86 protein-coding genes, 4 tRNA genes and 1 pseudogene (1 of these 91 only partly in view) are annotated in these 90,605 nt (G+C 66.4%); 64 read left to right on the forward strand and 27 right to left on the reverse strand.

The genetic code is table 11. The features are described from left to right. The 3 genes in view from gshA to CJZ80_RS13240 are tightly spaced (each overlapping or abutting the next) and all read left to right on the forward strand, a layout consistent with a single transcriptional unit that may run on beyond the window. Positions 1 to 425, forward strand: partial view of a glutamate--cysteine ligase gene (gene gshA / locus CJZ80_RS13230; RefSeq protein ID WP_094514180.1) — the end only. 736 nt of this gene lie to the left of the window's left edge; the window shows 425 of its 1,161 coding nt (coding positions 737–1,161); its start codon lies beyond the left edge, outside the window; its stop codon occupies positions 423 to 425. Continuing rightward, positions 422 to 3,469, forward strand: coding sequence for a phosphoenolpyruvate carboxylase (gene ppc / locus CJZ80_RS13235; protein ID WP_369803084.1), 3,048 nt, complete (start codon positions 422 to 424; stop codon positions 3,467 to 3,469). Before gshA ends, ppc begins: the two co-directional genes overlap by 4 nt. After that, on the forward strand, positions 3,435 to 3,992 hold the full coding sequence (locus CJZ80_RS13240) for an N-acetyltransferase (protein ID WP_198948318.1): 558 nt from the start codon (positions 3,435 to 3,437) through the stop codon (positions 3,990 to 3,992). The genes ppc and CJZ80_RS13240 overlap by 35 nt, the downstream gene beginning before the upstream one ends. A gap of 47 nt (positions 3,993 to 4,039) precedes the next feature. On the opposite strand, the gene CJZ80_RS13245 is transcribed toward CJZ80_RS13240, so the two are convergent. Next, a tRNA-Arg gene (locus CJZ80_RS13245) sits at positions 4,040 to 4,113 on the reverse strand. Positions 4,114 to 4,249: 136 nt separating this feature from the next. On the opposite strand from CJZ80_RS13245, the gene recF reads away from it, so the two are divergent. Both recF and speD read left to right on the forward strand, forming a co-directional pair. Further along, positions 4,250 to 5,374 (forward strand): DNA replication/repair protein RecF, encoded by a 1,125-nt coding sequence (gene recF, locus CJZ80_RS13250; RefSeq protein ID WP_233133112.1) that lies wholly within the window; start codon positions 4,250 to 4,252, stop codon positions 5,372 to 5,374. Positions 5,375 to 5,412: 38 nt separating this feature from the next. Next, positions 5,413 to 5,919 carry an adenosylmethionine decarboxylase gene (speD, locus tag CJZ80_RS13255; RefSeq protein WP_094514196.1) on the forward strand — a complete coding sequence of 169 codons (507 nt, stop codon included), beginning with the start codon at positions 5,413 to 5,415 and terminating at the stop codon, positions 5,917 to 5,919. 196 nt (positions 5,920 to 6,115) lie between these two features. On the opposite strand, the gene larE is transcribed toward speD, so the two are convergent. After that, positions 6,116 to 7,024, reverse strand: coding sequence for an ATP-dependent sacrificial sulfur transferase LarE (gene larE / locus CJZ80_RS13260; RefSeq protein ID WP_094514199.1), 909 nt, complete (start codon positions 7,022 to 7,024; stop codon positions 6,116 to 6,118). A 46-nt stretch (positions 7,025 to 7,070) separates the two neighbouring features. Between larE and CJZ80_RS13265 the strand changes: the two genes are divergently transcribed. Further along, positions 7,071 to 8,216, forward strand: a complete 1,146-nt coding sequence (locus CJZ80_RS13265) for a cob(I)yrinic acid a,c-diamide adenosyltransferase (protein ID WP_094514202.1) — start codon at positions 7,071 to 7,073, stop codon at positions 8,214 to 8,216. A 222-nt stretch (positions 8,217 to 8,438) separates the two neighbouring features. On the opposite strand, the gene CJZ80_RS13270 is transcribed toward CJZ80_RS13265, so the two are convergent. Genes CJZ80_RS13270 through CJZ80_RS13280 form a run of 3 tightly spaced genes read right to left on the reverse strand, consistent with a single transcriptional unit; the run spans position 8,439 to position 10,969 of the window. Then, positions 8,439 to 9,260 carry a potassium channel family protein gene (locus CJZ80_RS13270; RefSeq protein ID WP_094514204.1) on the reverse strand — a complete coding sequence of 274 codons (822 nt, stop codon included), beginning with the start codon at positions 9,258 to 9,260 and terminating at the stop codon, positions 8,439 to 8,441. Between the two features lie 7 nt (positions 9,261 to 9,267). Beyond that, positions 9,268 to 10,437 carry a molybdopterin-synthase adenylyltransferase MoeB gene (gene moeB, locus CJZ80_RS13275; protein ID WP_094514206.1) on the reverse strand — a complete coding sequence of 390 codons (1,170 nt, stop codon included), beginning with the start codon at positions 10,435 to 10,437 and terminating at the stop codon, positions 9,268 to 9,270. 46 nt (positions 10,438 to 10,483) lie between these two features. Further along, a complete protein-coding gene (locus CJZ80_RS13280) occupies positions 10,484 to 10,969 on the reverse strand; it encodes a M67 family metallopeptidase (protein ID WP_094514207.1) in 486 nt (161 codons plus the stop codon). Positions 10,970 to 11,009: 40 nt separating this feature from the next. On the opposite strand from CJZ80_RS13280, the gene CJZ80_RS13285 reads away from it, so the two are divergent. Beyond that, on the forward strand, positions 11,010 to 11,390 hold the full coding sequence (locus tag CJZ80_RS13285; protein ID WP_094514210.1) for a CAAD domain-containing protein: 381 nt from the start codon (positions 11,010 to 11,012) through the stop codon (positions 11,388 to 11,390). A 3-nt stretch (positions 11,391 to 11,393) separates the two neighbouring features. Here the strand turns inward: CJZ80_RS13285 and CJZ80_RS13290 are convergent, their stop codons facing one another. Next, a complete protein-coding gene (locus CJZ80_RS13290; RefSeq protein ID WP_094514411.1) occupies positions 11,394 to 12,275 on the reverse strand; it encodes a fructosamine kinase family protein in 882 nt (293 codons plus the stop codon). A gap of 55 nt (positions 12,276 to 12,330) precedes the next feature. Here CJZ80_RS13290 and crtD point away from each other — a divergent pair, with 55 nt between their 5' ends. Beyond that, a complete protein-coding gene (crtD, locus tag CJZ80_RS13295) occupies positions 12,331 to 13,845 on the forward strand; it encodes a C-3',4' desaturase CrtD (RefSeq protein ID WP_233133104.1) in 1,515 nt (504 codons plus the stop codon). On the opposite strand, the gene CJZ80_RS13300 is transcribed toward crtD, so the two are convergent. After that, positions 13,842 to 14,762 carry a prephenate/arogenate dehydrogenase gene (locus tag CJZ80_RS13300; RefSeq protein ID WP_233133106.1) on the reverse strand — a complete coding sequence of 307 codons (921 nt, stop codon included), beginning with the start codon at positions 14,760 to 14,762 and terminating at the stop codon, positions 13,842 to 13,844. The two genes, crtD and CJZ80_RS13300, sit on opposite strands and share 4 nt — an antisense overlap. Positions 14,763 to 14,804: 42 nt before the next feature. On the opposite strand from CJZ80_RS13300, the gene CJZ80_RS13305 reads away from it, so the two are divergent. The 3 genes from CJZ80_RS13305 (at position 14,805) to CJZ80_RS13315 (ending at position 17,096) form a co-directional block, all read left to right on the forward strand. Continuing rightward, entirely contained in the window at positions 14,805 to 16,238 is a 1,434-nt protein-coding gene (locus CJZ80_RS13305) for a helicase (RefSeq protein ID WP_094514214.1), read from the forward strand. Positions 16,239 to 16,303: 65 nt separating this feature from the next. Further along, positions 16,304 to 16,552 (forward strand): DUF2839 domain-containing protein, encoded by a 249-nt coding sequence (locus CJZ80_RS13310; RefSeq protein WP_094514216.1) that lies wholly within the window; start codon positions 16,304 to 16,306, stop codon positions 16,550 to 16,552. 145 nt (positions 16,553 to 16,697) lie between these two features. Continuing rightward, positions 16,698 to 17,096, forward strand: a complete 399-nt coding sequence (locus tag CJZ80_RS13315) for a DUF1815 family protein (RefSeq protein WP_094514218.1) — start codon at positions 16,698 to 16,700, stop codon at positions 17,094 to 17,096. Positions 17,097 to 17,494: 398 nt separating this feature from the next. Here the strand turns inward: CJZ80_RS13315 and recA are convergent, their stop codons facing one another. From recA to CJZ80_RS13345, 6 genes are all read right to left on the reverse strand, one after another. Continuing rightward, positions 17,495 to 18,697, reverse strand: coding sequence for a recombinase RecA (gene recA / locus CJZ80_RS13320; protein WP_094514224.1), 1,203 nt, complete (start codon positions 18,695 to 18,697; stop codon positions 17,495 to 17,497). 148 nt (positions 18,698 to 18,845) lie between these two features. Next, positions 18,846 to 19,595, reverse strand: coding sequence for an HAD family hydrolase (locus CJZ80_RS13325; protein WP_094514417.1), 750 nt, complete (start codon positions 19,593 to 19,595; stop codon positions 18,846 to 18,848). Between the two features lie 25 nt (positions 19,596 to 19,620). Next, positions 19,621 to 19,692: transfer RNA gene (locus tag CJZ80_RS13330), tRNA-Gln, on the reverse strand. Positions 19,693 to 19,847: 155 nt separating this feature from the next. Further along, on the reverse strand, positions 19,848 to 21,554 hold the full coding sequence (locus CJZ80_RS13335; protein ID WP_094514226.1) for an AAA family ATPase: 1,707 nt from the start codon (positions 21,552 to 21,554) through the stop codon (positions 19,848 to 19,850). A 32-nt stretch (positions 21,555 to 21,586) separates the two neighbouring features. Beyond that, a complete protein-coding gene (locus CJZ80_RS13340; protein WP_233133107.1) occupies positions 21,587 to 22,723 on the reverse strand; it encodes an LdpA C-terminal domain-containing domain in 1,137 nt (378 codons plus the stop codon). Then, on the reverse strand, positions 22,671 to 23,132 hold the full coding sequence (locus CJZ80_RS13345) for an NAD(P)H-quinone oxidoreductase subunit N (RefSeq protein WP_094514235.1): 462 nt from the start codon (positions 23,130 to 23,132) through the stop codon (positions 22,671 to 22,673). Before CJZ80_RS13345 ends, CJZ80_RS13340 begins: the two co-directional genes overlap by 53 nt. A gap of 425 nt (positions 23,133 to 23,557) precedes the next feature. Here CJZ80_RS13345 and rplC point away from each other — a divergent pair, with 425 nt between their 5' ends. From rplC to prfA, 30 genes are all read left to right on the forward strand, one after another. Further along, positions 23,558 to 24,205 carry a 50S ribosomal protein L3 gene (gene rplC / locus CJZ80_RS13350; protein WP_094514239.1) on the forward strand — a complete coding sequence of 216 codons (648 nt, stop codon included), beginning with the start codon at positions 23,558 to 23,560 and terminating at the stop codon, positions 24,203 to 24,205. An 11-nt stretch (positions 24,206 to 24,216) separates the two neighbouring features. Continuing rightward, positions 24,217 to 24,852, forward strand: a complete 636-nt coding sequence (gene rplD, locus CJZ80_RS13355; protein WP_094514242.1) for a 50S ribosomal protein L4 — start codon at positions 24,217 to 24,219, stop codon at positions 24,850 to 24,852. Then, on the forward strand, positions 24,845 to 25,147 hold the full coding sequence (locus CJZ80_RS13360; protein ID WP_094514247.1) for a 50S ribosomal protein L23: 303 nt from the start codon (positions 24,845 to 24,847) through the stop codon (positions 25,145 to 25,147). The genes rplD and CJZ80_RS13360 overlap by 8 nt, the downstream gene beginning before the upstream one ends. 15 nt (positions 25,148 to 25,162) lie before the next feature. Further along, on the forward strand, positions 25,163 to 26,026 hold the full coding sequence (gene rplB / locus CJZ80_RS13365) for a 50S ribosomal protein L2 (protein WP_094514251.1): 864 nt from the start codon (positions 25,163 to 25,165) through the stop codon (positions 26,024 to 26,026). A gap of 35 nt (positions 26,027 to 26,061) precedes the next feature. Continuing rightward, on the forward strand, positions 26,062 to 26,337 hold the full coding sequence (gene rpsS / locus CJZ80_RS13370; protein ID WP_006173352.1) for a 30S ribosomal protein S19: 276 nt from the start codon (positions 26,062 to 26,064) through the stop codon (positions 26,335 to 26,337). Positions 26,338 to 26,350: 13 nt separating this feature from the next. Next, entirely contained in the window at positions 26,351 to 26,710 is a 360-nt protein-coding gene (gene rplV / locus CJZ80_RS13375) for a 50S ribosomal protein L22 (RefSeq protein ID WP_094514255.1), read from the forward strand. 19 nt (positions 26,711 to 26,729) lie between these two features. Further along, positions 26,730 to 27,458, forward strand: a complete 729-nt coding sequence (gene rpsC / locus CJZ80_RS13380; protein WP_094514258.1) for a 30S ribosomal protein S3 — start codon at positions 26,730 to 26,732, stop codon at positions 27,456 to 27,458. Positions 27,459 to 27,474: 16 nt separating this feature from the next. Further along, on the forward strand, positions 27,475 to 27,936 hold the full coding sequence (gene rplP / locus CJZ80_RS13385; protein ID WP_094514261.1) for a 50S ribosomal protein L16: 462 nt from the start codon (positions 27,475 to 27,477) through the stop codon (positions 27,934 to 27,936). A 2-nt stretch (positions 27,937 to 27,938) separates the two neighbouring features. Then, complete coding sequence (gene rpmC, locus CJZ80_RS13390) at positions 27,939 to 28,154, forward strand: 50S ribosomal protein L29 (protein WP_094514264.1); 216 nt, start codon at positions 27,939 to 27,941, stop codon at positions 28,152 to 28,154. A gap of 14 nt (positions 28,155 to 28,168) precedes the next feature. Then, positions 28,169 to 28,420, forward strand: coding sequence for a 30S ribosomal protein S17 (rpsQ, locus tag CJZ80_RS13395; RefSeq protein WP_094514265.1), 252 nt, complete (start codon positions 28,169 to 28,171; stop codon positions 28,418 to 28,420). Positions 28,421 to 28,432: 12 nt separating this feature from the next. Beyond that, positions 28,433 to 28,798, forward strand: a complete 366-nt coding sequence (rplN, locus tag CJZ80_RS13400; RefSeq protein ID WP_094514267.1) for a 50S ribosomal protein L14 — start codon at positions 28,433 to 28,435, stop codon at positions 28,796 to 28,798. A 1-nt stretch (position 28,799) separates the two neighbouring features. After that, complete coding sequence (gene rplX / locus CJZ80_RS13405) at positions 28,800 to 29,156, forward strand: 50S ribosomal protein L24 (protein ID WP_094514269.1); 357 nt, start codon at positions 28,800 to 28,802, stop codon at positions 29,154 to 29,156. Positions 29,157 to 29,272: 116 nt separating this feature from the next. After that, complete coding sequence (gene rplE, locus CJZ80_RS13410) at positions 29,273 to 29,812, forward strand: 50S ribosomal protein L5 (protein ID WP_094514273.1); 540 nt, start codon at positions 29,273 to 29,275, stop codon at positions 29,810 to 29,812. Positions 29,813 to 29,832: 20 nt separating this feature from the next. Beyond that, complete coding sequence (gene rpsH / locus CJZ80_RS13415) at positions 29,833 to 30,234, forward strand: 30S ribosomal protein S8 (protein WP_094514276.1); 402 nt, start codon at positions 29,833 to 29,835, stop codon at positions 30,232 to 30,234. A 15-nt stretch (positions 30,235 to 30,249) separates the two neighbouring features. After that, positions 30,250 to 30,789, forward strand: a complete 540-nt coding sequence (gene rplF / locus CJZ80_RS13420; RefSeq protein WP_094514279.1) for a 50S ribosomal protein L6 — start codon at positions 30,250 to 30,252, stop codon at positions 30,787 to 30,789. A gap of 32 nt (positions 30,790 to 30,821) precedes the next feature. Beyond that, positions 30,822 to 31,187 (forward strand): 50S ribosomal protein L18, encoded by a 366-nt coding sequence (gene rplR / locus CJZ80_RS13425; protein ID WP_094514283.1) that lies wholly within the window; start codon positions 30,822 to 30,824, stop codon positions 31,185 to 31,187. Positions 31,188 to 31,200: 13 nt separating this feature from the next. Continuing rightward, on the forward strand, positions 31,201 to 31,839 hold the full coding sequence (gene rpsE / locus CJZ80_RS13430) for a 30S ribosomal protein S5 (RefSeq protein WP_094514285.1): 639 nt from the start codon (positions 31,201 to 31,203) through the stop codon (positions 31,837 to 31,839). A gap of 5 nt (positions 31,840 to 31,844) precedes the next feature. Then, positions 31,845 to 32,294 carry a 50S ribosomal protein L15 gene (rplO, locus tag CJZ80_RS13435; RefSeq protein WP_094514288.1) on the forward strand — a complete coding sequence of 150 codons (450 nt, stop codon included), beginning with the start codon at positions 31,845 to 31,847 and terminating at the stop codon, positions 32,292 to 32,294. Positions 32,295 to 32,436: 142 nt separating this feature from the next. Next, the gene (gene secY / locus CJZ80_RS13440) at positions 32,437 to 33,756 is read left to right on the forward strand and encodes a preprotein translocase subunit SecY (RefSeq protein WP_094514291.1); all 1,320 of its coding nucleotides are present in this window, start codon (positions 32,437 to 32,439) and stop codon (positions 33,754 to 33,756) included. Between the two features lie 82 nt (positions 33,757 to 33,838). Then, a complete protein-coding gene (locus tag CJZ80_RS13445; RefSeq protein ID WP_094514294.1) occupies positions 33,839 to 34,387 on the forward strand; it encodes an adenylate kinase in 549 nt (182 codons plus the stop codon). A gap of 46 nt (positions 34,388 to 34,433) precedes the next feature. Next, positions 34,434 to 34,547 carry a 50S ribosomal protein L36 gene (gene rpmJ, locus CJZ80_RS13450; RefSeq protein ID WP_006173336.1) on the forward strand — a complete coding sequence of 38 codons (114 nt, stop codon included), beginning with the start codon at positions 34,434 to 34,436 and terminating at the stop codon, positions 34,545 to 34,547. Positions 34,548 to 34,644: 97 nt separating this feature from the next. Beyond that, positions 34,645 to 35,010, forward strand: coding sequence for a 30S ribosomal protein S13 (rpsM, locus tag CJZ80_RS13455; RefSeq protein ID WP_094514420.1), 366 nt, complete (start codon positions 34,645 to 34,647; stop codon positions 35,008 to 35,010). A 63-nt stretch (positions 35,011 to 35,073) separates the two neighbouring features. Next, complete coding sequence (gene rpsK, locus CJZ80_RS13460) at positions 35,074 to 35,466, forward strand: 30S ribosomal protein S11 (protein ID WP_006173334.1); 393 nt, start codon at positions 35,074 to 35,076, stop codon at positions 35,464 to 35,466. A gap of 50 nt (positions 35,467 to 35,516) precedes the next feature. Beyond that, a complete protein-coding gene (locus CJZ80_RS13465; protein ID WP_094514422.1) occupies positions 35,517 to 36,455 on the forward strand; it encodes a DNA-directed RNA polymerase subunit alpha in 939 nt (312 codons plus the stop codon). 52 nt (positions 36,456 to 36,507) lie between these two features. Next, positions 36,508 to 36,858 carry a 50S ribosomal protein L17 gene (gene rplQ / locus CJZ80_RS13470; protein WP_094514299.1) on the forward strand — a complete coding sequence of 117 codons (351 nt, stop codon included), beginning with the start codon at positions 36,508 to 36,510 and terminating at the stop codon, positions 36,856 to 36,858. Next, the gene (gene truA, locus CJZ80_RS13475) at positions 36,855 to 37,706 is read left to right on the forward strand and encodes a tRNA pseudouridine(38-40) synthase TruA (protein WP_094514303.1); all 852 of its coding nucleotides are present in this window, start codon (positions 36,855 to 36,857) and stop codon (positions 37,704 to 37,706) included. The genes rplQ and truA overlap by 4 nt, the downstream gene beginning before the upstream one ends. 194 nt (positions 37,707 to 37,900) lie before the next feature. Then, a complete protein-coding gene (gene rplM, locus CJZ80_RS13480; RefSeq protein WP_094514307.1) occupies positions 37,901 to 38,353 on the forward strand; it encodes a 50S ribosomal protein L13 in 453 nt (150 codons plus the stop codon). After that, positions 38,350 to 38,757 carry a 30S ribosomal protein S9 gene (rpsI, locus tag CJZ80_RS13485; protein ID WP_094514311.1) on the forward strand — a complete coding sequence of 136 codons (408 nt, stop codon included), beginning with the start codon at positions 38,350 to 38,352 and terminating at the stop codon, positions 38,755 to 38,757. The genes rplM and rpsI overlap by 4 nt, the downstream gene beginning before the upstream one ends. Before the next feature lie 8 nt (positions 38,758 to 38,765). Next, positions 38,766 to 39,044 carry a 50S ribosomal protein L31 gene (gene rpmE / locus CJZ80_RS13490; RefSeq protein WP_094514314.1) on the forward strand — a complete coding sequence of 93 codons (279 nt, stop codon included), beginning with the start codon at positions 38,766 to 38,768 and terminating at the stop codon, positions 39,042 to 39,044. A 102-nt stretch (positions 39,045 to 39,146) separates the two neighbouring features. Then, entirely contained in the window at positions 39,147 to 40,244 is a 1,098-nt protein-coding gene (prfA, locus tag CJZ80_RS13495) for a peptide chain release factor 1 (RefSeq protein WP_094514424.1), read from the forward strand. Between the two features lie 54 nt (positions 40,245 to 40,298). On the opposite strand, the gene CJZ80_RS13500 is transcribed toward prfA, so the two are convergent. Beyond that, positions 40,299 to 40,796, reverse strand: a complete 498-nt coding sequence (locus CJZ80_RS13500) for an HNH endonuclease (RefSeq protein ID WP_094514316.1) — start codon at positions 40,794 to 40,796, stop codon at positions 40,299 to 40,301. Between the two features lie 125 nt (positions 40,797 to 40,921). Between CJZ80_RS13500 and alr the strand changes: the two genes are divergently transcribed. Next, positions 40,922 to 42,148 (forward strand): alanine racemase, encoded by a 1,227-nt coding sequence (alr, locus tag CJZ80_RS13505; protein ID WP_094514321.1) that lies wholly within the window; start codon positions 40,922 to 40,924, stop codon positions 42,146 to 42,148. An 18-nt stretch (positions 42,149 to 42,166) separates the two neighbouring features. After that, positions 42,167 to 42,255: transfer RNA gene (locus CJZ80_RS13510), tRNA-Ser, on the forward strand. A 35-nt stretch (positions 42,256 to 42,290) separates the two neighbouring features. On the opposite strand, the gene CJZ80_RS13515 is transcribed toward CJZ80_RS13510, so the two are convergent. Next, complete coding sequence (locus CJZ80_RS13515; RefSeq protein ID WP_094514325.1) at positions 42,291 to 43,292, reverse strand: serine hydrolase; 1,002 nt, start codon at positions 43,290 to 43,292, stop codon at positions 42,291 to 42,293. A gap of 17 nt (positions 43,293 to 43,309) precedes the next feature. On the opposite strand from CJZ80_RS13515, the gene CJZ80_RS13520 reads away from it, so the two are divergent. From CJZ80_RS13520 to CJZ80_RS13540, 5 genes are all read left to right on the forward strand, one after another. Beyond that, on the forward strand, positions 43,310 to 44,047 hold the full coding sequence (locus tag CJZ80_RS13520; RefSeq protein ID WP_094514425.1) for a C40 family peptidase: 738 nt from the start codon (positions 43,310 to 43,312) through the stop codon (positions 44,045 to 44,047). A 30-nt stretch (positions 44,048 to 44,077) separates the two neighbouring features. Continuing rightward, a complete protein-coding gene (locus CJZ80_RS13525; protein WP_094514327.1) occupies positions 44,078 to 45,076 on the forward strand; it encodes a glycosyltransferase family 2 protein in 999 nt (332 codons plus the stop codon). A gap of 111 nt (positions 45,077 to 45,187) precedes the next feature. Further along, positions 45,188 to 45,304, forward strand: coding sequence for a photosystem I reaction center subunit VIII (locus tag CJZ80_RS13530; protein ID WP_094514330.1), 117 nt, complete (start codon positions 45,188 to 45,190; stop codon positions 45,302 to 45,304). Positions 45,305 to 45,375: 71 nt separating this feature from the next. After that, entirely contained in the window at positions 45,376 to 45,867 is a 492-nt protein-coding gene (locus CJZ80_RS13535; protein WP_094514333.1) for a photosystem I reaction center subunit XI, read from the forward strand. Positions 45,868 to 46,071: 204 nt separating this feature from the next. After that, a complete protein-coding gene (locus CJZ80_RS13540; RefSeq protein ID WP_094514335.1) occupies positions 46,072 to 49,194 on the forward strand; it encodes an efflux RND transporter permease subunit in 3,123 nt (1,040 codons plus the stop codon). A gap of 246 nt (positions 49,195 to 49,440) precedes the next feature. Here CJZ80_RS13540 and psaB read toward each other — a convergent pair whose 3' ends face one another. Both psaB and psaA read right to left on the reverse strand, forming a co-directional pair. Next, entirely contained in the window at positions 49,441 to 51,654 is a 2,214-nt protein-coding gene (gene psaB / locus CJZ80_RS13545; RefSeq protein ID WP_094514338.1) for a photosystem I core protein PsaB, read from the reverse strand. A 21-nt stretch (positions 51,655 to 51,675) separates the two neighbouring features. Beyond that, positions 51,676 to 53,979, reverse strand: a complete 2,304-nt coding sequence (psaA, locus tag CJZ80_RS13550) for a photosystem I core protein PsaA (protein ID WP_094514341.1) — start codon at positions 53,977 to 53,979, stop codon at positions 51,676 to 51,678. Between the two features lie 507 nt (positions 53,980 to 54,486). On the opposite strand from psaA, the gene CJZ80_RS13555 reads away from it, so the two are divergent. Then, on the forward strand, positions 54,487 to 55,956 hold the full coding sequence (locus CJZ80_RS13555; RefSeq protein WP_144037040.1) for a hypothetical protein: 1,470 nt from the start codon (positions 54,487 to 54,489) through the stop codon (positions 55,954 to 55,956). Further along, positions 55,953 to 57,743, forward strand: a complete 1,791-nt coding sequence (gene cobJ / locus CJZ80_RS13560; protein ID WP_094514346.1) for a precorrin-3B C(17)-methyltransferase — start codon at positions 55,953 to 55,955, stop codon at positions 57,741 to 57,743. Before CJZ80_RS13555 ends, cobJ begins: the two co-directional genes overlap by 4 nt. A gap of 67 nt (positions 57,744 to 57,810) precedes the next feature. Here the strand turns inward: cobJ and CJZ80_RS13565 are convergent. Continuing rightward, a tRNA-Pro gene (locus tag CJZ80_RS13565) sits at positions 57,811 to 57,884 on the reverse strand. Between the two features lie 67 nt (positions 57,885 to 57,951). Here CJZ80_RS13565 and lipA point away from each other — a divergent pair. After that, a pseudogene (lipA, locus tag CJZ80_RS13570) lies at positions 57,952 to 58,824 on the forward strand (lipoyl synthase); the annotation flags it as partial. Positions 58,825 to 58,903: 79 nt separating this feature from the next. On the opposite strand, the gene gltB reads toward lipA, so the two are convergent. Next, on the reverse strand, positions 58,904 to 63,499 hold the full coding sequence (gene gltB, locus CJZ80_RS13575) for a glutamate synthase large subunit (protein ID WP_094514351.1): 4,596 nt from the start codon (positions 63,497 to 63,499) through the stop codon (positions 58,904 to 58,906). 126 nt (positions 63,500 to 63,625) lie between these two features. Between gltB and CJZ80_RS13580 the strand changes: the two genes are divergently transcribed. The 9 genes from CJZ80_RS13580 (at position 63,626) to CJZ80_RS13620 (ending at position 73,054) form a co-directional block, all read left to right on the forward strand. Next, positions 63,626 to 65,584 carry a phosphodiester glycosidase family protein gene (locus CJZ80_RS13580; RefSeq protein ID WP_094514354.1) on the forward strand — a complete coding sequence of 653 codons (1,959 nt, stop codon included), beginning with the start codon at positions 63,626 to 63,628 and terminating at the stop codon, positions 65,582 to 65,584. A gap of 187 nt (positions 65,585 to 65,771) precedes the next feature. Continuing rightward, on the forward strand, positions 65,772 to 66,128 hold the full coding sequence (locus tag CJZ80_RS13585) for an AIR synthase (protein WP_094514356.1): 357 nt from the start codon (positions 65,772 to 65,774) through the stop codon (positions 66,126 to 66,128). A gap of 53 nt (positions 66,129 to 66,181) precedes the next feature. Beyond that, positions 66,182 to 66,556 carry a 30S ribosomal protein S12 gene (rpsL, locus tag CJZ80_RS13590; protein WP_094514358.1) on the forward strand — a complete coding sequence of 125 codons (375 nt, stop codon included), beginning with the start codon at positions 66,182 to 66,184 and terminating at the stop codon, positions 66,554 to 66,556. A 46-nt stretch (positions 66,557 to 66,602) separates the two neighbouring features. Beyond that, positions 66,603 to 67,073, forward strand: a complete 471-nt coding sequence (gene rpsG, locus CJZ80_RS13595; protein ID WP_094514363.1) for a 30S ribosomal protein S7 — start codon at positions 66,603 to 66,605, stop codon at positions 67,071 to 67,073. A gap of 100 nt (positions 67,074 to 67,173) precedes the next feature. Continuing rightward, positions 67,174 to 69,249, forward strand: coding sequence for an elongation factor G (gene fusA, locus CJZ80_RS13600; protein WP_094514365.1), 2,076 nt, complete (start codon positions 67,174 to 67,176; stop codon positions 69,247 to 69,249). Positions 69,250 to 69,288: 39 nt separating this feature from the next. Next, entirely contained in the window at positions 69,289 to 70,518 is a 1,230-nt protein-coding gene (tuf, locus tag CJZ80_RS13605; RefSeq protein ID WP_094514369.1) for an elongation factor Tu, read from the forward strand. Between the two features lie 177 nt (positions 70,519 to 70,695). Next, positions 70,696 to 71,016, forward strand: coding sequence for a 30S ribosomal protein S10 (gene rpsJ / locus CJZ80_RS13610; protein WP_094514372.1), 321 nt, complete (start codon positions 70,696 to 70,698; stop codon positions 71,014 to 71,016). Between the two features lie 347 nt (positions 71,017 to 71,363). After that, positions 71,364 to 72,035 carry an LON peptidase substrate-binding domain-containing protein gene (locus CJZ80_RS13615; RefSeq protein WP_094514375.1) on the forward strand — a complete coding sequence of 224 codons (672 nt, stop codon included), beginning with the start codon at positions 71,364 to 71,366 and terminating at the stop codon, positions 72,033 to 72,035. Continuing rightward, entirely contained in the window at positions 72,035 to 73,054 is a 1,020-nt protein-coding gene (locus CJZ80_RS13620) for a methyltransferase domain-containing protein (RefSeq protein ID WP_094514378.1), read from the forward strand. Before CJZ80_RS13615 ends, CJZ80_RS13620 begins: the two co-directional genes overlap by 1 nt. On the opposite strand, the gene pheA is transcribed toward CJZ80_RS13620, so the two are convergent. After that, complete coding sequence (gene pheA / locus CJZ80_RS13625; RefSeq protein WP_094514381.1) at positions 73,014 to 73,868, reverse strand: prephenate dehydratase; 855 nt, start codon at positions 73,866 to 73,868, stop codon at positions 73,014 to 73,016. The genes CJZ80_RS13620 and pheA overlap by 41 nt on opposite strands. A gap of 58 nt (positions 73,869 to 73,926) precedes the next feature. Between pheA and CJZ80_RS13630 the strand changes: the two genes are divergently transcribed. Further along, entirely contained in the window at positions 73,927 to 74,439 is a 513-nt protein-coding gene (locus CJZ80_RS13630) for a DUF1997 domain-containing protein (protein ID WP_094514383.1), read from the forward strand. A 138-nt stretch (positions 74,440 to 74,577) separates the two neighbouring features. Here the strand turns inward: CJZ80_RS13630 and CJZ80_RS13635 are convergent, their stop codons facing one another. The 3 genes from CJZ80_RS13635 to CJZ80_RS13645 all read right to left on the reverse strand — a co-directional run bounded on the left by CJZ80_RS13635 (position 74,578) and on the right by CJZ80_RS13645 (position 80,635). Continuing rightward, on the reverse strand, positions 74,578 to 75,246 hold the full coding sequence (locus CJZ80_RS13635; RefSeq protein ID WP_094514385.1) for a ribonuclease HII: 669 nt from the start codon (positions 75,244 to 75,246) through the stop codon (positions 74,578 to 74,580). Positions 75,247 to 75,275: 29 nt separating this feature from the next. After that, entirely contained in the window at positions 75,276 to 77,357 is a 2,082-nt protein-coding gene (locus CJZ80_RS13640; RefSeq protein WP_094514389.1) for an Rne/Rng family ribonuclease, read from the reverse strand. 464 nt (positions 77,358 to 77,821) lie between these two features. Beyond that, positions 77,822 to 80,635, reverse strand: coding sequence for a TIGR03960 family B12-binding radical SAM protein (locus CJZ80_RS13645; RefSeq protein WP_094514391.1), 2,814 nt, complete (start codon positions 80,633 to 80,635; stop codon positions 77,822 to 77,824). 217 nt (positions 80,636 to 80,852) lie between these two features. Between CJZ80_RS13645 and CJZ80_RS13650 the strand changes: the two genes are divergently transcribed. The 3 genes from CJZ80_RS13650 to CJZ80_RS13660 all read left to right on the forward strand — a co-directional run bounded on the left by CJZ80_RS13650 (position 80,853) and on the right by CJZ80_RS13660 (position 83,364). After that, positions 80,853 to 82,109 carry an LL-diaminopimelate aminotransferase gene (locus tag CJZ80_RS13650; protein ID WP_094514426.1) on the forward strand — a complete coding sequence of 419 codons (1,257 nt, stop codon included), beginning with the start codon at positions 80,853 to 80,855 and terminating at the stop codon, positions 82,107 to 82,109. Positions 82,110 to 82,180: 71 nt separating this feature from the next. Continuing rightward, positions 82,181 to 82,507: an ATP-dependent Clp protease adapter ClpS gene (gene clpS, locus CJZ80_RS13655; protein WP_094514394.1), complete on the forward strand. Its 327-nt coding sequence runs from the start codon at positions 82,181 to 82,183 to the stop codon at positions 82,505 to 82,507. Continuing rightward, on the forward strand, positions 82,507 to 83,364 hold the full coding sequence (locus CJZ80_RS13660) for a type II CAAX prenyl endopeptidase Rce1 family protein (RefSeq protein WP_369803092.1): 858 nt from the start codon (positions 82,507 to 82,509) through the stop codon (positions 83,362 to 83,364). The genes clpS and CJZ80_RS13660 overlap by 1 nt, the downstream gene beginning before the upstream one ends. 650 nt (positions 83,365 to 84,014) lie before the next feature. Here CJZ80_RS13660 and CJZ80_RS13665 read toward each other — a convergent pair. The 4 genes from CJZ80_RS13665 to cofG all read right to left on the reverse strand — a co-directional run bounded on the left by CJZ80_RS13665 (position 84,015) and on the right by cofG (position 90,468). After that, complete coding sequence (locus CJZ80_RS13665; RefSeq protein WP_233133108.1) at positions 84,015 to 85,091, reverse strand: HlyD family secretion protein; 1,077 nt, start codon at positions 85,089 to 85,091, stop codon at positions 84,015 to 84,017. Positions 85,092 to 85,249: 158 nt separating this feature from the next. Continuing rightward, positions 85,250 to 87,397 carry a peptidase domain-containing ABC transporter gene (locus tag CJZ80_RS13670; RefSeq protein ID WP_094514397.1) on the reverse strand — a complete coding sequence of 716 codons (2,148 nt, stop codon included), beginning with the start codon at positions 87,395 to 87,397 and terminating at the stop codon, positions 85,250 to 85,252. Positions 87,398 to 87,796: 399 nt separating this feature from the next. Continuing rightward, entirely contained in the window at positions 87,797 to 89,353 is a 1,557-nt protein-coding gene (locus CJZ80_RS13675; RefSeq protein ID WP_094514432.1) for a photosystem II high light acclimation radical SAM protein, read from the reverse strand. Positions 89,354 to 89,451: 98 nt separating this feature from the next. Then, entirely contained in the window at positions 89,452 to 90,468 is a 1,017-nt protein-coding gene (gene cofG / locus CJZ80_RS13680) for a 7,8-didemethyl-8-hydroxy-5-deazariboflavin synthase subunit CofG (RefSeq protein ID WP_094514399.1), read from the reverse strand. Positions 90,469 to 90,605 lie beyond the last annotated feature (137 nt).

Genomic DNA, 90,605 nt, shown 5'->3' on the forward strand with positions numbered 1-90,605 from the left:
CCGAGCTGCGCCTGTGGCAGCTGCTCGACGACCCCGACGCCCACGACCCCCTGCTCGCCAGCCGTCTCAGCCCCGACGCCCTGGCGGAGCTGGCCGATGCCAACGATCAGGCCGCCGCGCGCCGGAGCCTCGACAGTGAGTTGTGCGACTGGCGCAGCGGCGAAACGATCACGGCTCGCGCCTGGCTGCGGCGGGAGATCGATGCGCTGTGGCCCCTGGCCGAACGCAGCGGCCTCGCCCCCTGGCTGCTGCCGCTGGAGGCGGTGCTGCGGGACGGCAACCAGGCGATCCGCTGGCTGGCGCTGCACCGGCAGGGCGAATCGATCGAGGCGATCCTCAGCCGCGAGGTGGTCTGGATGGAAGAGCAAGAACGCACGTGGGATCCGGCACCGCTCAACACAGAAGCCCTGCACCCTTTGGGATGATCATGGGAGCGTCCTCTGCTGGCTCCGTCCTCATGCGGCAGTCCCTGTCCGCCCCTGCACCCATGCGCGAAGACGGCGTCATGGAGGCCGGCCTGGCGCAGCCTGCCCCGCGGGTGACCCGGCTGCTCGGTGAGCGGCTGGAGCTGGTGGAAGACCTCTGGAAAACCGTGCTGCGCAGCGAGTGCCCGCCCGAGCAGGCGGAACGGCTGCTGCGCATGAAGGATCTCAGCGATCCCGCCAATGCCCTGACGGCCAGCGCCACCAGCGCAGCGATCGTGCAGCTGATCAGGGACATGGACCTGGCGGAGGCGATCGCCGCGGCCCGCGCCTTCTCTCTCTACTTCCAGCTGGTCAACATCCTCGAGCAACACATCGAGGAAGACAGCTACCTGGCCAGCCTCCAGGAGGGCACCACCAACCCCATCCCCGATCCGTTCGCGCCGCCGCTCGCCAGCCAGACCGATCCGGCCACCTTCCGCGAGCTGTTCACCCGCCTGCGGGGGCTGAACGTGCCCCCTGCCCAGCTGGAAAACCTGCTGCGCGAACTGGACATCCGCCTGGTGTTCACTGCCCACCCCACCGAGATCGTGCGCCACACCGTGCGGCACAAGCAGCGGCGGGTGGCGAGCCTGATCCACCGGCTACAAGTGAACAGCCCCAGCGATCTGCACGACGAGCGCAGCCTCAGGCTGCAGCTGGAGGAGGAGATCCGGCTGTGGTGGCGCACCGATGAGCTGCACCAGTTCAAGCCGTCGGTGCTCGACGAAGTCGACTACGCCCTGCATTACTTCCAGCAGGTGCTGTTCGACGCCATGCCGCTGCTGCGCCAGCGCATCCACAGCGCCCTGGGCTGCAGCTACCCGGATGTGGAGCCCCCCCGCGACGCCTTCTGCACCTTCGGCTCCTGGGTGGGAGCTGATCGCGACGGCAACCCCTCGGTCACGCCGGACATCACCTGGCGCACTGCCTGCTATCAGCGGCAGCTGATGATCGAGCGCTACATCAGCGCCGTCCAGGACCTGCGCGATCAACTCAGCATCTCGATGCAGTGGAGCCAGGTGAGCGCTCCGCTGCTGGAATCCCTGGAGATGGATCGGCTGCGCTTCCCCGAGATCTACGACGAACGGGCTGCCCGCTACCGGCTGGAACCCTACCGGCTGAAGCTGAGCTACACCCTGGAGCGGTTGCGCCTCACCCACCGCCGCAACCAGCAGTTGGCGGAGGCGGGTTGGGAGGCCCCCTGCGATGCCGGCTCCTTCCCGCCGGCTCTCACCATCGGCACCGGGCCGATCGCCAGCGCCCCGCAAGACCTCCACTACGCCTCCGTGGATGAATTGCGCACCGATCTGGAGCTGCTGCGCGACAGCCTCGAAACCACCGGGCTCAGCTGTGAGCCGCTGCGCAAGCTGCTGAGCCAGGTGCACATCTTCGGCTTCAGCCTCGCCACCCTCGACATCCGCCAGGAGAGCACCCGCCACAGTGATGCCCTCGACGAACTGAGCCGTTACCTCCAGCTGCCGGTGCCCTACGGCGAGATGGCCGAGGACGAGCGCGTCGCCTGGTTGCTGCAGGAGCTGCAGACGCGGCGGCCGCTGCTGCCCGCCGCCGCCGTCTGGAGCCCGGCCACGGCCGAAACCTTCGCGGTGTTCCGCATGCTTGAGCGGCTGCAGCGGGAGTTCGGCACGCGCATCTGCCGCAGCTACGTGATCTCGATGTCGCACACGGCCTCCGATCTGCTGGAGGTGCTGCTGCTCGCCAAGGAGGCCGGGCTGGTCGATCCCAAGGCGGTGCGCACCTCGCTGCTGGTGGTGCCCCTGTTCGAAACGGTCGAAGACCTCCAGCACGCCCCGGCCGTGATGGAGCGGCTGTTCAGCGAACCCTTCTACCTGCAGCTGCTCGCCAGCAATGGCGAAGCCGACAGGGCCCTGCAGGAAGTGATGCTCGGCTACTCCGACAGCAACAAGGATTCCGGCTTTCTCTCCAGCAACTGGGAGATCCACAAGGCCCAGATCGGCCTGCAGCGGCTGGCGCTGCAGCACGGGGTGGCGCTGCGCATCTTCCATGGCCGCGGCGGCTCGGTGGGACGCGGCGGCGGCCCCGCCTACCAGGCGATCCTGGCCCAGCCGAGCGGAACGATGAATGGCCGCATCAAGATCACCGAGCAGGGCGAGGTGCTCGCCTCGAAGTATTCCCTGCCCGAGCTGGCGCTCTACAACCTCGAGACGATGACCACCGCCGTGCTGCAGAACAGCCTGGTGAGCAGCAGCCTCGATGACACCCCCGCCTGGAACGAGCTGATGGGCCGCCTCGGTGCCCGCTCCCGTCAGCACTACCGCAAGCTGGTGCATGAAAACCCCGACCTCGTGGAGTTCTTCCAGCAGGTCACCCCGATCGAGGAGATCAGCAAGCTGCAGATCTCCAGCCGGCCGGCCCGCCGCAAGAGCGGCGCCAAGGATCTGTCCAGCCTGCGGGCCATCCCGTGGGTGTTCGGCTGGACCCAGAGCCGCTTCCTGCTGCCGAGCTGGTTCGGTGTGGGGGCGGCGCTGCAGGAGGAGCTGGAGCACGACCCCGACCAGCTGGAGCTGCTGAAGCTGCTCTACCAGCGCTGGCCCTTTTTCCGGATGCTGATCTCCAAGGTGGAGATGACCCTCTCGAAGGTGGATCTCGACCTGGCCCATCACTACGTGCAGGCTCTGGGCCGGCCCAGTCACCGCGACGCCTTCGAGCGCATCTTCGAGGTGATCGCCGCCGAGTTCACGCTCACCCGGGATCTGGTGCTGAAGATCTCCGGCCACACCCGCCTGCTGGATGGTGATCCGGCCCTGCAGCTCTCGGTCGATCTGCGCAACCGCACGATCATTCCGCTGGGCTTCCTGCAGGTGGCCCTGCTGCGCCGCCTGCGCGACCAGCACCGCCAGCCGCCGATGAGTGAAGTGGCCAGCGATGCCGCCACCGATGGGCGCACCTACAGCCGCAGTGAGCTGCTGCGCGGCGCCCTGCTCACGATCAATGGCATCGCCGCCGGCATGCGCAACACGGGTTGAACGCTGCTTGATCCCGTTTCGCAACCAACCGGCCGTGCCGCGTCTCCCTGATGGGTACGTCCTGGAGAGTGAGCCCTCCCCCCACCCCAGTGAGCTGAACCTCCTGCTGATGGCCTGCGGCGAACCGCAGCGCAGTGAGGCCAAGCTGGCGCAGGTGCTCCTGCGCAGCGCCTGGCAGCTGAGCGTGCGCAACCCCGCCGGCGAGCTGGTGGGCTTCGTGCGCGCCACCAGCGATCAGGCGCTGAACGCCAACCTCTGGGACCTGGCAGCCACCCCCGGCGACGAACAGCAGCAAGCGGTGCTGACCGTGCTGGTGCATGCCGCCCTCTCCCGCCTGCGCCGTGAGCTCAGCGGCTGCAGCATCTCGGTGGCGGCCCCACCGGAGGCCTTGCCAGCCTTGCGCCGCTATGGGTTTCTGGTGGATCCCGGTGGCATCCGCGCCATGGGTCTGGGCCTCAAGGCGGAGGTGGAGGCGCCGGCCCCCGCCGGCGACGGGGCATCATCGCGGCCAATGGCCGAGTGACACCCGCCACTGGTGTGAGGGAGGGTCGCCTTAGTGAATGAATGAAGCGAGCATGGAGGGATTCGAACCCCCGACCCTCAGAACCGGAATCTGATGCTCTATCCAGCTGAGCTACATGCCCGTGTACGGCGCTGTGGGCCGGATCACGTGGGTGAACAGGCAAAACCTGCTGACCTTGATGGGAAGACAACGCCCTCACCACTCGGCCTACCTTAGCCGCAAGCCGCCCCAGACCCATTCGGCTGCATCGCCTGGAGCTGCTGCACTTCCGCAATTACGCCCGGCTGGAGCTGGAGATCGAAGCCCCACGGTTGTTGGTGATCGGAGCCAATGGCGAAGGCAAGTCGAATCTGCTGGAAGCGGTGGAACTGCTCGGCAGCCTGCGCTCGCATCGCACCGGCAGCGACCTCGACCTGATCCAGCACGGCGAAACCCACGCCAGCGTGCGCGGCTTCTGCCATGAACCGGCGGCGCCGAACCACCAGGGTGCGGCCAGCGCCAGCGACGCCCTGGAACTGGAGCTGCGCCAGCGGGGCGGACGCACAGCACGGCGCAACGGCAAGACCCTGAGCCGTCAGCACGATCTGATCGGTCCGCTGCGCTGCGTCGGCTTCAGTGCCCTCGATCTGCACCTGGTACGCGGCGAACCGGCCCTGCGGCGCCAATGGCTCGACCGGGTGGTGCTGCAGCTCGAGCCCGTCTACACCGAGCTGCTGAGCCGCTACGCCCGCTTGCTGCGGCAGCGCAGCCGCCTCTGGCGCGGTGGCCTCTCAGGACCGGAGCGGGAGGCCCTGCTCGATGCCTTCGACCTGCAGATGGCGGTGGTGGGCACCCGACTGCACCGGCGCCGGCGCCGGGCGCTGGCACGCCTGCAACCGCTCGCGGCCGCCTGGCAGGCCCGGCTGAGTGGGGGCCGGGAACGGCTGGAGCTGCGCTATCAGCCCGGCAGCGTGCTGGAGGGAGAGGAGGAGGAGGCCCTGTGGCGGGAGGCCCTGATCGAGCAGCTCCAGCGTCAACGCCAGGAGGAACGCCGGCTGGGCCAGTGTCAGGTGGGGCCGCACCGCGACGAAGTGGGGCTGTTGCTCGGCGATCAGGCGGCACGCCGCTACGGCTCGGCCGGCCAGCAGCGCACCCTGGTGCTGGCACTGAAGCTGGCCGAGCTGGAGCTGGTGCAGCAGCTCTGCGGCGATCCGCCCCTGCTGCTGCTCGACGACGTGCTCGCCGAGCTCGACCCCACCCGCCAGCAGGTTTTGCTTGAAGCCGTGGGCGAGGCGCATCAGTGCCTGGTGAGCGCCACCCATCTGGAAGGTTTCAGCGATCGCTGGGCCGCAGGCTCGCAGCGGGTGGGGATCGTGGCGGGGGCGATCCACTCCCCCCCTTGAACCTGGCACTAGGATGCATTGCTGTTTGTACAGATTCGATGACCCAGACCCTGCCCTGCCTCCACCCCAACCCGGGATGGAACGGAGCCCAAAGCCTCAAGAGCCCTAAGCACCCCGCCTCTCCTGCCCCGGCTGAACCCGTGGCCAGCTCACCTGAAACCATGGTGGGCAAACACTGCATCCTCGAGCTCTACGACTGCAACCCGCAGAAGCTCGATGACGAAGCCTTCCTCAGGACCGCCATCACCACAGCAGCGAAACGTGCTGGCGCCACTCTCCTGAACCTCATCACCCATCGGTTCGAACCGCAGGGCGTTACGGGGCTTGCTCTTCTGGCCGAATCCCACATCTCGATTCACACGTGGCCGGAATCCGGTTACGCGGCTGTGGACGTGTTCACCTGCGGTGACCACACCATGCCAGAGCGGGCCTGTGAAGTGCTTGGCCAGGAGCTCGGAGCCACACGCCGGAAGTTGAAGAGCTTCCGGCGGGAAACGCCCGCCTCGATCGCCGACGGAATCCGCGAACCGGTGCCCGCCGCCTGATCCGTTCCGGGGCACACCAAGAGGGCCATGCAAGGTGGGCGGGCATTCAGTGCCCTGCCCACCTTTTTCGCGTCTGGCCATGCTCTGACACAGGCCTGGCCAGTAGATCGGCCTGTGCTCTGGCCATCGTCTTGCCGTGGCTCGGCCTGGGTGTGGGCGCTGCCTGGAAACTGACCGTGCGTTTGCCTGGTCCCGTTCAGCCCCGGCCCATTGCGGCGCCGGGCAGCTGGCGGTTCAGCTTGCCGCTCACCAACCCTTCCAGGTCCAGGCTCACAGCGGTGAAGCCCAGCCCCAGGAACGTGTCCACCAATTCCTGTCGCGGCAGGCGGGTCACGAAGGAATCGAGCTGATCGGCGGGCACTTCGATGCGGGCCGTCTCCCCCTGCACCCGCACCCGCAGCTCACGCACCCCGCGGCGGTGCAACCACTCTTCGGCACGCGCCAGCCGTTCCAGGCGCAGCGCTGTGATCGGCTCTCCGTAGGGAAATCTTGAGGAGAGGCAAGGCTGGGCAGGTTTGTCCCACCAGGGGAAACCGAGCGCTCTCGAGATCTGACGCACGCCCGCCTTGTCGATACCGAGCTCCGCCAGCGGTGAAATCACCCCATGCTCCCGGGCCGCCTCGATCCCGGGGCGATGATCCCCGAGGTCATCGAGGTTGACACCATCCACCACCTGCAGGCCGCGGCCGGCGGCGATCTGCTCCGCCAGCACACCGTGCAGCTCCTTCTTGCACGCGTAGCAGCGGTTGACGGGGTTGCGGAAGTAGGCGGGATCCTGCAGCTCTGCCGTGGCCAGCTCCTGGTGGCGGATGCCCATCCAGGCCGCCTGCTGGCGGGCCTCCTGGAGCAGATGGGGGGCCAAGGCGGGGGAAACACCCGTCACCGCCAGGGCCTCCTCGCCCAGCTGCTCGGCCGCCACCGCTGCCACCAGGGCGCTGTCCACACCGCCGGAATAGGCCACCACCACAGCCCCGAAACCCTGCAATCGGGCGCGCAACCGCTCCAGCTGGGTGCACAGCTCGGCAGGCAGGCACTCCAGCAGGCGGTGCAGGGCCGGGGCAGCAGCGCCTCCGGCAGCCTGAAACGGCAGTGCTGGTGAAGGCATTCCAGTCGCTGCCGATCGTTAGCATCTGATCGTAGAAGCCTGAGCCATGGCAGCGACCACAAGCAACGGCCGGGGCATAGGGATCCGCACGGCCGCAGGCAGCAGTGAGCGCAGCCACGGCCAGTTGCACGTCTACGACGGCGAAGGCAAGGGCAAAAGCCAGGCGGCCCTCGGGGTGGTGCTGCGCACCATCGGTCTGGGAATCTGCGAACAGAAACGCACGCGGGTGTTGCTGCTGCGCTTTCTGAAAGGCCCGGGACGCTCCTACGACGAGGACGCGGCCATTGAAGCCCTGCAACAGGGCTTTCCCCATCTGATCGATCAGGTGCGCACCGGCCGCGGCGATTTCTTCACCGCCGGAGAGGCCACGGCCTTCGACCGGCAGGAAGCGCAGCGCGGCTGGGACATCGCCAGAGGCGCCATCGCCAGCGCGCTCTATTCCGTGGTGGTGCTGGATGAGCTCAACCCGGTGCTCGACCTGGGCCTGCTGGAGGCAGGTGAGGTAGTGCGCACCCTGGCGGCCAAACCGGCAGGGATGGAAGTGATCGTCACCGGCCGGGGGGCGCCGGCCCAGTTGGTGCAACTGGCCGACCTGCACTCGGAGATGCGGGCCCACCACCACGAGGATCAGGGCGGCCGGCTCACCGGAATCGAGATCTACACCGGCGAGGGCAAGGGCAAATCCACCAGTGCCCTGGGCAAGGCGCTGCAGGCGATCGGGCGTGGCATCAGCCAGGACAAGAGCCACCGGGTGCTGATCCTGCAATGGCTCAAAGGCGGCAGTGGCTATACCGAAGATGCGGCCATTGCCGCGCTGCGGGAAAGCTATCCCCATCTGGTGGATCACCTGCGCTCAGGCCGCGATGCGATCGTGTGGCGCGGCCAGCAGCAGCCGATTGATTATGTGGAAGCAGAGCGGGCCTGGGAGATCGCCCGGGCAGCGATCGCCAGTGGTCTCTACAAAACCGTGATCCTCGATGAACTGAATCCCACTGTGGATCTGGAATTGCTGCCGGTGGAGCCGATCGTTCAGACCCTGCTACGCAAGCCGGCCGAAACGGAAGTGATCATTACGGGCCGCTGCAAGAACCCACCGGCCTATTTCGATCTGGCCAGTGTGCATTCAGAGATGGTCTGCCACAAGCACTACGCCGAGCGCGGCGTGGACCTCAAGCGCGGCGTGGATTATTGATTCGAGCGTTTCTTTGCTTCTCTGACTTGGATCTTCCAGGATCCCGCAACTTCAGCACGAACATGCCTGGGCCATGTGTACGCGCATCTCTGGCTTGTGCATGCCTGGCTTGCGCACTCAGACTTCACCCAATTTGCTCCATCCTGTTTTATTGATTTTCGCTCAGACGCCTGAACGCACCGACTCCCGCACAAGCAACAGCAAAAGCAAACGCACGTTCGCTCATTCCTTTCGGCTTCTGTCGACATCGAGCGGCAGCGGCAGGCGCCCCTCCTCGATTTCCTCTTCGATCAGATCCACCTCCCGGTTGGCGATGAAGCGGCCGAGCAACAGGCCCATCAACAGAGACACATACAACGTGCTGCTGAGGCTCAGCAGAATGGCCAGCCGTTCGCCGAGGGGGTTGCTGGGCAACACATCGCCATAGCCCAGGCCGCCGAGGGTCACAAAGCTGAAATAGGTGAGTCGGTCGAGCAGGAAGTCGTTGTGGGCTTCTACGCCCAGGTTGAAGCTGCCCGGGTGAATCACCTGAATGGCCGTGGCCAGGATTCCACCGGTGAGGCCAAGATGCACATAGCCCGCCGCCGCGCCGGCCAGCACCTTCAGGTTCACACGCGGCACCCGGGCCAGCACCAGGACGAACCGCACCGTTGTGGTGAGGAAGAACACCGTGAGCATCAGCAGCGCCACCACCCTCAGCTGCTGGTTTGGCCAGCCCCCAACCAGCAACGGCACCCAGGTGCCGAGCGCCGCCAACAGTCCGAGCAGCCGGTAGAGCTGAACGCGCAGCAGCTCCGACGAGGACGGCCGGATCGCCGGCAGAAGCCGGATCGACTGGAGCACCAGCAGCGACACCATCACCGGCAGCAGGAAGCGGGCGAAGCCCACCCCGCGGATCGTGGCCACCGGCATGAGAAACACCGGCAGCAGGGTCAGCAGGAGGAAGGGAACGAACTGCTGTTCAAGGAGCAGCAGACGCCGTTCCTCCTGTCGCCGGCCGTCACGCTCGTGCTCCGTCAGTGCCGCCCTTGCCACTGGGGGCATGCGGGGGTCAGTAGAGCGGAACGGAAGGATCGACCTCCTCGCTCCAGGCCTTGATGCCTCCCGTCACGTTGACCCCCTCGATGCCATGCCGTTTGAGCGCGATCAGGGCCTTGGCCGAGCGGCCGCCGAGCTTGCAGTGCACATAAAGGCGCTTGCCTGCGGCCAACTCGCGCACCTGCTCGATCGCCTGCCCGCTTTCGATCTGATCGAGGGGAACGAGCACGCCACCAGGCATCACCGCGATCTCCGCCTCCGGCGGGTTGCGCACATCGAGCAGCACCACATCGGTGGGCTGGCTGTCGAGCAGGGCTTTGAGCTCCTGCACGCTCACGGAGGGCACACTGCCCGCTTCCTCCTGGCCGGGTGCCGAGCCACCGACACCACAGAACTCCTGATAATCGATCAGTTTGTCGATCACCGGACGCTCAGGGCTGGGGCGCAGCTTCAGTTCGCGGAAGGTCATCTTCAGGGCATCGAACAGCATCAGGCGACCGCTGAGCGTGGTGCCGATGCCCACGATGATCTTCACCGCTTCGGTGGCCTGGATCATGCCGATGATGCCGGGAAGCACGCCCACCACCCCGCCTTCGGCGCAGGACGGCACCATGCCCGGCGGCGGCGGTTCGGGGAACAGATCTCGGTAGTTGGGCCCGCCCTGATAGTTGAACACCGTGGCCTGGCCCTCGAAGCGGAAGATCGAGCCGTAGACATTGGGCTTGTCGAGCAGCACGCAGGCGTCGTTCACCAGATAACGGGTGGGGAAGTTATCGGTGCCATCGCAGATCACGTCGTAGGGGGCGATGATCTCGAGCGCGTTTTCGCTGGTGAGCGCCGTTTCGTAGAGATCAACCTGGCAGTGGGGATTGATCTCGTGGATGCGATGCCGCGCCGATTCGATCTTCGGCTTGCCCACCCAGCTGGTGCCGTGAATCACCTGGCGCTGCAGGTTGCTGCTATCCACCACGTCGAAATCGACGATGCCGAGGCGACCGACGCCGGCGGCGGCCAGATAGAGCAGAAGGGGAGAACCAAGGCCACCCGTGCCTACGCAGAGCACCGAGGAGGCCTTCAGGCGCTTCTGTCCCTCCATGCCCACCTCGGGCAGGATCAGGTGGCGTGAGAAGCGGGCCACCTCATCAGGTGTGAGCTGGACGCCGCTGGTGTCGGGAGGAAGCATGGGCAGAAGGCCGGTGGCCAGAACAGCCGCTTGGGCGGCACATGCCTCAGTCTCCCAAACCCCCGGGCCTTGCCTCATCCTCCGAAGCCAGCGGCAGCGGCTCGGCCGCCCTGCCATCGCCGGTCTCCGTCAGCCACCAGCCCCGCAACTCCTGGTGCAGGCCTGAGGCGATCAGCAGCACGGTGGGGGGCATCGCCAGCTCCAGATCCAGCGCCGAAGGCACCGCCGCGCTGGTGGGATGGCTGTGCGCGGCGCCGATCACCGAGAGGCCACGGCTGCGCGCCCACTTCTGTGCCTGCAGCTGCTCGCGCGGATCGAGGGCGAAACGCCGATGACGCTCCGGTTCCGGTTCCCACACATTCAGGCACGGCCACGCCGTGGTGATCCGCCAGCGGTGGTCTGCGTGGCCTGTCGGAATCGGGCCGATCAACAGAGCGCAGCCCTCCTGAGGGTGGGCCGCCCGCACGATCGCCTCCAGCACCGTCAGGGCGCGCCGATCGATCACCAGCTGTTCTGGCCAAGAGCCACCCATGCCGATACGTTATGGGCCGTCACCGCACCCCGCTCATTCAATGAACGAAACAATCACCGAGCAGGACGTGCAACCGACCAGCCATGTGCCCGCTTCTGAGAGCTCCGACGCTGGAGCGAGCTTCAACGCCCGTTACGGCGAGATCCTCACCAAGGTGAACCAGACCCTCGAGCAGGTGGACTGGAATCAGGCCGGCAAGGCGGGCAAGGCGCTCGGCATCCTGCTGGCCGTGATCGTGGCCCAGATCCTGATCAAGGGAGTCCTCGACACGATCAACCTGCTGCCTGTGGTTCCCGGCCTGCTCGAACTGCTCGGTTTGGTGGTGGTGGGCAGCTGGAGCTGGAAGAACCTCACCACCAGCGAAAAGCGCTCCGCCGTGGTGGAGCGCCTGCGCAGCCTGCGCCAGGAGTATCTGGGCTGAGGCCTAGAGCAACCGGTCAATCAACGCCTGCGCCTGTCGCCAGTAACCGCCACCGAACAGGTTGGCGTGATTGAGCAGGTGGTACAGGTCGTAGACAAGCCGCCGGCGCGCTTCGCCCGGCGGCAACGGCCATTCACGCCCATAGCCCAGGAAGAAGTCCGCCGGAAAGCCTCCGAACAACCGCGCCATGGCCAGGTCCACTTCCCTGTCGCCGCGGTAGACGGCCGGATCAAACAGAGCCGGCAGCGACGAATCTTGCAGCAGCGCCGCATTTCCGCTCCACAGATCCCCGTGCACGAGGCAGGGATCAGGGCCGTGGTCGTCGAGCCAGCCGGGCAGGTCTGCCAGCAGTTGCTGGCTGCCCGGTAGCTGTTTTCCCTTCGCCGCCGCCAGCTCCAGCTGCACGCCCAGACGCCGCTCTGCGAAGAAGCGACCCCAGTGATCCCCCCAACCGTTGCGCTGGGGGTTCGAGCCGATGAAGTTGTCGTGCGGCCAGCCGAAACGCAACGACGGGCCAGCGGCGCTGCGCCGGTGCAGGCAGGCGAGGGCAGCACCGAAATCACTCCAGGCCTGGGAGCTGCCGCCATGGGCCAGCGTCAGCCACGGCAGCAACAGCACCGCTTCCCCCTCCACCACGGCGCAGTGCAGCGGTTGCGGCACCACCAGGTCGGCGCCGGCGGCGGCCGCAAGGGCCTTGAGACCGTCCGCTTCGGCCTGAAGCAGGGGCAACGCTGTCGCGCCGTTGGTTTTGGCGAAGAAGCGGCGGCCATCGGCAAGCTGCAGCTGCCAGGCCCGGTGGATGCAGCCACCGCCCACCGGCTGGCGGGAGAGCAGTGGCGCCTGCAGGTGCTGCCGCACCCAGGCCGCCAGCGAATCGTCCGTCACGGCCGCCCCGTCAGCATTGCCAGCATGCCTGCAATTCTGTGGCGGGGCAGCGAAGGTGGGCGCGCAAGCCGATGCGGCCAAAGGCCAGTGCGACGTGGCCGTGCTCGGCGCCGGAATCGCCGGCCTCACGGCAGCGGCCCTGCTGGCGCGCCAGGGCCTGGACGTGCAGCTGCTGGAAGCCCATCACCAGAGCGGCGGCTGCGCCGGCACCTTCCGCCGCCGGGGCTATGTGTTCGATGTGGGGGCCACCCAGGTGGCCGGCCTGGAGCCGGGCGGCATTCACGCGCGGATCTTCGAGCAGCTGGGCGTGGAGGCGCCGGCAGCCACCCCTTTGGACCCCGGTTGCGTCGTGGATCTGGCCGATGGCCAGCCGGCGGTGCGGCTCTGGCGTGATCCCGAGCGCTGGCGGCAGGAACGGCAGCGGCATTTCCCGGGCTCGGAGCGCTTCTGGAGCCTGTGCGCAGCCATCCACCAGGCCAACTGGGGCTTCGCTGGACGGGAACCGGTACTGCCCCCCCGCAGCCTCTGGGACCTGGGCCAGCTGCTGGGGGCCCTGCGCCCCGCCAACCTGGCCAGCGGTGTGCTGGTGGGAAGCACGATCGCCGATCTGCTGAGGCTCACGGGCTGCGCCAACGACGCGCGGCTGCGGCGCTTTCTCGATCTGCAGCTGCGTCTCTATTCCCAGGAGCCGGCCCACCGCACTGCCGCGCTCTACGGCGCCAGCGTGCTGGCGATGGCACAGGAGCCTCTGGGCCTGTTCCACCTGGCGCCCTCGATGCAGGCCTTGAGCGATGCGCTGGAGCTGGGGCTGGCCCGCGCCGGCGGCAGCCTGCGCTTGCGGCACCGGGCGAGCGAGCTGCGGCAGCACGGCAGCGGCTGGAGGGTGCATGGCACAGGGCCAGGCGGGAGCAGCTGGCAGCTGCTCGCCCGTGAACTGGTCTGCAGCCTTCCCCCCCAGTCGTTGCCGGATCTGTTGCCAGGGGATGCCCTGCCGGCCGGTTACGGAGCGCGGCTGCGGCACCTGGAGGATCCCAGCGGTGCGCTGGTGCTGTACGCGGCCGTGGAGCGCAGCGCCCTGCCCGCCGACTGCCCCGCTCATCTGCAGCTCGACTGGGCCGACCCTGGCTCCCTGTTCGTGTCGGTGAGCCGGGAGGGGGATGGCCGGGCGCCGGCGGGGGAGGCCACCGTGATCGCCAGCGTGTTCACTCCGGCCCGGCCCTGGTTCGAGGGCGACGAAGCCGCCTACCACTCCCGCAAACAGACGGCGATGGCGGGCCTCCAGGCAGGGCTGAATCGGTTGCTCGGTCTCACGCCGGCGCACTACCGCCACGCGGAACTGTCCACACCACGCAGCTTCGCCCGCTGGACCGGGCGGCCCTTCGGCTTCGTGGGCGGCCTGGGCCAGCATCCCTCCCGTTTCGGCCCCTTCGGGCTGGCCAGCCGCACACCCCTGCCTGGCTTCTGGCTCTGCGGCGATGCCATCTACCCCGGCGAAGGCACCGCGGGCGTGAGCCTGTCGGCGCAGATGGTGAGCCGGCAACTGCTGGCTCGGCGGGGGATCGCTGCCTAGAGGAACTCCGGCCGCAGGCGCTGGCCGGCCGCCAGTGCCTCGCGCAGATCGGCCCAGCGCTCCTGCTGCAGCAACCCCTCCAACTGATCGAGTGATCGCCGGTAGGAGGCCAGGGCCGCCAGGAGCTGCTCCCGGTTGCAACGGGCCATCAGGGCACCCAGTTCCGGGTTGCCGCCCCCCACACGTGTGGTGTCGGCAAAGCCACTGGAGGCCAGCGCACGCACCAGCGCCCTGGCCTCAGTGTCCACCTGCTCGTAGCCGGCTTGCCCATCGCCAGGGGCCGGTGCCGCCACGGCGCCCCGATCCGCCGCCTGCAGCAGGGCGGCACCCACCAGCACCGGCAGGTGGGAAATCAGCGCCACGGCGCGGTCGTGGGCCTGGGGGTCGCACAGCAGCCATCGGGCCTCCACGGCTTCCGAGAGGGTGCGCACGAGCTCCAGAGCTGCCGGGTCGGTGTCTGGCGTGGGCGTCACCACCCAGGGGCGACCGCGGAACAGGTGGCGCACCCCCGCTTCCACCCCGGCCTCCGCGGTGCCGGCCATCGGGTGGCTGGCAACGAAACGGGGCACGATCCCCTGCCAGGTGCGCAGCACGGGTGCCTTGACCGAGCCCACATCGGTGATCACCGCGTCCGGCGGCAGGGCAGCCAGCAACGCCGGGTCCGGCGCCAGCAGCTGATCGAGCGGCAGCGCCAGCACCACGAGCCGGCAGCCCGCCAGCACGGAGGGATCGGTGCTGACCCGGCCAGCCAGTCCACGCTGGCGAGCCCGCTCCGCCGTGCTCTCCCGCCGTACAAGCCCGCGCACATCCCAGCCGCGGGCACGCAGATCGAGGCCGAGGGAGCCGCCGATCAGGCCCAGCCCCACCAGCCCCACCACTCCGGCCGTGCCGTCGGGGTGCATCGTCTGGGCTGTCATGGCTGCCACGGTCCACTCGGAGCAGCTTCCTACGATTCGCGGATGTTGGAAGCCCGCGCCCACCAGCAACTCAAGCAACTCCTGCGGCAGGAGGGTGGCGTGGGCTGGCCGCATCACCTCACGCTCAGCCGGGTGGTGGGGCGCAGCCTGCGGCGCGGCGATCACTGCTGCCTGCAGCTTGCGCCTGGCAGCGATCCGGGCTGGCTGGTAGCCCTGCTCGTGCCGATGGCCCTGGCAACGGCACCGCTGGTGCTGGTGGTGAGCGAGCCGATGCGCCGGCGCTTGCTGCAGGTCGAGCTGCCCCGGCTGCGGGCCGCCGGGCTCACGCTGCCGTGCTGGGAAGGGGAGACACCGCCCCGCGACAGCACCCTCTGGCTGATGAACCATCAGCAGTTGGTGAAGGCCTGGCAGAGCGGCACCCTTGGAGATCGCCACCTGGTGATTCCCGAGGAGGAGATCCTCGAAGCACGGCTGCGCACGGCGCTGGATCAGCAGCTCGCTCCTCAGCATTGGGACCAGATCCGCCTCAGCCTGCCGGCGGCGGACGCGAGCCTGCTGGAGCTGCACCAGCGGCTCGGCCGCCGGATCCTCAGCCACCCGGGCACCCCCTCGGCCCAAGTGCCCCTGCCGCCCGAAGACGAAGCGCCCCTGCGGCAGTTGCTGTCGCTGCTGGGGCCGCTGCCGCGTCCATGGCCCGAGTGGATGGCGGCCAGCGGCCCGGGCTGGACGAGCTGGGCCACCGTGGACCGCCAGCTGCTGCAGTGGGACCTCCACCGGGTGCCGCTCGAACCGCTGGAGGTGATGCAGGGACTGCTGGATGGCCGGGCCCTGGTGCTGGTGGGCCAGCGCGGAGCGCCTGTGCAGCTGGCGGGGTTCACCCCCCAGGTGCGGGTGGATCTGGCCGATCCGCTCCTTTCCGACCCTTTGCCGCTCTACGCGCCCCTGCGCCAGCCCCTGCCCAACAGCCCCCAGTACGGCGAGCATCTGCTCGATCACTGCCGCCGTCTGGTGCTGGGCCAGGCTGGTCTGACGATCGTGCTCGTCGATGAGGCTGGCCTGCGCCTGCCGCTGGCGGCGGCGCTGGCGGCCGAGTTCGGCACGCGGGTGTGCCATCAGGACACAGCCCCGGAGAGCAATGGTGTGATCTGCTGCGGCTGGAGCTGGTGGCTGGAGCATCAGGAGCGATTGCCGGTGCCCTGCCAGGTGGTGGTCGGTCCACTGCCGATCGCCAGCCTGGAAGACCCGCTCACCGCCGCCCGGGTGATGCGGCTGCGCCAGCAGGGACGCGACTGGTTCCGCGAACTGCTGCTGCCCGAAGCGCTTGATCGACTGCAGCGCGGCCTGGCCAGCCTCAGGCGCGGAGGGGCGGGGCGACTGGCTGTGCTGGATGGCCGGGTCCGCAGCCGCAGCTGGGGGCGGCAGGTGTTGCGCGCCCTGGAACCCTGGGTGGCCCTGAATCGCCTGCTCCCGGGCTGAGCCGCCAGCTGCAGATACGCCCGGTGGCCACCTCTACGCTGCACCGCAGTGGGAGCAGAACGGTCATGGGTGAAGCAAGGCGGAGGGCGCAACAGGGTCTGCCACCACGCCAGAAGGCCAAGCCATCCGCAGCCAAGGACGCTTCACCACGCCTGGTGGAATGGTTTCCGCTCACGCGCGACCAGGCCGATCGCTTCGTGAAGCTCACCACCCGCGGCGCCTGGGTCGGCATTGGCTCACTGGTCCTCTTCTGGGTGGTCGTGCGCTTCATCGGCCCGGCCGCCGGCTGGTGGCAACTGTCCGACACCCCCTGAGACATCGCCCTGACATCCACCCCCTGGCCGCCGCAGGCGCTCCTGCTGAGCGCCACAGACGTCACCGCCTGCTGACGCGCCACTATGAACGGTCGCAACAATCGGAAGAAAACCTTATGATCGGGCGGACCAACGGTTCCGCGTGATGTTTACCCGTCTGGCTGAGCAATACCGCTCGCTGGCTCAGGATCTCGTCATGAGCCTTCAGGCTCTTGCCAGCAGCCTGCAGCGCAAAGGGCTGGTGGCTACCTGCTACGTCTGCGGAGACGGCCAGGAGCGGCAAGGCGCTTCCTTCGTCGCAGACCTGGGGGATACCCACACCATCCGCTTTCTGGTGTCTGACTGCGGCATCAGCTGGGTGGAATCGCGCAATGGTCACGAGCTGGTACGGCTGGACGGGGCCGATGCGATCCAGGAACTGCAACGGGTGACCGCGTTCCTGCAACAGGTTCCCGCCGACGGCAACGCCATAAAGACTGCGGACCAACGGCAGGCTGTGCTGATCAGCGCAACGTCCCAACCCCTCGAGGAATTGGTGGGGTGACCAGCTCGGCTGAGCGGGTGAGTCCCTGGCGTTCTGGGGACAGTCGACCCACGGGTGTACGCCTCTGCTCAACTTCTGAGCTGCTGAGCTGCTCGTGTACTGACCGGAAGGCTGGTTCTTCGGAAGGCTGAATTGAGCCCAGTGCTGAGGCGCAGGACGCCTCAGCACTGGACCGGTGAGCTGGACAGCTGGCTGGGAATCGGAGGGAGCGTTCCAGCTGCGGCCAGCTTTCAGGCCGATGGCTGGCCGCAGCTGGCTCTCGTTGCCGTCGAGACTTCACCTGGATTTCCGCACCACGCTGGGGCGATCCGGGCTCTCTGTCGATGCCCGAATCACCCTTTCAATCCCCCGCCCCGCTGATACGGCTGGAATGGTGGGGCTGGGCCTGCGGCCTGCCCTCAGCGCGCAGCCAGACCAGCCACCTCCACGGCGTCATCCGCGTCGGAGCCGTCGTCGGCCTCAGCCTCAGCCGCAGCCAGCTTTGCCGCCGCCGCCGCCAGGGGCTTGACGGAATTGGCCGTCACATCGGCGCCTTCGGTGAGCTTGCGGCGCACGATCGCTTCGATCGCCTCCTTCTGGGTGGGGTTCTGCTCCAACCAGGTGATGGTGTTGTCGCGCCCCTGGCCGATGTTGTCGCCCTCGTAGCTGTACCAGGCACCCTTGCGGACCACCACGGCCGTTTCCTCGGCCAGATCCAGCAGACAGCCCAGGGTGCTGATGCCGCGGCCAAAGAGAATGTCGAACTCAGCGATGCGGAAGGGGGGCGCCACTTTGTTCTTCGCCACCTTCACCTTGGCCCGGATGCCGTACTCCTCGGTGCCACGCTTGAGGGTCTGAATGCGGCGGATGTCGAGGCGAACCGAGGCATAGAACTTGAGCGCGTTGCCTCCCGTGGTGGTTTCCGGGTTGCCGTAGGTCACCCCGATCTTTTGCCGCAACTGGTTCAGGAAAATCACCGTGCAGCCGGATTTGCCGATGTTGCCGGTGATCTTGCGCATGGCCTGACTCATCAGACGGGCCTGACTGCCCACCGCCAGGTCGCCCATCTCCCCTTCGATCTCCGCCCGTGGGGTGAGCGCCGCCACCGAGTCGACCACAACGATGTCGACGGCCGCAGAACGCACCAGCTGATCCACGATCTCGAGCGCCATTTCGCCGGTGTCCGGCTGGGAGACCAGCAGGTTCTCCACATCGACCCCGAGGGCCGCCGCATAGACCGGATCCAGGGCATGCTCGGCGTCGACGAAGGCCGCCACGCCACCACGGCGCTGGGCTTCGGCGATCGCATGCAGCGTGAGCGTGGTTTTCCCCGAACTCTCGGGACCGTAGATCTCCACCACCCGGCCCTTGGGATAGCCGCCACCGAGGGCAAGATCAAGAGTGAGCGCGCCGGTGGAAACGGTTTCGACCCGCATGCGGGAAGCATCCCCGAGGCGCATGATCGAACCCTTGCCGAAGTTGCGCTCGATCTGACCGAGTACGAGGTCAAGGGCCTTGTCGCGGGCGGCGGCGGCGGAACCGAGGGCAGCGGCCGACGATCCGGCGGCGGCGGAGCGGGGATGAGCGGCCCTGAGGTCGGTGCTCTTGGGGTCGGCAGGCATGGTCAACGGTGGGTGAGAGAACAGGCCGCTGATCGAGACGTCCGAAGCGGGACATCCTGCGGCCTCAAAGGCACAGGTGCCACCGAATCGGGTGGACGTATCAGGCCGGCGCGCCGGACAGGAATTAGTACAGGCGTACGCTAGCGGATCAGGGCCAGGTCGCCAAGGGGGCCGCGAACCGCTCCGGGCGGAGCAGGGCGATGCCCGGCGGCAGGCCGGTCAGATCAGCCGCGCGCACGTACCCCCACGACACCAGAAAGCAGCGCACGGAGGTCAATCCTGGCGTGGCCCGCACCTGCTCCAGGGTGGGGCGCCTGTCTTCGATGAACCAGATCGGCCTGTTCAGCGACCGCAACTGGAGCAGAACCTCCGGCTTCGGCCCCTGCTCATGACCGAACAGCTGCCAGGGCTCAAGGCCCTCGGCAGAAAGCAGCTCAGCGGCGAAGGCCGCCCCCTTGGTGGTCAGCACCGCCCAATCGGCCGCCTCGCCGCGCAGGGCCCGCAGCCGCTCCGGCACGCCGAGGTAGGGGCGGTGCAGTGCAAGCCAGGCGCTGCGGTCGGTGGCGATGGCCTCGCGGCGCACGAGCTCCAGCACCTCCTGCAGCTGGGAGGGATGCCACTCCCAGCGCTCCAGAGCACGGTCCAGAGCACCGCCGTAGTCAGCCAGGGTGTCGCTGAGCCGATGGTCGTCGCGGCCCAGCTCAGCGGCCAGCAGCACCATCTCCCAGCCCTTGTGGATCAGGGGCCGCAGCTGGGCAAAGCCGGGCGGCGCCGACACGGGCAGGTGAAGGTCGGGGCGCAGCCGCAGAGCAGCCCGGCGGGCGCTCCACCAGTACTCGGCCATGCCGTCGACCAGCACCCCGTCAAAATCGAACACCAGCAGGGGGCTGGAGGACACAGGGGAGCTCAAAGGAGTGTCAGAACTGGGCCGCTAGGATTCGAACCTAGGAATGGCGGGACCAAAACCCGCTGCCTTACCACTTGGCGACGGCCCAACGCGCAGTTGTGGGGTGGTCCGGGGAAGAGGGCCCGCAGGCCGCCAACGCAGTGGAACACCCGACGCCCGGGATCCAGATAGTTACCCACAGCGAGCCGTCCTTCGTCAATCTCCCGCTGTGCTGACAGGGATCACGGCAGCTGATGGCAGCGCTCAGCGCGGGAACACACGCAACCGCAGCTCCCCGCCGCTGCCGAACTCGGCACAGCGCAATCCATAGCGGCGCACCTGCTCCGCCTGAATCTGGCGGACGCGGGCGCTGCGGGGCAGCAACTCCACCGGGCAGCCGCGGGGCACCACCACCTGTTCCACAGCCAGACGGCATTCCTCCATGGCGCCGTAGGCGTCGTCCGGCAGTACCTGCAGCGGCGCCACCCCATCCGGCTGGCGCCGCCGCAGCAGCCGCTCGAGACCTCGCTGGATCTGATGCAGGCTGTCGGACTTGATCACCAGGATCGGCACGCCGTGGAGCTGGGCCTGCCGCCGCACCTCCGGGTCCTGGCCCAGCTGGTTGCGCACGGTGAGCACCGCATCCGCCTGCTCCAGATCAACAACCTGCTCAACGGCATAGCGGCGGCTGCGCACCGCCTGATCCAGCAGCGCAGCGCTGATGCCGCAGCTGAACAGGCGCAGGGTCGTCGCTGCCGGCTCCACCGCTGGGCGCCGGTGCGGCGCGGGCATGGATGGGTCGGGCAGAGGCACCGGCGCCAGGGGCGGGGCCGGATCCGGCCGCCGTAGCTCGCGGCGTGGCGCTGGTGGCTCTGCGCGCGTCAAGCGGGGTGGGGCCGGAGGAGTGGCCGCGTCTTCGAGCCGCACGCGGCCGGAAGCATCGCATTCGCGCACCTGGGGGCGGGCAGGCTGCCCCCGAAGCTGGAAATCCACCGTGCGGGCCACGTCACGGTGCACCAGCCAACGGCTGCGGCTGTGCATCTCCACCGCCAGCGGGAAGGTGGGGTCGGCACAGCGCTCCAGCACGGTCTTCTGGGAGCCGCGCCGCCGCGCTTCCTCATCACCGAGCGTGACCGACTGAATGCCGCCGATCAGGTCGCAGAGGGTGGGGTTCTTGATCAGGTTGGCCAACTCATTGCCGTGGGCCGTGGCCACCAGCTGCACCCCCCGTTCGGCGATCGTGCGGGCCGCCTGAGCCTCCAGCAACGTGCCGATCTCATCGATCACGATGACTTCCGGCATGTGGTTCTCCACCGCCTCGATCATCACCTGATGCTGCAGCTCGGGGCGCGCCACCTGCATGCGGCGGGCCCGGCCGATGGCGGGGTGGGGAATGTCACCGTCGCCGGCGATCTCGTTGCTCGTGTCGATCACCACCACGCGGCGTTCCAGGTCGTCCGCCAGCACACGGGCAATCTCCCGCAGGGCCGTGGTCTTGCCGACACCGGGACGCCCCATCAGCAGCAGCGACTGACCGGAATCCAGCAGATCCCGCACCATCGCCACCGTGCCGTACACAGCGCGGCCCACCCGGCAGGTGAGACCCACCACATCGCCGGTGCGGTTGCGGATGGCGCTGATGCGGTGCAGGGTGCGCTCGATGCCCGCCCGGTTGTCGCCGCCGAAATGGCCGAGCCGTTCCACCACGGCCGCCAGGTCCGAGCGGTCGATCGGCTGATCGGTGAGGGCAATGGCGCGCCCGGGGTAGCGGGCCTCAGGACAACGACCAAGATCCAGCACCACCTCGAGCAGCTGGTCGCGGCTCTCCGCGGCGGCGAAGGCCTCGCGCACCCGCTCCGGCAGCACCGCCAGCAGCGCTTCGAGATCGTCGGTCACCCGTTGCGGCGAAAGGGCGACCTCAGGGGCGCCGGCGTGAGCCAGGGCGAGGGGGGCAGCGTCGGGAGCTTGCATGACCCATCACTCCAGGACTGCCGTTCTAGCCATCAGGAAGCCAGCCACGGGCCGACCAGCGCCCGGGCCCTTGCCAGCGCCTCGGTCCAGAGGTCCGCATCGTCAAGCAGCCGTGTGCCCCGTCGCTCGGCCTCCACCAGCAGCGGCTGCAGCTGACGGCGGGCCATTCCACCGAAGGCCACACCGGCGCTGAGGCGCCGCGCCTCCGCCGCCGAGCCCGCCAGACGACGCAGCAGCTCCAGGGTGTGGCCGTTGGTGCCACCCGCCAGTTGCAGGGGCCCCGGTGGTGCCCAGGGCCGCAGCGCCGCCAGCAGCCGCACCGCGGCATGGGCCGTGCCGTCCCCCACATCGCCGCTCATCGGCCGGCCATCGAGCTGCCAGAGGGGCCGCAACCCCGCCGCTCTAAGGCGCGCGAACCGCTGCCAGAGCTCCGCCGCCAGACCCTCCACCCCTGGACGTTCCATGCCTGCAGATTCCGCACCTGAACCGTCCACGCCGTCAGCCACCGCCTGCCTGCGGCCGTTGGAGGGCGCTTCCCAGCCGCAACTCACCGACAGGCGCTGCAGGGGCAGTCGCGCAGCCACCACCTGGTCGAGACGCTGAGCGAAAGCGGCGCCTCGGCCCGGCTGGGTGTGAATCTCCACCGCATCCGGCCGCAGCGCTTCCAGCAGAGGGGTCACAGCCTCCGCCGGCAGCGCATGCTCCCTGGCCGCGATCAGGCCGAGGGGGCAGGCCGGCAGGCAGCGGCCGCAGCCATAGCAGCGCTCGTCGATCACACCGCCGCTCTCGCCGATGGCCAGGGCCGGGCACACCCGCGCGCAGGGTCGGGGGCAGGACGGCGGACAACGCTCCGGATCGAAGTGGGCCTTGCGGAAATGGGGGTCGGCGCCATCGCTGAGGCTCAGCATCAGCCAGGGGGGACAGCCGCCAGCGGAGCGCTCCAGACCCCAGGCGATGCCGCGCCGCGCTGCCACCACCACAGCGGGATCGGCAGCCACATCGATCGCCTGAACACCCGCCAGGGTGTAGATGCCGCAGAGATCGACGATCGCAGCCAGATCCTGGTTGCTGGCGCCGCAGATCAACTTGACCCAGCGGCCGGAGCGCAGCGCCTGCTCAGGCGGCAACGCACTGATCGAGCGGATGCCAGCGCAGCGACCTCGAGCCACCCATTTCCGCCACGATGCGCAGGCGCGGCTCCCTCTGGGTGAGCCCGCACAGGGCCGAGAGCTCTGCGGCGGAGAGCACCTGGGCTTCCAGCAGCCAGAGCAGGATCGGTTTGGTGCCTTCCAGCAGGGGGCCGAGCTGGGGCATCACCTGTTGGACGTCACCGACGGCAGCGGCATTGCCAACGCTGTGGTGGCCAAGGTGGGGCGGACGGATGCCATGCGACTGGAGCAGGAACACTTCGGGATCACCGAGGCCGCGGGCTGAAGTCATTTGTGCGCGGTAGCCGGCGGCGCGCAGACGCCGCATCAGCCGTGTCTCCGCACCACCTTCCAGGGGGGCATAGAGGGCCAGGGCACCAGCCTTCTCCAGATCCTCCCGAAAGCGACGGCCGGTAAGAAGGAGCGGCATGGAGGGCAATGCCAGGAACGGCGGCAGTCTGGCAGGACGCTTTCAGGAATAGGGGGTCGGACCATGCGGTACTGTGGATTCTTGTGCATGTGTTCTGTGCCCGTCCGCTAGCCGGGCCTCCGGAACCTTGCGCGGGTCCACCGCTGTCGGTGGATCCTCCCGGCCAGTTCGGCAACGAGCAGCTCTGCTGCCTCACCGCCGACGGGAAACTCGCCGTCCTCCGGCTACGGCCCGACGGAAAAGTCCCAGCCTGCTGTTTCGCCCACCGCTAGCCCCCGGCCCTGCCTGCCCGTCAGGCCATGGCCGGATGCTCCGTTTCCACGGGATCCAGTCAAGCGGATCCAGCGCGTTCATCGATTCAGCCTCCAGGCGGCCCGTCATCTCCGGATGGTCTCGGCCGTGGTCCTGCTGGCGTTCTTCCCCCCATGTCCATCGGCATCCTCGGCAAGAAATTGGGCATGTCCCAGTTCTTCGCCCCCGACGGCAAGTCCATCCCGGTCACCGTGATCGAGGCGGGCCCCTGCCGCATCACCCAACTCAAAACCCCTGCCACCGACGGCTACACCGCCGCTCAGATCGGCTTTGGCGACATTCGCGAGAAGCTCGTCAACCGCCCGGCTGCGGGTCACCTGGCCAAATCCGGCAGTGAGCCCCTGCGGCACCTCACCGAGTACCGGCTCGATTCTGTCGAAGGCCTCGAACTCGGTGGCACGATCACGGTCGAAGGCTTCGAGCCCGGCCAGAAAGTCGATGTCAGCGGTGACACGATCGGCCGCGGTTTCAGTGGTTATCAGAAGCGCCACGGCTTCAGCCGCGGTCCGATGACGCACGGTTCCAAGAACCACCGCGAACCCGGATCCACCGGCGCCGGCACCACCCCCGGTCGGGTCTACCCCGGCAAACGGATGGCAGGCCGCTACGGCGGCAAGCAGATCACCACCAAGGGTCTCGTCATTCTCAAGGTGGATGTCGAGCGCAACCTGCTGGTGGTGAAGGGTTCGGTGCCCGGCAAGCCCGGCGCCCTGCTCAACATCCGACCCGCTCGGCGGGTCGGTGACAAGGTCGCGAACTGAGGATGTCAGCCATGGTCAACTGTGTCGTTCGTGATTGGCAGGGCAAGGAAGCCGGCAAGGCCAGCCTTGATCTGAGGGTCGCCAAGGAAGCCTCGGCCGGCGGCCTGCTGCAGCGCGCGGTCGTGCGCCAGCTCGCCCACGCCCGCCAGGGCACGGCCAGCAGCCTCACCCGCGCCGAAGTGCGTGGTGGCGGCCGCAAGCCCTACAAACAGAAAGGAACGGGTCGTGCGCGCCAGGGCTCGATCCGCACCCCGCTCCGCCCCGGTGGCGGCGTGGTGTTCGGGCCCAAGCCCCGCACCTACAGCCTGGCGATGAACCGCAAGGAGCGTCGCCTGGCGCTGCGCACCGCCCTGATCAGCCGGGCCGCCGACATGGTGGTGGTGCAAGGCTTCGGCGCGGCGCTGGAGCAGCCGAAAACCCGCGAAATCGTCGCTGCTCTGCAGCGCTGGGACATCCCCGCCGGCGCCAAGGTGCTGCTGGTGCTGGATGCCCCCACCGATGTGGTCCGCCTGTCGGTCCGCAACCTCGAAAACGTGAAACTGATCGCCGCCGATCAGCTGAATGTCTTCGACTTGCTCAACGCCAGGAAGCTGGTGCTCAGCGAGGAAGCTCTCGCCAAGATCCAGGAGGTCTACGGAGATGACTGAACGTTTCGCCAACCGGCTGGCGGATGTGATCCGGCGCCCGCTGATCACCGAGAAAGCCACCCGCGCGCTCGAACTCAACCAGTACACCTTTGAGGTGGACCCCAGGGCTGCCAAGCCCGACATCAAGGCCGCCGTCGAGCACCTCTTCGATGTGCGCGTCATCGGCGTGAGCACCATGAATCCTCCTCGCCGTGCCCGGCGGGTCGGACGCTTCGCCGGCAAGCGCGCCCAGGTGAAAAAGGCGGTGGTGCGGCTCGCCGCAGGCAATGCCATCCAGCTGTTCCCCGAGGCCTGAGGGTTCTGAATCGTTATGGCAATCCGCAACTACCGTCCCTACACCCCCGGCACCCGCACCCGGGTCGCCAGCGACTTCAGCGAAGTCACTGAGCGCAAGCCCGAACGCAGCCTGGTGGTGGCCAAGCACCGCCGCAAAGGCCGCAACAACCGGGGCGTGATCACCTGCCGCCACCGTGGCGGTGGCCACAAGCGCCTTTATCGCCTGGTGGATTTCCGCCGCGACAAGCACGGCGTGGAGGCCCGCGTGGCCGCCATCCACTACGACCCGCACCGCAACGCGCGTCTGGCTCTGCTCTTCTACACCGATGGTGAGAAGCGCTACATCCTTGCTCCTGCAGGCATTGAAGTCGGTCAAACGGTGGTGTCCGGCCCCGGATCCCCGATTGAAACCGGCAATGCCCTGCCGCTCTCCTCAATTCCTCTGGGCTCCGCTGTCCACAACGTCGAGCTCTACGCCGGACGTGGTGGCCAGATGGTGCGCACCGCCGGCGCCAGCGCCCAGGTGATGGCCAAGGAAGGTGATTACGTCGCCCTCAAGCTGCCGTCCACCGAGGTTCGTCTCGTGCGCCGGGAGTGTTACGCCACCCTCGGTGAAGTGGGCAACGCTGAAGTTCGCAACACGAGCCTCGGCAAAGCCGGTCGCAAGCGCTGGCTGGGGCGTCGCCCCGAAGTGCGCGGCAGTGTGATGAACCCCTGCGACCACCCCCACGGTGGTGGTGAGGGCCGCGCACCGATCGGCCGCTCCGGCCCGGTCACCCCCTGGGGCAAACCGGCCCTGGGCCTCAAAACCCGGAAGCGGAACAAACCCAGCAATCGGTTTGTCCTGCGGAAACGTCGCCGCACCTCCAAACGGAGCCGTGGCGGACGGGATTCCTGATGGTCAACACTGTTTTGCTGTCTGCTTAAACCGCCATGGGACGTTCACTCAAAAAAGGACCATTCGTCGCCGACCACCTGCTGCGCAAGGTCGAAGCGCAGAACAGCGCTGGCGACAAAACCGTGATCAAAACCTGGTCGCGGGCTTCCACCATCCTGCCGATGATGATCGGCCACACGATTGCCGTTCACAACGGCAAGAGCCACGTGCCGGTGTATGTCACCGAGCAGATGGTGGGCCACAAGCTGGGGGAATTCGCCCCCACCCGCACCTTCCGGGGTCACATCAAAGACAAAAAAGGTGCCCGTTAAGGAGCGACACACCATGGCCAACCCTTCCCCCAGCTCAGAAGCCCGCGCCCACGGCCGCTACATCCGCGGATCCGTTTCCAAGGTGCGCCGGGTGCTCGACCAGATCCGCGGCCGCTCCTATCGCGAGGCGCTGATCCTGCTCGAGTTCATGCCTTACCGCTCCACCGGACCGATCACCAAGGTGCTCCGTTCGGCGGTCGCCAATGCGGAACACAACCTTGGTCTTGATCCCGCTTCCCTGGTGATCAGCACCGCGATCGCCGACATGGGTCCTTCCCTGAAGCGATTCCGTCCCCGCGCCCAGGGGCGGGCTTACGCGATCAAGAAACAAACCTGCCACATCAGCATTGCTGTGGCGTCCACTTCCGCCTGACCCCCGAGGACACCGCCCGATGGGACACAAGATCCATCCAACCGGATTGCGCCTGGGGATCACCCAGGACCACCGCTCCCGCTGGTATGCCCCCAGCAAGACCTATCCGATTCTTCTCCAGGAAGACGATCGGATTCGTCGCTTCATCCACAAGAAATACGCCAGCGCCGGCATCTCCGACGTGCTGATCGCCCGCAAGGCCGATCAACTCGAAGTGGAGCTCAAAACGGCACGCCCCGGCGTGCTGGTCGGCCGCCAGGGCAGCGGCATCGAAGAGCTTCGTGCCGGCATCCAGACCACGCTCGGCGACCGCCAGCGCCAGGTGCGCATCAATGTCGTTGAGGTGGAGCGGGTCGACGCTGACGCCTACCTGCTGGCCGAATACATCGCTCAGCAACTGGAAAAGCGGGTCGCCTTCCGCCGCGTCATGCGGATGACGGTGCAGCGCGCCCAGCGGGCCGGTGTGCTCGGGCTGAAAATCCAGGTGAGCGGTCGTCTCAACGGCGCCGAAATCGCCCGGACGGAATGGACCCGCGAAGGCCGCGTGCCCCTGCACACGCTGCGCGCCGACATCGATTACGCCACCAAGGTGGCCACCACCACCTACGGGGTGCTGGGCATCAAGGTCTGGGTGTTCAAAGGAGAGGTGCTTCCTGGGCAGAAGGAGCAACTGCCCGCTGGTGGAGCACCCAGGCGCCGGAGCAGCCGGCGGCCCCAACAGTTCGAAGACCGCTCGAACGAGGAGTGATCAGGAGGCCTGAACCATGCTGAGTCCCAAACGCGTCAAATTCCGCAAACAACAGCGAGGTCGCATGCGCGGCGTCGCCACCCGGGGCAACACGATTGCCTTCGGTGAGTTTGCCCTCCAGGCCCAGGAATGTGGCTGGATCACTTCTCGCCAGATCGAAGCCAGTCGTCGGGCGATGACCCGCTATGTCAAGCGGGGAGGAAAGATCTGGATCCGGATCTTCCCCGACAAGCCGGTCACCATGCGCCCCGCCGAAACCCGTATGGGTTCCGGTAAAGGCAACCCTGAATTCTGGGTGGCGGTGATCAAGCCCGGCCGGATTCTCTTTGAGATGGGCGGGCCTGAAATCACCCCGGCCATCGCCAAGGAGGCCATGCGCCTGGCGCAGTACAAGCTGCCGGTCAAGACGAAGTTCCTCGCCTTGGCCGACCAGGAGCCGGAAGCTTCCCCCGAACCCTCTCTCGCCCTGGAGTCCTGAACATGGCACGTCCTGCCATCGCCGAGGTGCGAACCCTCACCGATGCCGAATTGGTCGAACAGATCGGCGGTTGCCGCCGTGAACTGTTCAACCTTCGCTTCCAGCGGGCCACCCGCCGGCTGGAGCAACCGCACCTGTTCAAGCAGAGCCGCACCAAGCTGGCTCAGCTGTTGACGGTGCAGCAGGAGCGGCAACGCTCCGCTCCCTCCGCCTCCTGATCCCCCACCACCCCATGGCACTCAAGGAAAGGGTCGGCACCGTCGTCAGCGACAAGATGGAAAAAACGGTGGTGGTCGCGGTGGAGAACCGCTTCCCCCATCCCATCTATCAAAAGACTGTCAGCCGCACCACCCGCTACAAGGCCCACGACGAAGACAACCGTTGTCGGGTCGGTGATCGCGTCCGCATCACCGAAACCCGTCCCCTCAGCCGCACCAAGCGCTGGGCGGTGGCGGAAGTTCTCACCCCATCCGGCGCGAGCTGAGGAGGTCACACCATGATTCAGCAGGAAACCTTCCTCAATGTCGCTGACAACAGCGGCGCCAAGCGCATCCAGTGCATCCGTGTGCTGGGCACCAACCGCCGGTATGCCCACGTCGGCGATGTGATCGTCGCTGCCGTCAAAGACGCCATGCCCAACATGGGGGTTAAGAAGTCGGACGTCGTCAAGGCTGTGGTGGTGCGCACCCGCGCCACGCTGCGCCGCGACACGGGCAACTCGATCCGCTTCGACGACAACGCCGCCGTGATCCTCGGCAACGACAACAACCCGAAGGGCACGCGTGTGTTCGGTCCGGTCGCCCGTGAACTGCGCGAGCGCAACTTCACCAAGATCGTGTCACTCGCCCCGGAGGTGATCTGAAATGGCCGCCGCAACACCCCAGCCACGGCCCGCCAAGCGGGTCAAGATGCGCATCCGCAAAGGTGACACCGTCAAGGTGATCGCTGGCAAGGACAAGGGAAAAACCGGTGAAGTCCTGCGCACCCTTCCTTACGAGAATCGCGTGGTGGTGCAGGGGATCAACCTGCGCACCCGTCACGTGAAGCCCACACAGGAAGGAGAAACCGGCCGGATCGTCACGGAAGAAGCCTCTGTGCATGCTTCGAATGTGATGGTGTTCTCCACCAGCCAGAACGTTCCCAGCCGTGTCGCCATTGCCATCCAGGCCGACGGCACCAAGAAGCGCCGCCTCACCAAGACCGGCGAACTGCTCGATTGAGCACATCCTCGATTCGGTGGCCTCGGCCATGGAGTCACCTCCCCCGCCCGTCCCTGCACTCCCCGTTCCTGTCCGCCTTCTGACAACGCCCAGAAGCGAATTTCCCCCACCCCGCCATGTCACTCAAACAGCGCTACCGGGAGACGATCCAGCCCAAGCTGCTGAAGGATCTCAGCCTCTCCAACATTCATGAGGTTCCCAAGGTGATGAAAGTCACCGTGAACCGAGGTCTCGGCGAGGCCGCCCAGAACGCCAAGGCCCTTGAGGCTTCGATCGCTGAACTGGCCACGATCACCGGTCAGAAGGTGGTGGTGACCCGTGCCAAGAAGGCCATCGCCAGCTTCAAGATCCGCCAGGGCATGCCGATCGGCGTCGCCGTCACCCTTCGTGGTGACCGGATGTATGCCTTCCTCGAGCGCCTGATCCATCTGGCCTTGCCCCGCATCCGCGATTTCCGCGGTGTGAGCCCCAAGAGTTTCGATGGACGGGGGAATTACACCCTTGGAGTCCGGGAACAGATCATCTTTCCGGAAATCTCCTACGACAAGATCGATGCCATCCGGGGCATGGACATCACCATCGTGACCAGTGCCCGTAACGACGAAGAGGGCCGGGCCCTCCTCCGCGAGATGGGAATGCCGTTCCGCAGCAACTGAGCCCTCTTCGGACCCCCAACATGGCCAACCACGACCCGATTTCAGACATGCTCACCCGCATTCGTAATGCGAGTGAGAAAAAGCATCAGACCACCAAGGTGCCTGCTTCCCGCCTGTCGCACAGCATCGCCAAAGTGCTGCAGCAGGAAGGGTTCATTGCCCAGATCAGCGAAGAAGGTGAAGGGGTGCAAAGGCATCTCGTTCTTGAGCTGAAATACAGCGGCAAGCATCGTCAGCCCACGATCCGCTCCGTCAAGCGCGTCAGCAAGCCGGGTCTGCGGATCTACAAGAACACACGTCAACTCCCCAAGGTGCTGGGTGGTCTCGGCGTCGCGATCATTTCCACCTCCAAGGGTGTGATGAGCGACCGTGACGCCCGTAAGCAGGGTGTCGGCGGTGAAGTCCTCTGCTACATCTACTGAAAAGGGAGTTGATTCATGTCACGTATTGGTAAAGCACCGATCCCGATCCCCGACAAGGTGACCGTGAGCCTCAACGGCCTCTCGGTCCATGTCAAGGGGCCCAAAGGCGAACTGAACCGCACCCTCCCTGAAGGTGTCCAGATTCGCCAGGAAGACAACACGCTCGTTGTTGCCCCTTCCACAGCCACCCGCCGCTCACGGGAGCGCCACGGACTCTGCCGTACGCTGGTGGCCAACATGGTCGAAGGGGTGAGCAAAGGCTTCACCCGCAAGCTCGAAATCGTGGGCGTGGGCTACCGGGCCCAAGTTCAGGGTACGAAGCTCGTGGTGAGCGCCGGCTACAGCCACCCGGTCGAAGTGGTGCCCCCCGAAGGCATCGTCTTCACCGTGGAGGGCAACACCCAGGTGCTGGTCTCCGGTTTCGACAAGGAACTGGTCGGCAACGAAGCGGCCAAGGTCCGCGCCATTCGTCCTCCTGAGCCCTACAAGGGCAAGGGCATCAAGTACGAGGGCGAGCGCATTCTGCGCAAGGCCGGCAAAACCGGTAAGAAATGAGGCCTGCCTGAGCGTCCCACCCCTCCACTCCCATGTCCACCGTTTCCCGCAAAGCCCAGACCCAGAAGCGTCACCGCCGTCTGCGTCGCCATCTCACCGGATCCGCCGCCCGTCCGCGGCTGGCTGTGTTCCGCTCCAACAATCACATCTACGCCCAGGTCATCGACGACGACGCACAGAGCACGCTCTGTGCCGCTTCGACGCTCGACAAAGATCTGCGCACCAGCCTGACCGCCAGCTCCACCTGCGATGCCTCCGTGGCCGTGGGTCAACTGGTGGCCCAACGTGCCCTCGCCAAAGGCATTCAACAGGTGGTGTTCGATCGTGGCGGCAACCTCTATCACGGCCGTGTCAAGGCCCTTGCCGACGCTGCCCGTGAAGCGGGCCTTCAGTTCTGAACCGGATCCAACCATGACCGAAATCAACGAAACGATCCAGTCCAGCGACGTGCCAGCGGCGGCTGAAGGCCAGCCCGAACAGCGGCGCGGTGGCGGCAAAGGCGGCGATCGTCGCGGCGGCAGCGGCGGTGGTCGCCGTGGTGAAGGGCGGCGCGGCGGTCAGGAGCGCGACTCCGAATGGCAGGAGCGTGTGGTCCAGATCCGCCGGGTCTCCAAAACCGTCAAAGGCGGTAAGAAGATGAGCTTCCGCGCCATCATCGTGGTCGGCAACGAACGCGGTCAGGTGGGTGTGGGCGTCGGTAAGGCCGGCGATGTCATCGGTGCCGTCCGCAAGGGCGTGGCCGACGGCAAGAAGCACCTCGTCAAGGTTCCGCTCACCCGCACCAGCTCGATTCCCACCGAGAGCCGTGGGGTCGATGGCGCTGCCAGCGTGCTCATGCGCCCGGCCGCCCCGGGCACCGGCGTGATCGCAGGCGGCTCCATCCGCACCGTGCTTGAGCTCGCGGGCATCAAGAACGTGCTGGCGAAGCGCCTGGGCAGCAAGACGCCCCTCAACAATGCCCGCGCCGCCATCGAGGCGCTGCAGGCGCTCCGCACCCACAAGGAAACCGCCAAGGAACGGGGCATCTCCCTCGAGCAGATTTACTCCTGAGCCCCATGACCCACACTCTCCAGTCCCTCAAGCCCCAGGCCGGTGCCCGGCGCCGTAAGCTCCGCAAAGGCCGCGGCATCGCCGCCGGTCAGGGTGCCAGCTGCGGCTTCGGCATGCGCGGACAGAAGTCCCGCTCCGGCAGCCCCACCCGCCCCGGCTTTGAAGGCGGCCAGATGCCGCTCTACCGGCGGGTCCCCAAGCTCAAGCACTTCCCACTGGTGAACCCCAAGTCGTTCACCGTGCTGAACGTGGCCAAGCTGTCGGGCCTCAAGGCCGGCAGCACCGTCAACCTGGATGTTCTGGTGAAAGAAGGGCTGGTCACCAGCCCCAAGCACCCTCTGAAGATCCTCGGCGACGGCGATCTCAGTGTGAAACTGACCGTTCAGGCTGCTGCTTTCACTGCGTCTGCCCGTGAAAAGATCGAAGCCGCTGGTGGAACCTGCGAGCTCACCTGACCCCATCTCCACACCCCGCCAGCCATGCTGGTGGGGTTTCCTGGTCTCAGAGCCGTCTGCCACCGTCCTGCGGAACGGCAGGCGGCTTTCGTGTCACTCCGCAGCGTCTCCTTTCTGCCTCCCCACCGCCTGAGAACACACCATGCTCCTTAGCCGGGGGCGCAATCCCAGCGCCGGCGAAATCCTCACCCAGCTGATCCAGTCCAAGGGTCTCCGTGACCGGGTGCTCACCACGCTTGGCTTGCTGCTGTTGGTGCGCCTGGGGATTTACATCCCCGTTCCCGGCATCGACCGGGTGGCCTTCCAGCAGTTCATCCAGCAGGGCGGCCAGCTGATCGGCTTCCTCGACATCTTCACGGGTGGGGGCATCTCCACCCTTGGTGTGTTCGCGCTTGGCATCCTGCCGTTCATCAACGCCTCGATCATTCTTCAGCTCCTCACGGCGGCGGTGCCCCAGCTGGAGGACCTCCAGAAGAACGAAGGGGAAGCCGGCCGGCGCAAGATCGCTCAGATCACACGCTATGTGGCACTGGGTTGGGGGATCCTGCAGAGCACGGTCTTCGCCCTGATCCTGCGGCAATACGCCATCCCGGGAGTGTCCGCTCCTGTGTTCGTTATCCAGACCTCCCTCGCACTTGTGGCGGGATCGATGGTGGTGATGTGGATCAGCGAAGTGATCACCGAGCGGGGGATCGGCCAGGGAGCGTCGCTGGTGATCTTTGTGAACATTGTGGCCACGCTGCCGCGTGCCCTTGGCTCCACCGTGGAGCTGGCCCAGAGCGGCGACCGGGCCACCGTGGGCGGAATCGTGGTGCTGGTGCTGATTTTCCTGGTCACGATCGTTGGCATCATTTTCGTGCAGGAAGGCAGCCGTCGCATCCCGATCGTGAGCGCCAAGCGTCAGGTCGGACAAAACACCCCCCTTTCCGCGCGTCAGAGCTACCTGCCCTTGAAGCTCAATGCCGGTGGGGTGATGCCGATCATCTTTGCGTCAGCCGTGGTGTTCCTGCCCCTCACCATCGCCAACCTCACCCGCGCCCCCTGGCTGATCCAGCTGGCCGGCTACCTCAGCCCCAACAGCAGCACGCCATGGCTTTATGCCCTGCTGTTCTTCGCGTTGATCATCGGCTTTTCGCTGTTCTACGCCACCCTCACGATCAATCCGGTCGACATCGCCACCAACCTCAAGCGCAGCGGTGTAGCCGTTCCGGGTGTGCGTCCCGGCTCTGCCACTGCCATTTATCTCAGTGGCGTGCAGAACCGGCTCACCATCCTCGGGGGTCTCTTTCTCGGTGCGGTGGCAATCATTCCCTCGGCTGTGGAGGGCGCCACGCAGGTGCGCACCTTCCAGGGTCTGGGGGCCACCTCCCTGCTGATCCTGGTGGGCGTTGCGATCGACACCGCCAAGCAGGTCCAGACCTACGTGATCTCGCAGCGCTACGAGGGGATGGTGCGCCAGTGACGCGTCCCACCCCTTCCAGGGCTCCCCAGGTCATCGCCACTCCCCCGCCCCTTCTCTGGTTTCCGCTCATCCGCCCCCTTCCATGAAGCAGCGCATTCTTTTTCTCGGCCCCCCAGGAGCCGGCAAGGGCACCCAGGCCGAGCGTCTCGCGGCCAGCCACAACCTCCTGCACCTCTCCACCGGCGAGTTGTTGCGCGCCGAAGTGGCTGCGGGCAGTGCGCTCGGCCAGGAAGCGGAGGCCGTGATGGCCCGTGGCGAACTGGTCAGCGACACCTTGGTGCTGGCGATCGTTCGTGCCCGTCTGACCTGCTGCAACGGCGGCTGGCTGCTCGATGGTTTCCCACGCAACCTGGCCCAGGCCGAAGCCCTCCAGCAACTGCTGGAGGAGATCGGCCAACCGATCGAATTGGTGGTGCTCCTGGCCCTCGATGACGAAACCCTCGTGGAGCGCCTGCTGGCACGCGGCCGCGCCGACGACAACGAAGCTGTGATCCGCAACCGTCTTGTCGTCTACAGCGATCAGACGGAGCCTTTGATCGCGTACTACCGCGCCAAGGGGCTGCTCAGTTCCGTCGAGGCCAGTGGCACGGTCGAGGCGATTGCCGAGCGAATCTCCGCTGTTGTGGGTTGAGCGCTGTGGTACGTTGTCTGTTTGGAAATTTGGAGCACCGCTGCTCATGAAGGTGCGTGCCTCGGTCAAGAAAATGTGTGACAAGTGCCGGGTGATCCGCCGCCATGGCCGGGTCATGGTGATCTGCACCAACCCCAAACACAAACAGCGCCAGGGCTGACCTGCGCTGTTCCCGCCTCATTCATCTGCGCCCTCTTGGGCGCACCACCCAGCCCACCGTGGCTGGGCTCCCCTCTGCCCAACTGAATCGTTTCTTCGTGGCTCGGATTGCCGGTGTCGATATCCCTCGTGACAAGAGGGTTGAGATTTCTCTCACTTACGTCTATGGCATCGGCTTGACCCGTGCCCAGAAGATCCTGGCCAAGGCCGGTGTCAGCCCGGACATCCGGGTGAAAGACCTTGACGACGCTGACGTGCAGAAACTGCGCGCCGCAGCGGAATCCTTCACCCTCGAAGGCGACCTGCGCCGTCAGGAGGGCATGGCGCTCAAGCGTCTGCAGGACATCGGCTGCGTTCGTGGCCGCCGCCATCGCATGGGCCTGCCGGTCCGTGGGCAGCGCACCCGCACCAACGCACGCACCCGCCGCGGCGCGCGCAAAACCGTGGCCGGCAAGAAGAAGTAATCCTCTCGCCCAGCGCCTCACCGGCGTCAGTCCTTCCCAGTCCCCTACCCCAGGCCCCTGTCCATGGCGAAGCCAGCCAAAAAAACCGGCGCAAAGAAAACCAAGCGGAATGTGCCCAACGGCGTGGCACACATCCAGAGCACCTTCAACAACACCATCGTGTCGATCACCGACACCGCTGGCGAGGTGATTTCCTGGTCGTCTGCCGGGGCCAGTGGCTTCAAGGGAGCCCGCAAGGGCACCCCGTTCGCCGCCCAGACGGCCGCCGAAGCTGCCGGCCGCCGCGCCCTCGAGCAGGGCATGCGGCAGATCGAAGTGCTGGTGCGCGGGCCTGGATCTGGCCGTGAAACCGCCATTCGTGCTCTGCAGGTGGCAGGTCTTGAGATCACCCTGATCCGTGATGTCACCCCGCTGCCTCACAACGGTTGCCGGCGCTCCAAGCGCCGCCGGGTCTGAGTCGCTTCACTTCCAAGCCCTCGGGCATTCCTCTTCACCACCTTCAGGCCGTGCATCAGTATCAGATCGATCGCGTCGAGCATCAGATCGGCGAAGACCGCTCCCAGACGGGCGTCTTTGTGATCGGGCCTCTCGATCGCGGCCAGGCCATCACCCTGGGCAACGCCCTGCGTCGGGTGCTCATGGGTGGGATGGAAGGCAGTGCGATCACGGCCGTGCGCATCGCCGGCGTGAACCATGAATACGCCACGGTGCCGGGTGTCCGCGAAGACGTTCTCGACATTCTGCTGAACTGCAAGGAAGTGGTCGTCAGCAGCCGCAGCCGCGATCTTGAGATCGGCCGGCTTGTGGCCACCGGCCCCGCCACCGTTACCGCCGGTGACCTGCAATTCTCCTCGCAGGTTCAGGTGATCGACCTTGAACGGCCGATCGCCACCGTCGCGGAAGGCCACAGCCTCGAGCTTGAAGTGCACGTGGAGCGGGGTGTGGGCTATCGCCCCGTCGACCGTCACAACGAAGACACCAGCGCCATCGACCTGCTCCAGATCGATGCCGTGTTCATGCCGGTGCGGCGGGTGAACTACACCGTCGACGAAACCGCTGTCGGCGAAGGCGGCTCGGCGCGGGAGCGGCTGCGGCTCGAGATCCACACCAGCGGCGCGATCACCCCCGACGACGCCATGGCCCAGGCCGCCAATCAGTTGATTGCCCTGTTCCAGCCGCTGGCCAGCCTCACCATCGACGACGAGCCGGGCGTGGAGCCGGAGCCCTCTGCGGAAAGCCAGATCCCTCTGGAAGAACTCAACCTGTCCGTGAGGGCTTACAACTGCCTGAAGCGTGCCCAGGTGAACTCGGTTTCCGATCTCATGGGCTTCAGCTACGAAGACCTCCTCGAGATCAAGAACTTCGGTTCCAAATCGGCCGACGAGGTGATCGAAGCCCTTGAGCGCATCGGCATTTCTCTGCCCCAGAGCCGCACCACGGCCTAGACCCCGCTTCCCTGCGCGATCTCTCCCCTTCGACGTACACCACCCCGGAACCATGCGCCACCAATGCCGAGTCCCCCTTCTTGGTCGCCCAGCTGACCAACGCAAGGCACTGCTGCGCGGACTCACCACCCAGTTGATTCGCGAAGGCCGCGTCACCACCACCAAGGCCCGGGCCAAGGCCCTGCGTGACGAGACCGAGCGCATGATCACCCTGGCCAAGGAGGGCACCCTGGCGGCCCGCCGCCGGGCCATGGGCTACATCTTCGACAAGCAACTGGTCCACTCGCTCTTCGACAAGGCCCAGGAGCGTTACGGCGACCGCCAAGGTGGCTACACCCGCATCATCCGCACGGTGCCCCGGCGCGGCGACAACGCCGAGATGGCCATCATCGAGCTGGTCTGACAACGCCGCGCCGCATCGCCCTCTGTCTTCAGTACGAGGGCTCCTGCTATCACGGCTGGCAACGGCAGCCTCATCAGTCCAGTGTTCAGAGCACCCTGGACCAGGCCATTGCTGTGCTTGAGCCCCCACCTTCACCCTCCACAGTTGCGGCAGGCCGCACCGATGCAGGTGTTCATGCCGCAGGTCAGGTGGTGCATTTCGATGCCACAGGCCCGATTCCTGCCGAGCGCTGGCCCGCAGCCCTGAACGGACGCTTACCTGCGAGCATCCGCGTGCTTGCTGCCTCTGAGCAGCCTCAGAGCTGGCACGCCTGCTTCTCCGCCACCTACCGGCGCTACCGCTACACCCTCTACAACGGGCGCACTCCCAACCTCTTCCTGGCGCCATTCACCTGGCATCGCTACCGCCACCGGCTCGATGAGAACCGGATGCGTGCCGCGCTGGAAGGAATGCTCGGCACCCACAACTTCGCCGCTTTCCAGCGGGCCGGGAGCAGCCGCCCCCATGCCCGCACCACCGTTCAGGATGTGAGCCTGGAACGCGACGGCGACCTGATCACCGTGGAGATCCAGGCCAGTGGCTTCCTCTACGGCATGGTACGCCTGGTGCTGGGCCAGCTTGTGGCTCTCGGCGAGGGCCGGCTCAGCCTCGAGCAGTTCGAGCACCGTTGGCGCACCGGTGCGCGCGCTGAGGTGAAGGAAGCGGCTCCGCCCCAGGGCCTTTGCCTGCTGCGGGTTGGGTACCCACAGCCAATCTTCCCCATGAGCGCATGGTATGATTGCCAACCGCGATTCAGGTTGAGAAGCCAGGATCCGCCGGAGTTTTCGCCTCTTTCGCCCAGCTCCTGAAACCAAGTCCAGCGGGCCTTTCGCGGCCGCCTCCAAGGGATTTACCCAGGAGCTGGAGAAGGCGACGGTCTAGGCTCCGGATCAGCGATGGGCTCAACGTTCTCTCCATGCGGAGACAACAGGGCCACCTCCCTCCTGTCCAGCCCCCCCATTCAGCGGGATGGCGCAATCCCTCCGTCCGGCCTGCCGGTGCAATGAACAAGACCTCCGTCCCCTCTCCTGATTCCCTTGATCGCCAGTGGTACCTGGTTGATGCAGAGAATCAAACGCTCGGCCGTCTGGCCAGCGAGGTGGCCAGCGTGCTGCGCGGCAAGAACAGCCCTTCCTTCACCCCTCACCTTGATACCGGCGATTTCGTCGTGGTCGTCAACGCCGACAAGGTGCGTGTGAGCGGCAACAAGCCCGAGCAGAAGATCTACCGGCGCCATTCCGGCCGCCCCGGCGGCATGAAAACCGAAACCTTCGCCGCCCTGCAGGCTCGCCTCCCTGAGCGCATCGTTGAGAAGGCGATCAAGGGGATGCTGCCCCACAACGCCCTCGGGCGGCAGATGTTCCGCAAGCTGAAGGTCTACAAGGGTGCCGAGCATCCGCACGCCGCTCAGCAGCCCCAGCCCCTGGCCCTCGATCCTTCCGCTTCCGCACGATGAGCACCTCCACCAATCGCGTCGTCTACTGGGGAACCGGCCGCCGCAAGACAGCCGTCGCCCGTGTGCGCGTGGTGCCCGGCACCGGCGCCATCACGATCAATGGCCGCCCCGGCGACAACTACCTGAACTACAACCCCAGCTACCTCGCTGCGGTCAAAGCACCCCTCGACACCCTGGGGCTGTCCACCGACTACGACCTGTTGGTCAACGTCAAAGGCGGCGGCCTCACTGGGCAAGCCGATGCGATCAAGCAGGGGGCTGCCCGTGCGCTTTGTGATCTCTCCCCAGACAACCGCAAACCGCTGAAGACCGAAGGCCACCTGAGCCGCGACCCCCGGGCCAAGGAGCGTCGCAAATACGGCCTCAAGAAAGCCCGCAAGGCTCCCCAGTTCTCCAAGCGCTGATCCACGTCATGCCCAAGAGCGACATCCATCCCACCTGGTACCCCGATGCCAAGGTGATCTGCAACGGAGAGGTGGTGATGACCACCGGCTCCACTCATCCCGAGCTCAACGTCGACGTGTGGAGCGGCAATCACCCCTTCTACACAGGCACCCAGAAGATCCTCGACACCGAAGGTCGCGTCGACCGCTTCATGCGCAAGTACGGCATGGCCAGCACCGACAGCGCCAAGAAAGCCACAGCACCGGCGGCCGAAGCAGTCAGCGAAACCCCTGCAGCCGACGCTTGAGACCCTGCCGGTCTGGCCTCCCACCCGGCACCGTGCTGATTTCACACCCACGGCCGGATGCTCCAGGGCATCCGGCTTTTTGCTGAGCGCGCCACCGCTGCCATGGACCCTGCCTTCCTCGCCGAACGTCTGGAAGCCGTCCGTCTGACCTTCACCACCCTGGAGCGGCAACTCGCCGATCCGGCGGTGGCCGCCGATCCGGCCCAGCTGCAGCACCTGGCCCGCGAACGGTCACGGCTCGAACCGCTGGTGCTCGATTACGCCTGCTGGAACGAGCTGCGGCGAGAGTGGACCCAGACCCGACAACTGCTGAAGGAGAGCCGCGGCGACGCTGAACTGGAGCTGATGGCCCAGGAAGAGCTGGCGAGCCTGACGGCCCGGATCGGTGCCACTGAGGAACGCCTCACCCTCGCCTTGCTGCCAAGCGATCCCCGCGATGAGCGCAGCGTGATGCTGGAGATCCGCGCCGGCGCCGGCGGCGACGAAGCCTCGCTCTGGGCCGGGGACCTGGCCCGGATGTACGAACGCCATGCCCAGACGCTCGGCTGGCAGGTGCAGCCCGTCAGCGCGTCTGAAGCCGATCTCGGTGGCTACAAGGAGGTGATCCTCTCGATCCGTGGGGATGGGGTGTACAGCCAGCTGAAGTACGAAGCCGGCGTGCACCGGGTGCAGCGGGTTCCCGCCACCGAGTCGCAGGGGCGGGTGCACACTTCCACCGCCACCGTGGCCGTCATGCCCGAAGCGGATCCAGTGGAAGTGCAGCTTGACCCCAGCGACCTGGAGATCAGCACGGCTCGCTCAGGGGGCGCCGGCGGACAGAACGTCAACAAGGTGGAGACCGCCGTCGATCTCCTCCACAAACCCACCGGCATTCGCGTCTTCTGTACCCAGGAGCGCTCCCAGCTTCAGAACCGGGAGCGGGCTCTGGCGATCCTGCGGGCGAAGCTGCTGGAGCGTGAACTGGCGGCCGCGGCCGCAGCCGAAAGTTCGCAGCGACGGGCCCAGGTCGGCAGCGGCGACCGCAGCGAAAAGATCCGCACCTACAACGTGAAAGACAACCGGGTGACCGATCACCGGCTCGGCCGAAACTTCGCGCTCGAGGCGGTGCTGCAGGGCCAGTTGGGCGAAGTGATCGCAGCCTGCATCGCCGCCGATCAACGCCGGCAACTGGAGCAGCTGGCGGCTGACGCAGCGGCGTGAACACTGATGGGCTGCTTGGCCCATCAGCGGGAGGTCCGTTGTCTGGCGCCGGCTTCAGGCCCCGATCACATACTTGGCCCACTCGCGACGGCCGGAGCGGATCTGGCGTGTGGCCTCGAAGTAGAGGGTGCTCACGGGCCGCCGCGGCACCCTCGCCAGTGGCATGGAGGCCTCGCGCGGGGTGCGGTTGCCCTTGCGAACGTTGCAGCGCAGACAGGCGGTGGTCACGTTTTCCCAGCTGTCGCCCCCTCCTCTGCTGCGGGGGATCACGTGATCGATCGACAGCTGATCGCCCTGATAGCCGCAGTATTGGCAGGAATGGCCGTCGCGCTGAAAGACATTGCGGCGGGTCAGGGGCAGCTCCTTGAAGGGCACGCGCACGAACTGGCGCAGCCGGATCACCGATGGCAGCAGCAGATCGTCCCGCAGGATGCGGCTGCTGTCGTGTTCGAGGCCTTCCGCCTTCCCCTTCAGCACCATCACCGTGGCACGACGCCAGGTCGTGATGTTCAACGGCTCATAGGAGGCGTTCAGTACGAGAACCTGGCTCACGACGCTCTGTCGAGGGGAGGCATGCCAGACCTCCTGCGTGGCGGCATGCTAATGGGAGTTTCTGGTCCTGCTTCAGATCCGCTCCAGGTTCGCTCTACGCGGCTCCCTGCCACGCCCTCGCCCGGATGATTCCCGCTTCCGACGCTCCTTCCTTCCCCTCCGCCACTCCCTCCACCACCGACGCCCCGCTCGCTTGCGGTCTGCATCCCACCCAGCGAGCATGGGTGGAGGTGGATGCTGCGGCAATCCAGCGCAACGCCAGCCGGTTGCAGCGCTTTCTCAGCCCCGGCTGCGCGTTGATGGCCGTTGTCAAGGCCGATGGCTATGGCCATGGCGCCCTGCCCGTGGCGCAGGCGGCGCTGGCCGGCGGTGCCAGCTCACTCGGGGTGGCCACCCTGCAGGAAGGTGTGGATCTGCGGCAGCGGGGAGTTAAGGCACCGATCCTGGTGATGGGCAATCTGGTGGGCGCCGAAGAGCTTCATAGCTGCCTGCACTGGCAGCTGATGCCCACGATCAGCACGCTGGAGGAGGCCAGCTTGAGCCACCGCCTGGCGGCAGGCACCGGTCGCCGTATGGCGGTGCATCTCAAGCTCGACACCGGCATGGCCCGGCTGGGGGTCGACTGGCGCGTGGGTGCCCAGCTGCTGGAGTCGCTGCATGACCTCGACCACCTGGAGGTGGCCGGGCTGTATTCCCATCTCGCTGATGCCGATGCCCCTGACGCCGGCGGCTCCGATCTGACCCGCCAGCAGCAGGAGCGGTTCGAATGCGTGCTGTGCCAGGCCGCGAACCGCGGGCTGGCCACCGGCCTGCGTCATCTCGCCAACTCCGCCGGCAGCCTGCGCGGGCCTTCCCTCCACTACGACCTGGTGCGGGTCGGCCTGGCCCTCTACGGCCATGCGCCTGCCCCCCATCTGGCCACGCAGGTGCAGCTGGAGCCGGCCATGGGGGTTCGTGCCCGGGTCACCCTGCTGCGCGATGTCCCAGCCGGCGTGGGGGTGAGCTACGGCCACCAATGGCGCGCGCCGCGGCCCAGCCGCCTGGCGGTGGTGGCGATCGGTTACGCCGATGGCGTGCCGCGCTCCCTATCCAGCCGCATGGAGGTGCTGTTCGCGGGCCACCGGCTGCGCCAGGTGGGTGCGATCACCATGGATCAGCTGTTGATCGATGCCACCGACGAACCCGAGCTGCGCGTGGGATCGGTGGTGACGTTGCTGGGCTGCGACGGGGACATTCGCATCGGTCCGGAGCACTGGGCCGCCACCTGCGGCACCATCCCCTGGGAGATCCTCTGCGGCTTCAAGCATCGGTTACCGCGGCTCCGTCCCGACGAGGCCTGTCACAGGCGCTGATAAGCTTTGCCAGCCCCTGGAGAGGTGGCTGAGTGGTTGAAAGCGGCTCCCTGCTAAGGAGTTACAGGAGGCAACTTCTGTCGAGGGTTCGAATCCCTCCCTCTCCGTTCCCTGGTTCTGCAGCTCCCGCGCTGCTCCTGGCTCACTGAAGCGTGGGCCTGCCTTGGCGCTGCTGGTCAGTGGCGGCCTTTGCATCGGCAGGCCGCACCTCTGGATCCACGGCGCTGGCTTTCAGCAGGCCGGCAGCCAGCTGGGGCAACAGGCGTGCATCCTGCGCCCGTTCGGACCCCTCGCTGAACACCACCAGCAGAAAGGGACGATGGCCCTCCATCTCCACATAGGCAGCATCGTGGCGGGCCTGGCTCATCCAGCCCGCCTTGCTCCAGAGCCGGGCGGACAGCGGCAGCCCTTCACCGAGGAAGCCGTCCACCTGATTCTCTGGATCCGCCGCCCGCAGCGCTGGATCGAGAGGACGCCGCAGCAACTCGCGCATACGGGCACTCGCCAGTGGCGATACGAAGGCGCCCGCCATGGCGGCATGCAGCAGGCGGGCAGTGGCATCGCTGCTCAGCCGGTTGCGGTTGGCGCGATCGGGTCCGTAGAACTGGCGCTCCCGCCCGTAAGGGCCATCGCCCCAGGTCTTCTGACAGAGGTTGCAGGCCTCCATCTCGGGCCAGCCCAGGCGGGCGAACCAGCGGTTCACCAGCTGACGTTGCGCCATCCAGGCGTCCAGAGCGGCCGGAGGCAGGTCCGGACCGCTGGTGGTGCCGGTCAGCATGTCCACCACATAGCCGGTGGCGTCGTTGTTCGAGTCACGGATCATGTCCGCGAGGGAGCGCCGCAGCTCCGGCGACTCCTCCAGCAACTGGCGCTGCAGCCAGGCTTCCGCCGCCGCCAGATAGAAGAGCTTCACCACGCTGGCGGGGTAGACGGAGCGGCCACCCGCCCAACTCGCTCCGGCCGGCGGCAGGGCCCAGAACGTCGCCGGATCAAGCCCATCGGCCTGGCCGATCAAGGAGGTCTCGTACCGCAGCCAGGTGACGGCAAGCTGATCGGCAAGACCGGGCCGGGCCTGCCCTTCCAGTTCGCGGAGCCGCTCCTGCAGGATCGTGCCCATGGCCCCATCCGGGCGGTAGAACGCCATCGATGTCGGCCACGGGAATGGTGAGATTAGGCACTCCCGCAGCGGCGGAACTGCTGGTGACAGGCAGCCTCTGGCGCCTGCTGGCCCCGCTGGACGGGTACAGCCGCCCCAGCGGGGCGGGGCTCGCCACCCAGGCCGCGGCAGGGCGCTGCCTGGAGGTGCTCCAGGCAGCAACGCCGCCGGAGGGAAGGCTGCGGGTGCGGCTGCTCGAAGACGGCTACGGCTGCTGGCTGGATGCGGGTGAACTGGCCGGCATGGCGGAAGCGGCAGCCCGTCCGTTGCCGCGGCTGCTGACGGCGGCAGCGATCCAGGCCCGGCTGCCTGAGGTGCTGGAATTTGCGGCCGGCGCTGCCGCCCACCCCAACCACTACCTCTGGGGAGGCACCACCGGCCCCCACTACGACTGCTCCGGGTTCATCCAGAGCGCGTTTGCCCAGGCGGGGATCTGGATTCCCCGTGACGCCTATCAACAGGAACGGTTCTGCCAGCCGGTGGCGGTGAGCCCCTCCACCCTGACGCTGCTACGACCGGGGGACCTGATCTTCTTCGGCCGTCCGCAACGCTGCACCCATGTGGGACTGCACCTGGGCTCCGGGCGCTATCTGCACAGCTCCGGACGCGACCACGGCCGCAACGGTCTGGGCATCGACCATCTGCCCCCCTGGGACACGCATCCGGTGGCCAGCCACTACCGCCGGGAACTGCGGGGCGCCGGCAGGGTGGTCCACTGCCATGACGGCAGCCCACTCCCGTAAGTTGCAGGCTCACCTCTTTCCGCCAGCCCCATGAGCGCGCCCCTCCGGCTGGAGCTCTCGGTGGTGATCCCCCTCTACAACGAGGAAGAAAGCCTGCCACCGCTGGTGGAGCAGGTGCTGAGCGCCGTGCGTCCCCTGGGGCGGCCCTTCGAACTGGTGCTCGTCGACGACGGCTCCACCGACCGCACCGCCCAGGTGCTGACCGGTCTGGCCGCGCGCGTGCCGGAGCTGGTGGCCGTGCTGCTGCGGCGGAACTACGGCCAGACCGCTGCGATGGCGGCGGGTTTCGATGCCAGCACCGGCGTCATGATCGTGACCCTCGACGGAGACCTGCAGAACGATCCGGCCGATATCCCACTGCTGCTGGAGCGGCTGGAGGACGGCTACGACCTGGTGAGCGGCTGGCGGCACCTGCGCAAGGACGCTGCCGTGCAACGGCTGCTGCCGTCGTTGATCGCCAACCGGCTGATCGCGCGGGTGACCGGGGTGCGCCTGCACGATTACGGCTGCTCGCTCAAGGCTTACCGCCGTGAAGTGGTGGCCGACATGAACCTCTACGGCGAGCTGCATCGCTTCCTTCCGGCGCTCGCGTTCATCGAGGGCGCCCGGATCGCCGAGGTGAAGGTGAACCACCATCCACGGCGCTTCGGCAGCAGCAAATACGGCATCGATCGCACCTTCCGGGTGCTGATGGATCTGCTCACGGTCTGGTTCATGAAGCGGTTCCTCACCCGTCCCATGCACGTGTTCGGGTTCGGGGGGCTGGCCTCCCTGGCAGTGGGCCTGCTGATCAGCCTCTACCTGCTGGGCGAGAAGGTTTTCCTCGATGCCGATATCGGCAATCGTCCCCTGCTGCTGGTGGCGGTGCTGGCGATCGTGGCCGGCATCCAGTTGTTCTGCTTCGGGCTGCTGGCGGAGCTGCAGATGCGTACCTATCACGAAAGCCAGGGGCGGCCCATCTACCGGGTGCGGCAGACCCTCAAGGGGCCCCGTGGCGCTGAGCTGGCCGCAGCGGTGGGCCCGGCCTGAGCGATGGGTTTGTCCCTGCCGGATTGAACTTTTATGTCGCCCTGTGCAGGCTTCTGAGCCTGGCCGAAAGCGATCCTTACAGTACCGGCGGTTGCTGTATTGGCCCAAGCCATGACTGGAGAATTCGTAGCTGCCTGGCTGCCGTCGGTGTTCGTGCCTCTGGTGGGAATCCTCGGTCCTGCTGTCGCCATGGCCCTGCTGTTCAACGTGATCGAAGCCCGCGACTGAACCGGTGCACGGGTCAACGCCCGCCGGTCTTTCGCTCCGCCCGTTCGCCTCCCCTTCGCTCGCTTCACCTCATGACCGTCCACCCCGTCGCCGACCCCACCGTCGGCAACCTGGCCACCCCGATCAACAGCAGCTACTTCACCAAGGCGTTCCTGAACGCGTTGCCCGCCTACCGTCCGGCGTTGTCCCCCAACCGGCGTGGCCTGGAAGTGGGCATGGCCCACGGTTTCTTCCTCTATGGGCCTTTCGCCCTCACCGGGCCGCTGCGTCTCACCGAGTACGCCAGCACCGCCGGCCTTCTGGCCACGATCGGTCTGGTTTCGATTCTCACGGTCTGCCTGTCGATCTACGGCACCGCCGGCACCGGTCCCAACGTGCAGCCCCCCGACGCCACGATCGACAATCCCCCCGCAGACCTCTTCACCAAGGCCGGTTGGGCTGAGTTCGCCAGCGGCTTCTGGCTCGGTGGCTGCGGCGGCGCCGCCTTCGCCTGGTTCCTGGCCGGTACCGCTCTGGTGGCTCCGCTCACCAACCTCGCCGGTGGCGTCTGGAGTGTGAACTGATGCGCTGAGTCGTCAGCGTTCACCTTGAAGCCCCGCCCAGGCGGGGCTTTTTCATGGCCGGTACCCAGGTTGGCATCAGGCCGGCACTGGCCCTGGGGCAGAAGCTGCGGCCCAGCAGCCGGCGCGGTGCCAAAACGGCTCAGGAGCGGGGGCAGTTTCTGTAAGGATTGGTGAACGACAGGCTTGAGTTGCGGGATCGGATCCATGTCGGTGTCTGATCCGTTTCTGCGCCGGCCGGTGCTCACCCTGGTGGTGACCCTGCTGATCCTGCTGGCCGGGCTGATCAGCCTGCCGGCATTGCAAGTGGAGAACCTGCCGCCGATCGCGCCAATCCGCGTGATCGTCCGCGCCAGTTATCCCGGCGGTGGAGCAACGGTGGTTGAACAGGGTGTCACCACTCCTCTGGAGCAGCAGCTCAATGGCCTAGAGCGACTGGAGAGCATCCGCTCCACCAGCTCTGCGAATGGCAGCGCAATCACCCTCACCTTCGATGGCGGTAACGCGGAGCTCAACCAGATCAATGCCCAGAACGAAGCAGCTCTGGTTAACAGGCAGCTGCCGCCCCAGGTGGCCCGTCTGGGGGTTCAGGTACGGCGCAGCTCTGACGATCTGCTGATGGTGCTGAGTTTCAGCGCACAGCGAGGCCTTTATGCACCATCCTTCCTCAGCGGCTGGATCGACCAACAGCTCAAGGACCGGCTGCAGCGTGTGCCGGGTGTCGGCAATGTCACCATCTCCGGTGGAGGGCAGCTCGCCTTCCGCCTCTGGCTCGATCCAGCGGCACTGGAGCAGCGCCAGCTGACGATCAGCGATGTTGAACGGGCAGTGGTCGGCCAGAATGTTCTGGCAGCCCTCGGCCAGGTGGGCGACGCCCCCAGTCCAGCCGGCCAGCTGACGACCCTACCCCTGGAGATGGAGGGCCGCCTGCGCAGCGTGCAGGAGCTGGAGTCGCTGGTGGTCAGCCGGTCGGCCAACGGCGGGGTGGTGCTGCTGAGCGACGTGGGGCGCGCCAGCCTTGAGCCCGAGAGTTTCGACAACTCCGCCCGGAATCTGGAAGGAAACACCACGGTGGTGGTTCAGATCTTCCAGAGGGACGGCAGCAATGCGCTGCAAGTGAGCAAAGCCGTGAATGCGGCACTGGCGGAACTGGCGCCCAGCTTTCCGCCTGGCATCGCCTTGCAGCAGATCGTGGATGTGGCCGACAGCGTTCGAGAAAGCATCGATCTCACCTGGGCGAGTCTGCGGGAGGCGGTGCTGCTCGTCCTTATCGTCCTGCTGCTCTCGCTCGGCAACACCCGGCTGGCCATCGTCACCGCCGTGGCAGTGCCGGTGTCCTTGATCGGAAGCCTCACGATCCTGAGGCTTGCCGGCAGCTCGATCAATACCCTCACGCTGTTCGGCATGGTGCTGGCCACAGGGATCCTTGTGGACGACGCCATCGTTGTGAGCGAGGACATCGGTCGCCGGCTGGAGCTGGGGGAAACACCGCTGCAGGCTGCGCGGAACGCCATGAACGAACTGGCCGGGGCGGTGATCGCCACGTCGCTGGTGCTCGTTGTGGTGTTTCTGCCGGTGTTGGCGCTGCCCGGCAGTGTTGGCCGGCTCTACCAGCCCATCGCCATCACGATCAGCGCCACGATTCTCCTCTCCACGGTCAACGCGCTTACGTTCACGCCTGTAGCAGCGAGCTGGCTCCTCGTTCACGGCTGGAAGGAACCCCACTGGCTGCTGAAGATCCTTGATCGTCCCCAGCGATGGCTCGACAGGCTGCGGCGTCTCTATGGCGAAGCACTGCAGCATTGCTTCCGCTGGCGCCGGCTGATCCTGGTTGGGCTGGCGGCAGGCCTGGTCCTGGCAGTGTGGGGCCTGGGTCAGTTGCCCACCGCCTTCATTCCCCAGGAGGACGACGGTCAGGTACGCGGCGTGGTGGTGTTGCCCGGCGGCTCCTCCCTGGAAAGCACCGAGACGGTGCTGGAAAAAGTGAGGCAAATCGTCGTGCAACAAGAGCCTGCCGTCCGCGTGGGGACGTTCAATGCAGGCCGCTCCTTCGGCGACAGTGCCGCGAACCGGGGCACCTTCTTCCTGCGGCTCAAGCCCCTGGCAGAGAGAGGATCAGGCCGGGAGATGAGCAATGAAGCCGTCGCTCGACGGCTCGGAAGGATTCTGAGAGAACGCCTGCCGGAAGCATCTGTGCAAGTAAGCGTTCCACCTTCCGTGCGGGGCTTCAGCGGCGAAGGAGGCCTGGAGATGGAGCTCCTTGACATCAGCGGCGGCCGTATGAGCCTGGCAGATTTCGAGCGCGAGGTACGTGATTTCATCGCCGCTGCCAACACCACCGACGCCTTTGAGCGGGTAAGCACCCGCTTCAGCGCCGATTCCCCCCTGCTGCGACTGCGGCCGGATCGACTGCGAATGGCATCGCTCGGGGTTGATCTGGAAACGGTGGTGTCCACCCTGGGAGCCAGCTTCGGCAGCAGCTACGTCAACGACAGCTTTGAGGGCGACCGGGTGCGGCGTGTGGTCGTGCAGCTGGATGGCGCAGACCGAAGCACGGCGGAGAACGTGTTGGCCCTGAAAATCCGCAGTGCCGGCGGGGCACTGATACCGCTGCGGGAAATCGTGCAGCTGGAGCAAGCAAGTGGCCCGGTGGCGATCAACCACAGCCGCCTGAGACGGGCGATCACCGTTCAGGCTGTGCCCAGGGCAGGAGTCAGCACCGGCCAAGCCATCGCCATGCTGGAGCAGGTGCATCAGGCGCGTCCCAACCTCACCACTGACCTCGAGTGGGTGGGACTGGCCCGCGAGGAACGCCAGTCAGGCGGAAGGGCCTGGCTGGTGTTTGCATTCGGTGTGGCCGTCATGGCGTTGGTGTTGGCCGCCCTCTACGAGAACTTCATCGATCCTCTGATCATTCTGATCACTGTTCCCCTTGCCTTGGTCGGAGCGGTGGTTGGTCTGGCAAGCAGGGGCAACTTTCTTGATATCTACGCTCAGATGGGGATGTTGGTATTGGTGAGCCTTGCCGCCAAGAACGGCATTCTGATTGTCGAGTTCGCCAACCAAAGGATGGCGGAAGGGAATGGACTGCGGGAGTCGGTGGAGGAAGCCGCCCTGAGCCGCCTGCGGCCGATCCTGCTCACTGCTCTGGCATCACTGGCCAGCATCCTGCCGCTCTTGCTGGCAGGGGGCAGCGGGGCCGCAGGACGGGCCAGCATGACCAGCATCAGCACAGTTCTCTTCTACGGCCAGTTGGTAGCCACAGTTCTCACGTTGTTTGTCGTGCCGGTGGTGTACGTCGAAGTGAAGATGCTCGAAGGTCGGCACTGAAGACATAACCTTCCGCAGCAGGTTACACCAGTGAGACAGTGAAACCGGGCCACACTTTCCATCCCTTGGCACCACTTCCGCACGGCAGGATCAGGTGCCAAACCCCCATGAGTTCAGCGTGTCGCAAGCTTTACGGAATTGCGATGTCATCGTTGTGTCAGCACCTGCTTCTGCGCAAGAAAAAACCCCCGGGTATACCCGGGGGTGAAGGAGGATCGTCCCTCGAAGATCAGGCTGGCCGCAGGGTCAGCCGAATTTGCCGGAGGTGGATGCGATCAAGAAGGCTGCGTATGTGAGCACGTAGCCAACGGAGAAGTGCGCCAGACCGACCACACGGGCCTGAACGATCGAGAGAGCGACGGGCTTGTCACGCCAGCCCACCAGGTTGGCGAGCGGGGTGCGCTGGTGTGCCCAGACGATGGTTTCGATCAGCTCCTGCCAGTAACCGCGCCAGGAGATCAGGAACATGAAACCGGTGGCCCACACCAGGTGACCGAAGAGGAACATCCAGGACCAGACGGCCAGGTTGTTCGATCCGAACGGGTTGTACCCGTTGATCAGCTGGGAGCTGTTGAGCCAGAGGTAGTCGCGGAACCAGCCCATCAGATAGGTGCTGGATTCGTTGAACTGAGCCACGTTGCCCTGCCAGATGGCCAGGTGCTTCCAGTGCCAGTAGAAGGTGACCCAACCCACCGTGTTCAGAGCCCAGAACACCGACAGGTAGAAGGCGTCCCAAGCAGAGATGTCACAGGTGCCGCCACGGCCGGGGCCGTCGCAGGGGAAGGAGTAGCCGAAGTCCTTTTTATCGGGCATCAGCTTGGAACCACGGGCGTCCAGAGCACCTTTGACCAGGATCAAGGTGGTGGTGTGCAGGCCAAGCGCGATGGCGTGGTGCACAAGGAAGTCGCCAGGGCCGATGGGCAGGAACACATCGGTGTTGCCGTTGATGGCATCGAGCCAGAAGTGATCACCAGGGATGTTGGCCGAAGCCAGGCTGGCGGCACTGCTGGGGTTCGAGAGCAGCACATCCATTCCGTACATGGCTTTGCCGGAGGCAGCCTGCACGAACTGAGCAAACACGGGCTCCACCAGGATCTGCTTCTCGGGGGTTCCGAACGCCACGACCACGTCGTTGTGGACGTAGAGGCCGAGGGTGTGGAAACCGAGGAACAGGGAGACCCAGCTGAGGTGGCTGATCAGAGCTTCCTTGTGATCAAGCATCCGAGCCAGAACATTGTTCTTGTTGGCTTCGGGGTCGTAATCACGAATGAAGAAGATCGCACCGTGAGCGAAGGCACCGACCATCAGGAAGATGGCGATGTACTGGTGGTGGGTATAGAGAGCAGCCTGAGTCGTGTAGTCCTTGGCGATGAACGCATAGGACGGCATGGCATACATGTGCTGCGCCACCAGGCTCGTGACCACACCCAGCGAAGCCAGGGCCAGGCCGAGCTGGAAGTGGAGCGAGTTGTTGACGGTGTCGTAGAGGCCCTTGTGCCCAGCACCGAGGTCACCAGGGGTGCCCTTGGGGGGGTTGTGAGCATCAAGGATCTCGCGGATCGAGTGACCGATTCCGAAGTTGGTCCGGTACATGTGACCGGCGATCACGAAGATGCAGCCGATCGCCAGATGGTGATGGGCAATGTCCGTGAGCCAGAGCGCCTCAGTCTGGGGGTGGAAGCCACCCAGGAAGGTGAGGATCGCGGTGCCGGATCCCTCAGCAGTACCGAACACCTGGTTGACGGTGTCGGGGTTCTCGGCATACACACCCCAGTTGCCGGTGAAGAACGGAGCAAGACCGGCGGGGTGGGGCAGCACGTTGAGGAAGTTGTCCCAGCCGACGTGCTGACCGCGGGCTTCGGGAATCGCCACGTGGACCAGGTGACCGGTCCAGGCGATGGAGCTGAAGCCGAACAGAACAGCCAGGTGGTGGTTCAGACGGGATTCAGCGTTCTTGAACCAGGCCAGGGAAGGCCGGAACTTGGGCTGAAGGTGAAGCCAGCCAGCGAACAGGGCCCAGGCCGACAGGATCATCATGAAGATGGAACCCTGATAAAGCTCGGCGTTGGTCTTCATTCCGATCGTGTACCACCAGTGGTACAGGCCGGAATAAGCGATGTTCACCGGAGAGGTGGCACCCGCCTGAGTGAAGGCGGTGATGGCCCCTTGGCCGAAGTGAGGATCCCAGATCGCGTGAGCGATGGGACGGACATGCAGCGGATCGGCGACCCACTGCTCGAAGTTGCCCTGCCAGGCGATATGGAACAGGTTGCCGGAAACCCAGAGGCCAATGATGGCCAGATGACCGAAGTGGGTGGAGAAGAGCTTCTGGTAAAGCTTCTCCTCGGTCATCCCGTCATGGCTCTCGAAGTCGTGAGCCGTGGCGATGCCGTACCAGATACGGCGGGTCGTCGGGTCCTGTGCCAGACCCTGGCTGAACGAAGGAAATTTCGTTGCCATTGGGAAAGGTCAGGTGTGAGGTCAGCCGACCGCGATGAGTCGGGACAGGAAGAAGGCCCAGGTGGTAGCGATACCGCCCAGAAGGTAGTGAGCAACGCCCACGGCACGACCCTGAGTGATGCTCAGAGCACGTGGCTGGATGGCCGGAGCCACTTTCAGCTTGTTGTGAGCCCAGACGATGGACTCAATCAGCTCTTGCCAGTAGCCGCGGCCGCTGAACAGGAACATCAGGCTGAAAGCCCAGACGAAGTGAGCACCCAGGAACATCAGGCCATAAGCACTGGAAGAGGTGCCGTAGCTGTTGATGACCTGAGCGGCCTGCGCCCAGAGGAAATCGCGCAACCAGCCATTGATGGTGATGGCGCTCTGAGCGAAGTTGCCATTGGTGATGTGCTGAACGCTGCCGTCCGCATTCACCGTGCCCCACACATCGCTCTGCATCTTCCAGCTGAAGTGGAAGATCACGATCGAGATGGAGTTGTACATCCAGAAGAGGCCGAGGAACACATGGTCCCAAGCCGAAACCTGGCAGGTACCGCCACGGCCGGGGCCGTCGCAGGGGAAGCGGAAGCCCAGGTTCGCCTTATCGGGGATGAGCCTGGAGCTGCGGCTGTAAAGCACACCCTTCAGCAGGATCAGCACGGTGACGTGGATCGTGAAGGCGTGGATGTGGTGGACCATGAAGTCGGCCGTTCCCAGGGGGATCGGGCCGGCAGCCACCTTGCCACCCACAGCAACAACAGCGCCATTGAACACTTCGCTCACACCGGCCAGCGCGTTGGGCGCAGTGGTACCGGCTGCAGCGGCGTGCAGGCCCTGAATCCATTGAGCGAAGATGGGCTTCAGCTGAATGGCGGTGTCACTGAACATGTCCTGGGGACGGCCCAGGGCACGCATGGTGTCGTTGTGGATATAGAGGCCGAAGCTGTGGAAGCCAAGCCAGATGCACACCCAGTTGAGGTGGCTGATCAGGGCATCACGAGCTTTCAGAACCCGGTCGAGCACGTTATCGATGTGCTGGGCAGGGTCGTAGTCACGGATCAGGGCAATGGCCGCGTGAGCGCCAGCACCCACCACCAGGAATCCGCCGATCCACATGTGATGCGTGAACAGCGAGAGCTGGGTGGCGTAGTCGATGCCGATGTAGGGATAGGGGGGCATCGAATACATGTGGTGCGCCACGATGATCGTGAGCGAACCGAACAGCGCGAGGTTGACCGCCAACTGGGCATGCCAGGAGGTGGTCATGAACTCGAACAGGCCGTCGTGACCCTTGGGTGCGGGGAACAGCAGGGGATCGCCCTTCTGACCCTCAAGGATCTCCTTGATGCTGTGGCCGATGCCCCAGTTGGTGCGGTACTGGTGGCCGGCAACGATGAACAGGACAGCGATCGCCAGGTGGTGATGCGCGATGTCGGTCATCCAGAGGCTGCCCGTGACGGGATTCAACCCACCTTTGAAGGTGAGGAAATCGCTGTAGGCGGCCCAGTTGCCCGTGAAGAAGGCGGAAAGGCCCGCTCCGAAACCGGGGAACAGCTGAGCGATCAGGTCCTGGTTGAGGAATTCGTGGGGGAGGGGAATGTCCGCCACCGAGGCGATGGTCTTGCCATTGAGCACCAGCGGCTTGCCGGCATCCATGGCATCCATCAGGGCCGTGGTCGGCAGGGACACGTGCAGGAGGTGACCCGTCCAGGACAGGGACCCCAGCCCGAGCAGACCGGCCAGATGGTGGTTGAGCATCGACTCAACGTTCTGGAACCACTCCAGCTTGGGGGCTGCCTTGTGGTAGTGGAAGACACCGGCGTTGAGCATCAGACCGGCCATCACCAGGGCGCCGATTGCCGTGCAGAGCAACTGGAACTCACTGGTGAAACCCCAGGCTCTCCACACGTGGAAAAGACCTGAGGTGATCTGGATGCCGTGGAAGCCGGCGCCCACATCGGCGTTGAGAATTTCCTGGCCGAAAATGGGCCAGACCACCTGAGCACTCGGTTTGACGTGCAGGGGGTCGGCCAGCCAGCCGGTGTAGTTGGAGAAGCGGGCACCGTGATAGAAGGCGCCGCTCAGCCAGATGAAGATGACGGCCAGATGGCCGAAGTGAGCGCTGAAGATCTTCCGGGAGACCTCTTCAAGGTCGCTCGTGTGGCTGTCGAAATCGTGAGCGTTGGCGTGGAGGTTCCAAACCCAGGTGGTGGTTTTGGGACCTTTGGCGAGGGTGCGATCGAAGTGCCCGGGCTTACCGAGAACATCGAAGTCGACGGGAACGGGGTTCCGGTCAACCATGGCCTTCGCCGTTTTCCCACGCTCTGGTGGGCTGATGGTCATCGAGACGTTCCTCGAGGGACGGGGTCGAGGTGGAGGTGGAGGTCCACCGCTCCGGCCGGGTGCAGGCACCTGGCCGGCGGGCCGAACAGCACCGCGGACCGGAATCCGCCATGCCGTTGACTCCAGAGGGCAGGGGCGTGGCGAAAGCCAAAACCCGTTGCCACGACTGGGGCAAGGGCCCCGATGAGGGGACCGCTGGCGAGAGTATAGGGGCGAGCTTCTGGCCGTTTGCCGAGGAAGTAACAAAGGTTCAATCCCCTGGCTCTCCTGTCTGGGACTGGGCTCTCCCGCCCGATTCTTGTCATTGAAATGCCGGGGATAAGCCCCCATTTGTTATCCGGCAATTCCGGATATTGGAGCGTTGATTCAAGTCCTCAGGGCGGCATCGATTCTGCGCTCACCAATGGGCCAGCAGAATGTCCAGGCCGTCGTCAGGGCAGGAGCAACGAGATGGTCATGGCGAGCCTGCCTGCCCGGAAGCTGCCGCACTTGCGGGGTTCACGCGCCTTGGGGCGGACCATCAGCGCCGGCCTGCTGTGCCTCACCGTGTTGCTCAGCGGAGGCTGGGGCTGGAGAAACGCCAGCTCACCTCCGCCTACCGCTGCACCGGCTCCGCTTGCCAGCGGCACCGTGCGCGAAGTCGCGCCGCCCCGCCCGACTGAGCAACTCAAGGAGGTGCTCAGCGCCCATCGCCCGCAGCTGACGATCGTTGCGCCGGCGCCGGACACCGTTCTTCCCGCCGACCCCTGGACCCTGGAGCTGCGTGTGGCTGACTGGCCGCTGGCGGGGACCAACCCAGGCGCTCCCGGCCCCCATCTGGTGGTGCAGCGCGACCAGGAGACACCGATCCGGGTCGGTGCGACGCCTGCCAGCCGCAGCAATGAGGACTCCGCCGATCCGCGCACAGTGAAGGTGCCGATGGAGCCGCTCACCCCGGGCAGCCATCGGATCAGCGTCTACGCCGCCTACCCCTGGGGTGAAGCGGTGAAAGCGCCCGGCGCCAGCACCCAGATCCGGTTGCACCGCGCCGCCGCCAACCCCCTGGGGGTGCCACAACCCGCCAGCCCCCAGCTGATTCCGGCCATTCCTTTCGACCTGATCCAGGCAGAACCGGTGCTGATCGACTGGCTGCTGTTCGATGCCCCCCTGCAACACCTGCGCGACGGCGACGACAGCTGGCGGTTGCGGATCACCCTCAACGGCGACAGCTTCCTGGTGGACCGTCAGACCCCGATCTGGCTGAAGGGACTGACCAGCGGGGAAAACGCCATCCAGCTGGAACTGCTTGATGGGAGGGGCGACCCGCTCAATGCACCCTTCAACTCCCTGGTGACGGCGGTGACACTCACGGCTGGGGCTCCATCGCGCTGGCCCTCCACTCCCCTCAATGACGCTGAGCTGAAGCGGGCCCTGCTGGGCGGAGCGGTCGGAACCTCCCCAGCAGAGCCGGCGCCGCCCAATCCGCCGGCGCCACCAGGGAAGCCATTTCCACTGGGGCAGTCATCTGCTTCTGGGCAACCATCGGCTCCTGGGCCGCAGGATCCGGGCGACAGCTCGGGCGCCAGCGCCAGAAATGTGGAGGAGGAAGCAGAGGCGGAGGCGGAGGAGCCGGAACCTGCCACCCTCTCCGCTCCGTCTGCCACTGCTGCGCTCTCCGCTGCCGGCCTGGCAGACGGGGAGCAGGTGGGGGCAGCATCCATCGCCGAGAAGGACGCCCCCCCACCTGAACCTGAGCTCGAGAGCCAACCTGAACGTCAGGCCAAAGCCGAAATCGAAACTCAGCTCAAAACGGGTAACGAACCTGGGCCCGAAATCGAACCAGAACACGAGCCGGAAGACCCGCCAGCTCCTAGCGATGGGATTGTCTCCATCCCTGGTGCTCCTAGCGAAAGAGATGCCGACGACGGACCGACAGCCGGCCCGTCCGCCGATGCGGGCGAATCGCCGGCGATCGGGCGTGCCAGGTTCGGCGCATGAACGACCCTACGCCTGACGCCTTGCCCTTGCCCTGCCGGGGACTCAGCCTCAGTCCTGCCGGCCAGCCCCTGCTTCAGCGGCTGCACCAGGCCGGGCTGGTGCAGGACATCGCCAGCCCCGAGGAAGCCGGCGGCACCTATCTGTCGCGGGAGTGGGGCAACAGCCGGTCCTTCGTGGCTGTGGGTGCCTGCGGAGCCATCACCCGGCTGATCGCACCACTGCTGCAGGGCAAAAGCCAGGATCCGGCGGTGGTGGTGGTGGATCCGGCCGGACGCTTCGCCATCCCGCTGCTGGGCGGCCATGGCGCCGGGGCAGAGCGTCTGAGCCAGCAGGTGGCGGCCCTGCTGGGCGGCCAGGCCGTGCTGACAGGCGCCAGCAGCGGCAGCGGCCGCCTTGCCCTCGATGGCTTCGGCACCGCGTGGGGATGGCGGCGCGGCAGCGGTGACTGGGACGGCCTGATGCAGGCAGCGGCCAGGGGGGAGCAGCCATTGGTGCAGCAGACCAGTGGCTCCCCCCTCTGGCGCGAGCTTGAAGCGACCCAGCCGCTGAGCGGCGTGCCCGACCCGGCAGCTCCTGTGCTGGTGATCAGCGATCAACTGGGCATGGGCTGTCGCTGGCACCCTCCCAGCCTTTGGTTGGGGGTGGGCTGCGAGCGCGGCACCAGCTTCACCCTGCTGGAGCGGGCGGTGCTGGCAGCGCTGCAGGAGGCTGGGTTGGCGCCGGAGGCCGTCGCCGGCCTGTGCAGCGCCGACCGCAAAGGGGATGAGCCGGCACTGCTGGCGCTGGCCGCTGAGCGCCAGTGGCCGCTGCGGCTGTTCAGTGCCGCCGAGCTCGCCGTTGTGCCGGTGCCGACCCCTTCGGCGGCCGTGGCGCGGGAGATGGGCACGGCCAGCGTGGCGGAGGCGGCAGCGCTGCTGGCCGCCGGACCCGGGGGCTGCCTGCGCCAGGCCAAACGCATCGAACGCTGCCGCAGCGACGAACGCGGAGCCGCCACGGTGGCGGTCGCGGCCGCCGCGGAGCAGTGGGCGCCGCAACGGGGCCGGCTGCATCTGATCGGCAGCGGGCCTGGCGAGCTGGCCCTGCTCACTCCCGATGCCCGTGCCGCACTGGCGGCGAGCACGGTCTGGGTGGGCTACGGCCTGTACCTCGACCTGCTGGAACCACTGCGTCGGCCTGATCAGCTGCGCTGCGACGGCCAGCTCACCCTGGAGCGGGAACGGTGCCGCCAGGCGCTGGAGCTAGCGGCGCAAGGCCTGACGGTGGCACTGGTGTCATCGGGCGACAGTGGCATCTATGGCATGGCCGGGCTGGCGCTGGAGCTGTGGCTGGCCCTGCCGGCCGAGGCCCGCCCCGGCTTCACGGTGCATCCGGGCATTTCCGCGCTGCAGCTGGCGGCCGCCCGCGCCGGAGCCCCCTTGATGCACGATTTCTGCACCATCAGCCTGAGCGATCGGCTCACCCCATGGGAAACGATCGAAACCCGCCTGCGCGGGGCAGCTGCGGGGGATTTCGTGGTGGCCCTCTACAACCCGCGTTCGCGCGGACGCGACTGGCAACTGGCCCGGGCCTGCGCCCTGCTGCTCGAACAGCGGGGCGGCGACACGCCGGTGGCCCTGGCCCGGCAGCTGGGGCGGCAGGACGAGCACGTGAGCCTGCACCGGCTGGCGGACCTGCCGGTGGCGGAGGTGGACATGCTCACGCTGGTGCTGATCGGCAACAGCACCACACGGATTCAGGACGGCCGCATGGTGACCCCCCGCGGTTACCCCGGGGCTGATCTGGCCTGAGCCACGGTTGATCTTGCCCTTGACCGTGCCAACGCGGCGAAATCCGCGGACGCTGTGAAGTTGAAAGTCGGGATGACAGGATTCGAACCTGCGGCCCCTTCGTCCCGAACGAAGTGCGCTACCAAGCTGCGCTACATCCCGATGGGGAGAGGATAGGCGATCGCCGCTCCGGGGCCCCTAAATTCATGGGCTGTTCAGGCGTGGGTCCGTGTCGCAGCTCAAACCCGACTGGCTGCGCGTCAAAGCCCCGCAACGGGAGCGCATCGGCGCGGTTGCCGACCTGTTGGTCGACCTGAAGCTGAACACGGTCTGCCAGGAAGCCAGTTGCCCCAACATCGGCGAGTGCTTCGCCGGTGGCACGGCCACGTTCTTGATCATGGGGCCGGGCTGCACCCGCGCCTGCCCTTACTGCGACATCGATTTCGACCGCAGCGTGCGGGCGCTGGATCCCACCGAACCGGAACGGCTGGGCGAGGCCGTGGCCCGGCTGGGTCTGCAGCATGTGGTGATCACATCGGTGAACCGCGACGACCTCGACGACGGGGGCGCCAGCCAGTTTGTGGCCTGCATCGCCGCCGTGCGTCAGCGCTCCCCCGGCACCACCATCGAGCTGCTGATCCCTGACCTCTGCGGCAACTGGGAGGCCCTGGCCGCTGTCATGGCAGGTAAGCCCGAGGTGCTGAACCACAACATTGAAACGGTGCCGCGTCTGTACCGGCAGGTGCGTCCTCAGGGGGTGTACAGCCGCTCGCTGGAACTCCTGGCGCGGGTTCACGACCAATGGCCAGCCACGTACACCAAATCGGGCCTGATGGTGGGCCTGGGCGAAACCGACGCCGAAGTGCTCGACGTGCTCGCCGACCTGCGCCAGCACCACGTCGACATCGTGACGATCGGCCAGTACCTCTCTCCAGGGCCGAAACACCTGGCCGTTCAGCGTTTCGTGGAGCCTGCCACCTTTGCATCCTTCCGCCAGCAGGGTGAAGGGGAGCTGGGATTCCTGCAGGTGGTGAGCTCACCGCTCACCCGCAGCAGCTACCACGCCGGGGAGGTGCGGCGGCTGATGCGGGAATATCCACGCGGCGACGGCAACCTCGGCAAGGAAACCGGGGCTGGCGGCACAGCACAGCCCCTCGCGGCAACGCGGAGCTAGTGGAGCCCTAGGCGGGCACCGTGACGCGGCCCTCAGCCAGACCGACGGTGGCCAGCTCACTGGGGGGAACGAGCACCTTGAAGCGGGGACGCCACTGAGGCCAGTTGGCAAGCACCTCGGCGGCCCGGCGGCTGCCGGTGAGCTCGAGATGGGTCTCCAGCAATGGCTTGAGCAGTTGCTCCTGCTCGGGGGTGTCCAGCGGAACCATCGAGACGATCTCCGGGTTGAGCCGGGCGGCGAGTCCGTCGTGCTCGTCGAGCAGGAACGCCACGCCACCGGTCATCCCGGCGGCCACGTTGCGGCCGGTGCTGCCGAGAATCACCACCACGCCTCCGGTCATGTATTCGCAGGCGTGATCGCCGCTGCCTTCGACCACAGCGACCGCGCCGCTGTTGCGTACGGCGAAGCGCTCACCCGCCCGGCCCAGCGCAAACAACTCGCCGCCGGTGGCGCCGTAGAGGCAGGTGTTGCCCAGGATCACCTGGGCGCCGGGATCGGCCGCGCCGGCAGGGGGCACCACCACGAGCCGCCCGCCGTTGATGCCCTTGCCGACGTAATCGTTGGCCTCGCCCACGAGGGTGAGCTGCATGCCGCGCAACAGGAAGGCACCAAAGCTTTGGCCGGCCCCGCCCTCAAAGCGGAGATCGAGCAGACCGTTGAACCCCTTGTTGCCGTGAAGCGCGGCGATTTCGCCTGCAATCCGCGCTCCCACACTGCGGTCGGTGGTGAGGATCCGCAGCTGGCGCTGGATCTTGCCATGGCCTTCGATCGCCGCCAGCACTTCAGCGTCCTCCAAGAGGCTGTCTTCGAGGATGGGGCCATTGCCGTGGGCGGACGCCTCGTGCTGCAGCCAGGAACGGTCGCCGGCGTGGGGAACCGTATCCAGCAGGCAGGAGAGATCCACCGAGCTGGTCTTGACCAGCTGCACCTCCCGGCGCTGGAGCAGGTCGTTGCGGCCGATCAGGTCCTCCAGCCGCGCCACGCCCAGCACGCTGAGCAACTGGCGAACTTCCTCGGCCACGAAGGCGAAGAAGTTCACCACGTGTTCGGGGATGCCGGTGAAGCGCTTGCGCAGCGCCTCCTTCTGGCTGGCCACACCCACGGGGCAATTGTTGGTGTGGCAGACGCGGGCCATGATGCAGCCCTCGGCAATCATGGCCACCGAGCCGAAGCCGAATTCCTCGGCACCGAGCAGGGCGGCCATCACCACGTCCCAACCGGTCTTGAGGCCGCCGTCTGCACGCAGCAGCACCCGGTCGCGCAGGCCGTTGGCCAGCAGGCTGCGGTGCACTTCCGACAGACCCAGCTCCCAGGGGCTGCCGGCGTGCTTGATCGAACTGAGCGGCGAGGCACCTGTGCCTCCGTCGTGGCCGGAGATCTGGATCACATCGGCATTGGCCTTGGCCACACCGGCGGCGATCGTGCCGATGCCGATCTCAGACACGAGCTTCACAGACACCTTCGCGGCCGGATGGACCTGGTGAAGGTCGTGGATCAGCTGGGCCAGATCCTCGATGGAATAGATGTCGTGGTGCGGCGGCGGTGAGATCAGGGCGACGCCGGGTTTGCTGTTACGCAGCCAGGCGATGTAAGCATCCACCTTGGGGCCGGGCAGTTGGCCGCCTTCGCCGGGCTTGGCTCCCTGGGCCACCTTGATCTCCAGCTGGGTGCCGCTGCGCAGATACTCCGGCGTGACGCCGAAGCGGCCGGAAGCGATCTGCTTGATGGCGGAGCAGGCTGTGTCGCCGTTGCGCAGGCCACCGATGGTGGGGAGTGTGGGGGAATGGCCGCCGGCGTCGACGTCGTGGAGCGGGTGATAGCGGGCGGGATCCTCGCCCCCTTCGCCGCTGTTGCTCTTGCCGCCGATGCGGTTCATCGCCACCGCCAGCACTTCGTGGGCCTCACGCGAGAGGGCCCCGAGGCTCATGCCACCGGTGCAGAAACGGGAGCAGATGCTTTCGGCGCTCTCCACCTGATCAAGGGGCAGCGGCTGGGGGGCGGGGGTGAGCTCAAGCAGGTCGCGCAGGGAGGTGACCGGACGGTTCTCCAGCAGGGTGCGGTAGGTGGAGAAGTGGTCGTAGCCGGGGCCCGCTGCCACGGCTGCATGGAGGGCCTTGGCCATCTCCGGGCTGTTGAGATGGAATTCGCCGCCTGTGCGGTATTGAACGAAGCCCATGAACTCCAGCTTGGTGCGATGGAGTTCGGGGAAGGCCTTGGCGTGGAAGGTGAGGGTTTCGCTGGCGAGATCCGCCAGGGTGAGGCCCGCCACCCGGCTGGTGGTGCCTCGGAATGCCAGCTCGATCAGGTCGGCGCCGATGCCGATCGCCTCAAAGATCTGAGCCCCGTGATAGCTGGCCAGCATCGAGATGCCGATCTTGGAGAGGATCTTGCGAAGGCCGGCTTCCAGGGCCTGGCGCACATTCGCCTGGGCCGCAGCGGCATCAATGGCGGGCAGCCGACCCCGCTCGATCAGAGAGATGGTCTTGGGCAGCTGCAGCCAGTGGCGCGTGGTTTCCCAGGTGAGCCAGGGGCACACAGCACTGGCACCGAAGCCGATCAGGCAGGCCAGGTGATGGGTACTCCAGCACTGAGCGGTGTCCACCACCAGAGAGCAATGCAGCCGCAGGCCCAGACCCAGCAGGTGGTGGTGCACCGCACCCACGGCCAGCAGAGGCGGGATATAGGAGGTGGTGGGCGAAAGACCAGATCCGCAGCGGTCGGAGAGCACCAGGATTTCGGCCTGGTTTCGCACGGCCTGCTCCGCCTCCTGGCAGAGCCTCTGCACCGCGTCGCCGAGGCCGGCCGGCCCCGCTTCCACCGGCAACAGGGTGGAGAGGGTGATGGTGGCCAGGCCCTGCTCCGGCAGTGCCTTGAGCTCCGCCTCATTGAGCAGCGGCGACTGCAGATGCAGCACCGAGGCAGAACCGGGCTCAGGCCGCAGCGGTGAGCCCCGGCGGCCGAGGTGCATCTCCAGGCTCATCACCAACTCTTCCCGCAGGGGATCGATCGGCGGGTTGGTGACCTGGGCGAAGCGTTGCTTGAAATAGTCGTAAAGGAGGTGGGGCTTGGAGGACAGCACCGCCAGGGGGATGTCGTCGCCCATGCAATACGTGGGTTCCTTGCCCTGGCCAGCCATGTCCTCGATCACCAGATCGAAGTCTTCGGCGGTGAAGCCGAAAGCGGTCTGGTGCTGCAGCAGGTCGAGGGCCCCCAGGCTCGTCTCGGTGATCCAGGGCCGGCTGTCGAGCGCGCGGCGGTGCTCTAGCAGCCAGGCGCCGTAGGGATGGCGGGCCGCCACTTCCTCCTTCACCTGCCAGTTGCGCAACAGGCGGCCTTGCTCGAGATCGACGGCGAGCATCTGACCGGGGCCGAGACGGCCCTTTTCGATGATGCGGCTTTCGTCGATCTCCAGGACGCCGGTTTCCGATCCCATCGCCACCAGGCCGTCGCTGGTGATGCAGTAGCGGGCGGGGCGCAGACCGTTGCGATCGAGCGTGGCACCCACGCTGCGGCCATCGCTGAACACCAGCAGGGCCGGGCCATCCCAGGGTTCCTGCACACAGGCGGAATAGTCGTAGAAGGCCTGGATCGCTGGCCGTGATTCCAGCTCCGGTTGCTGCCGGAACGCCTCGGGCACGAGCGTGAGCAGGCTGTCGGTGATCGGCCGACCGCTGCGCACCATGAGCTCGAGCATGGCGTCGAGGTTGGCGGAATCGCTGAAGGCGGCGTTGACCACCGGCTTGAGGTCGTTGGCGGCGTCGCCCCAGATCGCATCGAGGTGCGACTGGGCAGCGTGAGCCCAGTTGATGTTGCCCAGCAGGGTGTTGATCTCACCGTTGTGACCCAGCAGGCGCATCGGCTGCGCCAGGGGCCAGCGCGGCAACGTGTTGGTGCTGAAGCGGCGGTGGTACACGGCGAAGCTCACCGCGAAGCGGGGGTCGCGCAGGTCGGCGTAGAACGCCGGCAGCACCTCGGAGCGCACCATGCCCTTGTAGACGACCGTGCGGCTGCTGAAGGAGGCGAAGTAGAGATCGCTGGGGCCGGGGCCCCAGGCTTCCCTCACCAGATCCCCGACGCGGCGGCGGCAACGGAAGAGCAGGGCTTCGAGCGCATCGCCAGCCACCTCGCCTTCCACGAGCCACTGCTCGATTGCGGGGGCGGTCTGGCGGGCCAGTGGGCCGAGCACCTCAGGCGCTACAGGCACCTCACGCCAGCCGATGCTGCGCAGGCCCAGGCCGGCGGCCGCCTGCTCACAGAAGGCGCGTGCCACAGCTCGGCGCTCCGCCTCGGCGGGCAGGAACAGCATCGCCAGACCGCGGGGCCGACCCTGTTCGCTGCGGGCGGCGGGCCAGACCGCTTCCAGGTAGGGCCAGGGGATGCCACAGAGGATGCCGGCGCCATCCCCGGAATCGCCGTCGCCACCGCAGCCACCGCGGTGCTCCATGCAGTGGAGACCATGCAGGGCCTGGGCGAGCAGAGCATGGCTCGCCTCGCCGCTGAGCTGGGCCAGAAAGCCAACGCCGCAGGCATCGCGCTCGCCCGCCACGGCCTCAGGCGCCGGACTGTCGCAATGGGGCCAGACGGGACGGGAGAAGTGAGGCATAACCCAGGAGAGACCTGCGGTGACCGGCGGCAAACCCGAACTGCGGGATTGACCGCTCCTTGAGGAAGGGGAACTCTAGAGACAGGCCCACGGGGTTAGCGTTCACCACCAACGGAAGCTGGCCTGATGCCGAGGCCTTCGCCATTGCCGCTGTTCCGCCGTCGTGCCAGGCGGGAAGCCGTTGCTGGTTCTGGCGCCATCCAGGTGAGCGGCGGCCTGAGGCGTGTGCTGCTGCTGGGCAGCGCGTTCGTCAGCGGCAGCCTTTGCGCCGCACCGCTGCTCATCGCTCCGGGAGCGGGGGCGCAGAACCGGTGGCCGCCGCCCGTTCCGCCGCCCCCGGCCCTCGAACCTCAGCGCCTGCCGCAACGGTTCGGCACAGCATCCACCGTTGAGACCGGCCAGCGCCTGGAGATCAACGGCCGCCGGCAGACGGCTCGCTGGGAGCAGCGGGGCTCCGCCAGCCGGGGGGATCTGGAGCTGTGGCTGCCCCTGGAAGTGCTGGAGGGCCAGCTGGGCTTCACCAGCCGCTCGTCCACACAGGGAGGTCTGGAACTCGAGTGGTTCGGCCGCACGCTGCTGGTGCCTGCCGGGGCTCAGCGCAGCCTCGACGACGAGGTGGCCGTGGATGTGAGCCGCCTGCTGCTGGATGCCGGCGTGAGCTGGCAGCGGCAGGAGCGAGGCACTCTGCGGCTGGAACTGCCGGCGGCCACGCTGGAGCAGATCCGGGTGTCCTCGCCGGGGGCGATCGCCAGCTCGGGCGTACGGCGTGTGGTGCTCGATCTCAGCGGCCCGGCATTCGTGCGGCGAGAGGCTGGCGAACTGCAGATGGCGCTGCGCAGCACCCCGGCCCAGCTGGCCCAGCTGCAATCCCTCGGCCTGCAGGCGCGCCCCGGCAGCGACGGCCTGACGATCGCCTTGCCGGCCAGCGGACCCGGGGCCGTGCTCACCCTGGGCGGGCCGGCCCGCGTGGTGCTTGATCTGACCGGTGCTGCTCCAGGTCCGGTGCGCGCCACAGCGCCAAGCACCGCCCAGCTGCAGGCCCTGCTCAACAAGGGCATCACCGTGGAGCGACAGGTGCGCGCCCTCGGCAACCGACGCATGCTGGTGAACAGCGTGCGGCTCGATCCCCGCCGCAGCCCCGTGGAGCTGCGCTTGCTCACCAGCGCCGAGGGGATGGAAGGCCTCACCTCCCTTCCTCAGCTGGCAGGGCAGGAACAGGCCCTGGTGGCCATCAACGGCGGGTTCTTCAACCGGGTGCGGCGTCTGCCCCTGGGAGCCCTCAAAGACGACGGGCGCTGGCTTTCAGGACCGATCCTCAACCGGGGGGCCGTGGGCTGGCAGGACGGCGCCGTACCGCAGTTCGGCTGGCTGAGCCTCACGGAATGGGTGAGTGACGGCAGCGGCCAGCGCCTGCCGGTGATGGCCCTCAACAGTGGCTATGTGCAGCGAGGCCTGGCGCGCTACACCGCTGAATGGGGGCGAAGCTATCGGGCGATCAGCGGCGGGGAAACGGCCCTGCTGGTCAACGGCAGCTTCGTGCGGCAGCAGTTCAACAGTGCCCAGCTGGAACAGGGCATCGCTCTTGGCCCCGAGGACGTGCTGCTGGTGGGGCGGGGCGGGGTTGTGCCGCCGTGGGACGTGGGCAGCCGGTTGAGCCTGAGCAGCCAGCCGACCCATCCGCTCGGCCAGAGCCGCTCGGTGCTCGGGGGTGGTCCGCTGCTGCTGCTGAACGGGCGCACCGTGCTCAATGGCAGCGCCGAAGGCTTCAGCGCCGCTTTCCTGCAGCAGGGGGCGCCCCGCACGGTGATCGCCAGCGATGGCTCTCAGATCTGGCTCCTCACCCTCCAGGGGGTCGAGCATGCGGGGCCCACCCTGCGGGAAACGGCCCAGCTCCTGCAGCAGCTGGGCCTGCGCGATGCGCTCAACCTCGATGGCGGCAGCTCCACCGGCCTGATGCTCTCCGGCACCCTGTCGGTGCAGGGCCGAGGGGTGGCCGCCCGCATCCACAACGGCCTGGGTCTGGTGCCTCGTGACCCCTCTCGCGCGGCCGACGCCTCAGAGGGCTCCACAGCCAGCTCCCCCTGAGACCGCTGCCTGACGGCGAGCTGTTACGTAACGGTGGGCTGCTGCTGAACGCGGGCTTACCGCATACCCGCGGGCTCCGGACTGGAACCTGCATGCGGCGCGGAAGCCTCCCATGGCCGGACAGCTCGGCAGGGTCGGGGCGCTGCCAGAGTGAAGGCCACCACGCCATCCTTGCTGAGTTCTCCCAATGCCCCGAGGCCTCACCGTGCAGCTGACGCCGGCAGCCGCCGCCGAACTCGGTCGGCAGGCCGCTGTGGCCGGCACGCCGGGGCTGATGCACCTCGATCTGGTGGAGGGCACCTGCGAGCAGTGGGTGATCCGCCTGCGTCCGGGGCATCTGGCCGGCACCCCTGTGGCCCGTGCCGATGGCCTCACCCTGCATGCACCCGCCGACCAGATCGGCCAGCTGGCCGGCCTGAGCCTTGATTACCGCGGCGATCTCAGCGGTGGCGGGTTTCTGATCCGGCCGGGCGAGGGGGTGGCGTGCTGCCCGTGCGGAGCCGCCTTCAGCCGGCAAGGGCGTCGGGGTGCCACGACAAAGTAAGGTGGCGGATTGTGGAAAACGGTCGGACGTCCGACCCATCTCTCCGGCCCTCAATGCCCACGATCCAGCAGCTGATCCGCTCCGAGCGGCAACGCCTCACCCGCAAGACCAAATCCCCAGCGCTGCGGGCCTGCCCCGAGCGCCGTGGTGTGTGCACCCGCGTGTACACCTCCACGCCGAAGAAGCCCAACTCGGCGCTTCGCAAGGTGGCCCGCGTGCGGCTCACCTCCGGCTTTGAGGTCACCGCCTACATCCCCGGCATCGGCCACAACCTGCAGGAGCACTCCGTCGTGCTGATCCGCGGCGGTCGTGTCAAGGATCTGCCCGGGGTCCGCTACCACATCATCCGCGGCACCCTCGACACCTCCGGTGTGAAGGACCGCCGCCAGAGCCGCTCCAAGTACGGCGCCAAGGCTCCCAAGGCCTGAGTCCTGCCTCTTCGTTTCCCTTTCCCGCTTCCCTCTCCTCAGGTTTATGTCACGCCGCAACGCTGCCGAGAAGCGCCCGGTTCTCCCCGACCCCCAGTTCAACAGCAGGCTGGCAACCATGGTTGTGGCCCGGCTGATGAAGCACGGCAAAAAGTCCACCGCACAGCGGATTCTTTCTGATGCCTTCGGGCTGATCAGCGAGCGCACCGGCGCCGACGCGCTGGAAGTGTTCGAAACCGCCGTGCGCAATGCCACCCCCCTGGTTGAAGTGCGCGCCCGCCGCGTTGGTGGCGCCACCTACCAGGTGCCGATGGAAGTGCGGCAGGAGCGGGGCACCGCCATGGCTCTCCGCTGGCTGGTCAACTTCTCGCGCGCCCGCAACGGCCGCAGCATGGCCCAGAAGCTGGCAGGTGAACTCATGGACGCGGCCAACGAAGCCGGCAGCGCGGTGCGCAAGCGCGAGGAAACCCACAAGATGGCAGAAGCGAACAAAGCCTTCGCCCACTACCGCTACTGAGTTCACCGGCTCTGCCTGGATCGCGGAATCCCGGCACACCAGAGCTAACCCTTACACTTACTCCGCATTTTTGTCGATCACCCTTCGGAGACCTCAGCTCGTGGCCCGCGCCTACCCCCTGGAACGCGTCAGAAATATCGGGATTGCCGCCCACATCGACGCGGGCAAAACCACCACCACCGAGCGGATTCTCTTCTACTCAGGTGTCGTCCACAAGATGGGCGAGGTGCACGATGGCGCCGCCGTCACCGACTGGATGGAGCAGGAGCGGGAGCGCGGCATCACCATCACTGCGGCGGCCATTTCCACCAGCTGGAAGGACAACCGCATCAATATCATCGATACCCCCGGCCACGTCGACTTCACGATTGAAGTGGAGCGGTCGATGCGGGTTCTCGACGGGGTGGTGGCTGTGTTCTGCGCCGTGGGTGGCGTCCAGCCCCAGTCCGAAACCGTGTGGCGGCAGGCCGATCGCTACAACGTGCCCCGCATCGTGTTCGTCAACAAGATGGACCGCACGGGTGCCAACTTCCTGAAGGTCTACGACCAGATCAAGGACCGCCTGAAGGCCAACGCGGCACCGATCCAGCTGCCGATCGGAGCAGAAGGAGAACTCAAGGGCATCATCGACCTGGTGCGCCAGAAGGCGATCATCTACACGAACGATCTCGGCACCGACATCCTCGAGGGAGACATCCCCGACGACATGAAGGAAGAAGCCGCACTCTGGCGCGGCAAGCTCATGGAATCGGTGGCCGAAACCGATGAGGAGCTCCTCGACAGTTACCTTGAAAACGGCGAACTCACCGACGAGCAGCTGGTCAAGGGCATTCGCGTCGGCGTGGTGAAGCACGGCCTGGTGCCGATGCTCTGCGGATCCGCCTTCAAGAACAAAGGGGTGCAACTGGTACTCGACGCAGTCGTCGACTACCTACCCGCACCGGTGGACGTTCCGCCGATCACCGGCCTGCTGCCCGATGGCACCGAGTCCAACCGTCCCTGCGACGACAATGCTCCCTTCAGTGCACTGGCCTTCAAGGTGATGGCCGACCCCTACGGCAAACTCACCTTCGTGAGGATGTACTCGGGGGTGCTGCAGAAGGGCAGCTATGTGATGAACAGCACCAAAGACAAGAAGGAGCGGATCTCCCGCCTGATCCTGCTCAAAGCAGACGATCGCGAAGAAGTTGACGAACTGCGCGCTGGTGATCTCGGGGCCGTTCTCGGCCTCAAGGACACCACCACCGGCGACACGCTCTGCGTGGAGAGTGCGCCCATCATTCTGGAATCCCTGTTCATCCCAGAACCGGTGATCTCGGTGGCGGTGGAGCCGAAGACCAAGGGCGACATGGAGAAACTCTCCAAAGCACTGCAATCCCTCTCTGAGGAAGATCCCACCTTCCGCGTTTCCACCGACCCCGAAACGGGCCAGACCGTGATCGCCGGCATGGGCGAGCTTCACCTGGAAATCCTGGTGGATCGCATGCTGCGGGAGTTCAAGGTGGAAGCCAACATCGGCGCTCCGCAGGTGTCTTACCGCGAAACGATCCGCGGCAAGGCCAAAGGTGAAGGCAAGTTCGCCCGCCAGACCGGCGGTAAAGGCCAGTACGGCCATGTGGTGATCGAAATGGAGCCGGGTGAGCCCGGTTCCGGCTTTGAGTTCGTCAACAAGATCGTCGGCGGCATCGTGCCGAAGGAATACATCGGTCCTGCCGAAAACGGCATGAAGGAAACCTGCCAGTCCGGCGTGATTGCCGGTTTCCCGATGATCGATGTGAAGGTCACCATGGTGGACGGGTCCTACCACGATGTCGACTCTTCGGAGATGGCTTTCAAGATCGCTGGTTCGATGGCCTTCAAGGACGGCGTCAAGAAGTGCAATCCTGTACTCCTTGAGCCGATGATGAAGGTGGAAGTCGAAATCCCCGAGGACTACCTCGGTTCGGTGATCGGTGACCTCTCCTCACGTCGCGGGCAGGTCGAAGGCCAGTCCATCGACAACGGACAATCCAAAGTCCAAACCAAGGTGCCCCTGGCCGAGATGTTCGGCTACGCCACCCAGCTCCGATCCATGACCCAGGGTCGGGGTATTTTCTCGATGGAGTTCAGCCATTACGAGGAAGTTCCTCGCAATGTGGCTGAGGCCATCATCTCCAAGAATCAGGGCAATTCCTGATCTCTCACCCCCAACCAACACCCCCGATTCTTTCCTTCAATGGCTCGCGAGAAGTTTCAGAGGAACAAACCTCACGTCAACATCGGCACCATCGGCCACGTTGACCACGGCAAAACCACCCTCACCGCCGCCATCACCAACGTGCTGGCATCCCTTGGCCAAGCGAAAGCTCAGGCCTATGACGACATCGACGGTGCTCCTGAGGAGAAGGAACGGGGCATCACCATCAATACCGCCCACGTCGAGTACGAGACAGAAGGCCGTCACTACGCCCACGTCGACTGCCCGGGTCACGCGGACTACGTCAAGAACATGATCACGGGTGCCGCCCAGATGGACGGCGCCATCCTGGTGGTGGCCGCCACCGATGGCCCCATGGCCCAGACCAAGGAGCACATCCTGCTGGCCAAGCAGGTGGGCGTGCCCGCCCTGGTGGTGTTCCTGAACAAGAAGGACATGGTCGACGACGAGGAAATCCTCGAGCTCGTCGAACTGGAAATGCGTGAGCTGCTCAGCAGCTACGACTTCCCGGGTGACGACATCCCCATCGTGGCCGGCTCCGCTCTGAAGGCTCTCGAGTTCATCCAAGGGGGCGGCAAAGGCAACCGGGGTGACAACGAATGGGTCGACAAGATCCTTGACCTCATGGACGCGGTGGATGAATCCATCCCCGAACCCGAGCGCGAAATCGACAAGCCCTTCCTGATGGCTGTCGAAGACGTGTTCTCGATCACCGGTCGTGGCACCGTGGCCACTGGCCGGATCGAGCGCGGCAAGGTGAAAGTGGGCGAAACCGTTCAGATCGTCGGCATCAAGGACACCCGCGAAACCACCGTCACCGGGGTCGAGATGTTCCGCAAGCTGCTCGACGAAGGCATGGCGGGCGACAACGTCGGTCTGCTGCTGCGCGGCATTCAGAAGGAAGACATCGAACGCGGGATGGTGCTGGTCAAGCCCAACTCGATCAAGCCCCACACCAAGTTCGAAGGTGAGGTCTACGTCCTGAAGAAGGAAGAAGGCGGCCGTCACACCCCCTTCTTCGCCGGCTATCGCCCGCAGTTCTACATCCGCACCACCGACGTGACCGGCCAGATCACGGCCTTCACCGCCGACGACGGCACCAACGTGGAGATGGTGATGCCCGGTGACCGCATCAAGATGTCCGCCGAGCTGATCTGCCCAGTGGCGATTGAGCAGGGCATGCGCTTCGCCATCCGCGAAGGCGGCCGCACCATTGGTGCGGGCGTGGTGTCCAAGATCGTGGAATGATCCTGATCTAGGGTCTTGGCCTTGGGGGGCGTGCCTGCGCGCAGGCTTCTCCCCCCTCGGCTTGCCCCTTCCGGCTTTCAGGCCACTCGCACCTCGGCAATTCAGGCTTCAAGCCTGATTCATCGTTTTCTGCACCGGCAGCGTTCTTGCTGGCGGATGCCTCACCCGCATTTCCCCATGTCCACCGCCATCGCTCAGCAGAAGATCCGCATCCGTCTCAAGGCGTTCGATCGCCGCATGCTGGATCTTTCCTGCGAAAAAATCATCGAAACCGCCGATCACACCGCCGCCACGGCTATCGGCCCCATCCCCCTGCCCACCAAGCGCAAGATCTACTGCGTGCTGCGCTCACCCCACGTGGACAAAGACTCCCGTGAGCACTTCGAAACCCGCACCCACCGCCGCATCATCGACATCTACAGCCCTTCCTCGAAAACGATCGACGCGTTGATGAAGCTTGATCTCCCGAGTGGCGTCGATATCGAAGTCAAGCTCTGAGCCGCATCGGCCCCGCCCCTGCACACGCCTGGCTGTTCGTGAATGGGTTGGCCCAGGCTGCCCCAGAATTCGCTTCCCCTTGCTGCTGCCTGCGCCCCATTGACGCCCCCGCCCGCTTCCCCGGCGGGCTTTGTTTTTTCTAGAATCGATCCTTCAGGCTGCCCGGCGCTTCAGGAGCTGCCAGGGCCGGCGCAGCCAGCGCCAGCCCTTGCCGTGTTGTTTTCTTCGAACATCGAGGCAAAACACTCCTCGCTGCTTCTTTCTGGCAAAGCACCCGGGCACCGGCCCTTTCAGGCCTTCTGCTCCCTTCCATCCGTTTTTCCAGCCCTTTCTCCACCCACCCATCCGTGACTGATCTGGCCGTGAGGGAACTCCCCCTATTCCCCCTGCCGGATGTGGTGCTGTTTCCGCAGGAAGTGCTGCCGCTGCATATCTTCGAGCCCCGCTACCGCATGCTCCTGCAAACGGTCCTGCAGACAGATCGCCGCTTCGGGGTGATCCGCTGGGACCCACAGGAAAAGAAAATGGCTTCTGTGGGCTGCTGCGCGGAAATCCTCCAGTGCCAGACCCAGGAAGACGATCGCAGCAACATCGTGACCATGGGGCAGCAGCGTTTCCGTGTGCTCGAAGTGGTGCGGGAGGCCCCGTTCCGGGTGGGCATGGTGAGCTGGATCGAAGACGCAACCGATGAGAGCCCGGAAACTCTCAACGCCTTGGCCGGCAACGTGACCCAGGCCCTGCGGGATGTGGTCGACCTCACGGGCAAGCTTGTGGGGCGGCCGAGCAGCCTGCCCAACGATCTGCCTGACCTGCCACGGGAGCTCTCGTTCTGGATCGGTTCCCATCTGGGCGGCCCCGTGGCCGATCACCAGCAGAGCCTGCTGGAGCTCACCGACACCGGCGAGCGGCTGCGTCAGGAATTCGCCCTGCTCGACCAGACCCGCCGCCAGCTTGCGGCCCGCACGGTCCTCAAGGACACCTTCAAGGATCTGGGTGAGCCCCCCAGGGATCCCTCCTGATGGCCGGCCTTCCCCTCCCCGCGCTGGCGGCTGTGGCTTCTGTGGCCGTGCTGGCGGGCGCCTTCGTGGTGTGGCAGCGGCGCAACCGCAGCTTCGAGAGCACTGCCACCGTGGCGGAGGCCTACGACCGCTGGACGGAAGACCGGCTGCTGGAGCGGCTGTGGGGCGATCATGTGCACCTCGGTCACTACGGCACCCCACCGCATCGGGCCGACTTCCGTGCCGCCAAGGTGGCCTTCGTGCACGAGTTGGTGCGCTGGAGTGGCCTGGATCAGCTGCCCCCTGGCTCCAGGCTGCTGGATGTGGGCTGCGGCATCGGTGGCAGCGCCAGGATCCTTGCCCGTGACTACGGCTTTGAAGTGCTGGGCATCAGCATCAGCCCGGCGCAGGTGGAGCGGGCCCGTCAGCTCACCCCAGCGGGCCTCAGCTGCCGGTTTGCAGTGATGGATGCCCTTGATCTCGACCTCCCGGATGGGGCCTTTGCTGCGGTGTGGAGTGTGGAGGCAGGGCCGCACATGCCCGACAAGCAGCGCTACGCCGATGAACTGCTGCGCGTGCTGGCTCCCGGTGGGCTGCTGTCGGTGGCCGACTGGAACCGCCGCGATCCCTCCGCCGGAGCGCTCAGCGCAGTGGAGCGCTGGGTGATGCGTCAGCTCCTGGATCAGTGGGCCCACCCGGAATTCGCGAGCATCCCCTCATTTCGCCGCAACCTGGAGCTGAGCGTCCATGCCGGCGGCGCTCACACCGACACCGACGACTGGACCCGCGCCACCCTGCCCTCCTGGATCGATTCGATCCTGGAAGGGGTTCGCCGGCCGCGCGCCGTGCTGGGGCTGGGTCCGGCCGCCGTGCTGCAGGGCATACGCGAAACCCCCACCCTGCTGCTGATGGACTGGGCCTTTCGCCATGGCCTGATGGCGTTCGGTGTCTTCCGCTGCCGCCGCGGGCCGGACACCACGCCCGCGGCGGCCGCCCTGGCTAACCAGCAGGCGAGCGCTCCTCCTCCGCGAGATTCGTGAGCGGATAGGCCCCGAACAGAGCCAGGTGCTGGCACAGCCCCCTGAGCTCTTCGATCGCCTGCTGGAGCGCCTCACCGGCGGCAGGCCGCTCAAGATCCACGAAGAACAGATACTCGCCCATCTCACGTTTGGACGGCCGCGACTCGATTCGGCTCATGTTCAGCTGGCGATGCGCGAAGCAACTGAGCGCCTCCAGCAGCGCACCCGGGCTGTTGGCGTGCAACGAAAAAGCCAGGCTGCAGTGGGTGCTGCCTTCGGCGGGACCCCCCTCTTTCTGCAACAGCAGGAAGCGGGTGCAGTTGCCGATCACGTCGTTGACCGGATAGGCCAGCACCTCGAGCCCGTGCTCCTCTGCCGCCTGACGCGAGGCGATCGCTGCGCGGAAGCGGCTGCCTGCCACCAGCCGGGCGGCTTCGGCGGTGGAGCTGGTGGGCAACTGCAGGGCATCGGGCAGGTGTTCCGCCAGCCACTGGCTGCACTGGGCCAGGGCCTGGGGATGGGAGAGCACCTCGCTCACCCGGTCGATCGGACCGCTGCCCAGCAGGGCATGGCGGATCGGCAGCACCAACGCCCGGCGGATCTGCAGGTCGGAGTGCTCCCAGAGCACATCAAGGCAGGCGGTGACGCCGCCCTCCACCGAATTCTCCACCGGAACCACGGCAGCACTGCAGCCACCGTCGGCGAGGGCCTTGACCACAGCACGAATGCTGCCCTGCGGGACGAATTCCGGATCCTGGAAGCCTTCCAGGGCAGCGAACTGGCGCGCCGCCTGTTCTCCGTAGGTGCCGGCGGGTCCGAGGAAGGCGAGACGCATGGGGGAAAGGGAGCGCAGACCGGTGGATAGGATCATCCTCCGCCGGCCTCCCCAGGCGATGTCTCTGGCCTTCAGCGCCAGCCAGCAGCTCACCTTGCCGGTTCACGGGCAGGCCGAGCAGCTGGCCGATTACCTCGATGACGAACAGCGGGTGATCCGGGCCTTGCTGGAACCGCGCCAGCTCACGCCGCTCAGTCCTGGCCACTACCAGTACGAAGTGAGCGGATTCAAGGTGTTTCAACTGCAGGTGCAGCCGGTGGTGCAGTTGCAGGCCCAACGGGAGCCGGGGCGGCTGGAGCTGGAAGCCCTCGATTGCCGCCTCGTGGGACTCGAAGCCGTAGACGACTTTGAGTTCACGCTCCAATCCTGGCTGGCGGTGAACGACGGCGGCCTGGAAGGCGAAGCCCTGCTGGGCGTGCGCGTGAGCCGCCCCACCGTGCTGGGGCTGATCCCGCCGCGCGTGCTGGAGGCCACCGGCCGGTCACTGCTCAGCGGCATCCTGCTGGGCATGCGCAAGCGGGTGGGGCAGAACCTGCTGAGTGATTTCAGCCAGTGGTGCGAAACCCGCTGAACCCGCTCCCGGCGGCCATGGGCTTCGCAGAGACGGCAGGCAGTACGGCAGGCAGTGGACAGTGGCCTTTTCCAGAGGCAATAGCGGTCTGCACAGAGGCGGCAGAGAGCTCACAGAAGAGGCCCGGTGGCTGATCATTCAACGGAGCGGCGGCCAGTCGGTGCCGGCCAGCACCTTGCCCAGAAAGCAGGCCCGGTGCAGCGGCGTGGGCCCGAGCCTGCGCAGGGCCTGGCGATGAAAGGCCGTGCCATAGCCGGCGTGCCGCTCCAGGCCATAGCCAGGGAAGCGGCCGGCCAACCGCTGGATCAGGCCATCGCGGGCCTGCTTGGCCACCACGCTGGCCGCGGCGATCGACAGGCAGTGGCGATCCCCTCGCACCAGGGTGATCTGTGGCCCGCTCCACAGACGCAGCGGCAGCACCCCATCGACAATCACGAGGCGGGGCGGCGCGGCCAGCCGCTGCAGCGCTCGCAGCATGGCCAGTTCGGTGGCGCAGCGGATGCCGTGATGGTCGATCTCCTCAGCCGAGGCCTGGCCGAGCGCGAACTGCGCCGCCGCCTCCACGATCAAGGGCAGGAGCCGGCGGCGCTGCAACGGCCGCAGGGCCTTGCTGTCGGTGAGTCCGGCGGCTGCCAGAGGCGGCAGCGCGGATGCCGGCAACACCACGGCGGCGGCGAACACCGGCCCGAACAGGCTGCCCCGCCCAACCTCATCGATCCCTGCGCAGACACCGGGATCATGCTGGGCATAGGGATCGGCTGGAAGCTGCGGCTCTGCTGTCGCTCCTTTCCCAGGGTGGGCGCCCACGGGCCGTGGAGAGCGGGCAGGCGCTGGGCTCAGACCGCCGCCGAAGAACGGCGGCGGCGGCGGCGGGGCTCACCGGCCGGGTCGTCGGCAGGGGTTTCGGGGGCGGGATCAGGCTCGCTCTGAGCGGCCACAGCAGCAGCCGGGTGGTCGGTGATGCTCACGGCGGCGGGCGTGGCACGGCCGACGGTGCGGGTGATCGGCACCTGCAGCACCGTGGTTTCAATCACGGTGGTGTGGACTGCGGGAGAACGGTCGGTGTCGATCGGCAGCGGGGTGATTTCCACCATCACGGCATCACCGGGATCGCGGGTGGAACTCCAACGGTCGGTGCCGGTCTCTGCCGTGGAAACAACGACGGGGGCGGGAGCATCGCTGGAGTAGTCGGCGGCGGTGCGGGGGGCAGCGGCGCCATCGCCACCGCCACGGCCGCCACGGCGACGCCGCCGGGAGCCTGAGCCGGACAGCTGCTGACGAGCGGCGTCGAGCACCGCCTCCTCTGATTCGCCGGGGCGCACGACCCGGACGACCACGTTGTCGCCGGCAGGGGGAGACTCCAGCAGCAGGGCGGGGTTGAGGCCCATCCAGCCGTAGACGAATTCCTGGTCGTCGTCCATGGGGACAGCCACCAGCTCGGGGTCGTGGCGGCGGCTGACGCCTTCAGAAGCACTCAGCGGTGCTTCCACCACCCGGGGAGCGGCCGGCTCGTCGTCGATGGAGACGAGCACGGGGGTGACTTCGATCAGCTCATTGCCGCTGCGGCTACCGCGACCACCGCGTCCACCACGGCGGCGGCCACTGGGCTCGGGCGCGGAGGGGCTGGGCGCCTCGGCGCGGGCGGAGGCAGCGGAGCGCACCAGGCCGGTGACCGTGGCGAGTGGTTGGAGGGTGTCCTTGCCGGGGAGAACGGCCACGTGGCCGAGGCCACCGCAGCTGGGGCAGGCGCGACCGAACAGCTCGTAGATGTTCTGGCCCTGGCGTTTGCGGGTGAGTTCCACCAGACCAAGCTCGGTGAGCTGGGCGATCTGGGGTCGGGCGGCGTCGTCGCGCACGGCCGAAGTGAAATGCTCGAGCAGCATCAGCTGATCGCGGCGCGACTCCATGTCGATGAAGTCGATGATCACCACACCGCCGATGTTGCGCAGCTTCAGCTGACGCGCGATTTCAGCCGCCGCTTCGCAGTTGGTCCAGAGGACGGTTTCCCGTGCATTGGCGGAACGCGTGAAGGAACCGGAGTTCACATCGATGACAGTGAGCGCCTCGGTGGGCTCGATGATCACCGACCCGCCGGAGGGCAGATCGACGCGCGGCTTGAGGGCATCGCGGATGGCAGCGTTGATCTTGTGGTGCTCAAGGATGTCGGTGCTTTCGACATGGTGCTCCACCAGCAGATTGGCCTGATCGGCACCGAGGAAGGCGTTCACACGGCCGACGGCCGCTTGGGTGTCAACCACCACGCGCTGCACCTCGGGGCTGTAGAGGTCGCGCAGCACCCGATGGACGAAGTCTTCGTCGCGGTTGAGCAGCGCCGGCGGGGTGGCCGTTTCCGCCGCTTCCTGGATGCCCTCCCACTGACGCAGCAAAGCTTCGAGATCATCGATCAGCAGCTCCTCGCTGATGCCTTCGGCTTCGGTGCGCACCAGCAGGCCGGCGCCGGGCGGCTTGATCAGCACACCCAGGGCCCGCAGACGGTTGCGCTCGCTCTCGGCACTGATCCGCCGGGAGATGTTGACCCCCTGGCCATGGGGCTGAAGCACCAGGTAGCGGCCAGGCAGCGTGAGATTGCCCGTGAGACGCGGCCCCTTGGTGCCGGTGGGCTCCTTCATCACCTGAACCAGCACCTTCTGGCGTGGCTCCAGCAGTTCAGTGATGCCGGCAGCACCCTTCCTGAGCCTCAGTGGGCCGAGGTCGGTGACATGAATGAAGCCATTTTTCTCGCTCTCTCCGATGTTGACAAACGCAGCATCAATGCCGGGGAGCACATTCTCGACGCGCCCGACGTAGACGTCGCCGATCTGGTAGCGACCCTGGGCAACGATCAGTTGATCGACGCGTTCGTCGTTGAGCACCGCGGCGATGCGCAGTTGCTCCGCAATGACGATCTGCTGGGGCATGGAGGAAAGAGGGTGGCTCGGAGAAGCCCTGCCATGGGATGGGGATTACCCCCTGAAGCAATGAAGCGATGAGCCGATCGTGCTGAGAAGCCGACCGTCTGCTGCATCAGCAGAATGAGACGGAAGAAAAAGCCTTTGAGGAGCAAGCTCTGGAGGTTCAGCCTCCGTTGACGCCCGAGCTGCCGGAACGGGAACGGACCGGTTGCTGCTGGGTGTGACTACGGCGAACACGCCGCAGGAGCGGGGGCCATAGACGATGCGGCTGTGGATCGAAAGCCACAGACGGATCTGCCGTCTGAGGTGAAATTAGCACGCGCCAACCCCAGGCCCTTCTGCCGCTGGATCTCGGCCCCGAGCCGTTCACCTTGGTTCGCAGGAGTGCATCGCTGCTGTGGCTCGCAGGAGGGGGTAGCCAGCGTGGCTGGCTGCTGTTGAGGGCGACCTGCCGCTGCAGGCCTTGGCCCTCAGGCCGGCGGCGCCAGGATCAGACGTTCACGCCGGCAGGGGCCCAGACGCAGGGGCTGGCCGAGCGCCTCCACCAGCCACTGGCGCACCTGATCGGGGCGGATGCTGCGGCCCTGGGCATCGATGCGGGCCTGCAGGCGGAGTGTCACTGAGGCAGCAGCTGTGCCCTCCCCGGTAGCGGCGGCCGCCGCTTCGGCGCTGGCTGGGGCGGCGGCTTGAGCGGCGTCCGTGATGACAAGAGAGGTTTTGTCAGCGCCCTGCGGCGCTGGCAGCAGCTCCAACGCGATCAGGCAGGGGCGGCAGTCCCGCTCGCGGGGGCGGCCCTTCTTGTCGCTGTCCCGCCAGGGCAGTGTGGCGGACTGCAGCAGATGCTCGATCGCCCGGTGCCAGTCGTCGGTGGACGGAGCCATCCCGGGCTCTGCGCCGGCGGCGACCTCCGGGAGCAATTGCAGGCTCCAGTGGGCCTCCGCCAGTTGCTGGGAGAGAGCCGGGCCCGCCAGGGGCACCTCCTGCACCGAGTGCAGGGAGAAACCCTGTGGAAGCTGGGCCTGCAGCCGCGCGAGCACCTCCTCCGGTGGACAGACCTGAGCGAACTCCAGATCGAGCCATTCACCTTCCGCCTCCACACCCAGCGGCAGCGCCAGGGCGAACTGCAGCCGGGGCAGGGGATGAAAACCGCCGCTGAAACTCACCGGCAGCTGGCTGCGGCGCAGGGCCCGCTCCAGCAGGCGGGCCAGATCGAGATGGCTCAGCAGTGCCAGCGAGCCCCGCTTGCTGAAGACAAAGCGCAGCCTTTGGATCCGTTCGCTGGCGGGGCTGCGCGGCGGCTGCGCCGCAGGGATCGGTGGAGGCGCCACCACCACGTTGTGACCGAACTCCGGCCCACAGACGCCGCAACTGCTGCAACCCTCAAAGGAGCAGTCCGGCACCACCACTGCAGCGAGGGCCCGTTGCAGGTCTTCGGCCAGCCAGCGCTTGTCGACACCGGAATCCACGTGATCCCACGGCAGTGGCTGGGCGCAGAAGGCCTCCAGATCAGCGCCGCTCAAGGCACCGGTGGCCGTCCAGTCCCCCAGCTCCAGCGCCCGGTAGCGGCCGCCCAGTCCCTCGGCCTCAATCGCCCCGGTCCAGGCGGCGTGGGTGCGGTCGATCGTTTCGAACCAGGCATCCATGCCGGCTCCGGCCCGCCAGGCCGCCTCCAGCACCGGTGCCAGGCGCCGGTCGCCCCGGCCGATGAAATCCTCCATCGCCGACAGGCGCGGATCGGTGACATTGCACTTGATGCCCTTGAGCGTGCGCAGCTCCCGGCGCAGCAGCTCCTGGCGCCGCCGGAACTCCGCTGTGGACACGCTGTGCCACTGGAAGGGTGTGTGGGGCTTGGGCGTGAAGTTGCTGATCGTGAGGTTCAGCTCCAGCCGCCCCAGATCGCGGCACTGCTGCTGCAAAGCGCGGCAGGTGTCGGCGATGCCGATCACATCGGCGTCGGTTTCCCCGGGCAGGCCGATCATGAAATAGAGCTTCACCTTGCGGTAGCCGTTCTCCATGGCGGTGCGGATGCCGCGCAGCAGCTCCGCGTCGGTCAGCCCCTTATTGACGATGTCGCGCAGGCGTTGGGTGCCGGCTTCCGGGGCGAAGGTGAGGCCCGCCTTGCGGGTGCCGCCCAGGATGTGAGCAATGTTCTGGTCGAAGCGGTCCACCCGCTGGCTGGGCAGCGTGAGGCTGACGTTGTGCTCGGAGAGGCGGTTGCGCAGCTCCACGCCCACCGCAGGCAGGGCGAGGTAATCGGAGCAGCTGAGCGACAGCAGGGAGAAATCGCTGTAGCCGGTGCGGGCCATGCCCTCCTCCACCGCTTCGATCACGGCCTCGGGTTCCACATCGCGGGCCGGACGGGTGAGCATGCCGGGCTGACAGAACCGGCAGCCCCGGGTGCAACCGCGGCGGATCTCGATCGTGAGCCGGTCGTGGACGGTTTCGATGTGGGGAACGAGGCCCATGCCGTAGTGGGGCATGGGGGTGGCCACCCGCCGCAACACGCGCGCCGGCAGCTCCGGCCGCAGCGGCTGAAGGGTGACACCATCGGGGCCCGGGGCATAGAGAGCCGGCACGTAGACGCCGGGCACATGGGCCAGATCAGCCAGCAGCGCTGAGCGGCTCAGCCCGTCGGCCTTGGCCTCGGCCACCACCAGGCCAATCTCCGCCAGCAGTTCCTCGCCGTCGCCGAGGGCGAAGAAATCGAAGAAGGCGGCGAACGGTTCGGGATTGCTGGTGGCGGTGGGGCCGCCGGCGAAGATCAGGGGTGGGGCTGCCGGGTCGTTGAGCGGCAGGTCGCCCCGGTCGGCGGCCCGCAGTGGCAATCCCGCCAGATCCAGCATCTCGAGGATGTTGGTGGCGCCCAGCTCATAGCTGAGGCTGAAGCCGAGGATGTCGAAGACGGCCAGGGCGCGGCGGCTTTCGACAGCGAACAGGGGTTGGCCCTGCTGGCGCAGGCGCTCGGCCAGGTCGGGCGCCGGCAGGTAGGCGCGATCGCAGAGCTGGCCTGGGATCGCATTGAGAATCGAATAGAGAATGATGTGGCCGAGGTTGCTGGCGCCCACCTCGTAGAGATCGGGATAGGTGAGACACCAGCGGGCACCGGCGCTGTCCCAGTCGCGCGGCAGCACGCCCCGTTCGTTGCCCAGGTAACGGGCGGGGCGGGCGATGGTGCTGTCCACCAGCTGGTCGAAAGCGACGCGCCCGTGAGGCAGCGGAGGGGTCGCGGCGATGGCGGTGGGCGTCGCGGCAGCAGCGGAACCACACGAAGTCGCCATGGTCATGGCTGAACGCTCAGCAGGCCGCAGGCTGATCGTAGGCAGCTGTCAAGGAGCGCCCGCAGCTAGCTGCTGGTGCGTGCGGGGCAGGGCTGGGCAAGCAAACGGGTCAACTGCAGCAGGGGCCTGTCGCAGCGGTGACCTGCGGCGTTGCACTCGTGCTGCTTCCAGCGCGTGCGGCGCCGTAGCAGGATGCCTGCCAGCGACATTGGCGGCGGCAGCAGTGGTTCAGGTCAACGGCAACTACCTCAAACTCAAGGCCGGGTATCTCTTTCCGGAGATTGCCAGGCGCGTGAAGGCCTTCGCAGCGGCCCATCCCGACGCCCCCCTGATCCGGCTCGGCATCGGCGATGTGACCGAACCGTTGCCTGCAGCCTGCCGCGAAGCGATGAAGGCCGCCATCGACGCCATGGGCACGGCGGAAGGCTTCTATGGCTACGGCCCGGAGCAGGGCTACCTGTGGCTGCGCGAAGCGATCGCCCGCCACGATTTCCAGGCCCGCGGCTGCGCGATCGATGCCGAGGAGATCTTCATCTCCGATGGCTCCAAGTGCGACAGCAGCAACATCCTCGACATCCTCGGCCCCGACAACCGCATCGCCGTCACCGACCCCGTTTATCCGGTGTACGTGGACAGCAATGTGATGGCGGGCCGCACCGGTGAGGCTGACGCCAGCGGCCGGTACGGCGGCCTCACCTACCTGCCGATCACGGCCGACAACGGCTTCATCGCCCCGCTGCCCGAGCAGCCGGTGGACCTGATCTACCTCTGCTTCCCCAACAACCCCACCGGCGCTGTGGCCACCAGGGCCCAGCTGCAGCAGTGGGTCGACCATGCCCGCGCCACGGGCGCCCTGATCCTGTTCGATGCTGCCTACGAGGCCTTCATCCAGGACCCCGAGCTGCCCCACTCCATCTATGAGATCGAGGGGGCCCGCGACTGCGCCATCGAGTTCCGCTCCTTCTCCAAGAACGCCGGCTTCACCGGCACGCGCTGCGCGCTCACCGTGGTGCCCCGCGGCTTGATGGGCACCACCGCCGCAGGAGAAGCGGTGGAGCTGTGGGGGCTATGGAACCGGCGGCAGAGCACCAAGTTCAACGGCGTCAGCTACATCGTGCAGCGGGGCGCCGAAGCGGTGTACTCCGCCGCAGGGCAAGCCGAAGTGAAGGCTCTGGTGGCCTTCTACATGGAGAACGCGGCGATCATCCGCCGCGAGCTGGCGGCGGCCGGTCTGCAGGTGTACGGCGGCGAGCAGGCCCCCTACGTGTGGCTCAAGACCCCCGCCGGCCTCGATTCGTGGGCCTTCTTCGACCGTCTGCTGGAGGAGGCCAACGTGGTGGGCACCCCGGGCAGCGGTTTCGGCGCCGCAGGCGAGGGCTACTTCCGCCTTTCAGCCTTCAACAGCCGCGCCAACGTGGAGGAGGCGATGGCCCGCATCGCTCGCGCCTCCCTGGTGCCTGCTTCCGCCGGAGTTGCCTAAATTCGAACCTCACGTTTCTGGCTGCGCGCCGCTCGTCACCCCGTCCCCTTGCCGTTGTTCCTCCTTTGGCGATGACCCTTCCTCAGGCGGTTGAAACCCCCGGCCGATCACCCGGGGGTGTGGCGGTGATCGACAAGGAGGTGCAGCGGGTGCGCAAGCCCTCGCCGCGCTACCGGGTGCTGCTGCACAACGACCCTGTCAACTCGATGGAGTACGTGGTGTCCACCCTGCGGCAGGTGGTGCCCTCCCTGAGCGAGCAGGACGCCATCGCCGTGATGCTGGAAGCCCACAACACCGGCGTGGGGCTGGTGATCGTCTGCGATCTGGAGCCGGCGGAGTTCTACAGCGAAACCCTCAAGGGCAAGGGTCTCACCAGCACGATCGAACCGGAGGCGTAGTGGAGCCCCTGGCTCCCGCGCCGCTGACCACACCGGAACAGCAGAGCCGCCGGCCCCATGGCCTCGGCACCCTGCTGTACGTTCCTGTGCTCTACGGCGTGGGCTGGCTGACGGCGCGGCCGCTGCAATGGTTGGCGCCGGGCCTGCGGCCTGATCAGATCGACCTGGCCGGGCTGGTGGTGGCCCTGCTGCTCCTGCTGTTCAGCCTGCCCTGGCGCCTGCGCCGCAGCTGGGGAGCCACCCATCCCTGGCGGCGGCTTGGAGTGGTGGCGACACCGCTGATGGCGGTGCGGGCGTTCCTGGGCGGACTGGCCAAGGCCGCCCTGCTGCTGGCACTGGTAGCCGCTGTGCTGCTGACCAGCGGACAGGCTGCGTGGCAGCTGGATCTGAAGGCCGGCGAGCTGCTCAACGCCCTGGCCCTGCTGCTGGGGGTGGGCTTCGCCGAGGAATTGCTGTTCCGCGGCTGGCTCTGGGGTGAGCTGTCCCTGCAGCTGAGCCGCCGCCGCGCCCTGCTGCTGCAGGCTGCGCTGTTCGCCCTGGTGCATCCCTGGTACCGGGCCGGCAACCTGGGAGCCATCGGAATGCTGGGCGGGCTGATCCTGCTGGGGCTGGCTCTGGCCCTGCAGCGACGCAGTGACGGGGGCGTGCTGTGGGGAGCGATCGGCCTGCATGGCGGCCTGGTGGGCGGCTGGTTCGTGCTCCAGACCGGGCTGCTGCAACTGGCGCCTGAGGCGCCGGCCTGGCTGGTGGGACCCGGGGGGGAGGTGCCCAATCCAATCGGAGGCCTGATCGGCTGGCTGGGGCTGGGGGCACTGCTGGCCTGGGGCTCCCTTACAGAGAGACGCGAACCGGGTTGATGGAGTGGTGGATACCGTTCCAGGATCACAACCGATCGCTTATTTCCAGGATGAATCAATACCTCCAACCAAGCGAACCGCAGCGCAAGGATGGTCAGTCATCCAGCAATCATTCTCAAAAACATGTCCTTGAGCGCCCCTGTGAACAGTGGGACCATGACTGACGACTGCTGCAGAAATGGAGAATGGTCGCCAGAAATCTTCAGTAGCCTTGATGGCTTTCCAGCAGGACATTGCCACTCCGTTGAAGCAGCCGCCCGATCGATTCATCACGATTCCGTTCTTTTTTGTCCGGTTGACTCGTACTCCCCACCTCCATCCTCAGTGATTTCCTCCCTGCTGTCCGATGCACAGAGCGTCGGGGTCTGACAAGGTTTCGATGCCGCTTCACTGGCCGATAGGAGGACGTGACTTCGGATAAAGATCCCGCCAAGACCTCCCAAGGGATCGATTATCAGATCCCTCCAAGACATGCCCGAGGCCCGTCCCCGGGTTGGCGATCAGCCGCCCCTGCGTTGCCGACGTGAGGACAGAGACCGCCCTTGAGGTATCTGAGACCCCGCCCGGCGGGGATGATTTTGTGCGGAGTTTCAAGCTCAGCTGAACATCATCAAAGCCTGGAGATTCGGAATTTATCGCACGATCGATCGTCAGGTGGGCAGCACGAATCTCCCCTTGCGCAGAACGAAGCGCAGCACCGTTTCCATTCTCGTGGTGATGTCCGCGGTGAAGTTCATTCCAAGACGCACGTCACAGCGCCTTGAGCCGGATCGCATCACCGTGGTGTGCGGCACCACGGTGACTTCGTATCCCGACGAGGTCCCTGCTGCTGATGGCGCTGGGGATTGAGGCGGTGCCTGCGCAGCCGCCGGCCTGATCACGTCTGGAGAAACAGACCGCACCGTTCCCCGCAGGGTGCCGAAATCGGGGAAAGGACAACCAGCAAGGCGAAGATCCACCCGCTGACCTGGCTTCACGTTGTCGATATCTTCGGAGGCCACGGTCATCTTCGCCACCAGCCCCCTGCCGCTGGGGGCGATGCGAGCCAGCTCCTGGCCCTGCTGGACCACCTGCTGGGGGTTGAACAGCTGCATGGAGAAGAGCACTCCATCCACAGGCGCACGCACCAGGGTGATGCCCAGATCCCGGCTGACTTGGGCGCGTTCCCCGCTGTTGGCGGCGAACTCCTGGGCGAGCCTGGAGAGCTGGGCATTGTCGCGAAAGCGCACCTCCTCGACGGCGCGTCGGGCCTTGGCCAGGTCGGAGCTGGCCACCTCCAGGTTGGCGGCCTTCTCATCGAGCTGGAGCGGTGCGATCGCTCCGCTGTTCCTCAGCAGCTGGAAGCGGTTGAACTCCGCCTGGGCCAGCTGGAGGGCGGCCTGGGCCTTCTCCACCTGCAGCTCAGCACCCTGCACCGCCGCCCTGTTCTGGCTGCGCAGGGCCTCCAGTTCCCGTTCGAGGGCGCTGCGGCTGGAGGCCAGTTGCTCCCGCCTTCCCTCCAGGTCGGCGGGATCCAGCACCGCAATCACCTGGCCCCGACGCACGGACTGATTGGCCCGGGCGTCGACGCTGCGCACCCGGCCGCTCAACGGGGCATGGATGACACTGGTTTCTCCAGTGGGGCGAATCTGGCCGCTTCCACGCACCACCACCCGGTAGGGCCAGACCGCCATCAGGCCGACCGCGCTGACGAAGCTTCCCAGCATCACCAGACCGAGAAGCCTCACCCACGGCCGCACCGAAGGTAGAAACTCCTCGCTGGTGCTAGGCCGGAGCACCAGACCGGCATCGACCTGCCGCGCTGCGAGTTTCTCAGGCTTTCGGGCCTCCGCCGACACCGTCAGCATGGACCGAGCCGAGGGCGGATCAACAGGAGATGGATCGCTCATGCGGGCAGGAGATAGGGGGTGAGTGGTTCCACATCGCGCAGGTCCTGGGGCCGTCCCTGAAACTTCACCTTGCCGCGCTCCAGGTACACGATCCAGTCGCAGCGGAGGATCACGCTGGGTCGGTGGCTAACCATCACGGTGGTGAGACCCTGCCGCAGCGGCAGAAGTCGATCCAGCAGACGGCGCTCCAAGCCGGGATCCAGAGCCGCTGTGGATTCATCCAGGATCAGCACCGGCGGCCTAGCCACCAGCGCCCGGGCGATCGCCAGACGCTGCCGCTGGCCGCCGGAGAGGTTGGCACCGAACTCACCCAGCACTGTCTGATAGCCGTCGGGGAGCTCGCGGATGAACTCATCGGCCAGGGCCAGATCACAGGCAGCCACCACCTGATCGAAGCCGGCATCGGGATAGGTGAAGCGAAAGTTCTCCAGGATGGTTCGGTTGAAGAACTGCGGATCCTGTGGGATGAGCGCCACCTGCTGCCGGAGGCACTCGAGCGAGATGTCCTTGAGCCCGTAGGGTCCGAAGTGAATCGTGCCGCTCTGGGGCGGATAAAGACCCGCCATCAGCTTCACCAGGGTGCTTTTGCCGCAACCTGACTCGCCGATCAATGCGGTCATGAAGCCGCCCGGGATCGTGATATCGAAATCCTTGAGCAGCTCCATGCGCCCGGCATGGTGAAAGCCGAGATCCTGGCAGCGGATCTCACAACCCAGTGGAAGCGCCACCCAGGGCTTCGTTGCGGCCTTGGGATCCTCCACCGTGCCATTGAGCACCTCCGAGAGGCGATGGAACACCACCTGAGCAGTGATGAAGTCGCCGGCGAAGGCCACCAGCGAATCCAGGAACTCCAGGACGTTGAACCCCATGCCGTTGAAGGCCAGCAGCTGGCCAATGCTCAGCCGGCCGGCGATGACAAAAGTGCTTCCATACCAGAGCAGCGCCAGAGTGGTGACGTTGGAGAGAAGCTCGGTGGTGCTGGAGCCAAACAACTTCAGCTGCAGCGTCTTCCAGCGCAGATGAGACAGGGTTCCGAAATTGCTCTGGTATTCATCCCAGACCTGCGGGGTAGCTTCGGTGGTTTTGAGAACCTGGGCCCCGCGGAAAGCCTCGACCAGGAACCCCTGATTCTCGGCGGACTGCACGATGAGACGGCGGGTCTTCTGCCGCAGCGCAGGCAGGAACAGCAGATTGGCACTCACCACCAGCAGGAATGCGAGCAAGGCAACGACCGTGAGGGCAGGGCTGTAGGCCAACATCACCGCGAGCGACACCAGGGCGACGAAGAGCTGGCTGGGGAGGCCAAGCACCACATCGCCGATCAGACCATTGATGCGGTTGACATCGCTGATTCGGCTCACAACTTCGCCGCTGCGGTGGCTGTCGAAATAGGTCATCGGCAACCTCAGCAGCTGATGGCCGTACTCGAGCAACATCCCGAGTTGCAGGCGCTGGGCGAAATGGCCCACGAGATGGCCCTGCAGCAGGGAGATCAGGTTGCGGAAGACGAACAGCAACAGCATTCCCAGCCCAAGGCTGGTGAGCAACTGGCTGTCCCGCCTCACCAGCACGTCGTCGGTGAGGAACTGCATCAGCAGCGGCATCGCCAGAGCGAGTAGACCGATCACCGCATTAATCGCCAGGGCCTGCACTAGCAGGCCCCGATAGGGCAGCACCAACCTCAGGAACCGCAGGAAGGGGGCCCGTTGAGCCTCCTCCTGTTGGCTCAGACGATGGAGATCGGGCTCGAGCAGCAGCATCACGCCGTTGCTCCAGCCCTCCAGAAACTCCCGCTCGGACAACCAGCGCAGCCCAACAGCCGGATCGGCGATCAGGTAGCTCTGCCTGCGCTTAACGTGGAGGACCACCCAGTGATTGCCCTTCCAGTGGCAGATCGCTGGCAGGGGAACGGTGTCGAGATGCCGAAGCAAGTCGGACTCGGCACGCACCGCTCGGGCCTGAAAGCCGATGGCGTCGGCCCCTCGGCGCAGCCCCAACAGAGTGGAACCGAGGGAGCCGGTGCCGACCAGCTCACGCACACGCGCGAGAGAAAGATTCCTGCCGTACTGGCGAGCCACGGTCGCGACACAGGCAGCGCCGCAATCTTCCTCGGAATACTGCTCGACGAAAGCGTAGCGGGGCATTGAATGGAGAACGCATCAGGAAAGTAGGGGACTAGACGTTCAAGTGACACTGAAACTGTGGCGGTTCGCAAACCGAATCAACGGCGCGCCGCGACATAGAGCCTCACACTAAGGAAGATTTTGTAGGCCTTTTCAAGCGGCCGGCTGCCGAAAGGGATGGGGCAGCCAGCTGGATCTTCCTCAACCAGGAAGACCCAGCGAGAGCGAACCCATTCCCCAGCAGATTCAACACGCCCTTTCGGCGCGCTGACTTAGCACCCCGGTATAAAACCTGCGCAGCAGAATGGGCCGAGGATGCGGAACAAAGTCATGGACGACTTGGAGCCTGGAGACCATGCAGTGAACGAGAGTCGAGAGTCCGGCCGTCTGCCGCCATCCCGCTGAACGCTCCAGAAATCATCACCCGACAGCCGTAGCAAGGGCCCGGCGCCCTTCCACCGGCGCATGCAGCGACTCCTCCAACGGGGCCGTGCCGTAATCGCGCTCGAGCAGATCCATCACGGTGCGGCCGAAATCAGCGGGGTTCGTCTCGAAGGCTTCCAGGCAGATCCGGCCGAAGGTGCTGCCGAGTGGCTCGGGATTCCAGAGCAGTTTCCTGGCCGTCCAGGGCATCATGCTCATCGGGTTGTAACCGGGCTGCAGAATGTTCTGATCAAAGGCGTACTGCTCTAGGTGCGTGTGGGGCTGCAGGCCGATGAAGAAGATCGCCGGCTCCACCTGCTGCACGCCGAAGATCCGCTCCAGCTCCCGGTGATAGGCCACGGTCTGGCGGATCGTTTCCGGCCGTTCATCAATCACGTTGAAGGAGTAATTAACGGACACCGTTTCGCGGAAGCCGGCACGCACCAACAGGCGGCAATTCTCCAGCACGGTGCGAAGGTTGTAGCCCATGCGCATCTTGCGCACCAGCTCCTGGCTGCCGGAGGTGATGCCGATCTCGAAGTAACTCATGCCCGTAGCCACCATCAACTCAGCCAGTTCAGCGTCCAGGTTGTCGGCGCGGATATAGGCCGCCCAGCGGATATCGCTGAGCCCCTCCGCCTGAATCGCCCGCAGCAGCTCCTTGGCATCCTCGATATAACGGCGTGCAGGAATGAACTGGGCATCGGTGAACCAGAAGCCGCGCACGCCGCGGTCGTAGAGCTGACGCATCTCCGCCACCACCTCAGCCACCGGGTTCACCCGCACCTGCTTCCCTTCCACCACCGTGTACACGCAGTAGCAGCAGTTATGCGGACAGCCTCGCTTGGTCTGCACGCCCACATAGAAATCACCCGCATCCAGATACCAATCGAGCTGGGGCCAGATTGAAGCGATGTAGTTGTAATCGCAGGCCGTTTTGATCAGACCGGCGGGCTGCTCGTGAATCAGGCCAGGCCGTGGCTCTTCGCCCACCACAAAACAGCGTTCAGCATCCAGTGAGACTCCTTCAATCAGCTTCTCCAGCAGTGGCTCGCCTTCGCCCACCGACACCACCGTGCCCTTGGGCAGGCGACGGCCCAGCTGCTCGTAGAACACGCTCACTGCACCACCGCCGAGCACGACGCGGGCGCTGGAGTGATAGCGCCGGGAGCGGGCCAGGCCCTTGCGCACCAGGCGCAGATTGCGCCACAGCTCTCCATAGAACGCCCCCATCAGACGCAGCCCCCCGATGGCACCGCGCAGGCGTTTCAGCGGGTCGCGCGCATAGAACACCTCGAAGGAGTTCTGCAGGGGGTTGCCGCCCCGGCCATCCACCGGCGCATAAATCTGAATGTCGCGCCAGGAGAACACCAGCAGGGTGGGACGGAAGGCGTCGATCGTGGCCAGCAGCACCCGCTCCACATCCAGCACCGGCAGGGCCGCCAGATCAAGCAGGCGCTGGGGCAGCTGCGGGAAGCGTTTGTGCAGATGATCGGCCAGATACACCGGACCGACGGGAAAGATCGGATTGCAGGGCAAGCGGATCAGCAGCACCCGCTCGCCATTGGGGCCTTCGGCGTGATCGGCAGGCCGGCCCGGCGAAGGTTCCGGTGAAGGTTCGATGGTGGTGGCGTGCGGCACGTCCAGCCGGTTCAGGCGAAGTCGGACGCTAACAATCTCACTTCAAGATCAGTGGCCCGGCGGCGCAGGGCAGGCGGCAGCCAGGCGATCCAGGCGGGCTGCACGCACAGCCGCGGGCGCAGCTGCCAGCCAGCTGCCGCCAGCCGGGCAGAGAGCTGGGCCGGGCTTGGTTGGGGGTAGGCGGGATTGATCACATCGTGAACATCGATGCCGCCCAGGTCGTTGATGCCGGCAGCGATCGCGTCCGGCAGGCCATCGAGCGGCCACAGGTTGGCGGGCAATTGGAGGTTCACCTCGGGCGGCAGCAGCCGGCGCGCCAGCCGGATCGAGTCGAGCACAGCCCCCTGCTCCGCTGCATCCAGCGGGCGGGCCTGCGCGCCATCGGGACGCCAGGGCTGAAGAATCACTTCCTGGAGATGGCCCCAGCGGCGCTGCAGCCTCGCCAGCAACTCCAGCGCACGGCGGCGATCCGCCGACGTTTCGCCCACGCCCAGCAGCAGACCGGTGGTGAACGGAATGCCCAGCCGGCCGGCCTGCACGAGCTGGCCGATGCGCCGCTCCAGCCGCTTGCTGGGGGCGGCCCGGTGCAGACGGTCGTAGGCGGGGCCCAGCCCTTCGAGCATCAGCCCGAGCGAGGGGTTCAGCCGCCCCAAGGCCGCCATTTCCCGCGGCGAGAGCGGGCCGGCATTGGTGTGAGGCAGGCGCCCCATGGCGAGCGCCTCCCTGCTCAGCGCCAGCAGCCGGGCGAACCAGGCGGCCCGCTGCGGAGAAGCGGGGGCGGTTTCTCCGGAGAGCAGCAGCACTTCGCTGGCCTGAGGCCGTCGGGCGAGCTGCTCGCGGGCTTCAGCTGTGGTGAGCAGTGGCGCAGTGCCGGCGGGGCGGCGAAAGCTGCAGTAGGTGCAGGCGTTGAAGCAGGCGTGGGTGGGCACCAGGGTGACGCTGGGGCTCCAGCGCACGACGGGGTAGCGGCTGCGGCGGATCGCCGCGTGGCTTCGCCTTCTGTTCTGCCGGTGCAGCTGCCTGTTCATCCGCCTGTGTGAACGCTCTTGCGCCGCCACTGCTGAAAACCGAAGCCAAACCTTAAGCGCCCCACACATCCCGCAATGTGCTGTTACATTGCGTCAGGCGAAAGGCTCCGGCCTGCGGAGGGGACGTTCCCCCGACG

The sequence above is a fragment of the Synechococcus sp. MW101C3 genome (genome assembly GCF_002252635.1).
Taxonomy (GTDB): domain Bacteria; phylum Cyanobacteriota; class Cyanobacteriia; order PCC-6307; family Cyanobiaceae; genus MW101C3.

Bases quoted from the DNA above. Each gene is read 5' to 3' on its own strand.
- ppc (WP_369803084.1), top strand. From the start codon at position 422: ATGATCATGGGAGCGTCCTCTGCTGGCTCCGTCCTCATGCGGCAGTCC.
- CJZ80_RS13240 (WP_198948318.1), top strand. From the start codon at position 3,435: ATGGCATCGCCGCCGGCATGCGCAACACGGGTTGAACGCTGCTTGATC.
- speD (WP_094514196.1), top strand. From the start codon at position 5,413: ATGACCCAGACCCTGCCCTGCCTCCACCCCAACCCGGGATGGAACGGA.
- larE (WP_094514199.1), bottom strand. From the start codon at position 7,024: ATGCCTTCACCAGCACTGCCGTTTCAGGCTGCCGGAGGCGCTGCTGCC.
- CJZ80_RS13265 (WP_094514202.1), top strand. From the start codon at position 7,071: ATGGCAGCGACCACAAGCAACGGCCGGGGCATAGGGATCCGCACGGCC.
- CJZ80_RS13270 (WP_094514204.1), bottom strand. From the start codon at position 9,260: ATGCCCCCAGTGGCAAGGGCGGCACTGACGGAGCACGAGCGTGACGGC.
- moeB (WP_094514206.1), bottom strand. From the start codon at position 10,437: ATGCTTCCTCCCGACACCAGCGGCGTCCAGCTCACACCTGATGAGGTG.
- CJZ80_RS13280 (WP_094514207.1), bottom strand. From the start codon at position 10,969: ATGGGTGGCTCTTGGCCAGAACAGCTGGTGATCGATCGGCGCGCCCTG.
- CJZ80_RS13285 (WP_094514210.1), top strand. From the start codon at position 11,010: ATGAACGAAACAATCACCGAGCAGGACGTGCAACCGACCAGCCATGTG.
- CJZ80_RS13300 (WP_233133106.1), bottom strand. From the start codon at position 14,762: ATGACAGCCCAGACGATGCACCCCGACGGCACGGCCGGAGTGGTGGGG.
- CJZ80_RS13305 (WP_094514214.1), top strand. From the start codon at position 14,805: ATGTTGGAAGCCCGCGCCCACCAGCAACTCAAGCAACTCCTGCGGCAG.
- CJZ80_RS13310 (WP_094514216.1), top strand. From the start codon at position 16,304: ATGGGTGAAGCAAGGCGGAGGGCGCAACAGGGTCTGCCACCACGCCAG.
- CJZ80_RS13315 (WP_094514218.1), top strand. From the start codon at position 16,698: ATGTTTACCCGTCTGGCTGAGCAATACCGCTCGCTGGCTCAGGATCTC.
- recA (WP_094514224.1), bottom strand. From the start codon at position 18,697: ATGCCTGCCGACCCCAAGAGCACCGACCTCAGGGCCGCTCATCCCCGC.
- CJZ80_RS13335 (WP_094514226.1), bottom strand. From the start codon at position 21,554: ATGCAAGCTCCCGACGCTGCCCCCCTCGCCCTGGCTCACGCCGGCGCC.
- CJZ80_RS13345 (WP_094514235.1), bottom strand. From the start codon at position 23,132: ATGCCGCTCCTTCTTACCGGCCGTCGCTTTCGGGAGGATCTGGAGAAG.
- rplC (WP_094514239.1), top strand. From the start codon at position 23,558: ATGTCCATCGGCATCCTCGGCAAGAAATTGGGCATGTCCCAGTTCTTC.
- rplD (WP_094514242.1), top strand. From the start codon at position 24,217: ATGGTCAACTGTGTCGTTCGTGATTGGCAGGGCAAGGAAGCCGGCAAG.
- CJZ80_RS13360 (WP_094514247.1), top strand. From the start codon at position 24,845: ATGACTGAACGTTTCGCCAACCGGCTGGCGGATGTGATCCGGCGCCCG.
- rplB (WP_094514251.1), top strand. From the start codon at position 25,163: ATGGCAATCCGCAACTACCGTCCCTACACCCCCGGCACCCGCACCCGG.
- rpsS (WP_006173352.1), top strand. From the start codon at position 26,062: ATGGGACGTTCACTCAAAAAAGGACCATTCGTCGCCGACCACCTGCTG.
- rplV (WP_094514255.1), top strand. From the start codon at position 26,351: ATGGCCAACCCTTCCCCCAGCTCAGAAGCCCGCGCCCACGGCCGCTAC.
- rpsC (WP_094514258.1), top strand. From the start codon at position 26,730: ATGGGACACAAGATCCATCCAACCGGATTGCGCCTGGGGATCACCCAG.
- rplP (WP_094514261.1), top strand. From the start codon at position 27,475: ATGCTGAGTCCCAAACGCGTCAAATTCCGCAAACAACAGCGAGGTCGC.
- rpmC (WP_094514264.1), top strand. From the start codon at position 27,939: ATGGCACGTCCTGCCATCGCCGAGGTGCGAACCCTCACCGATGCCGAA.
- rpsQ (WP_094514265.1), top strand. From the start codon at position 28,169: ATGGCACTCAAGGAAAGGGTCGGCACCGTCGTCAGCGACAAGATGGAA.
- rplN (WP_094514267.1), top strand. From the start codon at position 28,433: ATGATTCAGCAGGAAACCTTCCTCAATGTCGCTGACAACAGCGGCGCC.
- rplX (WP_094514269.1), top strand. From the start codon at position 28,800: ATGGCCGCCGCAACACCCCAGCCACGGCCCGCCAAGCGGGTCAAGATG.
- rplE (WP_094514273.1), top strand. From the start codon at position 29,273: ATGTCACTCAAACAGCGCTACCGGGAGACGATCCAGCCCAAGCTGCTG.
- rpsH (WP_094514276.1), top strand. From the start codon at position 29,833: ATGGCCAACCACGACCCGATTTCAGACATGCTCACCCGCATTCGTAAT.
- rplF (WP_094514279.1), top strand. From the start codon at position 30,250: ATGTCACGTATTGGTAAAGCACCGATCCCGATCCCCGACAAGGTGACC.
- rplR (WP_094514283.1), top strand. From the start codon at position 30,822: ATGTCCACCGTTTCCCGCAAAGCCCAGACCCAGAAGCGTCACCGCCGT.
- rpsE (WP_094514285.1), top strand. From the start codon at position 31,201: ATGACCGAAATCAACGAAACGATCCAGTCCAGCGACGTGCCAGCGGCG.
- rplO (WP_094514288.1), top strand. From the start codon at position 31,845: ATGACCCACACTCTCCAGTCCCTCAAGCCCCAGGCCGGTGCCCGGCGC.
- secY (WP_094514291.1), top strand. From the start codon at position 32,437: ATGCTCCTTAGCCGGGGGCGCAATCCCAGCGCCGGCGAAATCCTCACC.
- CJZ80_RS13445 (WP_094514294.1), top strand. From the start codon at position 33,839: ATGAAGCAGCGCATTCTTTTTCTCGGCCCCCCAGGAGCCGGCAAGGGC.
- rpmJ (WP_006173336.1), top strand. From the start codon at position 34,434: ATGAAGGTGCGTGCCTCGGTCAAGAAAATGTGTGACAAGTGCCGGGTG.
- rpsK (WP_006173334.1), top strand. From the start codon at position 35,074: ATGGCGAAGCCAGCCAAAAAAACCGGCGCAAAGAAAACCAAGCGGAAT.
- rplQ (WP_094514299.1), top strand. From the start codon at position 36,508: ATGCGCCACCAATGCCGAGTCCCCCTTCTTGGTCGCCCAGCTGACCAA.
- rplM (WP_094514307.1), top strand. From the start codon at position 37,901: ATGAACAAGACCTCCGTCCCCTCTCCTGATTCCCTTGATCGCCAGTGG.
- rpsI (WP_094514311.1), top strand. From the start codon at position 38,350: ATGAGCACCTCCACCAATCGCGTCGTCTACTGGGGAACCGGCCGCCGC.
- rpmE (WP_094514314.1), top strand. From the start codon at position 38,766: ATGCCCAAGAGCGACATCCATCCCACCTGGTACCCCGATGCCAAGGTG.
- prfA (WP_094514424.1), top strand. From the start codon at position 39,147: ATGGACCCTGCCTTCCTCGCCGAACGTCTGGAAGCCGTCCGTCTGACC.
- alr (WP_094514321.1), top strand. From the start codon at position 40,922: ATGATTCCCGCTTCCGACGCTCCTTCCTTCCCCTCCGCCACTCCCTCC.
- CJZ80_RS13515 (WP_094514325.1), bottom strand. From the start codon at position 43,292: ATGGCGTTCTACCGCCCGGATGGGGCCATGGGCACGATCCTGCAGGAG.
- CJZ80_RS13520 (WP_094514425.1), top strand. From the start codon at position 43,310: ATGGTGAGATTAGGCACTCCCGCAGCGGCGGAACTGCTGGTGACAGGC.
- CJZ80_RS13525 (WP_094514327.1), top strand. From the start codon at position 44,078: ATGAGCGCGCCCCTCCGGCTGGAGCTCTCGGTGGTGATCCCCCTCTAC.
- CJZ80_RS13530 (WP_094514330.1), top strand. From the start codon at position 45,188: ATGACTGGAGAATTCGTAGCTGCCTGGCTGCCGTCGGTGTTCGTGCCT.
- CJZ80_RS13535 (WP_094514333.1), top strand. From the start codon at position 45,376: ATGACCGTCCACCCCGTCGCCGACCCCACCGTCGGCAACCTGGCCACC.
- CJZ80_RS13540 (WP_094514335.1), top strand. From the start codon at position 46,072: ATGTCGGTGTCTGATCCGTTTCTGCGCCGGCCGGTGCTCACCCTGGTG.
- psaB (WP_094514338.1), bottom strand. From the start codon at position 51,654: ATGGCAACGAAATTTCCTTCGTTCAGCCAGGGTCTGGCACAGGACCCG.
- psaA (WP_094514341.1), bottom strand. From the start codon at position 53,979: ATGACCATCAGCCCACCAGAGCGTGGGAAAACGGCGAAGGCCATGGTT.
- cobJ (WP_094514346.1), top strand. From the start codon at position 55,953: ATGAACGACCCTACGCCTGACGCCTTGCCCTTGCCCTGCCGGGGACTC.
- gltB (WP_094514351.1), bottom strand. From the start codon at position 63,499: ATGCCTCACTTCTCCCGTCCCGTCTGGCCCCATTGCGACAGTCCGGCG.
- CJZ80_RS13580 (WP_094514354.1), top strand. From the start codon at position 63,626: ATGCCGAGGCCTTCGCCATTGCCGCTGTTCCGCCGTCGTGCCAGGCGG.
- CJZ80_RS13585 (WP_094514356.1), top strand. From the start codon at position 65,772: ATGCCCCGAGGCCTCACCGTGCAGCTGACGCCGGCAGCCGCCGCCGAA.
- rpsL (WP_094514358.1), top strand. From the start codon at position 66,182: ATGCCCACGATCCAGCAGCTGATCCGCTCCGAGCGGCAACGCCTCACC.
- rpsG (WP_094514363.1), top strand. From the start codon at position 66,603: ATGTCACGCCGCAACGCTGCCGAGAAGCGCCCGGTTCTCCCCGACCCC.
- tuf (WP_094514369.1), top strand. From the start codon at position 69,289: ATGGCTCGCGAGAAGTTTCAGAGGAACAAACCTCACGTCAACATCGGC.
- rpsJ (WP_094514372.1), top strand. From the start codon at position 70,696: ATGTCCACCGCCATCGCTCAGCAGAAGATCCGCATCCGTCTCAAGGCG.
- CJZ80_RS13620 (WP_094514378.1), top strand. From the start codon at position 72,035: ATGGCCGGCCTTCCCCTCCCCGCGCTGGCGGCTGTGGCTTCTGTGGCC.
- pheA (WP_094514381.1), bottom strand. From the start codon at position 73,868: ATGCGTCTCGCCTTCCTCGGACCCGCCGGCACCTACGGAGAACAGGCG.
- CJZ80_RS13630 (WP_094514383.1), top strand. From the start codon at position 73,927: ATGTCTCTGGCCTTCAGCGCCAGCCAGCAGCTCACCTTGCCGGTTCAC.
- CJZ80_RS13640 (WP_094514389.1), bottom strand. From the start codon at position 77,357: ATGCCCCAGCAGATCGTCATTGCGGAGCAACTGCGCATCGCCGCGGTG.
- CJZ80_RS13645 (WP_094514391.1), bottom strand. From the start codon at position 80,635: ATGACCATGGCGACTTCGTGTGGTTCCGCTGCTGCCGCGACGCCCACC.
- clpS (WP_094514394.1), top strand. From the start codon at position 82,181: ATGACCCTTCCTCAGGCGGTTGAAACCCCCGGCCGATCACCCGGGGGT.
- CJZ80_RS13670 (WP_094514397.1), bottom strand. From the start codon at position 87,397: ATGCCCCGCTACGCTTTCGTCGAGCAGTATTCCGAGGAAGATTGCGGC.
- cofG (WP_094514399.1), bottom strand. From the start codon at position 90,468: ATGAACAGGCAGCTGCACCGGCAGAACAGAAGGCGAAGCCACGCGGCG.